A 115,343-nucleotide genomic window follows, 5' to 3' on the forward strand; every position below is an offset into this window, starting at 1 on the left:
ATAGGTTGTATCCCGTTGTTTGTCAATGCGCGGCTTTTTGCATCTCTGCTGTCTATCAAGGCTCCATCAAGGATTACATAGCCCTTTGCAGGCAGGCTGTCATAAACGCTAAGCGCCCCGGATAAAACAACCATCAGCTTCTGCACTCCGGATACGCAAGCTGCTCCTGGCTGGAAGCCGTGGCCCGCGTAAGCTGAAGCACCACTTCACTGAAATATCTGGGACTTACCTGGCCAAGCTTGTATTCATTCTCCTTCTTGATGGTATCATACACATAGCTTCCGCGCTTCACAGTGCCTGCCTTGTAGAAATGCGCGCCGTAGACTGTAACCTCATCGTTTTCATCCCCCACGTAGCTTCCGGAAAATTCCAGCTCCACACCAATTCTTTCATCCTCCCGGTAAAATGTGGTATAGACTCCTCCATCCTGGACGGAGCCCCGGTACCAGCCCATTCCCTGAAGCCTGCCGGACAGGGAGAGCCCGTTCAGCAGCTTTCCGCCAAAACGGGTCAGCTCTGTTTTCTCCTTCTCATCCTCTGTCAGCCTGTACACCGGGCGTTCCAGCTGTTCTATGGGCTGTGTCACCTCATAATCGGAAAGCTGCTCCTTCCATGCGGCCAGCTCTTCCTCTGAAAGCTCAATCGGGTGTACCAGGCCGGCCATTCCTGCCTCCGGGAGCTCGAATTCCTCCTCATCCATGGTATTAAAGCTGCCGTCCTCCATATACCGGAAGGTCGCTTTCAGCGCTCCTTCCTCATAAATTCCCCAAACCAGCCCGATAGCAAACTGATGCATCACGGGATTTTTCACAAACAGCGTCCTCCACTGCTCCAAGCTCCAGAGACGTTCCGCTGTCAGAGCCTGCTCCAGCCGAAGCTTCTGATTCGCCGCCACGGTTTTCAGCTGCTTCTTCAATGCCTTAAATTCTGCATAAGCGTCCGCCGCTTTTTTCTCATCGTCCCGTTTTCCCGGCGCAGGCATGTTCTTCAGCCTTTTTCCCTCACCGTCGAAAATTTCCAGCTCCAGAGCAGGTGTCAGGTAAACGTGAAAGCTCCGCGCGCCATAATCAAAGGTACGCTCCTGCCTCTCTCCAAAGCCAAGCGTAGGCACAATCCGATCCTCGAGCTCTGCCCGGCTGATTCCCAGCGCTCCGGCTGCAGCATCCAGCGCCGCAGCTGCGGCCGCTTTTACCTGGCGGAACTTGAATTTTCTTGAAATCTGATCAACCAGAAGAAGGGCTTCTGAGCTTCCATTCAACGCCAGAGCCTTTACTGCCTCTGCGGCAAGCGCTCCCCGGGCATGCTGGGGCCATTCCTGAATCTGGCGCCAGAACACGGGAACGATCTCCGCCCCTCCGTGGATAGCCGCTGCATAGAGCACCCATTTTTTCTTTGCTTCCGCTCCCGCCTCCATCCATTTATCAAAAAGCTCTGCCATATACCGGCCCAGCTCCTTTTCCTCCAGCTCTGCAGCCAGCCTATTTGCTTCCGTATTGACGCCTGGCACAGTCATGTCCGCATAGGCGGTAAGAAGCGCCTGCAGATAGTCCTCCGCAGCCAGGCTTCCGTCCTTCCTGTGCACGTCGCTGAAGGGCGTCTCACAGGCCCAGGCAGTTTTCCTCTTTCTGCCGCCCTTCAAAATTCCCGCAGCCAGCTCCTGCGCCGTTTGAGGCTGTCCCGCTGCGGACGCCTGTGCCTCATCAGGCACGGAAGCGCCGAGAGTATTCTGAAGCAGCTCCTTTAGCTTCTTGCTTTTTTCCGTCTCCAGAGCCTTCTGAAGCTCTTCCCGGTACTGCTCCGCGCCCCAGGAACGCATCACACGGATCGCAAGCTCCCGTTCCTGCGCCTTTCTGGAAGCCAGAAAAGCCCTGATCTCCGGCTCCCATTCCCGATGCTCCGCGCAGATGAGAATCAGCGTTTCCCTTACCTGCTTGGAGCCGTCCATGGCTCCGGACAAAATCCTGTCCTTTTCCTGCTGCCATTCCTCATCGAGCACCCGGTAGCAGATATCCCGCCCTACTGAAGCACTGGTTTTCAGCGCTGTGTAGAATTCCTCCCGGCGGGATGAAAATCTCCGGGCCAGAGCCTTAACCGCCGCGTCCAGGAGCTGGCTTTTATCCTTCTCCGAATAACAGCTGGAATAAATTCCTTCTATAGCGTCTGCCAGGTACTGAACCGTCAGGCCCTCCTCCAGCAGGAGCTTTACCAGCTTCTCCACTGCATCCTCAAAGACCGAAATGTCCACCGCTTTGCCTCCACTGGTATGCGGCAAATAATGATACACGAAAAAACCGCCCCGCATTTCCAGCGCCTGCAGGACGACCACCCTCCGGTACAGCTGTCCCTCGTCTCTTTCCATCATATCCGCCTTCAGGTATCTGTCGTAATAATAACAGGTATCGCCCCGCCAGAAATCTACAAAAGGCCAGAGCTCATCCAGAGAAGCCTCTCCCAGCAGATAGCGTTTTGTTTCCGTCTTTCCCACAGTCATGCCATCTGTCAGCTCCTCCACCAGCTTATTCCGATATTTATCCTGAATGCACGCGCCCAGCTGCTGATATAAGGAAGAGCTGCCTATTCTGACCTGCTCCAGCAGATACTGATAATCCTCCGTGCTCACAGAGCCCTTTTCTATCTCAGTCCGGATACATTCCGGATACTGCTTCGCCATGCGCCTCAGGCCGCCGTCCACTCTGTTTTTCAGATACCAGTGAGCAAATTCATCCAGCTTCAGGGGAAGCGTCTGCTCCAGCTTAGGCAGCTGGGCCTCAAACCAGGAGGGCTCTGCCGCTCTTTTACAGGCCTCCAGCGTCCATTTTGAGTTCAGAGCGGCCATAATCTGCAGAAAGGTCAGACAGCAGCCAGAATGCTTCCAGGCGAGAAAGGCACAGCTTGAAAGCAGGGTAAGCAGATACTGCTCTGCCTGCTTTCCCTTCAGAATTTCCCGAAGCTCCGGCGGGAATTCCCCATAAGGCCTTCCACGCCTGACATAGGCCTGCAGGCTTTTCTTTTCCTCCTCATTCAATCCTGGAGCAGCGAATACCCCCGGAAGGCTGTCTTCCAGGTTCGACTCCAAAAGCTCCGCTGCCTTCCTGTTTTCCAGGCTGCCGCTTGTCTCAAACATACTCTTTCCAAAGAAGTCCTTTATGCCCTGTGCCGGACTGCCGCTTTCCTTTCCGGCCCTCTTCACATGCAGATAAACCGCCGCCAGAAGTACCCTGACATTATCATACCTGCTGCTGCAAAGCTCCATGGCACGGCAGATAACCTTCAAGTCCTTCTCCGCCAGTCTGCAGAGCTGCTTGATATTCGCCCAGGAAAGGGCGTATTGATTCCAGGCGATTCCCTCCGCCTGAATGGCAGCCTCCTGTTCCGGAGCCAGATACTCCCGGATATTTCTCAGGCTCCAGCTGAATTCATTCAGAATGTAATTCGCCGAAGAGCCTCCCGCAGCAGCCGCGAAACGGACATACCGGCCCAGCTCCTCCGTCCTCTTCCTTTTTACCAGGTGCTCCACATAATCTAAGCTCTTTTTCCTTTTTTCCCTGGACAGCCCGGAAAAATCCTGAAGCTCCGCCTTTTTCAAAAGCTCCGCCCGTTCTCCCGTCCCCAAAGCAAAATACTCCTCCGCCAGCTTCCGGTTCGTCTCCGTCAGCTCCAGCGCCTCCAAAACGTCCAAAAGCTTCTGGTAGCTTCTTTCCTCATTCAGATTCATGCCGTTCCCTCCCTGCATTCTATTGCTGTATTTCATTACTATATTTCATTACTGTATTTCACTGCCTGATTCCCATGCGTTCAATTCATAGTCCAGGATCTGAAAACCAGTTCCATCCCAGTACAGCGCTGTCCTCACCACAGCCAGTGATTTTCCGGATGCGATATCCTCCGGATCGAGAATCGCCTCCGTCATGATCTCATTCCCCTCCAGCTCTACGGTAATCAAAGAAATTGTATCCGCCAGCTCATACTCTCCGGCTGCCGCACTGTCCTGCTCCGGCGCCTCCAGTTCAAGGGATGCATCCAGAAAAGTAAGTCTCCCCTCCGGCAGAATCCGGGTGTTTTCCAAAATCCAGTCCTCATAGGCCTGCAGCGGAAAGGCTGCGTCCTGCCACTCCCCTTCCCTGGCCTGCCCCAGAATGTGCAGCTCCTCCCTGGCCCAGTGGGCGCCTCCGGGCGGACAGAGAACTACAGCCAGCTCTTCCTCTCCATCCTGATCAAAATCCCAGGCTGCTGTCTTCAGCCCGGCTTCCATACCTCTTGCCTCTTCCCACTCTGTCCGGAGCCATTCCTCCTTCCACAGGATATAGAGACCGCTCTGATCCTCACGATTTGCATAGATTCCAGGCTTTGGACCGTTTCCGAAAGCAGCCGCCTCCCCGGCCTCTTCCTCTTCACCAGCCCTGGTCTCCAGGTCCGAAAGCAGGGCCCATTCTGTCTCTCTGGTCCACGCTTCATAGGGACAGAGCTCCTCCGGCAGCCCGTCCGGAACCGGAAGCCTCTCCACTGTCTCCATATCAGCCTCGAACCGCGGAAGCCCGGAAGCTTCTGCCGCATTTTCCGTCTCTCTTCCTGCCGAACATCCATATAAACTACTCCCCAAGAGCATCACCAGAATCCAAAGGCCTCTTTTCACCGCCGTCCCCCCTCTCTGTACCAGCTTGCGCTTTTTCTCTTTCTTTTCCCTGTCTGCTGTTTTCTTCGTTTTTACTTTTCCGCTTCCATGCGAAGCAGCGTCTGGTCAAGAGAGAGCTTCTCCAGACAGATTTTCGTATATTCCATCAGCCAGCCCCAGGCTTCAAGCGCCGACTCCGGATCAAAGCGCATCTGATGGCGTTTTTCTTCCAATGCCTTCCGAAGCGCGCACAGCTTTTCGCTTCCTCCATGGAGCCCCAGCTCTTCCCCTTCTCTCTCAAGCCTTAAAAGCTCGGACAGGCTTTCCTCCTGTACCGAATACAAACCGCTCTGAAATAAATCCGCCAGCGCCTGCCGCATTTCCAGAAGCTGCTGTTCCAGCTCCTCTGCCGTCTCCAAAGGCAGGGCTTTCCCGTTTCCAGAGGAGCTCTGTCCTACAGCTGTCTCTGTCCCGTTTTTCCTGACTGCTCCTGTGTCAGTACACTTTTCCTTTGTCTGCCTGGAATTCTCCTGCAAAGGCAGGAATTTTTCCCATTCAAAATATTCTATCGGATACAGGCAGAGCCTGCCTCCTTCCAGATACAGGGCCCCAAAGAATACCAGCGGAGCTTCCTTTTGCTTCCGCGCTGCCAGCCTGGCACTCAGGCGCTCCAGAACGCGGATCGTCAGCTTTTCCTGCTCTGAATACCTCACAGACACAGAAATTTTTCTTCCCTCCAGGTCAAAAATTTCCATAGAAAACCGCTGCTGTACCGTATCAAAATGTCCTTCTCCGCAGCGGACAGCTCCAGCCAGGACCAGAGACTCACGCACCGCCAGCTCTTGTCCTGGGAGGTTCCCGCCTGCTTCCGGCAAAAGCTTTGCCTCCAGCGCGGCAGGCAGTCTCCGGTAGTCCCAGACCACCATATCCCGGATTTCTCCCCGGGCAAGATTTCTCTGCCCGGCCGCCTCTCCCGTCGTCTCCTTGCTTACCGAAAGCCGTCCGTCCTCCGCAGCCCTGGCCTGGTTCAGGTAGAATTCCAGTTCCATCATTCCGGCGCGGCTGCAGCCCAGTCCCCAGGGCGCCTGCTCCCGCTCATAATTCCCGGCCGGACGGCGGCGGACCCCCTCATAAAAGACAGGACGTGCATCCGTCCAGGTATACCACCGCCTCTGCTCCGTCTCCAGAAAATAGTACCTTTCTCCCGCATAGCCTGTCTTACTCTGAAAGCTCTCTGCACCGATCGCCGTCAGGTGCAGGCGGCCTGCCGGCTGATAAGCGTCCCGGAAGTTTCCCGCCAGAGCCCGCAGCTCTTCTGCTTTCTCCGTATGCTCCAGCTTCAAAGCCCTCCTGTATAATCGCAGAAGCCGGTCAAGCAGGCCTTCCGTGCGGAAGGCCGCCGATCGTTGAAAATACTGCTGGATCTCCGTCTGTGCGCTCCGGAATTCTGCCTCAAAATCCGCCAGCCTCGCGCCATGGCTGATGACAGCCAGGCGCTCCATGCTCTCCGACGCCTCCGGCGACAGGCGGGAAAGTCCGGTCAGAAGCATCAGGCGTATCCCGTCCCGGATAGAACGGGCAGCCTCCAAAAGCTCCTCCCGGTTCCATACCTCCTCCCCTTCATTCTCAGATTTCAGCTGTTCCAGGCTGACAGCTCCCTTCCAAAGCTGAAACGCCAGAACAGCCTGGGCCTTATGGACGCACAGCTCCCGGCTGTGGCAGGTACAGGTGGAATGCTCCAGCGGACTTAACAGCTTCACAGTCCTCTGATTCCAGGGAAAGCGGACGGTGAGAAGCCTTCCCGAAGTCCCTTCCTCTATCTCTGGAAGCTCTCCCGCTTCTGCATGGGCCAAAAATTCCCGGTACCCTCTCGTCCTGCAGGCCTGTTTAAGCTTTCTCAAAGGAACTTTAAAGAGCTCCTGCTCAAATGCAGGCTCCAGCCTCCCGCCGTGCTCCGGCCCGTTCTGAGCCTGCTGCTGTTCCGGCTGCCCATCCACGTTTTCTCCGGTCGCCCCGCCCCTGTCCGGCTTTTCCTTCCCGTCCGGATTTTTCTTCCTGCCCACAGCTTCTGCGGATTTCCTGTTCTCATCCTCGGCTGCCCGCTTCAGATAAAGAATCGCAGCGATCCGATGGCGGCAGACGCTGCGGGAGGGGCAGCTACAGGTACTGTCGCCAAACGGCGCACGAATCCGGCAGACAGCCTCCTTCCAGGCCGCCTCCGCCTCCTCTCCGTCCCAGGTGACAGACGGGGTCTCCTGTTCCAGATCCTTGTAAGCCCGTTTTACCGTTCCTTTATTGGACAGACCGATCAGATATTCCTCGTCTGTCTGCAGCAGCAGCTTTTTCAGCTCTTCCATGTTCCTTTCGCCTCCCTAAAAGAGTGCTGCTCTACCGCATCACGTTTCCCATAAAATCACCCAGAGCCTCCGGCGTCATGGCCCCCACGAAGGCGCCAAGCTCTGCGAGAGCCTCTGCTGTCCTCCGGTCGTAGACCGGATTTGCCTCCATATCGAGGGACGTCAGGCAGATGAGCCTTGCCCCGCTCTCGATAATGCCCCGGCTTACAGACAAAAGCCCGGTCAGACCTCCTCCCTCGCAGAGGTCCGAGACAAGAACGACCATCGTCCGGTACGGATCCTCAATCAGCGTTTCGCAGTACCGCAGGGCTCCTGCAATAAACGTCCCTCCGCCAAGCTGGATGCTCATAAGCGTCTCCACAGGATCGTCAAGCTGCGCGCTCAAATCCACTACCTGCGTATCAAAAATCACAAGCCTCGTATCCAGCATCGGAAGCTTTGCAAAAATCCCGGCCATGACCGCACTGTGTATCACAGAATCCAGCATGGAACCGCTTTCGTCCACTGCGATCACGACACGCCACTGGCTGTACTTCTGTGTACGGCTGCTGAAATAGACCAGCTCCAGCTGGAGCCGCCTCTGTTCTGTATCATAGTGCTGCAGATTCCTCCGAATCGTTTTTTTCACATCCAGATTCCGGATAGATTTTACAGGGCTTGGCCTGTTTCGATCCAGGCTTCCAAGCAGAGAACGCCGGATGTCCTTCGTCAGCCTTTCGGCGATCTCCTCCGCCACCTTCCGGACTATCCGCCGGGCCGTCTCCAGCACCTCTCCCTTCATCAAATGCTTAAGCTGAAGGATCGTCTTTAAAAGCTCCTGATTGGGCTCCAGCCTTTCCAGAATCTCCTTATCGGCAAGCAGCTCTTTCAGCTGATAGCGTTCCAGGGCATGGCGCTCCAGTATTTCCACAGTCTCTTTTGGAAACAGCTTCCGGATTTTTGTGATCCATGCTGCCGCCGTGAGGCAGCTGGCCTCTGTGCCTCCTTCCCGCCGCACATCCCCGCCGGCCTCTCTGGAATAAAGAAAGTCCAGCGCTTCCTCCAAATCAAAGCAGGAAATCCCGTTCTCCAGCGCAGCCCCATCCCCAAAAGACAGCTGCCCTCCGGCGTTCTTTCCCAATATCAGCCTCCAGCGGTTTAAAACCTCCGTGTCTCTCATAGGCTATCAGTTCCTTTCTCCTGATCCCGGTCAGATCGGGCTTCGCTCCATCCGCCTGGCAGCATAGCTGTCCAAAGCTTCTCCGCAGGCATAAGCCTCCAGACTTACACTCCTCCCCCGGAGGATCTCCCTGCCTGTCTTTCCGTGAAGCCCGGCAGCCTGTCCCGCGATCCGATCCGTTTCCAGCGGCGTAAAATATCCGAAGGCCAGCCGCAGCTCCGGAAGAAGGCTCATAAATTCCTCCGCAGACAGGCTTGCCAGAAGTCCGTCAATCAGCTGCAGGAACTCTCTGCTCACCAGCGCGAAATCCCTCGCTGTAAAAAACAGTCCCTGCAAAAACGCTGCGCTTGCCGCCCGTACTTCTTTCGTACCCTGCATATATCCCCGGGCTGCAGCGCTGATCTGGACGCCAAAGCTCCCATCAAAGCCATACAGAAGCCCCAGCGCCGCTCCCTCGATCGCAGGATTTACAGGGCGGCGCTCCAGCATGCGCTCCAGCGCCGCAAGAAACACCGGCTGAAGCTCTGCATAGGCCGGCTTCCCGGAAACCTGGTACAGCGTCCTTAAGCTCTCCATGCATTCCTGCTGCCGCTCCTCCTTTGTCTGTCCCATAAACGGCAGAAGCTGGATGATTTTCTGGAAACAGCTCCCTATCATATCCTCCAGGTTCAGCTTTCCCCGAGCCTGGTACAAATCCTGAAGCTCCGCAAGCATCACAAGCTGGGAAAAGCCTCCGCTTAAGGAAAAGAAATCCCCGTCCTCCGAAACAATCTGGGAAAGCCGGGCTCCCATTTGGTCCTGCTCATCCAGGAGGCCCATCAGAAAGCTTTCCACAAGAAGCTTCGCCGCCTCCCGGCAGCCAGAAGCCGCAGAAAACCTTTTGTGAAGCAGCGTGCGCGCCGCCTCCTCCACCGACGCGCCGGATACCGACGCGTCGATCAGCGCTGCCGTCACCCGGGCAGACCACCGGTAGGACCAGATTTCCCTCATCCTGCTCCTGTCCCTGCGGTTTACCAGATCCGAACCCTTTTTCCTTCTGGCAAAGCCACAGCTTAAAAACTCTGTCTGGTAGAAAAACCGGCTCAGCCGGAGGTGCTTCTCCTTCGCAAAGATCTCGAGCACAGACTCCTGTTCCACCGTAGAGTGAAGCTTCAGCCCGAAAAGAACACACTGCTTTTCAAAATCAGCCAGCAGGGGCGGCCGCATGGCGTCTGCACAGAGCGCGCCCGTCTGCGTCCCCGTCGTAAGCTCCGCAAGAATCCTTAAGGCTCCGTCTGTGGAAATGCTGTACTCCCCCTTTACAAAGGAGGACAGCGCACTGTCCCGAAGCTCGTACAGCCCCGGACACCTCTTTCCCCGGAGCGCCGCCAGACCCTGGGCCATGGAAAAAGCGCAGATCTCGTCGTACGCCGACACGCTCTCCTCCCTTCCCCGCGCTTTCTTTCCAGTCAAAGCCAGAAAATGAAGAATTGTATCCTCCCAGGCCTCCTTTGCCCCAAGGCCTGCTTCCAGACGTTTCCAGACCTGATGATAAAAGCCCGGAGACTGCATGCCGCTGGCATAGCCGTTCAGCGCATCGGCGGCCTCCATGGAGTAGGCCATCGGGTAGACGGACTGAAGCTTCGGATCGATCCGGTGAAGCCGGACCGGCTCTCCCACAAAGCACAGCCCGGCTGCCCCCTTTTTCTTCTCCAGAAGCTTCCCAAGCCCATAGGTGTGAAAGCCGCCGGTCACTACAAGAATCCTCTGATACGTCTCCGAGGCCCTGGCTATCTGCTCCGCCATATACCGCTCCCGCAGCGCACAGCCGTCCTCTTCCAGCTCCTCCCCGGACGTATACAGCCGGGACAGCCCGCAGTAGAGAAGCATCTGATGGACAAATTCCGGGGTTTCCTGGAAAAGCCCCTGAATCTCAAAGTATTTCTCCCAGAATTCTTCAAACTCCCGTACCCCTGTCTTTTCACAGAGCTGCGCAAAATACCGGCTTCTGCTTAAGAGATAGTCGTCGCTGTAATTCTGCTTCTCTCCTTCCTTCCGGATTCCCCTGTTCTCCATAGTCCCGGCCAGGATCTCCACATAGGGAAGATCCATAAATTCCACATGGATTCCCCTCCTGTCCGCTTCTTTCAGCGCCGTCAGCTCCGGGGAGCAGTCCAGAAACGGATAGTAGCATTTATAATCCTCCCTGTCCGGGCTTATCAGCCCCTCCTTATCCTGGTACGCATAATACAGGGCCAGAGGCGGCTTCGTATCCTCATGGACCAGGATCGGAATCAGAGGCTCTGCATTCCCCGGCCCTTCAATCAGAATACAGTCTGGCCTGTACGCCTCAGCTGCTTTTTGAAGATGATAAGAGCAGACAGGGCTGTGGTGCCGAATCGGAAAATACAGAACCGGACCCGACAGGTCATATTCTGTTCCCGGACAGACCGCCTTCTCAATCTCAGACACTTCCGCCTCAGCCTCTCCCGCGCCGGCTTCCTCTATCTCAGATATTTTCTGGCCTCGTAGTAGCTGCTCCATAAGCCGCCCTCTTTTCCTCCCTTATCGCGGATCACAGTCTGAAAATACCCGCGAAGCTTCTCCAGATCCTCTCCATTTTCCTTCTGCACCGCTCCTACCAGGTTCTGCACCAGGCAGCCCATGTCCATTCGGGAATCCCCATAGTAATAGGCTGTCAGCATGGTCTGATAATAGACGGACACTGCCTCTGCCGTACTCATCACCGCTGACGGCCGGTCGATCCGGTGTCCCATGGATGAGACGCCCTCCCGCAGCTCATGGTAGGTGGAGGCGAGAATCTCAGCCACATCCTCGTCCGGCTCCATCTCAATCTGGTTTTCCCGGGCCAGCTCCTGCACCTCATTCAAAATAATCTGCTTTTCCATCGTCACATCCCGGACCGGCATCACCGTCTCGAAGTTAAAGCGCCGCTTCAGAGCGCTGCTCATCTCGTTGACACCCTTGTCCCTTGTGTTGGCTGTGCCGATCACGTTAAAGCCGGCTCTGGCAAAGAGCAGGCCCTCCTCCCCCAGCTCCGGCACGTTTAAAACCTTATCGCTTAAGACGCTGATCAGGCTGTCCTGAATCTCCGCCGGCGTTCTCGTGATCTCCTCAAAACGGGTCAGAATTCCCTGTTCCATGCCTACATAGAGAGGCGAAGGGACAAGCGCTTCCCTGACCGGCCCTTTGGCCAGCAGCAGCGCGTAGTTCCAGCTGTATTTGATCATATCCTCGGTCGTGCCCGCCGTACCCTGAATCGTATTCATGCTTGTACCGCTGATGGCTGCCGAGAGAAGCTCTGAAAGCATGGTCTTCGCAGTTCCAGGCTCTCCCACCAGCATCAGGCCGCGGCTTCCTGCCAGTGTGATAATGCAGCGCTCCACCAGCGCGTCGTTTCCAAAATATTTCTTCCGAATTGTAATCCTCCGCCCGTTCCACTCCAGGGGCTCCCGGCTCCCCAGAATAAATGTACGCACGGCTTTCGGCGAAAGCTTCCAGTTCAAAGGCCTCCGCTCCGTATCCAAGGCTTCCAGAGCCTCCAGCTCTTCTCTGTACCGCACCTCCACCGGCGGCTTTAAATCCATCTTGTAGTCCATTTTGTCCCCCTGCCAAAGGCCTGCTCCTCTACTTCCAGCTCTCCAGCATCTCAATCAGTGACGCCTCATAATCTCCCAGCACTTCCTCCTGCCGCCCTCCATGCTGCAGATTTGTCTCCACGCCTCTCGTTCCTCCCTCGTCAAATTCCCAGATATGATAAGGTACGCCGCGGTAAGAAAAATCAACGCTTCCGCAGCCGTCCTCCTCATGATATTCATACTCCCATCCCTTGCTTTCAAGGTAAGCGCGCACGCGCTGCAGACGTCCTTCCTGTGCCATAGTTTTCTCCTTCTGCAATAAAGAATAATATAGGAAAAGTATATCACACAGCCTGTTTCATAGCAAACCTTCTTGACTGTCCGAAGACTTTCCTGTACAGTTATTTTATAATTTCCGCATGCAGCGCTGCGCGGGACTAAAAAGAGCTGTATTTCCTGGTTTTTTATGCCGCTGTACATGTTCTGACGTTCAAAAAGGGGATAAAAACATGATCGAAATTGTTTTCAGCGAAAGCGCCGGCGGCTGCCTGAAGGCCGCACAGCATTTTGGAAAGGGAGAATACCGTCCGCACTCCGCATTTGCGCTTCTGCGCTCCGACGGCCGCAAGGCTTCTAAGAAAGAGCTGGAGCAGGCCAGGCACGAATTTGAAGAAAAGGAAAAGGCCGCTTGGGAAAGGGCTGTGCCGCTGGGCGGAACGGCTGCAGACGTCTTTTCCTTTGAGCTGGGCTTAAGCATTGGAGATATCTCAGAAAAGCACCCCGGCGTACAGCGCAGAAGGGCTCTGGAGCTCTTGTACCCATTTTCCTGTATTCCCGGGGAAGAGGACTGCCTGAGCGAAATGCTTCAGCACGCCTCAGAAAATCTGAATGACGTTCTGAGACGGGTTCAATCAGGAGAGTCCTTACGCATCTGGTACAGCCACAGTCCGGAGGAATTGTGCGGACTGTACTGGCTTATGGAGCAGTTTGCCCGTTCAGAGGCCTGCCCGGACAGCTTGTCTCTGGTAAAGCTGCCGGACTGGGAGATCCAGGATGACGGCGCTGTCCTTTCGTTGATGTCCTGGGGAGAAATCAGCCCTGAAAAATGGCACCGCTATCTTTGCTTTCAAAGGCAGGCAGACAAAGCTCTTATCCTGTTCTGCGCAGCGCACTGGAACCGTCTGCGCGAAGAAAACGCCCCTTTGCGCGCCATCCTGAACGGGCGCCTGGTCAGCGTGCCGGAAAGCTTCTATGACACCTTTCTGCTGCGTGAAATAGAAAAAGAAGAGACCTTTCTAGAGTCAAGGCTCATCGGGAAAATTCTTACCGAATACCGGCTCGCCATCCCGGACGGCTTGCTGCATGCCCGGATAGACAGTATGCTTGGCGAAGGATCTCTCGAGCTTATAGAAGAGCATCCTGAAATCCATCCATACCAAAGAACCCTCCGAAGGCTCCGCGGCCGCTCCGGCTGCCGTCTCCGGGAATAAAATCATAATAATCAAAAGGAGAGGATCCCTGCCAGTCCGCACGCATGGCCTGGCAGGGATCCCCTCCTTTTCCTCCTCTTTTTCCATTAATATTTAGAAAAGAGTCCTTATTCTCCGCATTTTACCTTATGGTACACCTTCTTGCCCTTCCGGATAATCAGCGCCTCGTCCTCATCCATATCGCTCACCGTAAAGGTCTTGTACACATCCGTAACCTTCTCGTCATTGACCGACACTCCGCCCTGCTGCACGAGGCGTCTCGCCTCAGAACGGGTCGGAGCAAGCTTTGTCTCCACCAGGAGCGACAGGATATCCTTTCCGGCCTCCATATCTGCCTTCGCGATGACAGTAGTCGGCATATCATCCGTCTTTCCTCCGCTTACAAAGAGCGCCTTGGCTGCTCCTTCTGCCTTCTTTGCCTCATCCTCGCCGTGTACGAGAGCAGTCAGCTCATATGCCAGGATCTCCTTGGCGCGGTTCAGCTGGCTTCCCTCCCATCGATCCATCTCGTCAATCTGCTCAAGAGGCAGGAAGGTCAGCATCCGCAGACACTTCAGTACATCTGCATCTGCAATGTTTCTCCAGTACTGATAGAAATCAAAGGGCGAGGTCTTGTCCGGATCCAGCCAGACTGCGCCGGACTGGGTCTTGCCCATCTTCTTGCCCTCAGAATTCAAAAGCAGGGTAATGGTCATCGCGTAAGCATCCTTGCCCAGCTTCCGGCGGATCAGCTCGGTACCGCCCAGCATGTTGCTCCACTGATCGTCACCGCCAAACTGCATATTGCAGCCATATCTCTGGAACAGCTCATAGAAATCATAGCTCTGCATCAGCATATAGTTAAACTCCAGGAAGCTTAAGCCCTTTTCCATTCTCTGCTTGTAGCACTCTGCAGTCAGCATCCGGTTTACAGAGAAATGAGGACCAATCTCGCGGAGGAAATCCACATAATTCAGATCCAGCAGCCAGTCGGCGTTATTCACCATCAGCGCCTTCCCTTCTGAAAAATCGATAAAACGGCTCATCTGCTTCTTAAAGCAGTCGCAGTTATGCTGAATCGTCTCCACTGTCATCATCTGGCGCATATCGGAACGTCCGGACGGGTCTCCCACCATTCCGGTTCCGCCTCCCAGCAGGGCGATGGGCCGGTTTCCCGCCTCCTGCAGGCGCTTCATCAGGCACAAGGCCATGAAATGGCCTACGTGAAGGGAATCTGCGGTCGGATCAAAGCCGATGTAGAAGGTCGCCTTTCCGTTGTCGATCAGCTCCCGGATTTCCTTTTCGTCCGTCACCTGTGCAATCAGGCCGCGGGCTGTCAGTTCGTCATAGATTTTCATTTTCCTTTTCTCTCCTTTGGCTTTTTTCTGTCTTTGTACAGGGCGATGAGCCTGAGAATTTATCCGCAAAAAAACTCCCGCCCTTTCACTGAAAGGACGAGAGTGTACATGCTCCCGTGTTACCACCTTACTTCACAGCTGCCTCACGACAGCTGCCTCTGTCGGTATCCGGATCGCCGAATACCCTGACGCTGTAACGTTCGTCTCTTACGTCGCAGCCTACTTGCCGTCTATGTTCTCCGCGTTCGGTGCGCAGCTCAGAGATGTATTCAAACTCAGGTACTCCGTGCGCCTCTCATCTGCCGGCTGCTTTCTGTACGGCTCTCCCAAAGCTCTACTTGTTCCCGTCAAAGCCTTTGAATATAAGATTTCTGCAAATCTGGGTCCATTATATCGGGTGTAAAATTATTTGTCAAGCCCCGGAGCAGGAAAGGAAAACTTCCATTATGATTCAGCTAGTTCAGGGCAAACGTCCCCAGCATCTCCTCGAGCTTCGCCTGCGCCTTGTCCGGCATTCCCACATAGCCGGAGATTTCCACCAGGAGAGAGCCGTCTCCGTCAGGAACCGCATAAAATACCTGAGCCTGTGTGACACCATCTGTCTCCTTCTCGATATAGACACATTTCGTCTCCAGACCATCCGCGCCAAAATACGTATCCTCTGCCGTCACACCGTCCTCGCCCGACTGCAGGACCAGTCCGTCAGCCAGAGCCGCCGCGTCCATATCCGGATACGCCTGAACGGCTATATAAATCGGACCATCAAGACTTTCAGAAGTGTTGTACGTATAAATATCTGATTCGCCCGTATCATCCAGGGTAAATACCGTCGGATCCCATGTCATGGAATATCCCAGCCTGCTCTCCTGCAGCACAGTGCCGGCATCCTCTGCCGGATATTCATAGTCCGGCGTCTCCGTCTGCGCGTCCTGCTCCTGGCCGCTCTGTTCCGCGGGCTGCTCCTGTGACTGGGCGCTCTGTTCCGCTGACGCCTCTGACTGGCTGCTTTCCTCCTGGCCTGTCTCCATCTGGCTGCCATTCTCCGCCGTGCAGGCAGCAAAAGCGGCAATGCTGGCCGCAGTAAATAAAATAACCGCAAATTTCCTTTTCATATTCGTCCCTGCCTTTCCTGCTTTTTCTGTCTCCATTATACTCCTCTGACTCAAAACGGTTCCTTTAGAAAAAGAGAATATTTTCTTAAAAATTACGCTCTGCCAGGTTCCAAGGCTACAGCCGCAGGAACTAAAAGGCGGGCTGCAGCCAGCCCCAGACCGCTGCCGCCGCCAGAGCCATAATCCCCGGCACCACATATTTTCTTGGATGATGCCACAGATCGCTCTCCGTCTTCCAGCCCCGAATCGGGAAATACCATTCCAGCACTACGGACAATATGGCGCTGAAAAGCGCAAAACAGGCTGCAGTAAAAATCATTCCTGCCGTAACACCTCCCAGCCGAATCTGCCAGCTGCACAAAAAAACTGCGTCTGCCAGCATATAAAAGCAAAAAAGAAAGCCTGCATATGGAATACAGAAGGCTTTTCCCTGCCCGGGGAGAAAACGCACAGCTCTCTCCATAGAGGGATCGCAGGAAAGCAGTATGCACAAAGGCGTATTCAATGACAGGACGGCAAAGCCCAGCGGCATTCCAAGCTGCGCCTCCATCCCGCCAAGCACTGCAGGAAGAAAGCACGCCGCAGCGCACATCCCTGCCGTATTCACCAGATAATTTTTGTGAAGCCAGAGATACCGCAGGAAATAGCGCCAAACCGAATGCCGCTTTCCTCCGCGCAGCAGTCTTTTGGCGCCCCCGCTTTTCCGGCGGCAGAACACATAAGCATCCGCTTTCCGCAGGATCAGCAGCTCTGCCGCGATCTCCGCCAGCCAAAGCAGTACAAGGCTTCCTTTGTGTCCCCCAACATAAAATACCAGAAGAGGCGCAGCTCCCAACAGCCCTTTCCAGATGCCATGCCTTCCGTCAGCATAGACGCAGGCCGCCGTCAGCTCAGCATGAACCGCACAGAGAATCCCGCACAAAAGACTGGCGCTATCCATCACAGCTATAAGCACCGACAAAAGCAGAAAGGTCCTTGTCACCAGGATATAGATGCCCAGAGCTCCCAGATAGGAAAACACCATTTCTGTCCTGCCAAAGGGAAGCATAAACAGATTCTGCATCTTTTCCTCTGTGCTCTCAGCATGCAGCGCCTGCCACATCATCCCTGCCGTAAACGTCCAAATTGTCAGGAAAAAGACAAACGGATGAATCTTCACGCGGATTTCTGCAGTACACAGGCCATAAAAAACCACCGCGCAGACCAGCAGCGGGCGCACCAGCCCTTCCTTTTTTACACCAAAAAGCTTCTTTGCAAAAGCGCAGTACATATTCATGCCTCCTCCCAAGCCTGGTAAAAGGAGCCGCCTGTCTCTTCCCGGCTTACAGCCCCTCCGCCGAGAGCCTTGCGAATCCTGGACGCATCCATCTCCTCTTTTCCAAACTCTCTCCGGATCTGCCCTCCTTCCAATACCAGTACCCGGTCCGCTGTCAGCGTAATGCTCTCCAGGATATGAGAGGTAAAGAGCACAGCTCCCCGTTTTCCATATCCGGCGATCTGCTGGTAAAGAAATTCTGTGCTCTGAAAGTCCAGGCCGTTCGCGGGCTCATCCATCAAAAGCAGCTCCGGCCCCAGCGCAAAGGCTGTAATCAGAAACGCTTTTTTCTGGTTCCCAGTGGAAAGCTCCCCAAGCAGCACATCTGCATATGCTTCGAAATGAAAGCCCTCCACCAGCGCCCGGACCTCCGCATCCTTCAGCCTTTTCCGGTAAGCCGCAGACACATAGGACAGGTACTCCCAAAATGTAAAATATCCAAAGGAATGATCCTCCGCGAACACCGTATAGCGGCTGCGTTTGAAGCCATCGTCCCGGAAATTCACAGAGTGTCCCCGAAACAGTGCCTTCTCCTGGCAGAACTCCCCATGAAGCCCTGACAGGATCTTCAAAAGCGTCGTCTTTCCTGCTCCATTCAGTCCGATCAGCCCTGTGATCTCATGCTCTTCCAGCTCCATAGAAAGCTCCGTCAGGACCGGATGCTCCTTCTGGTACCAGGCAGACAGATTTCTTATATTCAGCAGCGTACCTGTCATGCCTTCGGCCCCTTTCCGTTATTTTCGTCTTCTTCCTTCCTCCAGATACTGTACGCGGAATAGAGAAAAACTCCGCTCAAGATAAGAAACAGGGGATTCAGGCTGATGATTCCCACTGCCATTAACATAACTCCAAGCGCTCCTCTCACATACATATGCCGCCGCATCCTGATTCCTCCTTCGAACTATTTGCTTATCTGATAAGAGCATTATAGTTCGAAAAGGGAGCCCCTGCCAAAATGTCCTCCATCTGCAGACTTTTGACCGCGAAAGGACAGTGTTGCGACTGCCCGGAATACGCCGTTTTCCCAGGAGGTCCGCACCATCCCGTCATACTTCTGCGCAGCAGCCTGGGCGCTTTTTAAGCCCCAGCCATGCAGCCCTTCCTCCGTCTTTGTGGTCTTCATCTCCCTTCCATCCCGTTTCGGCTCCCGGACAAAGCTGTTCTCCACCTTGATCACCAGCATCTGATTCATCCGCCGGATCACAAGAGAGACAAATCTGTCCTCCGGACTGGCTACCTGCCCTGCCGCTTCCAGAGCGTTATCCAAAAGGTTGCCGAGAATCGCGCTTAAGTCAGAGCTTCGCAGATTCGTATGCCTTGGAAATTCCGCCTCAGCCTGAAAACGAATCTGTCGTTCCCCTGCTTCCGCGGCCTTGCTGCTGATCAGAAAGTCTACCGCCTCATCGCCCGTCCATGCCTTCTCTGTGATTTCGCGGACCGGTCCCTGAAGCTCGTCCAGATACGCAAGGGCTTCTTCGTATTTCTGGCGGGAGAGAAGATCCCGGAGCGCTCCCATATGGTTATGAAAATCATGAAACAGTCTGGCATTGAGGCCATAAGACCGGTTCAGAGACTGGTAATCGCGTTCCAAAAGCTCCCGCTGCTCCGTCTGAAGCCGCAAAAGCTCCCGCTCCATCTCATACTGACGCCTCATGCCAAAGGTCAGAACTGCCACAAGCAGAAGCAGAGACATCATCATCCACAGAGACAGCTCCTCCTCCGGGAACGTAATTCTTCTCTGCTCCGACAGGGAAATCACCGCCACAAATCCAATCACTACAAGAAAAGACACTGCACGGACAGCCTGCTTCCCTGCCTTCTCTGCCTTTTCTGTCCTCTCTGCTTCCTCCTTCCATTTCAGGAAGGCTGCTGCCAGAACAGAAAAAAGCAGATAGAATCCCCATAGAACCGCCTGTCCCTGAATGCTTTCCTCATCGAGGCAGGAGGGCGCATCCAGCAGTACGGCAGCTCCCGCCGCCGCGAGAAAGGTCCACAGCGCAAACCCGATTTCATAGAAGACACTGAAAAAGAGACTCATTCTACCGTCTGCCCTCCGCAGCTTTCCCGCACAGAACGCAAGCAGAAGCGTCTCGCCTGCAGTCCCATAAAATTCCGAAGCATTCCAAAGGCCAAACACTCCCGCAAGCACAGCCGCCCCCGCAAATACGGCAATCCCCAGGCCTGCCGCCGAAGCCTTCTTTCCGTCCTTCCTCTGTCCATCCGTCAAACAGCAGATCAGGTAATAACCAAAAAGGGCGCGCAGGCCCGACAGTGCCATATCCGAAAAGAGAAGGAACCCATCTGTCATATATGCTCACCCCAATACCTGTTAATTTCTTCCTTGACCTCCTGCACATGGGACCGGCTCACCGGGAGCACCGTACCGTCCTTCAAAACAACTGTGCCGTCCTTCACCTGCAGGATGTGTATCAAATTCACGATACAGCCCCGATCCGTAAAGATAAACTCTTCCGCTCCCAGCTCCTCCAAGACCTGCTGGAGGCTTTTTCGCACCTTTGCCTCCCCGTCTGCCGTAACCAGCCGGGCATTCTTCCCTTCCCTCTCAATATAAAGAATCCTTCGATAGGGAATTTTTTCGATTCTGCTGTTTGTCTGAATCGTATAGGTCCTGCCGTCCTCCAGCGCCAGCAGCCTTAAGGCCGCCTCCACTGCTCCCGGAAGCCGTGCCTCAAGCTCCGTCTTTGGCACATAACGGAATACCGACAGCTCAAAGGCGTCGATCGCATATTCTATATGGGAGGTGACAAAGATAATTTTTACATCCGGAAGGAAGGGCCGGATCCGTTCCGCCAGCTCCATCCCTGTGACCCCTGGCATCTCGATATCCAGCAGAAGCAGATCAAAATAAAAGCCATCGTCTGTAATATCACAAAGAAGGTTTCTTCCATCCTCATAGAGCTTGATCGTTCCTGTGCATCCGCACTGTTTCAGGCCTTCCCTGACAGCTCTTTCATATATAGAAACCATTCGGCTGTCATCGTCGCAAACCGCTATCTGAAGCATCCCCGCCTCCTGTTCTGCCGGACGTCCAAAGGCTCCGGCTTTTTATCAATCACTTCTCAAGGCTTTCATTTCCTGAAGCTTTCCCGCATAACAAAAAAGGAACCCTTGAAGCTCAAGGATTCCAAAGCAGTCGATAGGGGAATCGAACCCCTGTTTCCGCCGTGAGAGGGCGGCGTCTTAACCGCTTGACCAATCGACCATTTCTGCTGGCTCACTGCCAGCTTGATTACTATATCATAGAATTTCTGAGAATGCAAGTACTTTTTTCATTATTTTTTTACTTATTTTTCGCTATCGCACCTGCTGCTCCTGCAGTTCCTTTTCCGCTCTGATAAACACGTAAACTGCATCGTCTGAATGCCCGCTGTCAAACGTGTAGCCCAGCCGGTCAAAGCGCTTCGCCTCCTCCGGGCTCTCCGCCTGGCGCTCTGCCAGAAAGCGCACCATCTCACCTCTGGCCATCTTGGCGTACGTTCCCTTCTGCACGATTTTTCCACCGGACCATTCTCCGAAGATACAGGTGATAAACTGCTCGTCCGGCTTCAGATACCGCTCCACGCAGCGGGAATATTCCTTTGAGGCCAGATTTAAGATTATTTTATCCGAATTTCCGGCTCTTAAGGCCTCCTCACAGATTCGGCCTCCCCAGAACTCATAAAGATCTCTGCACCCGCATACGGAAAGCCGTGCCTGCATTTCCAGCCGGTAAGGCGTCACGCCATCCATGGGCCTTAAAACTCCGTAAAAGCCAGACAGAATCCGAAGATGCTCCTGCACCCAGGAAAGCATCCTGTCCTCAAAGACGGCCGGCGCCATGTACTGGTATTGAATTCCCTCATAGGAAAGGATCGCCGGCGTCAGGCCTCTGCGCAGATCCATGGACTGAAAACGCTCAAAATTTTGCCGGGCCAGCTTTTCATTGCATCCCCAGAGCTTCTTCGCCTCCTCATAGGACAGCTCCCGCATGCGGGCAAGAAGCTCTTCCGTTTTTTCCAGGAACACCGGCTCCCCGGCGGGAGCCAGCGTATCTGTGTCCACATTCATTTTTTTAGCAGGTGAAATAATCAGTCTCATGAGAGCTCCTCCAGCATCTGAGCCGGATTTTCTGCAGCCTTCACTTTATCGAAGGCCTTCACAATCATACCATTTTCATCGATCAAATAGGTGGTGCGCACTACGCCCATTGATACCCTGCCGTAATTCTTCTTCTCCTTCCAGACGTCATAGGCCTGGATCGCCTGAAGCTCCGGATCGGACAGCAAGGTAAAGGTAAGCTTCTGCTTTTCCTCAAATTTTTTATGGGAAGCTACCGAATCCCTGCTGATCCCCAGAATTACCGCCCCCTTCTCCTCAAACTGCGGGCGAAGCTCTGAAAAGCCGCAGGCCTGCCTCGTGCAGCCCGGCGTATTGTCCTTCGGATAAAAATAAAGAATCACCCTTTTCCCTGCATAATCAGAAAGGCTGTGCATTTCGCCGTTCTGATCCGGCAGTGTAAAATCAGGCGCTTTTGTTCCTGCTTCCAGCATATTGGTTTCCTCCTGTTCCGGTAAAATTTCTGTTTTCCATCCTGCTATTGGCTGACGGTTCCATCGTCTCCAATAGTAATTCCAAAAGAAAGGCTCTCCAGATTCTGATAAAAGGCCGGCCATGCGCTCTCCTCCAGAAGCCGCATCTGGTTCGCCTCGCTGACACAGGGAATCAGACGGATTTCCGTCTCTGTCCCGCCAACCGTCAGCTCCACAAGCATCGTCTCATACGCGCCGTTGCTGAAAATAAAATTCCCAAGGCTGTAGAAAATCGGCTTCCCCTGATAAAATTCTATCCCCTGAAGCACATGGGGATGAGCCCCAATCACAGCGTCCGCCCCGGCGTCAATATACTGTCTGGCCAGAGTCTTCTGATATTCCTCCGGCTGGGTATTCTTTTCGATTCCCCAGTGAACATAGACCACGGTAAAATCACAGCTCTCTTCTGCCTTTTGAATCTGCTCTGCCAGCGCTGCCGCGTCATAGGTCGTAAAGAGGCCCGAGCTTCCCGAAGAGGCGTTCCAGGAATGCTCCGGAATCACCCGGCTGGCTCCCAGAAAGCCTATCGTCCTTCCATCCATTTCAAAGGTCTTCAGCGCCTTTGCTTCGTCGATGTTTTCCCCCGCTCCCACATGAGCGATACCCGCCTGATCCAGCGTGTTCAGCGTCTCTGTCAAAGGACCCCGTCCAAAATCCAGCATATGGTTATTGGCAAGCGTCACGATATCCACGCCAAGCTCTGAGAGCACAGTACTATAGCTCGGATCCACACGAAAGGTATATTCCTTCTCCTCCATGGGCTCGCCAGTGGTGCCGAACGGAAATTCCTCATTCAGCATGAAAATATCCGCTTCCCGCAGAACTGACAAAAGGCTGTCCGAGGCCGCCGCCGAAATTCCCTGCTGGTTATACTTGCTCTGGAGCAGATCCGTCAGAAACAGGTCGCCCGCAAAAAGAAGGGTCGCTTCCTGCTCCTCTGCATCCTGTACAGAGTCCGGACTCTCCTCACCTTCCCCGTCTTGCTCCAGCTCCTGCGGCTCGACCACATATACCTGCGGAACCTCGCTCACCTTCGTTTCCTCCCCTGAGAACTCCACAAGCCCTGCTGCCAGGCAGACAAGGATGCTCAGCACAAGCATCACTGCGCAGAAACCTATGCCTTTCGCCAGAATTTTCAGAACCGTCCGCATCCGCCTCTCCTTTGCTGTCTACCCTATTTTCCCCGCTTTGGAGTGAGAGCAGGCCGCCTGCTCTCACTCGAATGTGCCAGGAAAATCATCAGGAGCATTTGCTCCAGCCACAGTTTTTGCAGATATTGCAGCCACCCTCAAAGCTTAAGGGCTCTCCGCATTCCGGGCATACGACCTTCGCCTTTTTCTCTGCCACCGCTTTGGACTTCGGCACAGGCTTCGCCTCGCCGCCTTCTTTGATCTTCTGCTCCTTCAGCTCTTCCTGAACCTCCAGATACATATCAAGCAGAGCGTTGCCCACTGCCATCGGACAGCAGGAGCCCTTACTGGTATCCCCCTTTGTGGCTCTGCGCACCGTGTAGGACGGGCAGGAGCCTGTGGAATTCAGCTGATCGATGATCGTATAGATATCAATGCCGCCGCGGGCGCTGATGGAGATCATGCGGGACAGGCCGATCATGAAGTTATTGCAGCCTCCCGTGGAGCCCTTGCTCAGGTAAATCTCCAGAAGTGCGCCGGTATGCGGATCAAACAGCGCAATGCAGTGCAGGCTTCCGCAGCCTGTGATCAGCTTTCTCTTCTTGCCGACCACATCATCATTGACCTTGATGATCTCACCGCGTCCGAGGCCGTCTCCTGCAGCCACGCCCTTTTTCTTGTCAGTGCTCAGGATTCCGACCCGCTTGCAGCCGTCCCGGAAGATGGTAATTCCCTTCAGACCTCTCTCATAAGCGTAGAGATACAGCCGCTCCGTCTCTTCCACTGTAAAGGAATTAGGCACATTTACAGTTGAGCTGATGGAGGCATCGATGTGCTCTTGCCATACAGACTGCATATCGATTCTCTGCCGGTAATCCAGCGTCATCGCCGTCACAAAGAAATCCGGCAGATTTCCTTCATCCTTAATCCTGTGCTCCTTCATATACTGTTCTACGATAGGAGTGTATACTTTATAATAAACATCGCTTCCGTGCAGGGATTCCGTCTTTCTCTCATAATAATTGGCATAAATCGGCTCGATGCCGCCGGAGATGCCAAGCATCGTAGACAGAGTCCCCGTCGGCGCAATCGTCAGAAGCTGTGAATTGCGAAGTCCATATTTCTGCACCAGCTCCCTGGTACGCTCTGTAGTATTGTGCAGGAAATACGGCGTCGCCATGATCTCCTCCACATTGCATTTCGGGAACGCGCCCTCCTCCTTCGCCAGCAGAGCCGAGGTCTCAATCGCTGTGTCTGCCATGGCAAAGCCAATCTTATCGCAGATCTCCACAGCCTCCGCCTCTCCGTAGGTCAGCCCCAGCTTCAGCAGCATGTCCGCCAGACCCATGATGCCAAGGCCGATCTGGCGCCAGTCTGCCACGCTCTCCTGCTGCTCCTTCAAGGGATGCAGGGGAAGCCCCTCCTCCAGCACCTCATTGAGCCCCTTCACGCAGATTTTCACGCAGTCCTTAAACAGGGCAAAATCAAAATATGCGTTGTCTTCAAAGGGATTCTGCACAAATTCCGACAGATTCATGCTGCCCAGAAGACAGCTTCCTCCAGCCGGCAGCGGCTCCTCCGCACAGGGATTGACGCCGGCGTACGAAAAGGACTTGGTGCCTGAAAGCAGGCTCCACTCCTGAATCCGGTCCCAAAACAGCGCTCCCGGCTCCGCATAATCCCAGTTCGTCTCAGCCAGGTGATGGAAAAGATCCCGGGCCATAATCTTTTTCTCGATCTTCTGCCCCGTCTCCTTCCGTGTATAATGCAGCACAAAGGGCTTATTCTCCTTCACAGCCTCCATAAACTCGTTGCTGACACGGACAGAGATATTCGCCTTGGTCACCTTGTTCAAATCCGTCTTCAGATCTACAAACTCCTCCACATCCGGATGGGAGCAGTCGATGGAAATCATCAGCGCCCCTCTTCTTCCGTTCTGGCCGATCAGACTGGTCACCAGAGAATACAGCTCCATAAAGGACACAGCTCCGCTGGTCTCCTTCGCTGCATTATTGATCGTAGCTCCTCTGGGGCTTAAGCCTGAAATATCAATGCCGCAGCCTCCGCCATAGCTGTAGGTACGCGCAAGCTTCGTAGCGCAGTCAAAAATACTTTCAATATTGTCATCCGGCGGAGTAATCACATAGCAGTTGGAAAGACTGATTTTTCTCCCATGATTCTGCAGCCCCCGGTTGGACAGAATCCTTCCGCCAAACAGGAATTTCTTCTCCTTTATCAGCCTTGCAATCTCCGGGTTGCCGCCGCTGATACGGGTAATCCATTCCTCGAAGCTCTCATTTTCAAAGCAGTACTTTTTCTTCCAGATATCAGTCCCCAGCTGGTTATGCTCTCCCAGCCATTCCTTTTCATTCATTTCTTTCCCACTCCAATCCATAGATATAGTTGTGCAATTCCTATACTAACACAATATATAGATTTCCTCAAGAGGTATTTTACGACTCCAGCCCTTCATCCTCGATAAGCTCTGTCCCGTCCGCAGCCGAGGTCGCCAGGAAATCGCAGCGCTCGTTCTGCTCATGACCGTCATGCCCCTTGACCCAGATAAACCTGACCTGATGGGGCTCCTTCGCCTTCAGGAGACGCTTCCAGAGATCCACGTTTTTCACCGGGCCCGCGCTTCCCCTCCAGTTCTTCTTCAGCCATCCGTCTACCCAGTGCTTATTGAAGGCGTCTGTCACGTACTTTGAATCCGAATACACCTCCACCTCGCAGGGCCGGTTCAGCGCTTCCAGTCCCACGATCACAGCCATCAGCTCCATCCTGTTATTCGTAGTCCTTCTGTATCCCTGACTGTATTCCCTTTTGTGAAGCTGCCCCTTTGCGTCCTCACAGGTCAGAATCACACCATAGCCTCCGGGCCCATCCGGGTTTCCCCTGGCCGCCCCGTCCGTATAGATCTTTACAAGCATTCTGTGTCCTCCCCGATATTTTTGAACCCTGTTCTCCGAAGCTGCCGCCCCGGGAATATTCTCTTCTGCATAAAAACACGCACGTTTTCCACAGTGTCAAAAAGGGACACACCAGCCGGTGTGTCCCTTTGATGTTCTCTGTTATTTTACCTGATAAAACAGGATATTGCAACCAGTCCTTACAGCAGCGCCAAAAGCACAAAGTTCAGTACGAACAGGAAGGTGCATACCCAGAGAATCGGATGAATCTCCTTTGTCTCCTTCTTGCAGATCTTTACGATGCAGTAGAAGATAAAGCCCGTCGCGATACCATAGGAAATGCTGTAGCACAGAGCCATCACAAAGCCGGCGAAAAATGCCGGAATCGCCTCACTCAGATCTGACCAGTTGATCTCTTTGAAGGAAGAGGTCATCATGATACCTACCGCCACAAGGGCCGGAGCAGTCGCCGCGAAGGGAACCGCGCTTACAAAGGTTGCGAGGAATGCAGAAATCGCGAAGCAGACAGCCACTACTACAGAGGTAAGGCCGGTGCGTCCTCCTACTCCGATACCGGAAGCGCTCTCTACGAAGGTCGTCGTGTTGGAGGTTCCGAACAGAGCTCCGATGGAGGTAGCTGTAGCGTCTGCGAACAGAGCTTTGTCCAGTCTGGACTTGAATCCGCTTCTCTTCTCCATCAGCTCCTCATCCTCAGCGCTGAAGATGCCGCTGCGGCGTCCGGTTCCGATAAAGGTTCCAATGGTATCAAAGGTATCTGTGATGCTGAAGGAGAAAATTGTGATCAGCACCAGCGGAATCTTCGCCGGGTCAGTAAACAGGCTTGTGATGCCGCCTTCTTTGAAAATTGCAAGGAATGTGGTCGGCAGAGCCGCACATGCCTCGGAAAAGCTTGTGGTGTCCTGAGGCGCTGTCACTCCGAAAGGAATACCGATCAGTGTGGTCACGATAATTGCGATCAGGATCGCACCCTTTACATTGCACACCAGCAGTACAACCGTCAGGATCAGGCCGATGATGAACACCCAGAATGCCGGCTGGTTCAAAGTAGACAGCGCAGGAACACCACCGTCAAAATTGATGATGCCTACATTCAGAAGTCCGATATAAGCTACGAAAATACCGATACCGCCGCCGATTGCATTCTGCAGGCCTGCCGGAATCGACTTGATGATGTATTTCCGGATCTTGGTTACGGTGATCAGAATGTTTACCACACCGCAGATAAATACCATGGACAACGCCTGCTGCCAGGTAAATCCAAGACCGAAGCATACGGTATAGACAAAGAACGCGTTCAGGCCCATGCCAGGCGCCTGCGCGTAGGGAACGTTCGCTACCAGACCCATAATCAGGGTTCCAATGATAGAAGCAATGATCGTAGCAAGGAACACTGCTCCCCACTCCATGCCAGACTGGGACAGAATACTGGGATTCACCACAATGATATAGGACATCGCAAAGAATGTGGTAAGTCCAGCCATAATCTCAGTCGAGACAGAGGTGCCGTTCTCTTTGAGTTTGAAGAATTTCTCCATTACATAACCCTCCTAGTTTTCTCGCCCCTTCCGGGGATTTACAGGTTGTCTGATCTGCCAAAGGAGCTTGTACCGTAGATTTCCTGCCTCCATGCGGCATGCCTCTTCTGCTGATCGAAATACTTTTCTATCGTAACATAGAATCCGGGAAAAGTCCATGTAATGGAGTTGATTTTCACTCTTTCAGATTTCCTATAAATACTCATTAGTATTTCTTATAAATCCCGGCGAACCTGCCCGCTTTCTAAATTCCGGCTTTCTCCCTGAACTGTTCCAGGTCATCTGCCTTCGCCGCCAGTCTGAGCCAGATTTTCAGCTTTTCCTTCTGCTTTTCCTTCCTCTTTACTTACTCTTCGGGTTTCCTGCACATCATACGCTTCAAAGCTGTCAAACAGCATCTGGAATTCACCTCCCTTAATCTGATCCGTAAACTGCTCCACCTCATTGCGGGGCACATTCAGACGGTACAGAAAGACGGCTATGATTTTGCTGATCAGCTCCAAAAGGTACTGAGGACTTTTTCCGGACAGCTCATCAAAATATTCGGAAGGAATATTTTTCAGAAGTCTTTCCTCCTTCTCGGGAAATATGAAAAGCGGACCTATTCTGCTGCTTCTATTATAGCAATCCCGGCGGAGAATCACAACGAAAATCCCTTTTCATATTTCGCATTTCACATATTTCATTGTTCTGTTCAGGGAAATTTTGATTTCAGAATCGAAATCCGGAAATTTCAGCTTTTACAGAGTGTCCGCAGCGCATCCCGCGGAACGTTTTATTTAACAAGGAAGAGGCTTCCTGTTAAGTGAAAAACCGCCGGCGGATAACACACTGCTATTATCCTCCGACGATTTTATCATACACGACTTATCTGAAACACGCAAGGATTTTTTCCATTTTCTGTCAAATAATAATGCAGACCAGGCCGCCGCTGCTCTCATTGACAATCTTCTGCATGGTCTCCTGAAGCTTCACCTGGCTTTCGTCACCGATCTGGTAAATCTTGCTGCGGATGCCGTCCTCCACCAGTTCCTCCACTGATTTTCCGAAAATGTTTGTCTTCCAGATGCCTTCTTCCGAGCTGCTGCTGTCTTTCAGAAAACGGATCAGATCCTGCGCCTGCTCCTCGCTGCCTACGATGGGCGCAATCTCTGTCTCGATATTGGCCCGTATCATATGGATGCTGGGCGCCAGAGAACGGATCTTGACGCCGAATTTATTGCCCTGATGGATCATTTCCGGCTCTTCCAGCGTAATCTCAGACTGATCCGGCAGAACCACGCCATAGCCCTTCTGCCGCACGGATGCCACGGCGGCCTCCACCTTCGCGTACTCCTTCTTCATGCGGGACAGCTCCCGAATCAGGGCGATCAGCTCATATTCCCCAAGGATTTCGCTTCCGGTCAGCTCGCTTAACAGCTCATAATAATATTTTTCATCAATCTCCAGCGTGACCCGTCCGCAGCCGCTGTCCATGCGGATCTCGTCAAGCTTCGCCCGCTCGACATACGGGCTTTCCGTCTGAAGATTTTCCGGCTTCAGGTCCCGGATCGTGCTGATCCGGTCTGCAATCTCCCGGATGCTTCCGATGATATCCTGCTTGATCTTATGGTCAAGAGGCAGCATTTCCACCCAGCGCGGCACATAGAATTCCAGCTTTGCCAACGGAAATTCGTAGAGAATCTGCTCCAGGATTTTTGTGATATCTTCTTTTTTCAGCTGTTCACAGTTGACCGGAAGGACAGAGACGCCGTATTTTTCTTCCATCCGGGCCGCCTGGCTGACGACGGACTCACTGTAGGGCTTTTCTGAATTCAGAAGGATAATAAAGGGCTTTCCGAGCTTTTTTAATTCTGCTATGGTCCGCTCTTCCGGTTCTATGTAATTTTCTCTGGGAATCTCCCCAAAGGAGCCGTCGCAGGTCACCACAATCCCGATGGTGGCATGATCGGTGATCACCTTCTGGGTTCCCAACTCCGCCGCCTGGGAAAACGGGATCTCATAGTCAAACCAGGGGGTCTTCACCATGCGCTCTGCGCCATCCTCGATATGTCCCTCGCTTCCCGGCACCATAAAGCCCACACAGTCAATCATGCGCACCCGGACCTCCACATCTTCCGAGATCCGTACTGCCGCAGCCTCCTTCGGAATAAATTTAGGCTCTGTGGTCATAATGGTCTTTCCTGCCGCAGACTGGGGCAGCTCATCCCTGGCCCTGGTCCGCGCGTGTTCATCCTCGATGCCGGGCAGCACGCAGAGATCCATGAACCGCTTGATAAAGGTAGATTTCCCGGTCCGCACCGGCCCTACCACCCCCAGATAAATCTCGCCTCCTGTCCGGGACTGAATATCCCGATACAGGTTATATTCGGAACTTTTGTCCATAAAAATACCCCTTCCATATATACTGCTACAGTATATGCAAGAGGTATTTTTCCTATGTGCCCGAATTTCAGGCCAGGCCGACGCCGCAGGATCCTTCAGAACATTCACAGCGGGCATGCCGGTCTTATTCGATTTCGATGTCCAGCGGCTTGTCAAGCTCCTCTGAGACATACTTGCCGTTCTTCTTCCGCTGGCGCACGCACTCAGTCAGAAGATACTCTATCTGACCGTTGACGGAGCGGAAATCATCCTCCGCCCAGGCGGCTATCTGATTATAAAGCTTTGTGGATACGCGGAGCGGAATCTGTTTTTTCTGGTTCTCTGCCATAGGCCCGTTTCCCATCTTGTCAGTACAGACTGCCGGAATTTACGACCGGCTGGGCGTCGTGGTTTCCGCAGAGAACCACCAGAAGGTTCGAAACCATAGCAGCCTTGCGCTCATCGTCCAGCTCCACCGTATGCTTTTCATCGAGACGCTCCAGCGCCATCTCTACCATGCCTACCGCTCCTTCCACTATCATCTTTCTTGCATCGATAATCGCCGACGCCTGCTGTCTCTGCAGCATCACGGCTGCAATCTCCGGCGCGTAAGCCAGGTAGGTAATCCGTGCTTCCAGAACTTCCAGGCCCGCGTCCGCCACCTTGCTCTGAATTTCGTTCCGGATACGCTCTGCCACCACCTCGCTGGAACCGCGCAGGCTTCCCTCATCTGCAACCCCGTCTCCCGTCGTGTCCACACCGGGTGCCACATCGTAGGGATAGATCCGTACGATATTCCGGAGCGCGCTGTCGCACTGGAGAGAAAGGTATTCCTTATAATTGTCCACCTCAAATACTGCTTTCGCCGTGTCTACGACGCGCCACATCACCGCGATTCCGATCTCCACCGGATTGCCCAGGCAGTCGTTGATCTTCTGCCGGTTATTGTTCAGCGTCATGATTTTCAGAGAGATCCTTTTGCCAATCGCTTCCGCTGTTCCCGCCTGTGCCGCAGCATTTGCCAGCAGCTTATTCGCATCGTTGACGTCGCCGCTCTGGTTCAGCCTGGTCTTCGCCGCCGGGTTTACCGCCGTGCAAAAGGGATTTACATAATAGAACCCTTCTTCCTTCAGCGTTCCCACATACTTGCCGAACAGGGTCAGCACCAGGGCTTCCTGAGGCTTCAGCACCTTCAGGCCGCACAGCGGGAGCCAGCCAAGCGCTGTCCAAAGGCCTCCCAGCACAAGCAGCAGCACCGCCAGAGGCATCAGCGTTCCGGCCTCGGCCATCACTCCACCAGCCACCAGAACCGCGATTCCCACCACATAGAGCAGCAGAATCAAACACAGCATAGCCAGCCCGTTCTTTTTTCCGTTCAGTATTTTTTCCTGCATTGCACAGCCCTCCTCTATTTGATATCAAAATCATATCATATAGATATGCAGCTGTCAACAAAACCTTTACCAGCGAAGCCCGCTGTCATTCCTTCGTCCGCTGAAAGCCAGCACAATGCTGTCTACGCCAAGCAGAATCAGGTAGCATCCGATAATAGCGTCCAGAGAAATCAGGGTAAATACCGGGCTGAACAGCATCAAAACCGCCAGAACCAGGCCCAGGATATTCAGAATCAGCGTCAGATAATAGCTGAGCGAATTGACATACCTCATAATCCGGGGCTGGGAAGCCAGCCTGGAGATGCAGTGGGCCAGGAACCACAGCGGAAACAGAACTGCAGCTGCTACGCTTCCCGCGCCCGGGTATACCAGCAGCATAATTCCGGCCATCACGCTTAAAATTCCCGAAATCAGGGACAGCATAGGCCCAAAGCCTATATACCGTTCCATCTTCACATAAAAGACGATATCCATGATTCCTGTCAGGACTGCCAGAAGTCCGTAAATCATAACCACACCTGTCAGGGCCATACCCGGATGGCCAAGGGTCCATATGCCGAGAATCACCAGCAGAACCCCTATCATAAACTGTCCCCATCTGAAGCCTGAATATCTTTTCATGTTTTACGCCTCCTTACGCTCCAGAATTTCCATAAACTCTTCTCCTGTAATCGTTTCCTTCTCATACAGGCAGGCCGCCAGCTCATCCAGCTTTTCTCTGTTCTGCCGCAGGATTTCCAGAGCCTTTGCGTGCTGCTCCTTTACAACAGCCACAACCCTTTCATCAATCTCCTTCTGGGTCTCAGGCGAGCAGATCAGAGAAGTGTCTCCTCCCAAGTACTGGTTATTCACTGTCTCCATAGCAACCATGTCAAAATCCTCGCTCATACCATACCGGGTGATCATAGCTCTTGCAAGCTTCGTCGCCTGTTCGATATCGTTGGAAGCTCCTGTGGTAATCTCTCCAAACACAAGCTCCTCGGCAGCGCGGCCGCCTGTATACACCGCAATCCTGTTCTCTATCTCCTGCTTTGTCATAAGATATTTATCGCCCTGCTCCACCTGCATGGTATAGCCCAGCGCGCCAGAGGTACGCGGAATAATCGTAATCTTCTGTACCGGAGCTGAATGGGTCTGCATGGCAGCCACAAGCGCGTGTCCTGTCTCATGGTAAGCTACCACTTTCTTCTCCTTGTCGGAAAGCACGGCATTCTTCTTCTGATAGCCCGCGATAACGATCTCGATACTCTCTTCCAGATCCGCCTCGTTTACAAAGGTCCGGCCGGCACGTACCGCGCGGAGAGCTGCCTCATTTACAATATTGGCAAGCTCCGCGCCGGAGGCTCCTGCCGCCATCCGCGCAATCGTATGAAAGTCCACGTCGTCCGCCAGCTTTACCTTCTTCGCGTGCACCTTCAGAATATCCTCTCTTCCCTTCAAATCAGGAAGCTCCACAGGCACACGCCTGTCGAAACGTCCCGGTCTCGTAAGGGCCGGGTCCAGGGATTCCGGCCGGTTGGTGGCCGCCAGAATCATGACGCCGTTGTTTCCCTCGAAGCCATCCATCTCCGTCAGGAGCTGGTTGAGAGTCTGCTCACGCTCATCGTTGCCGCCCATCTGTCCGTCACGTTTCTTTCCGATGGCATCGATCTCATCGATAAATACGATACAGGGGGCCTTTTCCTTGGCCTGACTGAACAAATCGCGCACCTTGGAAGCGCCCATACCTACGAACATCTCCACGAATTCCGAACCGGAAATCGAGAAGAAGGGTACATTCGCTTCTCCGGCTACCGCCTTAGCCAGCATGGTCTTGCCTGTTCCGGGAGGGCCTACAAGAAGAATGCCTTTGGGCATGGAAGCGCCCACATCCGTGTATTTCTTCGGGTTGTGCAGATAATCTACGATCTCAGCCAGACTTTCCTTGGCCTCCTCCTCGCCTGCCACATCACCAAAGCGGATACCCTTTGTGGACTGTACATAGACCTTCGCGTTGCTTTTTCCCATGCCGAAGCTCATGGAGTTCTTTCCGCCCATCTGCTCCATCAGCTTTTTATTCATGTACTGCCCCAGCGCAATAAAGATTATCAACGGAAGAAAGAAGGTCAGCAGGCTCGTCAGAAGCGGGGATGTTCCCTGATCCACATTCCGGTCAAAGACAGCGCCCGCGTCATACAGTCTCTGGGTCAGCGTGGGATCCTCCATGGCTCCTGTTCTGTAAACCTGGGTATTGTCCTTATCCGTAAACAGGATCTGAGAATCCTCCACTTCCACGCTCCCGATATTCTTCTCTTCGATCATGCTCATAAAGGTTCCGTAATCCACATCCGTAACCTGGGCTCTGGCCAGCATCGGCGTCAGAAAAATATTTGCCAGCAGCAGAACCAGCAAAGCAATGCCATAATAGTAATACAATGGCTTTTTCGGCGATTTTACTTCTTTCATGTTGTCTCCTCCATCTTCATCTGTTCAGGCGGCTCTGTGTCCGCCTGTCTTCCAATCGCTTCCAGGGAAATCAAAAGCGCCCGGTCCGCAGCCTGCTTTGCGAAATCCAGGCTGTATTCCGCCAGCAGCAGCCAATCCTCCGAGGAGAGCCTTCCCTGGCCGCTTTCCATCTCTTCCCTGGCCTTTCGGACCGTCTCTTCCACCTTCTCATATATTTTTGAGATCCTTCCTGCCATCTCCGACCGGCTGAACCTCAGCCTTCTGCTTAAGATCTGCTCTTCCTCCTCACATTCACGGCGGACGAGCTGCGTCTCCTGCTTCAGAACACTTCTGTCGAAGGTCTGGCTCCTCTGAATCCTGCCATGGAGCCTTTCAAACTTTTCATCCAGCTCGCACAGCTTGACCGAAAGCAGTTCATAGGCCATATAGCACGCGCTCCTTTCTCAGCAAACACAGCAGCTCCGGTCTTCCGGACTGCTGCCTGAAACATTTTTTCTTCCTGATGCTGAAAGAATTGTAGCAAATCCTTTTCCAGAAAACCATGATCAGTATTTTCTTTCTGTATAGACAGAAGGACCAAAGTGTAAAAAACCTTTACACTCCGGTCCTTCTGTAAAAGCTTATTTTTTTTCACCCATGGGAGCCATCTCTCCCTTCAGCATCAGATATACGCTGTGTACAATGTAATCCAGATCCTGGGTGTCCTTCTCTGTCCATCCCTGCAAAAGCTCCAGAATCGCACCGCAGTGATACCGGATAATCAGTTTTGCGTCCCGGACGCTGTAGTTCTCGTACAGCCCGCCCTCGGCGGCCGCCTGATCAAAGAACGCGTAAAAGGTCTCCCTTGCAATCTGCTCCAGCTCATCCCTGTAATTAGACGTCATGCCCCGGCGCACATAGGGACGGGCATTGAGCAGCATCAGGAACAGATAGCGCAGCATCTCCTCCGGCCCCTCCTGCTCCATACATCCCTTCATCACATGCTCTGCACCCTTCTTTAATACCCACCGAAGCAGGTCCGGGATATCTTCAAAATGGTAATAGAAGGTCTGCCGTGTGATATTGCATTCTTCTACGATATCCTTCACTGTCAGCTTCTTTACCTTTCGCTCCCTGATGAGCCGCCCTGCCGCCTCCGCTATGATTTCCTTCATGTCCACTGCCATGTCCTGTGCCCGTCCTCTCCTGTCGTCTCCTGTTTTCACTTTATCATGGCCGGACATTTTTTTCAAGTCAGGACCTCTTCTCTCCTACTCCGCTGTACTCGCACTCTTCCAGCCGGTCATCAGGCAGATGGCAGATGCGCCGTTCCTGATCTACCAGCTTTTTCACAAACTCTGTGGCCGGATGCCGCAGCACCTCCTGGCTGGAGGCATACTGCTGAATCTCTCCTCTGTCCATGACAAGAACCTTCGTGCCAAGCTTCAGGGCCTCGGAAATGTCGTGGGTCACAAAGAGCACCGTAATCCCCGTCTGCTCATAGATCCGGCCAAGCTCTGTCTGAAGCTGAGCCCTCGTCAGCTCATCCACCGCGCCAAACGGCTCATCCATCAGAAGAATCTCCGGCGATGCGGCCAGGGCCCGGGCGATGCCCACGCGCTGCTGCTGGCCGCCGGAAAGCTCCGACGGATAGCGGCTTTTCAACTCTTCGTCAAGTCCCACAATGCGCATCCATTTGCTGACTGCCTCCTTTGTTCTCTGCCGGTCCCTTTTATTCAGCAGATTGGGAACGTAAGAGATATTCTGCTCCACCGTCATATGCGGAAAGAGCACGCTTCCCTGAATCGCGTAGCCGATATTTCTGCGAAGCATCGTCTGATCCTTTTCCCGGATATTCTCCCCGTTTATCAGAATCTCTCCCTCTGTCGGGGAAAGGAGGCCGTTCACCATCTTCAAGGCTGTGGTCTTACCGCAGCCGGATGAGCCAATGATTGTGACGAACTCTCCCTTTTCGACAGACAGATTAAAATCCTTCAGTATCACCTTATCTCCATACGCCTTTTTTATATGCCGAAATTCAATCACTGCCTGCATCTTCCGATTCCTCCTTCTTCCTTCCTATTTCAAAAGTCCGCGGGCGTCCAAAAAGTCCTCCGCCACATCCCGGGGCTCCCGTCCTTCTGTCTCTACCTGATAATTCATCTGTGCCATGTCGCTGTCTGAAATGATGCCTGTCACCTTTTCAAATACTTCCTCCAGCTCCGGATGCTCCTCCAGAACCTCACTCCGGATGATATTTCCGCAGAGATAGGAGGGATAAAACTGTCTGTCATCTTCCAGCACCACCGCGTCAGAGGCGGAGAGCTGGCCGTCTGTGGTAAACACCACCATCACATCGATCCTTCCCTGGTTCAGCGCCTGATACTTCAGGCCGATATCCAGATCCATGGTCTCTTTAAAGGAAAGCCCATAGGTCTCACAGAGCGCGTCATAGCCATCCTCCCGCTCAAAGAAATCATATTCTGCACCAAAAACAAGCTGATCCGATACCGCCGCCAGATCCGAATAGGTTTTCAAACCATACTGCTCTGCAATCTCGCTGCGCACCACCAGGCCGTAAGTATTGTTAAAGCCGTACATGCCGGCCCACTGCATGGAATAGCGCTCCTCGTATTCCTGTTCCATCTCCTCAAAAAGGTCCTCTGTATACAGCCCCTCTTCCTTCAAAACCATATTCCAGGCCGTGCCTGTATACTCCGGATAGATGTCAAATTCTCCGCTCTCCATGGCCGGCTGGATATTGGAGGTTCCGCCGCCTACCCCTTGAGTCAGCTCCACTTCCAGAGCCGTATCCTGTTCAATCAGAATGTCCAGCATTTCCCCAAGTACATACTGCTCTGTCATGGGCTTCGTGGCAATGTGAATCGTCTCTCCCTGACTGCGGCGGGACAGTGCCGCGAAGACGGCAAGCAGACAGACAAGCAGCGCCGCAAGACCCAGAATCCGGTTGGTCCGTTTTGCCTTTGCACTGCGTTTTGTCATGCGCCGTTCTATAAAACCGAACAGGAAATCCATCAGAAGCGCCAGGAGCGCCGTCAGAAGGCTGCCTGCCATAGTCATTGCTGTCTGGTTCGTGGTAATGCCCCGGTAAATCGCCACGCCCAGCCCGCCGGCTCCAATAAAGGAAGCAATTCCTGCCAAGGCAATCGTCATGGTCACCATGCTGCGGATTCCGGACATAATCACAGGCATAGCCAGGGGCAGGCGGATTCTTAAACAAAATCTGCATCCGTGTGCTTCCCATCCCCTTCGCGGCCTCCAAAATAGCCGGATCCACATTTGTCATTCCCGTATAAGTATTCCGCACCATCGGAAGCAGAGCATACACGGTAAGGGCAATCACCGCCGTAGCGTTCCCGACTCCGGAAAAGGGAATCAGAAAGCCCAGCATGGAGATCGAAGGAATCGTATAGAGAAAATTCACCACTCCCAGTGCCGGCTTTGCTGTTTTCTGAAATTCACTGATGAACAGTCCGAAGATTCCTCCGATTACAATCGCAATGGCAATCGCCAGAAGAGAGATCTGCAGATGCTCCAGAATCAATCCCCCAAAAAATTCCCTTCTCTCCCAAAGAAGCGTTCCTATTTCCTGCAGCATATTCACTCACCTCTCCTTTCCATGGCCTGTACCGGACAGTTCTCCAGACACAGCCCGCAGTGCAGGCAGTTCTCCTGCCGGATTGCGAAAGGACTTCCTTCCTCTATGCACTGCTGGGGACAGTTTCTCTTACATTCGCCGCAGCCAATGCAGGCGTCTGTGATTACAAAGCCTTTCTGCGCCGTCCGCTCCATTCCAAATCCCATGCTCTCCCGGTAAATCGGGCTCTTTCCCAGGTCAAAGAACTCCACCTGTCCATTCTCCAAGCAGAAAGGCTCCAGAATGTACCGGCTCTCTCCCGGATACACGCTCTTCATCGAAGGGTTCTCCTCAAAAATCCGGTCAATCCACGTCTTCTGTTCCGGGAGCTTCCGAACCCTTCCGGCCACTCTCACCATCTGGTACTCCCTGTTCAGGCCCGTTACAGCCACCCGCCCGGAAGAGATAAGCTGCCGGTAAAAATCCTTTCCTCTGGCCGTGCAGAAATAGAGCTTTTCCTCCTCCACCAGCATCACATCAATGATCCGTACCTGTGGAACCCCTTTCTCATCCACTGTGGCAAAAGCCACATCCTTCACATCCCGCAATATCTGCAGACATTCCTGTACTGTCATGTTGCATCCTCCTCATCTTTGTTTTCCTGCGTGACGGCATACAGTAACAGTATGCTCACTGTGCACCGAAACTATCTTTCTGCCTGTATTGTTTGTTGACAACCGCTGTCTTTAATGCTATTGTATGGATGTAAAGTATAATTGTAAAGTAAGCACAATAAAGTGCTATAGTTACCAAAAGGATACTATTGTAGAAAATGGGGGATATACATGAAGAAAGAATTGCCGGCCTGCCCGGTCGAGACCACCCTGATGCTCATCAGCGACCGCTGGAAGGTACTGATCATCCGCGACCTGCTGGGAGGCACCAGGCGGTTCGGTGAATTAAAGAAATCCATCGGAAGCATTTCGCAGAAGGTGCTGACCGCAAACCTGCGCTCCATGGAGGAGAGCGGCCTTCTGACCCGGAAGGTCTACGCCGAGGTGCCTCCACGGGTGGAGTACACCCTGACCGAGACCGGGTACAGCTTAAAGCCTGTTCTGGACGCTATGGTGGCCTGGGGAACGGAATATAAGAAAAAGAATGCCTGAAAAGGGCCCCGAAAAAGACTCCAGTTTGTTTTCTGACAATTAAGAAGGAGACCGTCCTGTGAAATTCATGCTTTTCTAAACCATACAATTTCACGGAACTGTCTCCCTTTTCTTTTACCTGTATTTTTAACTGCATTGATCTGGCGGCGCAGCCGTCCTCTGCAGCCTTATCACTTTTTCTTCACCAGTGTCTCCAGAACCCCAAATACTGCCGCGAACAGCACGCCGGCCACCGGCCAGATCACCCAGGAGCTCTCCCAGTTATTCCGGGTAAAGCTGATATAGAGATAAATGGCTGTAGCCACACACCAGTAAGCCCCCTGGAAGACGCCGAGAATCCGGTTGGCTTTCTTCTTCTCCGGCGTGTAATCTCCTTCCTGAAGAAGCTTCTGATAACTGCCCTGGATGATTCCGCAGCGTACAAACAGCCAGACGCCGCAGGCAACCAGAATCAGAAGAATACATACCGACAGCGCCACAGAAACAGCTTCCGTACTTAAGGCGCCGGCAAGCACCGGCGGCACCGCGGCCAGAATGCACAAAACGACTCCGCCTGTGATGCCGGTACGGAAGGTTCCGGCAAATTCCTCTTTCCTTTTTTCCACAATTCCGGCCACGCCGTATTCCAGCACGATATCTTCCTGTTCCAGGTATTCATATCCGGAAAGGCGGATTCCGTTCAGGACGAAAACCGCCACCGCCCCGGCAACCATCAGCAGCAGAACCAGTACTCCGATTCCCTCGGCCGCCCTCATGGACAGGGGAATTCTCTCTTCCGCCGCAAGCACGCTCAGAAAAATCACAGTAAGCGGGGAGAGAATACATAAGACTACCCCAAAGGCAAACCGGCCGGAAGTATCCCTGCATAAATCCATAAAGGCATTGGCCTCCTGAAGGCTCACCCGGCGCGCCGCTCCTTCCGAAGGCTCATCCGTCTCCGACCAGGCGATTTCCTCCATTTCATCTTTTAATAAGTAATCTGTGCTAACGCCAAACAAGGCGCTCATTTTTACGATGCGGTCCAGGTCCGGAATCGAAGCTCCGCTCTCCCATTTCGATACGGACTGTCTGGAAATCTGAAGCTGTTCCGCCAGATCCTCCTGGGACCAGTTGTTCTGTTTTCTCAATGCCGCAATCTTTTCACCTAAGATCATACTGTCTCCTCCTGCAGTTCTATTACCAGAATTTTTTTGAAAATTTTTGAGATATGAAGCTTCATTTTGAAAGCAGCCGGCAGCCGTCCTTTTAACTGCTGCCCTGACTGCCTCCTGTCAGGTAAAGAATAGCAGGATTCCCGGGCGCAGACAACCAAGAGCGCTTGGAAAATGTGTCAACCGGCAGTTGCGGACCCTGTTTTTTCTTTATTCGTTTCCTTCCTGTTCCAGAATCCGGAAGGTCATCATCACATAGAGCAGCGTATCATAATCATTCAGATCCAGGTCCACGATTTCCCCTATCTTTTCCATCCGGTACAGGAAGGTGCTCCGGTGGATAAAAAGCTGCTTCGCCGTCTGCACGGCATTGAGCTGATGCTGCACATAGCATTTGAGCGTATGATAATAGTCTGTATGATGCTGGGCATCAAAATCCTTAAGCTCCAGAATCCGGCGGGAGCAGACCAGCTCTCCGGGAAATTCTCCTCTTCCATGTTCCAGCATATAGTCAAGGGCCACCTCTTCAAAACGGTGAATCCACTTATAAGGTTCTCTTCTTCCGCCCACCTCCAGGGCTGCCGCCGCCTGACGGTAATAATCCCGGATATGAGCAAAACCGGTGAACTCATTGCTGAAGCCCGCTTTCAGAAAGCTGTCCCGGAGAAAATAGATGATCTTATCCTTCACATCTTCCGCATCACCGCCGAACCGGGTCAGATTTACAAAAATCACAATATGATTCTGATATTGAAAGGCGCAGGACTGGGGCAGCATGTTTTCCATATGGCTGCAGACAAAACGGACCGTCATATTCTCCAGATCCAGAGCCGCCACCTTCAGATTGATGCAGAAATACCGGTGGGAGGCCAGCCAGCCGAACTCTGAAAACCACTGTTCCAGAAGCTCCGGGTCCTGTTCCGGTCCGGACAGTATATCCGAGAAAATCCGGTCCAGCCGGTAGCCCATATCTGCCTGAAGCACCATCTGTTTGGACAGGGCCAGGTTGATGTACTCTGCCAGATGCTCCAGCAGGGCTCCGTCGCAGGCATCGAAACGGCTGGAGCTCTCCACCATGAGCACCCGGTAGGCATAACGTTCATGCTCAAAGATATTGACACAGAGGCTCCGCATTCCCGTAATAAAATCCGGATAAAAGAAAGCTCCTTTCTTCTTTGTCAGGTCGGGCTGCCGCCTGCCGTCCCGGTTCTCCTGATTCCGCTCAAAAATAGCGTCCGGGTCCACCAGCCCGGAAAGCTCCGGCCGGGTATCGATGATGCTGGAATAACCGATTACAAAATAGTCCGCAGTATGTACAATGATGGGATTGTGGAAGACCCGGAAGCTCTCATCCAGCATTTCCTGGATGCTGCCCTCCTGATTCGCCAACTCATAAAGCCTGGTATCCCATTTCTCATAATAATCAAAAATTCTCTGAATCTCATTAAACAGCAAAAACGGAGAGGTATCGTCCACAAGCTGGAATACCTGTCCGTTTTTCCCTGTATTTCTCGTTCTTATTTTTCCAATGCAGAATAAAACCGCCTTCTCGGGCACAATCAGATCCTGCTCCGACACCTGATCCCGGGTACAGATGTAGATCTTGTGATCCTGCATCTCATCCCCGTCACAGTAATAGAGAACACGCTCCAGATGAAGCTCATCCGAAAGAGCCTTTTTGTTCTGAAGCGTGAATTTAGATTTTAACCGGTGCGCCAGAATAGACGTGCTGAGCTTCATTTGTACCTCTCCCTTCCTGTCTCTTCCTACATAGTGTACGAGAAGTTGGGGAGAAAGTCAATGTATGAATTTCCCTGCCGGCTGAAAGTTTGTCCGGTCCGCGGTTTTTTCGTTCTAGCCCGCCTGATGCCGGGCAAAAATTCTCCTTCCAAAGCACAGAGCCACAGGAATCAGAACCACCGACATCAGGGCCGGAATCCAGCTCCAGGACAGCTGCCCTCCCAGAAACTTCGGAAAAGTCAGCGTCCATTCCGACAGAAAGCACCAGAAGGGCGCCAGAGACAGCAGTTTCCTGGAGATATGCAGGCTGGGTCCCAGCATGGGCAGCAGATACAGGGTAAGCGCCATTAGCAGCGTAAGAAAAGAAGTCCGGCAGAGCGCTGACAGTATCAGAACAAGAGCCGTGAGAATCAGCGCTCCGGCCAGCCAGAGCAAGAGACTGCTTCCCGCGGCTTCCAGGCAGGTCATAAAATAGGGCAGAGCATACAGAAGATCGCGGCTATTCAGCTGTATGCTGCTGTCACCTCCCGTAAGTCCGAAGCCTGTAAGGAACAAAAGGATGGTCACAAGAAGGAAGATTCCTGTAATCAGCAGCGTAAAAAGATAGGCTGCGAAAATCTTTGCCAGACCGCAGCGGGTTTTCCCATAGCGGGAGGTCAGAATCAGCGCGTCCGTTCCTCTGGAATATTCTTCTGAAAATACGGGCGACAGCGCGATAATCAGTACAAAGCCCAGGGTGACCATCAGATACATTCCCATCATGATAAACCCTGTATAGCCATCCGTATAGCCCAGAAGCAGCGGTTCTTCCCCCTGGTAATCCGGAAGCGCTTCCTCTACCGTAAGCCCGTTCCAGCTTCCGTCCAGGTTCCCAAAAAAATGCTGGACTATGTTATAGGTGCTGTTGATCGTCCAGAGTCCTCCGTCCGGCGCCTCCGGCGCATACTGCTCCAGAATGCTCCGCGCTTTCTCCTCTGTCAGAACTCCCTCATACTCCGCCGCCACTTTCTTGTCATAAGCAATGGCCTCCGCGCCGCCGATATAGGTGCCGTCCGGCAGCCTGGATATCACCTCCTGGGGACCGTTTCCCATATAGAGCATGATGCCAAATACCACCAGCATTCCAAGCGCCGCAAAGACAATCCTTCTCTTGAATATCTTGCCAAATTCAAACCCAATCAGCCGAATCATCTTTCTTCCTCCTGAAAATAATACAGATACAGGTCTTCCAGCGTGGGCTGCGCGGGAACTGCTTCTTCCTCAGGCTTTTTATCTCCGATGATACGCAGGATAGTCTTGTCGCCCGCGTTTTTCAGGTTGCCCACGTTATACCGGCTGCAGAGCTCCTCCGCTCTGGCCGAATCCACCTGGCACTCCCAGACCTTTCCTTCTATCTCGCGTGTAATCACATCCGGCGCCCCTCTGTGGATCAACCTGCCCTCCTTCATCACCAGAATCTCCCCGGCAATATATTCCACATCCGACACAATATGGGTGGACAGCAGCACGATCCGGTCTCTGGCGCAGGCGCTGATCAGATTACGGAAGCGCACCCTCTCTTTCGGATCAAGACCGGCTGTAGGCTCATCCAGAATCAGAATCTCCGGATCATTCAAGAGGGCCTGGGCAATCCCCAGTCTCTGCTTCATTCCGCCGGAAAAGGTCCGAATCTTATGCTTCCGCTCCTCCGCCAGGCCCACCAGATCCAGAAGCTCCAGCATCTTCTGACCGGCCTGAATCTTTCCCAGTCCTTTCAGCGCCGCAAGATAGAGCAGGAATTTCTCCGCCGTAAATTCCGGGTAATAACCGAAATTCTGGGGCAGATACCCAAGACAGCTCCGGTAATCCTCTCCCAGGGCGCCGATCTCCCGTCCATTGTAACGGATCTCCCCGGATGTGGGCGTCAGAATATCACAGAGCATCCGCATCAGTGTCGTCTTCCCCGCTCCGTTGGCTCCGAGCAGCCCATACACACCCTGGTGAAGCTCCAGATCGACCCGATCCACCGCCAGCTTATGTCCGTACTGCTTTGTCAGCCGGTCTATGCACAGTTCCATAATCCCTGTTCCTCCTTATCTGTCTCATTTAAAAAGCGCGCACAGGCAAATGCCAGCAGACACACGCTTCCTGCCAGCAGCGCCGTCAGCGTCCCAGGAGCCGTATACTCCTCCAGGGTCCCCGGAACATCCTGAAGCCATGAGGCCTGATACATCCAGAAAATCCCCATTCCCAGACCGCCCAGCACAGGCACCAGCCCTCTCGCTCCCTTACGGAAGGCTTTTGCCAGCAGAAGAAAGACACTGTCCGAAACCAGAAGGGGAAACAGGAAAAACAGCAGCAGCAGCTCCGCCGCGTACCCCTCCAGAAAACCCATGACAAACACGGCGGCCACCCCGATGCTGTCCGCGATTCCGAAAACCAGCAGCCGCATACCCTGAATCTGTCTCAAATGATAGCGGCAGGCTTCCTCCAGTTCCCACATGCCGCTCTGCCAGCTGCGGAGAAGCTCCACCAGTCCAATGACTCCCGGCAGAGGCGTACAGGCTGTCACAAGCAGCAGGGTGTCTCTCCGGTTCCAGCCTGTATTTCCAAGCAGAAGGAAGAAAAATACGAGTACCGCCAGCTGTCCGATCCAGGCCCCCGGCGACATCCAAGACGCCTGAGCCAGAAGCCGCTCCGCGAAGCTTTTCCGGGGACGGAATCTCAGCTTTCTCCTCTCCGTCCGCAGAAACGCCAGCGTCTCCTGCTTTCTCTTTTCCTCGGGATGAAGCCATCCTTGCTCTCCCTCAGAAGCACCTGTGGTTCCTGCGGCTCCTTTCAGAAAGTCCCGGATCTCTTTTTCCATTTCTTTGGGGTTTACCCGCCCCTGTTTCATTCTCTTCATCCGTTCTGCTCCTCCTTTCCCGCCGTTTCATTGTTCAGATTTTCTTTTTCCATATAGACCTTCAGCTTCTCCATTCCCTGTCGGAATCTGGATTTCACGGTAGACATTTTTGTATCCGTGATTTCCGCAATCTCCCGCAGCTTAAACCCGTCAAAGAAATAGAGCAGGATGGTTTCCCTCTGCACTTCCGAAAGACAGGCCAGCGCGTGCCGGACCAGCTCTCTCTGCTCAATCTGCTCAAACCGCCTGTCCTCCTCCTGGAGAAGCTCCAGGACTTCCTCCCCGGCAGTTTCCCGGGCAGCTTTCCGGAAATAATCAGTACATACGTTGGAAGCGATCCGGTAAAGCCAGGCTTTGAATTTTTTCTGTTCCGTATAAGCTTCCAGATAACGGAGCAGATGAAGGAAGGTTTCCTGGGTGCAGTCATAGGCCGCTTCCCTGCTTCCCGTCTTACAGCAGCAGAAGCGGAAAATTCCGTCATAATACCGTTCTATCAGCACATCCAGCCACTCTGTCTCTCCTCTCCGGACCCGGGCCGTAAGTTCACTGTCCTTTAATTGTGATCTCGAGCTTGTATCCTTCATTTCCCGTTTCCTCATCATTCCCGGAATACAGAAAGCGCATAAGCCTCCTGCCAGCCGGGGCAGTTTCCTTACATATACTATAACGCCAGTCCCCGAAAAAAGGATTTAAAATATTTTAAAATTCTTTCATTCTTTCCCGCTTCTTGTCTTGCCCCCGTATTCCTATTATAATCATATTGTCACTATCTTCTGCCGGCCCGGAAAACGGCAGAGCGCAGGCTGAATTTCCGGAAAAACTACATTTCAAACGAAAAGGAGAAGAATATGATGCAATACCGTGAGCTTGGCAATACCGGCCTGCTGGTCAGTGAAATCGGCATGGGCTGCGAAGGTTTCTCAGAGGACGAATGCAGAAATACCCGGCGTCTTTTTGACGCGGCGGAAGAACTGGGAATCAATTATTTTGATCTCTACACCTCGGACCCGAAAGTACGAGCCAATGTGGGTGAAGCCCTGAAAGGCCGCCGGGAAAAATTTTACATCCAATCTCATCTGTGCTCCGTCTGGAAGAACGGCCAGTATAAGCGCACCCGCAAGATTGCGGAAGTGAAGGCCGGCATGGAAGAAATGCTGTCCCTGCTGCAGACCGATTACATCGATGTGGGCATGATCCATTACTGCGATTCTCTGCAGGACTGGAAGACCATAGAAGAAGGGCCTGTACTCCAGTATGCCAGAGAACTTAAGGCTGCCGGAGTCATCCGTCACATCGGCTTAAGCAGTCACAACCCGGAAGCCGCCCTGGCCGCCGTAAGAAGCAGAGCCATCGAGGTCCTGATGTTCAGCGTGAATCCCTGCTACGACCTGCAGCCCGCGGGCGAGGACGTGGAAGAGCTCTGGAATGAGAAAAATTACGAGGCTCATCTTGTCAACATGGACCCGGAACGCCAGGAGCTCTACGAGGTCTGTCAGAGAATGGGCGTGGGTGTCACCGTCATGAAGGCCTTCGGCGGCGGCGATCTCCTGGACGCTTCCCTGTCCCCTGCCGGAAAAGCGCTCACCGCCTGTCAGTGTCTCCATTACGCCCTGACACGTCCTGGTGTGGCCTGCGTCCTGGCCGGAGCCCATTCTGTGGAACAGCTCCGGGAAAGCGCCGCCTATGAGGAGGCCTCCGACGAAGAAAAGGATTACGCGGCAGCCTTTGCCGCCTTCCCGAATATCAGCTGGGAAGGGCACTGCATGTACTGCAGCCACTGCGCGCCCTGCCCCAAACAGATCGACGTGGCTTCTGTCACCAAGTTTCTGAACCTGGCAAAGGCCCAGGGAACGATCCCGGAGACCGTGCGGGAACACTATGAGCTGCTGCCCCATCATGCGGGAGAATGTATCGAATGCGGCGCCTGCGAGACACGCTGTCCCTTCCAGGTGCCGATCATAGAAAATATGAAGAAGGCAAAAGAAGTGTTTGGAAAATAATATATGATACTGATATAAGGCAGGATAGAAAATCTGAGCTGTTTTCTTTCCTGCCTTCTTCGTAAAACACTGTCAAACTATTTTATTGGATTCCCTTTTCCTGTACCCTGAGTTGATAAAAGCGTAAACGCCTTATCGACTCAGGGCATTTCTGCATCAAAGATAAAATTCTTTTATATAATCCAGCACATCCTGCCGGGTACCCCGGTATGGACCGGGCGTTTCCATTTTTAAAGACACGAGTGCCGTACAATAAAGGAGCGCTTCCTGTACGCTCTTTCCTTCCTGTCTTGCGGCGATATACCCGGCAAAGACAGTATCTCCCCGTCCGGTCCGTCCGGACAGATTTCTTGCTTTGATTGGACAGGTCAAAATTTCTTTTCCATCATAAACAAGCACTTCCGTATTGTGCGTAATTACAATTTCTTTAGCGCCCCAGGCATACAGCTGTCTTGCCGCTTCTGCGCGGTCAGACAGTCCGGTGATAATCTCAGCCTCCGCGGCATCGGTCTTGAAATAATCCATCAGCGGAAGATATTTTTCCTTATCTTCCCAGTCATGAAATTTCATGGAGCTATCCGCTTCCACATGACGAAGCATACACTGCACATCCAAAGCTACTTTTCCATGCCGCGCGGCTTCTTCAAATAAGGGGCCGTCAAAATCCCCATATACCAGGCCCGCAAAGTGATATACCTTTGTATCTGCCTGAGGAATTTCTTCGAACCGAAACGGATCACAGACGCCCAGAGAAGTACACTGACGCTTTTCTTTATCCGCGGTAAAATACTGATTGCGGATAGAACATGTGGAGGAAGAAGATTTCCAATACAGATCTGCCTGAATTCCTTCAAACCTCTCTTTTATATCCGCATCCTTTTCATTTGATTTGCAGAAAACCGCCGTGCGGACTCCGCTACCGGCAGCGGCAAATCCGGAGGCAACTACCGCTCCTCCGATCTCCCTGCGCTCATTTCCCTGATAATCAATATTGTAATCAATGGACACCGGCCCAATGACCATTACATCATATGTTTTCTCCATGGATACGCCTCCGGTCATGCCTGTACCCTTTCCAGGTTTTCTCCGGTTTCCCGGCTGAACACATGAGCAGTCTTTCCGTTAAATGAAAATCCGACTTTGCTGCCGAGCGAAAACGCCGCAGTCTCATCCAGATCTGTTATTGGTACAATCATAATGGTATCGGTGCCGCATGCTTTCAAATGCAGATGAACCGCGCTTCCCATCATCTCGCTCACTTCCACCATACCGTCAATCTTTGCCTCTGTGCCGTCTGCCAGATGCAGATGTTCCGGTCTGACGCCCAGCGTAACCGGCCCTGCCTCTGCCTGATTTCTGGTCAGATTTTCCTGTTTCTCATCTGAAAGCGTTACACGGACATTTTCCAGTTCCACCGCATATTTTCCATTATTGTCTTTTACCAGTTCCGCGTCGTAGAAGTTCATCTGAGGCACTCCTATAAAGCCTGCCACAAATATATTTGCAGGATGGTTAAAGACTTCCTGAGGTGTGCCGATCTGCTGGATCTCCCCGTCTTTCATGATAACAATGCGGTCTCCCAGAGTCATAGCCTCCGTCTGGTCATGTGTCACATAAATAAATGTAGTATTGATTTTCTGACGAAGCTTAATAATTTCTGCGCGCATCTGGTTGCGCAGCTTCGCATCCAGGTTTGACAGCGGCTCATCCATCAGAAGTACTTTCGGTTCACGCACAATAGCACGCCCGATTGCCACTCTCTGTCTCTGTCCGCCGGACAGCTGTTTCGGCTTCCGTCCCAGATACTGAGTAATCCCCAGAATCTCTGCCGCCTCACGGACACGCTTATCAATCTCGTCTTTGGGAGTTTTTCTCAGTTTCAAAGGGAATGCCATGTTATCATAAATTGTCATGTGGGGATACAGCGCATAACTCTGGAACACCATGGCTATGTCACGATCCTTGGCCGGAACATCATTCACCTGCTCACCGCCGATGTACAAATCGCCTCCGCTGATTTCCTCCAGTCCGGCAACCATTCGAAGCGTCGTCGATTTTCCGCATCCGGAAGGCCCGACCAAAACGATGAATTCTTTATCCTTAATATCAAGAGTAAAGTCCTGAACTGCCAGCACGCCTTCATCTGTCACTTTCAGATTTGTATTTTTCCCCTTTTTCTGATCCAGGTCGGGGTAAACCTTCTTTATATGTTTCAGAATCACTTCTGCCATAGTGATTTTCCTCCTCTTACGATATATATTCTCCGGCCATGGGCTGCTCTCTGGCTACAATAAATCTCAGCGCCCGGTGCGGCGGCACTGTCTCTTTCGCTGTCGGAGGACAGTCTGAAAAATATTGTCTGATCCCTGCCTCTTCCAGCATATGCACCACATCCGGGTGAGCGCTCTCATATCTCCGATCGCTGGATGCGCAGCATACTACTGCCTCCGGAGAAATCATTTCCAGAAGTTTTCTGCTGATACCGTCTTTTTGTCCATGGTGACCGATTTTAAACAAATGTGACTGCAGCTTATTCCGGGGTATGCCCCTATAACCATTGCAGTCCGTATCCCCCGGCAGCAAAACGCAGCGGTCCTGATACACAATCCGAAGAATCATACTGTAATTATTCATACGGCTGTCCAGTCCGGAAAGCTTCTGAAGAAACTTCTTCGAATCCGGTTCCGCATACAGCTCCACCAAAGCTTCTTCCAGTTCTTCCTGTTCTCTTCCGGACGGCGCCAGTATCTCCAGATATCCGTCTTCACCTACAAACATGCTCTGTCCACCCAGTACTTCGCGGATGGTTCCTCCTTGTTTCACAGTCTGAATGCATAATTCTTTATAATCATTCAGCGCATGCAGGAACTTATCCTGAGACAGGTTCTGCGCCGTGGAAGTATCCAGAATTCTCATGTTTTCATAGAAAGAGACAGGAAGGGTCTGCCAGAACTCTCCGGGCGGCAGCAGCTGCGCCGCTTTCCGCATCCCACTGATATGATCCTCGTGAATATGCGTACATATCATCAAATCCAGATGCCCGATATTTTCTTTCCGCAGATATTCCCACACGGGAACACGTCCAGAAGAACGGTCTTCATATTCCTGCATTTCCGCGCTTCCGCCGTCAATCAGCGCCCGGAACATGCCCTCCTGGCGGGAAGCGTCCGGCATTTCCAGCAGAATCGCTTCCCCATAACCTACATTTAAAAACGTCAGTTTAATTTGTTCCATCATCTATTTAATTGCCCGTTTTATATAAAGACTGGACAAGAGCAGCACGATTACCGTCATAACAATGGCTCCGGCGCTTCCAAGGCCAAAATCAAATGTCTTGATTCCATAGTTATACAGATACTGTGTGATGGTAGCTGTACTATTGGCAGGGCCGCCCCCGGTCAGCAGATTCACTTTATCAAAGAGCCGGAAACTGTCAATCGTTCTCAGCAGCGCGCAGAGTGCCAGACTGCTTTTAATATTCGGGATTGTTACATAAAACAGTATTTTCAGTGACCCAGCTCCATCCATGCGGGCAGCTTCGTACTGATCCTGAGGTACCGACTGAAGCGCGGCATATAAGAGCAGAAAAACAAACGGCGCACACTGCCATACGTCAATAAGAACCAGCATGCCAAATGCCGTATGTATATCGGAAAACCAGTTATAAACCGGAAGATGCCATGCTTCCAGTACCTGATTGACAATTCCGTAGTTTGGCGAAAGCATCATTCTCCAGATCAGGGCTACGGTAACTGTCGGAAGCAGATACGGGAGCAGAAGCAGTGTTCTCATGATCTTCTGTCCTTTACGCAGGCTGTTGACAAACAGCGCCAGCGCAAAACCTATCACCATCTCCAGAATCACTGTCAGCAGCGTAAACTTTACCGTATTCCAGACCGACTGCTGAAAATAAGAATCTGTCAGAAGATCCAGATAATTCTTGACCCCTACTACTTCCGGGGCACTGTTCAACGCCCCCAGAAGATTGTAATCCGTGAAACTGTAAACCAGCGTAAAGATCAGCGGATAAGCCGTCATAACTGCCAGTATAATAACTGTAGGCGTGATCATGGCCGCGCTGAAGCGCTTTGTCTGCAGCTCAGCTCCTTTGGCTTTTTTTCTTCCCATCATAATCGCCACCCTGTCATTACTCTGCCATCAGTTCTTCCAATGCCGCCTGCGCATCGTTCAATCCTTCTTCTACAGTCTTGGCGCCATTGATAATGTTGTCCATCTCAGAGCCCAGAGTTGTGTAGAATTCTGTCCACTGGGAAATTACCGGACGATATACACCACTTTCCAGTGCCTGGCAGACTACTTCATACTGAGGATATTCTGCAAGAACTTCTTCATCCTGAAGGCTGGAATAACGGCAGGGAACTCCGCCGGATGCCACTGTGCCATACTGCACTTCCGGATCCATCAGATAAGTAAGCAGCTCTGCCGCAAGCTCTTTGTTCTGACTGTTAGACGGAATCCCCAGGCACCAGATTCCATATACGTTTGCATTATATGCCTGCGCGTCATCCGTTGCTTTTCCGCTGAGCGCGATATAATCTGCCGCAGAATCTGCCGTAGGAGTATACCAGCCCGGCCATGCAATACCCATTGTCGCCGCTCCGGAATCTACAGATGCTACCAGGTCATCCTTCACCTGTGCCTCGCCGGTAGCAATCAGTTCCATATAATAATTCATCGCATTCACAAACGCTTCGCTGTTTACTGTCGGCTGATTATTCTCATCTACCACCCATCCGCCATAGGAAAGAAGAATCGGAAGGAAATCTACCACCAGGTTATTCTGACTGTCTCCGCGGTAGATAAAGCCTTTCTTGCCGCTGGCCTGCGCCTTCTGGCAGATATCCAGAATATCAGCCAAAGAATCCACTGTATCCACAGTATATCCAGCTTCTTCCACATTTGCTTTATTCATCATCAATACCGTTACATTTCCATAGTATGGAGCCAGATATGCATTGTCATCCACGTAGCAAATTGAAGTCGTAGCCTCAATAATATCATCATCCAGTTCATATCCAAGCTCAGACAGATTGGCTAAAACACCGGCGTTTGTAAATTCCGCCATCCAGGAGCCGTCTACCATGCAGAGATCATATGCTCCCTGCGCGCTTGTAGCATTCAACGCTACGGAAGTATGCAGATCTTCCTCCGAAAGTTCCTGAACATCGATTGTTACATTATGCTCTTCTTCGAATGCCGGCAGACACTCTTTAATCACGTCTGCATATACGCCGCCGCGCAGCGCGATGGACATCTGAGTCGTCCCGTCCTCTGCGGATGCATCTGCGCTTTCATTGTTGTTCCCGGAAGTGCTCCCGCCGCATGCTGTCAGAGAACACACAGTTACTCCAGCCAGAAGCAGCGCCAATAATCTTCTTTTCATTATCATTTTCCTCCTAAATATCCAAAATATCTTTTCTGTCACAGCCCATCAGCCCTTAACTGCTCCGCTGGAAAGTCCTGAAATCAAATAATTCTGAGCAAAAATTACAAACAGCGTAATCGGAATTACAGATATGACTCCGCCTGCCGCTACCAGTCCGAAGTTCGTCAGGCTGTCCTCTGTATTCAGCAGCGCCAGCGCCAGCGGCACCGTATTGTTCATGGAACTGCGGGTAAAAATAACAGTGTAAGTATACTCATTCCATGCGTACATAAAAGAGAGCATCGCAACCGCCGCAATACCCGGCGCGACCAGAGGAAGCACGATTTTATAAAACAGCTGCCATTCTGTCGCTCCATCCACCTTTGCGCTCTCTTCCACTTCATCCGGAAGTTCCTGGAAAAAGCTGAGCAGGAACCAGATAATAAGCGGTACGTTGATCAGGACACAGGCCAATAGTACCGGTATTTTCGTGTTTATCAATCCAATCTGGTTAAACATAATGTATAACGGGATGACGAATGCCACCGGAGGCAATACACGTATCAGTAAGACCCAGTAAGTCATTGGCTGTTTCAGTCCAAACTTAAAACGTCTTCGGGCGATTACATATGCCGCACAGATCCCTGCCAGCAGGGAAATAATCAATGAGCCAAAAGTCGTCTGAACACTGTTGAGAATCGCCTGACCAAATCCTTCATTTTGGAACAGGTCAGTAAAATATTCAAAGGTCAGCGACTGAGGAAGCAGAGAAACACTGCCTTCCATCTCGCTCGTCGGACGGATCGCCATAGCGATTAACCAGTAAATCGGAAAAAGAGCCAGGAACAGAAGCACCGCGCATCCAATTCCTTTTCCAATGGTACTGGCTTTCACACCCTTTTTCATTCTTCACAACTCCTCCTTTCAATAGTATGTGCTCACCGCATTCTAATTTAGCACATCGAAAATTAATTTCTCTATCGTACTTCCGTAAACTCTTGTTAAATGGAAGGTAAAATCTGTATCATAATAACGTTTTATGTTAAAATTTTGTAAAAGAAAGAAACAGCTGTTCTTACTTTCTGTCAACAAAACCGGTTGTCTTTTTCGGGTATTTCAACAACGGTTCGCTGACATGTGTCCGGAAAAATTGAATCACCGGTCCATTAAAACAGGCATTGCAGATTGTTCCAAGTCCGATAATTGTCCACAGAGAATTTCCGGCCGCCAAGCAAAAAATAATTCCCACGATTACCACGGTAATATCACTGCAGACTCTGGCGTACTGAAACGGAATCTTTCCATGCGTCAGTTTTTCCAGTAAAACCGCCACACTGTCATACGGAGACATCCCCATTTCAGCGACCATATAAAAGGCCACACCCAGACTAGCAAACAGGCACCCCAGAACCAGCGCTCCGATTCTAAGCGAAAAAGACATTTCCATGTGTGCAAGATCCTGTACCATCCAGCAGAAAAAATCTGCTCCATAACCCACAAATACCATGTTTACGATTGTGCCGGCTCCGATATATTCCCTGCCCTGAAAAAAAAGAATTACCAGAATAACCGCATTCATAATTAACTGCCAGGTTCCAAACTGCATATTCAGATATCCGCTGATCCCCAGATTCATGCAGGTAAAGGCATCTACGCCAAATCCGCTCAATCTGTAAAGCCCTACACTTAGACTGATAAACAAAATCCCAGCCAGCATCATAATGATTCGTCTGACAAACATTTCATCTGATTTTTTCATCATAAACCTCCCCGTTTATCTACAGACCATTGTTAAACGACATCTATACATTTCAACAGCACCGTGCCGCCGCGTTTCAATTTACCATATCTGAAATCCGTTTCTCTATCATGCACCTGTAAATTTTTTGTTAAATTGTTCCAACAATAATTACCGTCAATTTCCGGAACATCTTGAACACGTCTCCTTCCCGCTGTCCATCTGTCGCGTTTACTGCGCATGATTCCGTGTCGCACCCTTGAGAAATGTGCGCTGCCAGACGCACCAACACAAAAAGCGTATCACCATCAATCTCTGATAGCGATACGCTTTCTTTTTTCATCCGTTTACGGCCAGATACGCCGTCCGCAAATACGATTTTTTTTTACGCAAACTTTCTCTTGGCAGCCTCTACCACATGGCCTACCAGAACGGAAGTGGTTACGCTTCCCACGCCGCCCGGCACCGGAGTGATGGCCTCTACAATCGGCTCTACCTCGTCGTAAGCCACATCGCCGCAGAGCTTGCCTTCCTCGTTTACATTGATTCCCACATCGATGACAATCTGTCCCGGAGATACATAATCTTTTCCTACGACTCCTGCCCGGCCCGCAGCTACGATCAGAATCTCAGCCTCACGGGTTACGCTGGGCATGTCCTTCGTTCTCGTATGACACACGGTCACAGTAGCATTCTTCTTAATCAGCATCATGGCAGCCGGCTTTCCAACTACCAGGCTTCTGCCGATGACAACCGCTTTCTTGCCTGTGCAGTCGATTCCGTAATGATCCAGAATCTCCATGCAGGCCTGAGGCGTACAGGGCGGGAAGCCTACCTGCTTTCCGGTAAATACGCCGCCGAGGGACGCGTCGGTCTGGCAGTCTACGTCCTTCTCAGCAGCCAGAGCGTTCTCAACCACATTCTGGTCGATATGCTTCGGCAGCGGACGGAACATCAGAACGCCGTGAATGTTGTCGTCCTTGTTTACCTCGTCGATGACCTTCAGAAGCTCTTCCTGGCTTACATCCTCCGGCAGAAGATATTTCTTGTACTCTACGCCCAGAGTCTCGCAGCGCTTTGTGGCGCCTCTCTCATAAGACAGGTCGTCCGGTCTCTCACCTACGCGGATGATTCCCAGAGTCGGGGTTACGCCTTTTTCCTTCAGAGCAGCCACATCGGCCTTGATGCGCTCGTTCAGAGCAGCTGTTACTTCTTTTCCTAATAACTGTTTTGCCATGGTTTTACGGTTCCTTTCACGATTTACGTTTTTCGCGGCAGCAGAAAGCCTGAGCCTTAGACTGTCACGTTTTGTTTTATTCTATCAGAATTTTTCTTTTCACGCAATCTTCTAACGCAGTCTTGCTTCCACACTTTCAAAAATTTCGTCTGCAATCTTTGTGTATTTCTCAAGCATCGCGTCCGCCTTTGCATTGAGCTCGGCAGCGTACTCCTTGTCTGCCATGGACTTGGTGTTGATAAATACGTTTAAAGACGCTCCCTGAAGAGCTGCCTTGCAGAATACTGCGCCTACGCCGGCGTCGCTGATCGCCAGAGCGGAACCCTTTGCAGCAAACTCCACAATTAAGTCCAGAGCTTCGCAGCATTTCTCCATAATCTCCATCGGAACGGAGCAGGCATCCTTCAGAACAATCGCCATCACACGTGCCTTCTCAGCCTTCTCCTCCTCCGTCTCTCTGGGCATTCCGTAAGCCTTGGACAGGGGCTCAAAAACTTCCGCGTCGCGCTCTACCAGATGCAGAAATTCCTTCTGAAGAGCCGTCGCCTTTTCCTTGAGCTGATACATCTCCTCTTCCACATCTGCATATTTCTTCTTGCCTACAGTCAGGCTGCCTACCATATTTCCAAGAGCCGTACCTACAGCCGCTACCAGAGCGGAAGCTCCGCCGCCTCCGGGAACCGGAGCCTTGGAAGCCAGTACCTCTACAAATTCATCACATCTGCTGGTTGAAAATCCCATTGTTCTATTCCCCTCTCTTTTATTTTTCTTAAGCCAGCTGCCAGCCTTTCCACCCGAATCCGAGAGCCGGGACGGCAGCTGAAATGTTTTGCTTACATGCAGGCAGGAAGGGCCGTCCGGTCCTTCCCGTCTGTGGTGTTATGAAAGTTTATAATGGATAACCTTTTTAATGGCTTAGAACAGTCCGCTGATCTTTCCAGTCTCGTCTACGTCGATTCTCTCTGCAGCCGGTACCTTCGGCAGACCAGGCATGGTCATGATCTCGCCGGTCAGAGCTACGATGAAGCCTGCGCCTGCGGAAATCTTCAGGTTGCGTACGGTTACCTCGAAGTCTGTGGGAGCGCCCAGCTTTGTCTGGTCGTCTGTCAGGCTGTACTGAGTCTTAGCTACGCAGATCGGGCAGTTGCCGAATCCGAGAGCCTCAAGCTCTTTCGCCTGCTTCTGAGCGTTCGCTGTCAGAACAACTCTCTTGCCGCCGTAGATCTTCTGTACGATCTGATTCAGCTTATCCTCGATGCTTCCTTCCAGCTCATAGGAGTATGTGAAGCTGTCATTCGGCTGCTCGCAAAGACGAACTACTTCCTCAGCCAGCTTCACGCCGCCTTCGCCGCCTTTTGCCCATACCTGGGACAGAACTACGTTTACGCCGAGCTCCTTGCACTTCTTCTCTACCAGGTCGATCTCAGCCTGTGTATCGGTCGGGAACTCATTGATAGCTACTACGCAGGGCAGCTTGTATACGTTGGTAATGTTGCTTACATGCTTCAGCAGGTTCGGAAGTCCCTTCTCCAGAGCCTCCAGGTTCTCATTGTTCAGGTCAGCCTTCGGAACTCCGCCATTGTACTTCAGAGCACGAACGGTCGCTACGATAACGACTGCGTTCGGCTTCAGGCCTGCCATACGGCACTTGATATCCAGGAACTTCTCAGCACCCAGGTCTGCGCCGAAGCCTGCCTCGGTAACGGTGTAGTCAGCCAGCTTCAGAGCCATCTTTGTAGCCGTTACGGAGTTACATCCATGAGCAATGTTCGCGAAAGGTCCGCCGTGAACGATAGCCGGTGTATGCTCCAGAGTCTGTACCAGGTTCGGCTTCAGAGCGTCCTTCAGAAGAGCCGCCATAGCGCCCTGTGCGTTCAGATCGCCGGCTGTTACGGGCTTCTGCTCGGAAGCTTTTCCGTATGTATAGCCGATGATGATTCTCGCCAGTCTCTCCTTCAGGTCTGTGATATCGCTTGCCAGACACAGAACCGCCATAATCTCGGAAGCTACGGTGATATCATAGCCGTCCTCTCTGGGCATTCCGTTGGTCTTTCCGCCAAGGCCATCCACGATGTTACGAAGCTGACGGTCATTCATGTCCACACATCTTCTCCAGGTAATCTTTCTCGGGTCGATGTTCAGAGCGTTGCCCTGGAAAATATGGTTGTCAATCATGGCTGCCAGCAGGTTGTTGGCTGCTCCAATTGCATGGAAGTCGCCGGTGAAGTGAAGATTGATGTCCTCCATGGGCACTACCTGTGCGTATCCGCCGCCGGCAGCTCCTCCCTTTACACCGAATACAGGTCCCAGAGACGGCTCACGAAGCGCTACCATAACCTTCTTGCCGATCTTCTGAAGTCCATCTGCCAGTCCTACAGATGTGGTGGTCTTTCCTTCTCCTGCGGGGGTCGGGTTGATCGCCGTTACCAGAATCAGCTTGCCGTCCTCAGCGTTCGTCTCCTTTAACAGATTGTAGTCGATTTTCGCTTTGTACTTTCCGTACTGCTCCAGATACTTGTCATCAATTCCCGCCTTCTCCGCAATCTGCGTAATCGGCAGCATCTCTGTCTCCTGTGCAATTTCAATGTCAGATTTGAATCCCATTTTGAAACTTCTCCTTTCATTGTGCGCGTCCGTGCTTCTCGGACAGCCATCTTTTCTGTAGATAATTTAACAATCCCCTGTGGACTTGTCTCATCTACTATGTGTTCATTATATTGCACAGCCAAACATCCGACAATCATACAAACTGTCGGATGTTTGATATTCTTTTCACAATCTAATTTTACCTTCCTTTTACAGGAAAATAACGGAACCGTTCAGGGAAATGCTTTGGATTTCATCCACATTTATAACGCTTTCCCAGAGAATCCGGCATTTTCCGGACTTTCCATCCCCCATTTCTTCTGTAATTGCCTGTGCTTCTACCTGGCTTCCATTTTCCAGATTCAGAACCGCACTCTCCGGAACCGGGTTTTCATCCGACAAAGTGTCAAATTCGACCATTGCAGACACCGGAGAAATTCCGATTTTTTTCACATGCAGTCCGCCTGCCTGAATTGTCTCATCAAAGGCCCATATTTTCATGGTTTCCTCGTAATTTACCGTGAAATCCAGCTCCCAGATCCCGGAAACGAGCTCCTCCTGCGAACCGGCTCCTCCAAGTGCCAGGACGGCGTTTTTCAGCTGATTTTCGCCGATATTGTTAAAACAGTAACGGCGGGCGGTAACTGTCTCCTGCCCGGGGGCTCCCGAGAGGTCGCTCTGGCCGTCAAGCTCCGGAAACAGATACTGCGCATAATCCTCTCCAATGGATGTTGACTCAGAAGAACCGGAAAGTTCCTGCCCCGTCCGGGCATCCACCAGCATCAGCGGCTTCTGATCCAGCAGGCTGTCTGTCAGCTCCCCGCCGAGTTCCAGATTCAGAAGGAGACTGCCCGTTCCGGAAGCATCCGTCCAAATTCCCAGATTCGAAAGAGCCGCTTCCGGAAACGTATCGGAAAAACGGATCCTTTTGTCTGTCCGGGCTGCGATAAAGCTTTGATGAGAAACCTCATTTCCGTCCTCGTCCGCCTCGACGCTGCTCCCTGTCTCTGCTATGCCGCCCTCCTCCAGCGGTTCAAATTCTGTCATCAGCTCTCCAAGCGTCCTGTCCATGCCCAGATCGACCGCTTCATTCGTTCCCATCAGGAGATTGGAAAGAGAGAGGGATACCTGCTTTCCATTCAAATCTGTGTCACAGGTTTCCGCCAGAAGAAAGACTGCTTTCCCCTGAACGCTTCCGTCATCGATACGCGTAAGCGCGCAGCGCTGCCTCTCCCCTCCTTCCACCTGAAGCCACACCTCTTCAAATGTATAGGATTTAAGGACCCCCTCCTGCTCTTTGCTGAAGGCCGCGCCATCCTCTGTCTCCACATCAACCGCGGCATAGAGAGCGTTTCCATCGCTGACCGTTCCACGTACGGTCAGCTTCAGCCCATTCCCCGAGGTTTCCTCATAAATTGCATTTCCCGCGCTGGCAAGAAACGCGTCGTCTGAGGAAAGGGGGACGGTTTCCTGAGCCTTCCCAGCTTCTGCGGCTTCCCCTTCGCCGGAAACCGCCTGGCGCCGGAAAAATCCCTGAAAGATATCGTTGAGATCAAAATCAGCCGCGGCCGTCACAGAAAGACAGAGTACCATAGCGGCTATGCAGGCTGCCAGAATCCCCGGACGCAGGTTTTTTTTCCCCGGCATCCCCTTCACTGCCGCCCTTTTCATCCACGTTCCCTGCGACGGCGCTCTTTCTCCCGTTCCGCTCCTGTACCCTTCCTCTTTCAAAATCTGTGCAATCAGCGTGTCACGCGTCCTCTGGTCCGGCTCGATTCCTGAAAATGCTTTCTTATATTCTTTTATACTCATGTATGCTCCTCCTGTTTCCTACAGCTTTTGCTGCCATCCGCCGTTTCCTACAGCTTGGCGCAGACCGTCTCCATCCCAGTCAGCGCGTCCCTCAGCTTCGCCCGCGCCCGGTTCAGCCGGGTCGTGACTGTCGTCGCCTTCTCTCCTGTCAGCTCAGCGATTTCCCGGACCGAATAGCCCTCGTAATAGAACAGATGAACCACAGTCCGGTACTTGGTCGGGAGAGCCATGACTGCCGTGAACAGCTCGCTCTGCTCCTGAGGCACATAGACGGCCTCATCTCCCAGCGCATTTTCCTCCAGGGGAGCCGTCCTCCGGAACCAGGAAGAGGTGCAGAGGTTCTTGCAGCAGTTGACGGTTGTCCGGATAAACCAGGCTTTTTCGTGCTCTTCGCCTGCAAACTCCGGCTTATTCCGAAAATAGCGCAGGAAAACCTCCTGGTAGATATCATCGGCGTCCTGCTTATTGCGCAGATAGGAATAAGCCAGCTTGTACACGGTTTTCTCATATTTTTCTATCAGGGCTTCTATCTGCCGCTGTCTTTCATTTGGCATGAATCGTTCCTCCTTACAGGCCTGTACCTATAATACCGGCGAACAGGGAGAAATGTCACAGAAAAATGCAGATTTTTCTCAGAGCCCTTCCGTCCTCCTCATTCTCCGGTAAAAGCCGCCTGCCGCGGCCAGCGACACCGCGTCCACGACCGGCTGCACCCACATGCAGCCATAGAGGCCGAACAGGCCGTTCATCAGAAAGAGAAGGGGGATATCCAGCACGCCCTTTCTGAGCACGGAGCAGATCATGGATTCCCGGAACTTTCCCATAGCCTGGAACTGGATAATCATAGGATAACACACGGACATCATGGGCATGGCTGTCACCATACACCGTAAAAACCCGGCGCCGTACCGGATCGTCAGCGGATCGCTGATGAACAGGGAAGCAAGCTGCGGCGCAAAAAGCTCGTAGGCCGCCAGGCAGAGCAGGGAAAAAGCGAAGGAAACCGTGCACCCCAGCCGGAAGACGGCCCTTCTCCTCTCCTGATTGCCGGAAGAATAATTGTAGGCCAAAAGCGGCAGCAGACCGTTCGACACGCCGATGGAAAAATAGAGAGGGAGCTGGTCGAGCTTTTTCACAATCCCCAGCCCTGCCACCGCTTCTGTCGCGTACCCGGAGACAAATTTAGACTGGGCCGCGATCGCCACCACAGTCAGCGCATACTGCACAGCTGAAGGAAAGCCGCTGACAAGAATGGCTCTGAGATACCGGCCCGCGTACCGCAGCCTGACAGGGTTTACAGTGACTACTGTGTTTTTCCGTTTCCAGGCGATATAAATCAGAAAATACAGCGCCGCTGCCAGATTGGACAGAGCTGTTGCGATTCCTGCTCCGGCTGCCCCCAGCCCCAGGAACTGCGGCAGCACGAAAAACGGATCCAGGACAATATTCAAAAGTCCGCCCATCGACACGCCGGCAGCCGCCGCTGCCGCTTTTCCTTCCGCCCGCACCAGATTGGACAGAAGCGTATTCAGAATGGTTCCCGGGCCTCCTATCACCACGACCCATAAGGCATACCGGCGGGCAGTCTCAAACACATCCGGCGTAGCACCGCAGAGAACCAGTATCGGGCGTGAAAACGCCAGGAACAGAAGAGAAAACAGAACCGCACAGCCAAGACCTCCCCAGAAGGAAAGGGCAGCGATTCCCTTTGCGTCTTCTGTATTTTTCTTTCCGAGCGCCCTGGACAAAGCGCTTGCCCCTCCCACCCCAAACAAATTGGAAATGGCCGTAAGCATCACAAATGAAGAATACGTCACTGTGATCGCTGCTGTCTGGCACGGATCATTGAGCATGCCTACAAAATAAGTATCTGCCAGGTTATAAATCAGGGCTATCATCTGGCTTGCAACCGCAGGGATGATCTGCCGGCTCACTGCCTGTGGAATCGGCATGGTTTCAAATACTGCTGTCCTGTCTGCTGTCTGTCTCAACTTCGGCACTCCTTTTCGCGTCGATGCAGCAGGGAACGATACGATACCTGCACGCCGGCGCCATCGCATTCATTTATAATTAGTTTGCTCTCAGCCGGCAAAAGCTTATACATGTCCGGCATGCCAAACTTCCATATATCCTCCAAAAGAAAACGCTCCGAAAGACAGCACAATATTTCGTCTTTCGAAGCGCTCTTCTCTATTTTATCCTGTTTTTATGCAAATGCAGCTCTTACTCTTTTTACGGGAGATCTACGGGGAATATACACGTTATTAAAATAACTGATGTTCCCCTTCTCCAGCATCTGTTCCAGGGTCTCACTAATCATATTGTCTATCCTATAGCTGTCTGCAATGCTTTCAGGCAGACCCAAATCTTCCAGCTCATCCTTTATCTTTTTGAAAATAAACTGATAAGTAAAATTTTCTTTCTGGCTGACTACTGCCTTGACTATTATCCTCTGTATTTCATTCATGCTTCCCGCTCTGTTTATTTCCTTTAAATAGCACATAGGCACTCTCCTTTATAATATATGCCTTACGACAACTCTTTTATTCTATCATTATTCAGCTTTCATGTCAATCGCCACCGCTTACTGTTTCGTCCTTATTTATCTATTTTTTTACTGTTTTCTCTGGTTGCAGCAAAATCTATCCAACTATCCACACTTTTGCATATTTCATTTCCAATCTCAATTCCTATTTCCTTTCGGAGCTGCGACCTGAACCTTCCATCTAGTTCCCATGCATTTCTGCCCTTCAAATAAATATAAAAAAATGGGAACCCCAGCCTGGCTTCAGATAAAACATCTTTTATATTGGAATATTTGTAATAATCCTCTACTTTTCCATCATAATCACAGACATATGCATTTCCTGTTCCCAGAGAAAATTTAACTTTCTCAATAATATAGGATTCGACAGTTTCTTTATGGCTTTCCATCACCTTTTTTACAGCGTCAGTTACTATCGTTTTTCCTAAAACGGTTTCTATCTCAGGCCAGTCAAACTCATTTAAGGCAGCGTATGCGTCAGCCAGCACACTAAATGCATCTTGCTTTGCTTCCAATTTGCTTTTAGTAGATGCATATATCTTTTTCCCGTTTTTGTCATTCTCCTCAATCCGCTCTTCCATATCACAGATTTGTTTTTGAACAGCTATCAATTCCTTTTCTATCTTTTCAAGGAGATTTGATATATTTTCCATAACCGCTTCGTTTATTTCCATCATTTCTGTCTGTCTTTTAATAAGCGAAACATGATAATGCTCGCCCAAAAACACTTCTCTCAAATACATACAGCAATGCTGAAGCCTCTCATTTCCAGATTCCAGAACGCTCTCTTTTACCATATGGCGATATAAAAGGCCATTCAGCCAGCTGTCATTCCATTGTATCAGATTCAAAACAGAAGCTTCTCTTGAGTAAACATTTTCTATTGCTCTCCATAACCCGCTGATGTCAGAAAAGTATGTCATTTCCTCCGTATCAGGCTCTGGAGACTCCAGATATTCTTCTGCCAGCATTTTTACTGCCCTCTGATACAAGGCTGCAATCTTAGTGCTGCGATGATGATAATTAATCATGGAAAAAATTTTATACCGGCTATTCAGCAATTCGTCCATTTGTTGAATATTCTTGTCCGAAAAGCACACATATATTCCGGGCTCAAGTCCATCCTTCGAAACGATTCCAAATCTAACTGTATTGATCAGCCGTTTATAAGGAACTTCGCCCCATGTCATGCCTGAATTTCTGGAATCGCGCGGAACAAAATCAAGCCGGTCCGTATCTATCGTTCCGTCTATAATATTGTGAAGCCCTATCCAAAATGCATTTTTATTTCTCACAACAGCAAAAACAAATTCAATAATCGTAAAATAATAAAGCACCTGAACGGCAGCCTCTGCACTTCTCGGGCTATTTACTGCGTCTTCCATCACCTCAGGAAACACATAATCGATAATTCTTTTAATTATTTGAAGCCCTATCATTTCATGAAGATGTTCTTTTTCCGCAGTCTTCGTCCTAATTGCCATCTTCTCATCAATCCTCACGATGCTCTCATCATTCACATCCTTATATGAGGATAAAATATTTAAAAATCTTTTTTGCCTTTCATTAAGCTCCTTTTCTGGGCGTTCGCGTAATTCAAAGTCAATTTCACCTAAAATCTTTTCTATCACATGGCTTTGAGGAGGATGACCAATATCATGCAGCAATCCGACAATGCGGAGCGACTGCAGCAAACATAAAAAAAGGAATCTGTTAAACCCTGTATTTAGATCATACGGGGCATAATTTAACAGGCAATTACCACGAAATAGTGTCAAAAACTGCTTGTCTATAACCTCAACGAAATACTCCTGACTTTTACTTTTCAAAAAATCCATTGTCTTTAAGGTTTTCTGATGGAAATCGAACAATCCCTTCCCTTTTCCAGCTTTTATATAAGCAATCACCTCTCCAAAAGCTTCTTTTGCTTTTTTCATCAACAATTCCTTCGCTGACATCCCTGAGGAGTTCATTGCAGCATTATAAAAAATATCTGATGTCAGCTGCATTGTCCCCATTGAGTGTTCAAATCTTTTCGTTCTGTTCGGCGGAAAAGTCAGATATACGGTAGAGCTCTGATTCACATCATGCAGGCGGTTAAAAAATGGGGTATTTATAATCTGCTGCTCCAATTTCGTATAATAAATCGTTCCATGTATTGTATCTACGGTCTGATAAAACTTGATATTCACTTGAGAGCCCCCCTTATCGTTTATTTCCATTATATTACATTATTTTAAATTATTCAACATCTATATACAAAAAATGAGAAGAGCAATTCCTATGAATCACTCTTCTCACTTTTTACAGTATCACTCCTGATAATCCCGTGTATCCTACAGCAGAACTCTCTTCTCTCTTATTCGTCCAGTGCCTCTTTTACCTTGTCAAAAAAGTTCTTTTTCCCCTTTCCGGACCTGCCGCCCTTCGACGTGCCGCTCCCTGTGCCATTCACCGCGTCATCGTAAGCACGCAGAGCTTCCTTTGCCTCACGGCTTAAGTCTGTCGGCACCTGAACCACCAGCGTCACATAATGATCGCCGCGGACATTCTTATTGCGGACAGAGGGAACGCCTTTTCCCTTCAGGCGGACACGGGTGTCTGTCTGAGTTCCCGGCTTCACATCATACTCGACATCTCCATCCACAGTCTTAATGCGCACAGTTCCTCCCAGCGCCGCTGTCACAAAGCTGATGGGCGCGGTAGAATAAATGTTCATATCCTGACGCTGGAAAATCGGATGACGAGCCACGATGACCTCTACCAGCAGATCTCCTCTGGGGCCGCCATTTATGCCGGGCTCACCCTTGCCTCTCAGGCGCACGCTCTGGCCATTGTCCACACCTGCGGGGATAGACACCGAAATCTTCTTCTTATTGGAAATATAACCGGTTCCATAGCAGTCCGGACATTTTTCCTTGATAATTTTACCGGTTCCATTACAGTCCGGACAGGTACGCACATTCTGCACCATGCCGAACAGAGACTGCTGGGTATAGACCACCTGGCCCTTTCCGCCGCACTTCGGACAGGTCACCGGAGAGGTCCCCGGCTTCGCGCCTGTGCCGTGACAGCTGGCACACTCATCCTTCAGGGTCAGCTCCAGCTCCTTCTCACAGCCAAATACAGCCTCTTCAAAGGTAATGCGGACCTGAGTACGGATATTCGCTCCCTGCATGGGACCATTATTCGCCCGTCTGCTGCGGCCGCCTCCAAAGAGATCACCGAAGATATCTCCAAAGATATCTCCCATATCCGCTCCAGTGAAATCAAAGCCGCCAAAGCCGCTGCCTCCCGCTCCTCCTTCAAACGCCGCGTGACCGAACTGATCATACTGGCGGCGCTTTTCCGGATCGCTTAAGACTGCATAGGCCTCGGACGCCTCCTTAAATTTCGCCTCCGCTTCCTTGTCGCCGGGGTTCATGTCCGGATGATATTTTTTTGCCAGCTGGCGGTATGCCTTTTTAATCGCAGCGTCATCTGCATTTTTATCTACGCCCAGAACCTCGTAGTAATCTCTTTTCTGTTCTGCCATTCCTTTATCTTCCTCTTTTTTTCTTTCTATCCGCGCAGCCGTACAGGCTGCTGCTCATGAAAATATGGATTCCACAGCATCAGGCTTGAAAGCCACAGGTCTTTTTATTTCCCACGCTGCAGTTTTCCCCAATAATCCCTGTCGCACAAAACCCAGGGAAAGCCCTCACGGGCTCCCCCTGGACATTATTGCTTCTTATCCCGGCATTTCCATGCCGATGTTTATTTTACACCTCGCGGTAGTCGCCGTCAACCACATCATCAGAAGAAGAGCCTGCTCCTGCGTTCGGATCCGGTCCCGGTCCTGCCTGGCCGGCTGCACCCTGTGCGGCCTGCGCCTGCTCATAAACCTTCGCGAATACCTTCTGCGCTGCGTTCATCAGCTTCTCCTTGCCTGCCTTCAGCTCGTCGATATCTGCATCAGACAGCTCAGGCTGGTCTTTCGTTCTGTCCAGAACAGCCTTCAGAGAAGTAAGCTCTGCTTCTACTGCGGACTTGTCAGCTGCGTCAAGCTGCGCTCCTACCTCCTCCAAAGCCTTCTCAGTCTGGAATACCATGGAGTCTGCGTCGTTTCTTGCATCGATGCCTTCCTTACGCTTCTTATCCTGAGCCTCGAATTCGGCAGCTTCCTTTACCGCCTTCTCGATATCGCTGTCAGACATGTTGGAGCCTGCGGTAATCGTGATGTGCTGCTCCTTGCCGGTTCCCAGATCCTTTGCAGATACATTTACAATACCATTCGCATCGATATCGAAGGTAACCTCAATCTGCGGAACGCCTCTTCTTGCGGGCGGGATTCCATCCAGACGGAACTGGCCCAGAGACTTGTTGTCTCTTGCGAACTGACGCTCACCCTGTACGACGTTGATATCTACGGCTGTCTGATTGTCAGCAGCGGTAGAGAAGATCTGGCTCTTTCTCGTCGGAATCGTCGTGTTACGCTCGATCAGGCGGGTTGCGATACCTCCCTGTGTCTCGATGGACAGGGACAGCGGAGTTACATCCAGCAGAAGGATGTCGCCTGCGCCTGCGTCTCCTGCAAGCTTTCCGCCCTGGATAGAAGCGCCGATAGCTACGCACTCATCCGGGTTCAGGGACTTGCTGGGCTCATGGCCGGTCAGCTGCTTTACCTTATCCTGTACGGCCGGAATACGTGTGGAGCCGCCTACCAGCAGTACCTTGCCAAGCTCGGATGCTGTGATGCCTGCATCCTTCAGCGCTGCCTGTACAGGCTCTGCGGTCTTCTCTACCAGGTCATGGGTCAGCTCATCGAATTTGGCTCTTGTCAGGTTCATATCGAAATGCTTCGGTCCCTCAGAGGTCGCTGTGATGAACGGAAGGTTGATGTTCGTCGTTGTCGCAGAGGACAGCTCCTTCTTTGCCTTCTCTGCAGCCTCTTTGAGTCTCTGCATTGCCATCTTGTCTGTGGACAGGTCCACACCCTCTGTACGCTTGAACTCTGCCAGCATGTAGTCTACGATCTTCTTATCGAAGTCATCGCCGCCCAGACGGTTGTTTCCTGCCGTAGCCAGAACCTCGATAACGCCGTCACCAATCTCGATGATAGATACATCGAAGGTACCGCCGCCCAGGTCATATACCATGATCTTCTGCTCTTTTTCATTATCAAGGCCATAAGCCAGAGCTGCAGCCGTCGGCTCATTGATGATACGCTTTACATCCAGGCCGGCAATCTTTCCTGCGTCCTTGGTTGCCTGTCTCTGTGCGTCGTTGAAGTATGCCGGTACGGTAATAACCGCCTCGGTCACCTTCTCGCCCAGATAGTTCTCTGCGTCACTTTTCAGCTTCTGCAGAATCATTGCGGAAATTTCCTGCGGTGTGTACTGTTTTCCATCGATGGTTACCTTATAGTTTGTTCCCATCTCTCTTTTGATGGAAGAAATGGTCTTCTCGGAGTTTGTAACTGCCTGACGCTTTGCAGGCTCTCCTACCAGTCTTTCTCCTGTCTTCGTGAAGGCCACGATAGACGGTGTGGTTCTTGCACCCTCTGTATTGGCGATAACCACCGGCTTACCGCCTTCCATTACTGCTACGCAGCTGTTTGTTGTTCCCAAGTCGATACCAATTATTTTGCTCATAATAGAGACCTCCTCATTTATTTTCTGTGTAGGTTACTGATTGCTTTAGTTAGTTGGCTACCTTTACCATACTGTGCCGGATTACCGTATCCTTATACATGTAACCCTTCTGGAATTCCTCGGCTACTACATTTTCACCAAGCTCCTCATCCTCCACATGCATCACTGCATTGTGGAAATTCGGGTCGAATTCCTTTCCGACAGCCTCAATCGGCGTCACGCCCAGGTCTGTCAGGACTGTCATCAGCTGGCGGTATATCTTATCCATGCCGTCAATCACCGGATCGGCCTTCTGCTCCTCCGGGACTGCTGCAAGACCTCTTTCAAAGTTATCCACTACCGGAAGGATTTTTTCAATGACATCTCTTGCTCCCACTTCATACATATGGGATTTTTCCTTCTCGGTGCGCTTGCGGAAGTTATCAAATTCTGCCATCTGCCGCTTCACGCGGTCCTCCAGCTCTTCGATTTTCTCTTCCCATTTTTCCTTTTTCTTTTTCTTTCTCATTTTCTCCGGCTCCTCTTTGGCTTCCTCCGGCTGGCCCTCTGCTGCCGTCTCCCTGGATTCCGCCTCGCCTTCGGCGTTTTGCTCTCCGGAAGCCTCCTCCGTCTTCACGGTCTCTTCCTGGTCCGCGCTTTCCTGCGTTTCAAAAGCTTCCTCGCCTTCCGGCTTCTCTTCCCGGATATCTTCCTGCTTCATTTCCTTTTCCACGGGTCGATGCCCCTTTCTGTCTAGTTCTGTTTTTTGTTATAAATTGCATCCAGCTGATCCGTCAGCGTCTTCAGCGTCTTCAATACATTCTCGTAATCCATCCGCTTCGGACCTACGATGCCAATCGTCCCCTGAAGCCCATCGCCCAGCTCATAGGTGGCTGTGACTACGCTGCAGTCTTTCATGGCCTGTATCGGCGACTCCTGTCCGATGTACACCTGAATGCCTTTGTTTTCGCTGTTTTCCAGGGTCTGGTTCACCAAATCGGTGAGCTCCTGTTTTTCCTCAAAGGTGCTGATGATTTCGCTGGCCTTTCCCTTATCGGAAAGCTCCGGATACCGGAAAATGTTCGTGGCTCCCGAGGTATAAATCTTGACCTCGTCCTCTGCGTGAATCACCTCCGCCACCGCATCGATCACGCTCGCCACCAGCTCACTGTGTATGCCCGCCTGCTGCTTCAGGCTCTGAATCATGGCCAGATTAATTTCCTCTATCGAGAGGCCGTTCAGCACGCTGTTCAGCAGGATATTGAGCTTCAGCACCGTCTCCTGATCCAGCTCCTCCGTCACATCGATGATCTTGTTTCTGACAAGGTTTCCATCTATCATAATGACGGCCAGAATCTGTGTGGAGTTCACTTTGGAAAGCTGTATGAATTTCAGCTTATTTCCCTTCAGTGCCGGTGCGGAAACAAGCGTCGCATAATTCGTATTCGCCGCAAGAACCTTCACCACCTGCTGAAGCATCTGTTCCAGCTTGTCGGTACGTTCCAGCATCAGATCCTTGAATTCCTGAACCTCCTGATCCTTACTCTCCAGGATGTGGTCCACGTACAGGCGGTATCCTTTATCAGAAGGAATTCTGCCTGCCGAGGTATGGGGCTGTATAATGTAACCCATTTCCTCCAGATCGGACATCTCATTGCGGATCGTGGCAGAGCTCAGATTCAAATCTGAATATTTGGAAATCGTTCTGGAACCCACAGGCTCGCCTGTCTCCATATAGGTGCGGATGATCGCATACAAAATCTTCTGCTTTCTCTCATCCAGTTCCATGCTGCCACCTCCTTTTGCTTCTCTGTTTCCTATTAGCACTCGGCCCTTCTGAGTGCTAACATTAAAATATCACTACACCCTTTGTTTGTCAACCCCGTTTCGCATTTTTTTTATATTTCATCCTTTGTTTATATTTTTCATTTTATTTTTAGAAAAAAACCTCTTGCATTTTGAAATTAATAGTGATATATGTAAATAGTGAAAAGAACAAGGCCCTGTATCAGATAAGAGAGATGTCTGGTACCGGGTCTTGCTTTTTATATTTCCTGTAAACGGCAGCTGGTATTCGTACCGGGCTGACCAGGCTTCAGGAGAAAAACGCTATATAATATAAGGAAGGAGTCAGATTTATGAATTTTACGAAATTTACGCAGAAGTCTATTCAGGCTGTAAACGATCTGGAAAAGCTGGCCTATGAGTACGGCAACCAGGAAATCGAGCAGGAACACCTTCTGATGAGTCTGCTCCGTCAGGAAGACAGCCTGATTTTGAAGCTGATCGCCAAGATGGGCATCGATCAGAACCTTTTCATGAACGGAGTGGAACAGGCTTTAAATAAGAGGGTCAAGGTATCGGGCGGCCAGCCCTACGTGGGCCAGTACTTAAATAAGGTACTGGTAAACGCTGAGGATGTGGCAAAGCGCATGAGAGATGAATATGTCTCCGTCGAGCATCTGTTTATTTCCATGCTGAACGATCCCAGCCCCTCCATCAAGGAGCTGTTCCGGGAGTACGGAATCACAAAGGACAAATTTCTGCAGGCATTGTCCACGGTCCGCGGCAATCAGCGCGTGACCAGCGATAATCCGGAGGCTACCTACGACACATTAAATAAGTACGGTTCCGATCTGGTAGAGCGTGCCAGAGAGCAGAAGCTTGACCCAGTCATCGGGCGCGATTCGGAAATCCGCAATGTCATCCGGATCCTGTCACGTAAGACCAAAAACAATCCTGTGCTGATCGGTGAGCCCGGCGTCGGCAAAACCGCCGTAGTGGAAGGCCTGGCCCAGCGGATTGTCCGGGGCGATGTGCCCGAAGGCCTGAAGGATAAGAAAATCTTCTCCCTGGATATGGGCGCTCTCGTAGCAGGAGCCAAATATCGGGGCGAATTCGAGGAACGCCTGAAGGCTGTGCTGGAGGAAGTTCGCAAGAGCGAAGGACAGATCATTCTGTTTATCGATGAGCTGCATCTGATTGTGGGCGCAGGCAAAACGGATGGGGCCATGGATGCCGGCAATATGCTCAAGCCCATGCTTGCAAGGGGCGAGCTTCACTGCATCGGCGCCACCACGCTGGATGAGTACCGCCAGTACATTGAAAAGGACGCGGCTCTTGAACGCCGTTTCCAGCCTGTCATGGTTGACGAGCCTACCGTGGAGGATACGATTTCCATTCTCCGTGGACTGAAAGAACGCTACGAGGTGTTCCACGGCGTGAAGATTACGGACGCGGCGCTGGTAGCTGCCGCCACGCTCTCCCACCGCTACATTTCTGACCGGTTCCTGCCGGATAAGGCCATCGACCTGGTGGATGAGGCCTGCGCTCTGATTAAGACGGAGCTGGATTCCATGCCCACCGAGCTGGACGAGCTGAGGCGGAAAATCATGCAGCTGGAGATCGAGGAGGCTGCCCTGAAGAAGGAGACGGACCACTTAAGCCAGGAGCGGCTGGAGCATCTCCAGAGAGAGCTGGCAGAGCTGCGCGACGAATTCAACGCAAAGAAAGCTCAGTGGGACAACGAAAAGACCTCTGTGGAGCGTCTGCAGAAGCTGCGTGAGGAAATCGAGGACATCAACAAGCAGATTCAGACCGCCCAGCAGAATTACGACCTGAACAAGGCCGCCGAGCTGCAGTACGGCCGCCTGCCCCAGCTGCAGAAGGAGCTGGCGCAGGAAGAGGAGGCCATCGGCAAGGAAGACCTTTCCCTGGTTCATGAGGCTGTGACAGAGGATGAGATTGCCCGCATCGTCTCCCGCTGGACCGGTATTCCGGTGGCAAAGCTGACCGAGAGCGAGCGGAACAAGACCCTCCACCTGGACGACGAGCTCCATAAACGGGTCATCGGCCAGGATGAGGCGGTAACTCTTGTTTCCGAGGCCATCATCCGTTCCAAGGCCGGCATCAAGGATCCGACGAAGCCCATTGGTTCTTTCCTGTTCCTGGGACCCACCGGTGTAGGCAAAACCGAGCTTGCGAAGGCGCTGGCTGCCAGCCTGTTCGACGACGAGCAGAATATGGTGCGGATCGATATGAGCGAATACATGGAGAAATATTCCGTATCAAGGCTGATCGGAGCGCCGCCCGGATATGTGGGCTACGAGGAGGGCGGCCAGCTGACCGAGGCTGTCCGCAGAAAGCCTTACTCCGTCGTACTGTTTGATGAGATTGAAAAGGCCCACCCGGACGTATTCAACGTGCTGCTGCAGGTGCTGGACGACGGACGAATCACCGATTCCCAGGGCCGGACCGTGGACTTCAAGAACACGATCCTGATTATGACCTCCAATATCGGTTCCTCCTACCTGCTGGACGGCATCGACGCAGACGGCAATATCACGCCGCAGGCCCAGGAGCTGGTTATGAACGACCTTCGGAACCATTTCCGTCCGGAGTTCCTGAACCGGCTGGATGAGACCATTCTCTTCAAGCCTCTGACCAAGAGCAACATTGCTTCAATCATCGACCTGCTGCTGGCGGAGCTGAACGGCCGTCTGGCAGAGCGTGAGCTGCAGATTGAGCTCACCGCTGACGCCAAGGCCTTTATCGCAGACCACGGCTTCGACCCGGTATACGGAGCGCGGCCGCTGAAGCGGTATATGCAGAAATATGTAGAGACGCTGGCTGCAAGGCTGATTCTGGCCGGAGACATCTCTACCGGCGAAACGATTGTCATCGATGTGAACGGCGATAAGCTGGAGGCAAGGGTGAAATAAATATTTTCGTATGTTATAGAAGGGAGTGTCGCAAAATCATCAATAACGGATGATTGAGTGGCACTCCCTTTCTATTTTTAAGCATAAAAGTGGAGCTGCTGCTCCAGTAGATTATTTATCTACTTTTGCAACAGCCCCCTTTATTTTATTGCCTGACAGTTCCCGTTTTCTCTATTGTTTCTTAATTCGCGGACTGCTCCTGAAGCTGTTTTTTCAGTTCTGCAATCTCGCGGTAGATTTCTTCCAGCCAAGGGTAATCCTGACTAATCTCTCAGCAGACTGGCAAGGTCGGAGGAAGCGTTTTCCTTTTTCCATATGGTTCAGGTTCTTCGGCTACCATTCCTAATGAAGATTGGGGCGTTGTGTACTGATAGTCCACGACCTTGCTTCCTGTAATGGTTTCTGTCGGATTAAGCAGTCCAAAGTATTTTTCAAAAAACGCTTTCAGTTTTTCAATAACTGTCTGTTTCTTTTTGTCACGAGAACCTCCACCGCCAAAGCGGGAAACAGGCGGCATCAATCGGTCAACATCCGTTCCAGTTGTTTTGAGTACGCCATCACGAAAAGCGTTCTCAACAAACTTTCTGGTTTCTTCCGGTTTCAATTTTTCTTCTGTAATCAGTGTCTGAATATCCGTTTCACGCTGTTCTCTGACGAAGCGTTGCCAGTCTGCGTTGACATCGGTGCTTGTGTTAATAGTGGCAATGAAGTTTTTAATCAGTTCCTTTTTAGAACGGAGCTGTAAACTGGACTTAATCGCCTTATCAATCGCAACCAAAATTTCCTTATCTTCGCAGTTTCCGTCATGATATTTTGCAACCAACATCAGGATATAGTCGATGTTTACTTCTACCTGTTTGACCAGTTCCATTTCAAACACAACGTCGTCCATGATGCTGTCCTTGCTTCCTGGCTTCGGCTTAATTTCATCATACACATCATGGTATGTACCCGTGTAATCCTGAAAATCAATCGGGGACAGGATTTCATTTCCGGCGAAACGGTCAAATGCAGACAGAATGTTTCTCAAGCGGAGAATGTTACCGAACAGTACAATAAAATCCTTCTTGTTCTGCTCTCCGATAATGGGCTGTCCCAACGGATATTTTTGCAGTAGTTCCGCTATTCGTTCTTCATAGCCCTTCTGTTCACGCCCCTTATCATCAACGCAGCCATAATAATAGTCCTCGTAGGATTTCAAAAGAACGATGCCGTTTGCATCCTTATCTCCGAACAGGGCAATTGCATCATTGGTGGCCTCTTCAAGATCACGGAAGCAAACGATGTTGCCGAAAGTCTTTACCGAGTTCAGGATGCGGTTTGTTCTGGAAAATGCTTGTATCAGACCGTGCATTTTCAGGTTTTTATCCACCCAAAGGGTGTTCAACGTTGTTGCATCAAAGCCAGTCAGGAACATATTGACTACGATCAGCAAATCGACTTCTCGCTTTTTGACCTTGTCGGACAGGTCTTTGTAGTAGTCTTGAAAGCCCTTACTGGAAGTATCGAAGTTCGTTTTGAAAATTTTATTATAATCGCTGATTGCCATTTCCAGAAAATCACGGGAACTCTGGTCAAGCCCTTCCGTATCAAAACTTTCATCTTCCAGAATACCATCGGCTGTATCTGCTTCATTTGGTGCAAAAGAGAAGATGGTTGCAATGGTCAGCTCTCGATGCTGTTCCGCAATCTGTTTTTTCAACTCCAGATAATACTTTTTGCAGACAGGAATGGAACTGACTGCAAACATGGAGTTGAAACCATTCACACGCTGACCTTTCAGACTGTAATAGGAATTACGCATGGTCTTTTGGTCAAAGTGTTCCAGAATGTACTTCACGACTTCGGAGATACGTTCCTGAGATGCCAATGCTTCTTCGGTGTCAATCGCATTGACTTGTTTATCCTTGTCGCTGTCTTTCTGCTTGATCGTGTTGATATAGTCGATGCGGAACGGCAGGACATTTCCATCGTTGATCGCATCCACGATGGTATAGGTATGGAGCTTCGCACCAAACGCCTGCTCCGTGGTTCGCAGTTCCGGATTGCCGCCAGTTCCGGCATTGACAGCGAAAATCGGCGTTCCAGTAAATCCAAAAATATGGTAGTTCTTAAAGTGCTTGATGATGTTGGTGTGCATCTGCCCAAACTGGCTGCGGTGGCACTCGTCAAACACAAGAACAACGTGCTTGTTATAAATCGGATGGGTTTTGTTCTTCGTAATGAACACATCCAGTTTCTGAATGGTCGTTACGATAATTCGGGAAGTGCTGTCCTCAAGCTGTCTTTGCAGGACTGCGGTGCTCTTGTTGCCGTTGGCAGCACCTTTTTCAAAGCGGTCATATTCCTTGATAGTCTGATAGTCCAAATCTTTACGATCAACTACAAACAGAACCTTGTCGATATACGGCAGTCCTGTGGCAAGCTGCGCTGTCTTAAAGGAAGTCAGGGTCTTGCCGCTTCCTGTGGTGTGCCAGATATATCCTCCTGCTTCAATCGTACCTGTTTTCTTGTAATTGGTGGACACCTCAATCCTGTTCAGGATACGCTCGGTTGCCACAATCTGGTAAGGACGCATGACAAGCAGCAATTCCTCAGATGTGAACACACAGTATTTTGTCAGGATATTCAGAATGGTATGCTTCGCAAAGAACGTCTTTGTGAAGTCCACAAGGTCTGCAATAACCTTGTTGTTGCCGTCTGCCCAATAGGAAGTAAACTCAAAGCTATTGGAAGTTTTCTTGCTGTTCTTCCTGCCAGTTCTATCATTTTCTTTGATATGACTTGCTCTGGTGGTGTTGGAATAATATTTTGTGAATGTGCCGTTGGAGATCACGAAAATCTGCACATACTCATACAGCCCACAACCAGCCCAAAAGCTATCACGCTGGTAGCGGTTGATCTGGTTGAACGCTTCCTTGATTGCAACGCCACGGCGTTTCAATTCCACATGAACCAACGGCAGACCATTGACCAGAATCGTCACATCATATCGGGTATCATGTGTTCCGCCGCTTTCTTCATACTGATTGATTACTTGCAGCCGGTTGTTGTGAATGTTCTTTTTGTCGATCAGGGAGATATTCATGGTAGTGCCATCCTCACGGGTCAGGTTCTGCACATAATCTTCCTGAATTTTTCGGGTCTTTTGCACGATGCCCTCATTGGCATTGGCAATCTTGCTTTTGAAAAAGCTGTCCCATTCCTTATCCGTAAACTGATAGTCGTTCAACAATTCTAACTGTCTGCGGAGATTGGCAATGAGTGCATCGGAATTATGAATGGTCACATACTCATAGCCCTGTTCGCACAGCATCCTAATAAAAGCCTGTTCCAGTGCGGCTTCACTTTGGTAAGCATCCGAACGTTTGGTCTGTGGCTCATACTCTGTCACAACCGTACTTTCATTGGTGGAAAGCACGATATTGTAGGTACTCATAGAAACCTCCTTCTTGTATTACTCTGCCGATTGGAAAGTCAGCAGTTTATCACGATAGTATTCATATTGCTTCTGTCTGGCTTCGATTTCCGCAGGAAGTCCGCTTGTTAAGTCATTACAGATAGCATCAAAGCGATCAAGAATTCCAACAATGCGGTTCTGCAATTCAAGTGGTGGAACGGGAACAACAACACTTTCAATATCTGTGCGAGACAAGCGTGGTACACTCGAACGACGTACTCTTGAACTAATGTATTGTTGTTGGCACAATAGAGCATAATATACATACCGACTATTCAAGTTATCTGGGCATTCCAGATAAAAGCAATCGTCAGCCGCCCAAAATTCGGTTCGACTATAGCCGATTTCGCCAGCAGCACCAGCAGCGATAATGAAAGTGGTGTTTTCTGGACAATTACTTTTTTCATAGTAGCCCAAAGGGGTCATGCTATTTTGATAAACTGGATATAGTCCCTCAGTGTTAAGCTGACTTCTGACAACACGCACACCTCTTGATATGGTTGCAATATCCGACAACCTAACAAAAATAACGCCAAACACATACTGAATGAGCTTAGTTATGCTCTGTCTGTCTGTCTGTCTGTCTGTCTGTCTGTCTGTCTGTCTGTCTGTCTGTCTGTCTGTCTGTCTGTCTGTCTGTCAAGATTGTCTTGCCAGTTGCAGCGTATGTCAAGAGAGCATCACGATAAAACTCGTATTGCTTCTGTCTTGCTTCAATCTCAGCTGGTAAACCGATGTTCAGGTCGGAACAAATTGCATCAAAGTTGTCGAGAACCGCAGCTATTTTAAGCTGCACATCTAGGGGAGGAATAGGAACCTCAAACTGCTCCAATGCTCTCATGCTCAAATTGGGTTGTGAACCGTGGCTTGCTTTTGCTTTTACCTGCTTCTGCACAGAAGTCGATTGAAGCAGATGAAACAAAAACCTTGATGAACAATTCTCGTTCACACGCATTGCTGCTAACGGCGACCAAATGTTAAATCGTTCATCCGTATCAACATACCCCACTTTTCCAGTCGTTGAACCAGACTTAACCATAAAAACATCGTCTTTCTGTGGCTTATATTTTTTACAACACTCAGCATCAAAAGCCTCAGTAATATAGCCTCGCATTTTCTCGAAGTGTATCCTCCCGTCAAAAACTGCCTCAGCAGATAAGAAGGGAACTCCATTATCTACAAGTGCCGGTGTGGTATGCGGCCCATCAGTAATAGGTTGAACAAGCATATCAATAATCTTGCCAGTTCTATATCGTTGTTCAAATATCAATAATTTATCTCGATAGTAGCTATATTGTAGTTTTCTCGCTGTAAGCTCTGCTGTAAGCTCTGCTGTAAGCTCTGCTGTAAGCTCTGTGAAATTGTCCAGAATACGGACAATTTCACTCTGCACTGGCAGAGGGGGAACTGGCATTTTATACTTCTTTACTTCTTTGTCCGAAATAGCTGGATAGCTTGCACCCTTTTGGTTTGCTTCAACATAGTAATGAAACTCAGATGATGAAACAACATGGAACAACCATCTCGGTAAGACAAGACTTTCTTTGGCTCTCAGTACACAAAAGCCTGTACTACATATCTGCCCATCGTGCTCCTCATCAATGAGACAATATCTTTTTAATGTTGGGCGTGTTGTCGCAAACAGAACGTCCCCCACACAAACTATTTGCTGTGCTCTACTTGGAGCATTATCCGCATCAATGGTTTGTGTTTCTGTGATTTTATGTGTATCTCTATCAACGGAAGTCAAATCGATATATAAATAGCTTCCATCAGCAGTAGCCCACTTTATATTACTGGTCTTGTGAACGCAGTCTCCAATAAGCTTATATTCTACGCCGTTCGGACACAGCTCCTGAATCAACTCATCCAATCTGCTCATGCTGCTCACCTGCCTCCAACATCTGCTTGACCGCCTTGTCAAAATCTGATGTGATTTTTTGTGTCTTATTAAATTCTGCATATTCAGCAATGGCTTTCTCTTTTGCCGTTTTACTGGAGATTTTCCCTTTATCACGCAGAATATCATATCTGCGGAATGCGAGAAACTCGTTCACGCTGGCGGCAAATTCCTCCATGGTAAAGGTGTTTTCCCGCTCTATCAGATCTTCGATATAATCAAAATATCCTGTCACAGCTCGTTCCAACTGCCGAATCTGCTTTTCTTCCAGATAATTTTTCGCAACCACTACATCTGATTTTAAAATACGACCGTCCGGTGCATTTTTCCATGTAGTAAGTCCCATGTTTTCTTTGGTTCTGTCTGCTTTGGTGTAAACAATTTCTGCCGCCGTCTGCCCTACAATGGCATAGTGGAATTTATTCTGTACCATTGCGTAGAAGTCATGGGTAATCTGTGCGTTTTCGTCATAGTCGATACTGCATTCCGCAAAAATGTCTGTAATCTGCTGCCAGATACGGCGTTCGCTTGCACGGATAGAGCGAACTCTTTCCAGCAATTCACGGAAGTAGTCCTTGCCAAATGCTGTTTTTCCCTGCTTTAAGCGTTCATCATCCATCGCAAAGCCTTTGAGCATATACTCTTTCAGAACGCTTGTGGCCCAGATTCTAAACTGGGTTGCCCTGCGGGAATTCACACGATAGCCAACGGAAATAATCACATCCAGATTATAGAAAGCAACCGGCTGCTTTACCCCATCAACACGCACTTTTTGCGTGTTGATCTCTCTGTTCAATTCTCCCTCATCAAACACATTGTTGATATGTTTTCTGATGGTAGATTCGCTTTTATCAAACAGGATAGCCATCTGATTGGCGGTTACCCAAATGGTTTCGTCCTGAATAAATGCACTGACCGAAACATCTTCTTCGGCAGATTTGTAAATCAAAAACTGAAAATCGCGACTCATACACCCACCTCGATTTCTGCGATGATCTTCGCTATTTCATCACGGAGAACCTGCTCACGAGCAACGATTTCTTCAATCTCGGCATTGAGTTTCACAATGTCAATGACCTCTCTGGTGTCCTCTGCTTCCACATAGGTTGAAACGGAAAGATTATAGTCATTCTCTGCGATTTCCTTATAAGGAACGCTGCGAGAGAAGTATTCAACATCTGCACGAGAAACAAATTCCTCTACAATGCGGACTATATTTTCCTCGGTCAGCTTGTTGTTGTTCGTAACCTTGACGCACTCATTGGATGCATCAATAAACAACGTGTTGTTATCTGCTTTACTCCGCTTCAGAACCATAATGCAGGTTGCAATGGAAGTTCCAAAGAACAGATTGCTCGGCAGCTGAATGATACAGTCAATGAAGTTGTTGTCAATCAAATACTGACGGATTTTCTTTTCAGCTCCGCCACGGTACATGATGCCGGGAAAACAAACGATCGCCGCAGTTCCATTGGTGGCAAGCCACGCCAGAGAGTGCATGATAAACGCAAGGTCAGCTTTTGACTTCGGCGCAAGCACTCCGGCAGGAGAGAAGCGGGGGTCATTGATCAAAACAGGGTTGTCGTCGCCCTCCCACTTGATAGAATAAGGGGGATTTGAAACGATAACCTCAAACGGTTCATCATCCCAATGCTGGGGATTCAGCAGCGTATCTTCATGGGCAATGTCAAACTTGTCAAAGTCAATGTCATGCAGGAACATATTGATGCGGCAAAGGTTGTATGTAGTCAGATTGATTTCCTGACCATAAAAGCCCTGGCGGACATTCTCTTTGCCGAGAATTTTCGCCGCTTTCAGAAGCAGAGAACCAGAACCACAAGCAGGGTCATATACCTTGTTGACCTCTGTTTTTCCTGCAACTGCAATTCGGGTCAGCAGTTCAGAAACTTCCTGCGGAGTGAAGAACTCGCCGCCGCTTTTCCCGGCATTGGATGCGTACATACTCATTAAGTATTCGTAAGCATCGCCAAATGCATCAATGGAGTTCTCCTTGTAGTTGCCCAATCCCATGTTTGCAATACCCTCAATCAATTTAACAAGGTTTGCGTTACGCTTGGCAACGGTCGCTCCCAGTTTATTGCTGTTGACATCAATATCGTCAAACAAACCCGCGAAGTTATCTTCACTTTCACTGCCTTTCGCAGAATCCTCAATGTGATTAAAGACTCTTTCCAAAGTCATATTCAGGTTTTCATCATTTGCCGCCTGTTTCCTGACATTGCAGAAAAGCTCAGACGGAAGAATGAAGAACCCTTTTGTTTTGACCAAATCCTCACGAGCCTGCTCTGCATCTTCATCAGACAAAAGAGCATAATCAAAGTCATCGTTTCCGGCTTCGATTTCACCCTCATTGATATAGTTGGTCAGGTTTTCAGAGATATAGCGATAGAACATCATGCCCAACACATAAGACTTGAAATCCCATCCATCTACGCTTCCACGCAATTCATCCGCAATCGCCCATATCGCACGATGCAGTTCATCACGCTCCTGCTCTTTTCTTACATCAGCCATTTTTGTTCTCCTTTTCAACTGGTATAAATTCCAGAATATCATCTACTTTGCAGTCCAGAGCAAAACAAATCTTCTCGATACTGTCCAATGACACATACTGGTCACGCCTTAACCGTGTCAGAATGTTCGGGCTGAACCCTGCCTTTTCGGTCAGTTCGGAAGTCTGGATGCCCCGGTCTATCAGCAAGTGAAAAAGTTTTTTATAGGTTACAGCCATATAATCCTCCTTGCCATAATAATCTCTATTTGATAGTTTATCACGAAAGTATGAATATTTCAATCTTGTGGGAATGAATTTATTAAATTTTATCTGTAGATACATCCCGCTCAAGCAGCGGGCTTTTGATGACCCCCATTCTCCGAAATACCAGAAATACAAGGTTGATGAACTCCCTTTGATCACTGATTTCCGTCAGGACTGCACTTATAAGGAACTCATCCCTTACTTTGAAAAACGTTATGACACGAAGCTCCTTTCCATCAATCGACTCTTCATGCATTCCAGGGCTTCCTCTTTTGTCTGCGGCGCACTGTTCCACACCACAGCCTGCAATGAACCATCATAATCATGTTTCATAAGCAGATGTTCCCTTTCTGTTGCAAATAATAATAAACAGGAATGTTCTGGCGAACTGCCAGGAAATATGCACTGATCAGTACAAAGATATCTTATTATACAGACACGTCTTTTACTATGCTTTTTTGCATCTCTCCAAATTTCTTTATTTCCTTTTCCAGACAAGCTTCCACGCTATCACGCCCGTCAGGCAGCCGATGACCGCGCCTCCCATCACATCCGTCGGAAAATGCGCGCCCAGATAAAGCCTGGAAAACGCAATCAGCGCCGCCAGAATCACAGCCGGAATTCCCACCTTCCGGGGCATGCATAGAAACAGTACGCTTGCCACCGCAAACGCACTTCCGGTATGCCCGGAAGGGAACGAATAATCCGAGGGCTCCTTTGTGATCAGCTGAAGTCCTTCCAGCAGCACATAAGGCCGCACGCGGGCTATCACATTTTTCAGAATGAGATTCAGGAAAACATAATCCAGGGCCAGAGAAAGGGATGCCGTAAGCCCCACCTTCCGCCAGCGCGGAACGAGGAGCAGCACCAGGCAGGCTGCAATCGCGAGAAAGCCTCCGTCGCCCAGGGAGGTAATAAACTGCATGATGGTATCCAGAACAGGACCACGCACACTGTTCTGCAGAAACATAAGAAGCTGTTCTTCCCATTCAAAAAATGCTTCCAAATTTCATCCTCCCTGCTGCTGTCTGCCGCTTCCACATCTCTCTGTCTTTCCTGGGCAGCTATCAGATCTCTGTAAACGTATATCTCTGCAGAAGTCCGGAGGTGTTCACATGATAGATCACAGTCCCATCCGCCAAATCCTCCCGCTCATAGCTGAAATCACGTTCTCCCTGATGGCGGCTGACCACATACTGTTCCAGATCCTCGATGGGAACCTCTTCAATGAAGACGTCCCGCATCTGGTTATTGGAGCACTGATTAAAAATCTCATGAACCACTTCATACTCTTTCATCCCAAGCTCTCCTTTTCCCATTTATTTTGCTTTTTCTTTGATTTGTCCCCCTGCCTTTTAATAGGGAGGCTGAATATTCGGAATACAGTACACACCGAAGGAATACAGCGACAGTACCGCCGTCGCACAGATAACGATCTGAAACCATTTCTGCCTCGCCGTCTCCGGCTTCAACACCGCCGCATGTGCCACAAAAATCAGTACCGGCATCATATAGCGTCCCTGGGCCTGAAAATCAACAAACCACGCATTGTAGATTACCAGAGCGTAGGAAATCAGGCCGCAGACAAACAAAAGCGCCAGCTTTATTTTCCTCTCCGCATACCCCTTCTCCCGGATCACCTGCCAGCAGATTCCCAGAAGCAAAATCAGGTAAAGGACTCCCATCAGATGGCAGTACCAGTCGGGACTCGGAAACTGGAGGCTTCCATAGGTTCCCACAAAAGAACGGAACAGCGTCTTATGAAGTCCCTTATGGAACAGAAGGTCCGACAAAGCCACTCCTTTCCCGTACAGGTTGAAGGCCGAGCTCTGCTCAGAGGGCGGGGAAGCCGGATTCAGCTTCGGTATCGCAATCGCCTCCTGCATCTCCCTAAGCACCTGGCTGCGGTGTATGCCATAATGAAGGAACTCCGGAATATAGCGGATCCCCAGGAACAGCAGCGCCGCCCCTGCAAGCCACAGATAGGTCTGAAACCGCCGCTTTCTCTCTTCCTTCGAGACTGCCGGAAGCTCTGCCAGCAGCATAAGAACTGCGTAGATGGCCAGCACATAATAATTCTGCTTGGACATAAAAATATTGGCGAATAAAAAGCCAAGCAGCAAAAGCTTCCAGATATTCCGTCTGTTTACTCCTGTCCGCGCCAGCCTGTGGAGCATACTGCCAGGATTGGCGATCTGGTACAGGGCCAGAACCCCCACCGCAAAATCCAGGGCATCCGATGTACAGTAGGTATACAGATACCACACCTGCGGCGTCAGGTACAGAGTACAGAGCAGAAAGCGGTTCTTCTTCAGATTCCAGAACAGAAAATACATCAGTCCGGCAAACATCAGGACGCTGAAAAGCCGTGCCGCATGCTCAAAGGTAAAGAAACGGGCAATCTGCGCGGCAAAGAAATAAAACAGGTTCAATTCCGTAAGCCTGGCCGTGCCGAAGGCTGAATACGCCTCCAGCTCCAGCTCTCTGGCATCTGGCGCGATCCAGTGGCTGATATAATACTGTACAGAATAAATGCTTTCCGATTCATCCGGATTGAGCTCTGAGGAGCCGGTAAAGGCTCCGATCAGCACCAGCACGATCGCCGCCACGCCCACGAGATACAGGAGCGTATCCACAGCCAGGAAAAGCCGGCCTTCCCTCCGGTTCCAGATTCTCCTCCGGTAAAATTCCAGCACAAAGACTGCCGCGGCAAGAATCGGAATCAGATAGAAAACTCCGGTCCATGCATACCTGCCCGCAATTTCGCTGTAAAAGCTCTGAAAGGCCTCCGTAGGAATCAGCTGAGAATCCTCGCCCTGAATCAAAAGGCCCATAGAACCGGAATCCGTCTCATAGACCTGCAGCTGGTCATTGGGCGAAAATGCCTCCATCAGCTCCTCTCCCTCCAGCTTTCCGGCATAAAAGCCATTGATGAAGAAAGCCATGTCCTTGACGCGGATCTCATTTTCCGAATTGTAATCAATGGGATCCATGCGCTTCAGTGTGCGCCCGTCCCGAAACCGGAGATCCCAGAAAAACACTCTGGCTTCTCCCGGCTTGCTGTAGGTATCTCTGACGCTGTCCAGACCGGCATGCTCTGTAAAAGAGGTCAAAGCCTTCCAATGCTTTCCGGCCGAATAATCCTCCTCTTCGAAATCAATGCGAACCTCTGTAAGCACCAGCGGCGGATACAGAAGAAAGCCTCCCATTATCAAAAGAAGCACCAGGGGCTTCCAATATTTTTTTAACCATTTTCTCATTTCCTGTCACCTGGCCTCCGGCTGATTCTGTATGCTGCCTGCCGGAAGGCCTCTCCCTTTTATGGCGTATCGTCCAGCTGCCTCCGCAGATAGAGTCCTACCACGCTGGAAAAATTCATAATATTGCGGATATACGCAAAGTCACGGCCGAAAATCCGCCGCTCCGCCATCAGATCCTGCTCCTCCCCGGCAAAAACTCCCAGAACCGAGATCCCCTCCGCACGGACCTTCCTGACCTCCGTGGCTGTATCCCGCACGGCATAGTCCCCAAAGTAGGGGGCCGGGTTCCGGCTGTTTGGCCGGTTTACAATGATATCGTTTGGCCGCCCGTCGCTTAAGACAATCAGCACCTTGTTTTCCTCGGGCCGTTCCCGAAGGCTGGCCGCGGCCGCCCGGATCGCCAGGCCGTCCCGGTTGTTTGAGGAGGCATGAAATTCAAATATTTTTTTATTGGCCTCCCGTGGCTCGTCATAGTCCCGGTAGCGCTGCATGACCGTATAGTCCCAGAAGGTGCAAAAGCCCATAACCCTGTGCGGAATTCCCACGATGCTTAAGGCCTCGCTGATGATAAAGCCCTGGAGGGCTACCAGGCTCTGCCGGCTTCTCTGGGAACCGCTGGCATCAATAAGCACATGTACTACGAACTCCGAGCTGTCCTTCTTAATCTCCCTGTCAAACAGCTTCTTATCACGGCTGCGCCCCAGCTTCCAGAGGCGGGAGGGCTCGATCGTTCCATACTCTGAACGCACAGTCTCCCGTTCGCTTCGCAGAGTCAGAGAGCGTCGCAGCGTATCTGCAAGCTGCTCGATATTTCTCCGGGAAACACGCAGATTGTGTCCATAAACCCTCAGATTGTCGGATCTGGCCCGCCTTGCGTATTCTGACTGGTAGTTCCGTTTTACCATGCTGGAAAGAATCCCATCTGTAAAATACAGGCGGCAGTCCGCGTGGGCTCCCCGGCAGAGGCTCCGGTTCAGCCTGTCCTGCTCGCCGGGCGTCAGATAGGAGCGTCCATAATTCAGCTCAATATAAGAATACATCTTCGCCGCGGCTTCCTCATCCACGACGATCCGTTTCATCCGGCGTTCCTTTTTTTCCTGTTCCGTCTCCACCTCAGCCGTCTGCGTCACAGCCTGCTCCACCCGGTTCATGATCTGTACCAGATCATCCTCCATAGCCTCTTCTTCCAGGTAGTCCTTCCAGCTGAACTCCTTCAGCTCCTCCACTGTGACGGAAAGTACCTTTTCCAGACTGCCGTGATTCCGCTCAAAATACGGATCCACCAGCCAGTTATAAAGCCCGTCCACGACCCGGATGATATCCATGACGTCCTCTGTCTCCTCCAGGCTTTTCAGCTGATCCAGAGCCTTCTGCATCCTGGACTGTACCAGCGCCTCTCCGCGGACCGCCTCCTGCATGACCGCGATTCGGATCTGTCCGATATACATGGACGCCAGTCTCGAAAAATCATACTCCAAAACATCAGAAAAAGCCTTTTTGCGAATCTCCAGAACGCCCGGGCGCTCCCTGGCAGCCTTCCGGTACACCGCGCTGTCCACAGCCATCTGGGCCAGATTTGTCAGGGGCTGCTCGTCTGCGCCCATATACAGCTTCTTTACGAGATACAGGCCAAAGGCGTCCCTGTCAAAATACCGGGAAAAGGCCCCCTGCTTCACCGCATCGTACAAAGAGATATAAGGGGACTTCGAAAAAGAAGCCGTATCCAGCTTCAGATTCAGGCTGTAATCTCCGCTTACAGTCCAGCAGAGATTCCGGATCCTGTTCTCTATCTCATAGCTGTAATCCTCAAAGGCTTCCTGTTCCAGCTCTTTTTGTTCCAGTTCCTGTTGTTCCAGTCCTTTTTGTTCCATCTCAAAAAATCTGCTCCGCAGTCCAGTCCTCGGGAATCCTTGTCATGACAATATCCCCGACGATTTCCTTCTCAAAAATATCAAAGCTCTTATTGGTAATCCCCATCGTGACGGCTGTCCGGGGCTTCAGTCCGCAGCGGACGGTCTTCAGCGCCCCAATCAGTCCCCGCAGGTCGAGAGGCTTCGTGGAGATCTCACTGTTGGAGGCCTTCAGCTGCAGATCCAGAAACAGGCCTGCAAAAGCCCTGAGCCCCTCTTCCTTTGCATCCGGAAAGCTGGCGCGCAGGATCAGCATCAGCGTATCCTCCTTAAGAGGCGGCATGTCAATGACCAGGAAACGGGAAACCAGAGCCTCATTCAGCTCTCTCGTACCTGCATAGCCATAGTTCATGGTCCCGATAAAACGGGTAGCCGGATGAAGCTGAATCCTGTCGTAGCCCGGCACGTCGATCAGCCTCCGGTAATCCAGCGTCGCATGAAGCACGGATACTGCGTCATTCTTTGCCATATTGATCTCGTCAAAGACGCCGAAGCCCCCATTTTCCGCACACTGATACACCGGACCCTTCCGGAGCCGGACCTCGTTATCCACAAAGGTATCTGTTCCGATCAGAGAGCTGCTGTCTGTATTCACATTAAAAGAAATGTTGTAGGAGGGGCGGTTAAAAATCCAAGCCAGATTCTCCGCCAGAATATTTTTTCCGGTGGCCTTGGAACCGCTCAGCAGTACATTCTCCCCCTGCAGCAGGGCCGCAATCGCCATCTCCAGAATTTCCTTCCCGTAAAACGGCACCGGCGGCTTCACGACCCGGTTCTTTACTTCCTCCGGAACCGGATACTCCTTCCGAAACGCCTCTATCTCACGAAGCAGCGCCGGATTCACCTGCTGCTCCTCCAAAAATCTCAATTCTTCCATTTTCTGCTCCTCGTCCTGTCTAAGCCAGTGATTTAATATAGGGCACCAGCTCGTCAAAATGCCTGATTTCCTGATAGCTCCTTCCCGCCAAATCTGCGTCCTCCGGCAGCGCCCTTTCCTTTGCGTTATACCAGACCGCATGCATTCCCGCGTTCATGGCGCCAATCACATCCTTCTTGAAGGTATCTCCCACAAAGACGCATTCCTCCGGCGCACAGCCGGCCTTGCGGATACAGAGAGCCATAAATTCCGGATGAGGCTTTTCTACCCCTGCCTCCTGGCTCGTCACAATATGCCGGACATAGGGGGCAAAGCCGAAATACTCCAGCTTCTCGTACTGCATCCTTGTCGTCATATCTGTCCCGATTCCGATGGAAAGCCCCATGTCTGCCAGCTGTCTCACAGCCTCCAGGCTTCCAGGCTCCGGCCTGCTTACCTCCAGCAGCGTATCCCAGTAAAGATGGTAAAGCCTCTTCAGATGAGGAAACAAGGGCTGTCCCCACTGTTCCAGCAGATTCTGAATCCGGATGCTTCTGCTGTGAATCGCCGCGTTGTCACGCCCCAGGCGCTCTGCCGTCTCCCTGTTCATCCTCTGATAGGCCTTTTCAAATTCTCCGGGGGCTATCCCGAACTCCTTCTCCACATACTCCCCCATCCTCTTAAGGCCGCTGGCATGTCCAGGGTCATAATCATACAGGGTGCTGTCAATATCAAAGATTACTTCTTTTATCATCCTTCGTTCCTCTCTTTTCCTTCTGTACCCAAACCGCAGCCTGCCATTTCTTCATCCAGCAAAAACTCTGATAACACATAATTGCTGACGTCTATCCCCCTGTCCGTCAGAAATATCCGGCCTCTGTCCTGCGCCAGGACGCCTTCCCTCTCAAGCTTTCCAAGAAGCTCTCCGTAGATCTCCCGAAGCTGCGCCGTCAGGGCTACCCCTTCCATCTTCCGGAGCCCCAGAAACATGGTCTCCTCCAGCTCATCCTTTCTGCTTAGAGGGAGCACACTCTCATATGAAAAATCCTCCTTCAGATAAGCCGCCAGCTCCGTACTGTTCTTATAGCGCACGCCGTCCAGCAGGGACGCCGCTCCGATTCCAAAGCCTTTATAGTCTGTCCTGTCCCAATAGGAAAGATTATGGCGGCAGGCAAAGCCAGCCCGGGCATAGTTTGAAATCTCATATCTTGTATATCCCCTCTCCCCGAGAAACCGTTTGGTATCCTCATACATCAGGCGGTCCGTATCCTCGTCCGGGAGCTCGGAATATCCAGGCGCCCCTTCCCGGTATCTTCCGTAAAAGGGCGTTCCCTCCTCGATAATCAGGCTGTAGGCTGAGATATGCTCCGGCTCCAGGCCTGCAGTCCTTTCAAGCGTCCGAAGCCAGCCTTCCCTGGTCTGGCCGGGAAGCGCCGACATCAGATCAATATTCAGATTGCCGAAGCCCTTTTTCCGCGCAAGCTCATAATTCTCCAGGAATTCTTCAAAGGTATGAATTCTCCCAAGCAGCTTAAGCTCCCTGTCATCCGCCGACTGAAGCCCGATGCTCAGGCGGTTCACTCCCGCCGCCCTGTATGAGTCAAGCTTTTCTTCTGTCAGCGTCCCCGGATTGCACTCCACCGTAATCTCCACGTCCGGCTCCGCCGGCAGGAGACAGAGCAGCTCCTCCAGAATCCCGGCCAGCGTCCTCCCAGGGAGAATCGACGGGGTTCCTCCCCCGAAAAACACGGTAGACACCGTATACTTCTCCGCCAGCTCCCGGCACTCTCTGATCTCCTGCTTCAGGCTGGCAGCATACTGCTCCATCACCTCCGCTGACGCCGGCGCCGACAGGAAATCGCAGTAGGCGCACTTGCACACACAGAAGGGAATATGAATGTAGATGCCAAGCTTCTTTTTTCCGGCAGCCGAAGCCCCCGGCGCACGTTCCGCCGCTCCGGCCGCATTTCGTTGTATTCCGCTCATGGATTTTTCTGTTTCCTATTTATCATCCAGCTTCAGCACGCTCATAAAGGCCTTCTGCGGAATCTCTACATTTCCAATCTGGCGCATCCGCTTCTTGCCCTCCTTCTGCTTCTCCAGAAGCTTCTTCTTTCGGGTAATATCGCCGCCGTAGCATTTTGCCAGCACGTCCTTGCGCACAGCCTTCACAGTCTCCCGGGCGATAATCTTGCTTCCGATAGCCGCCTGAATCGGAATCTCAAACAGATGGCGCGGAATCTCCTCTTTAAGCTTCTCGCACATCTTCCGGCCGCGCTCGTAGGCCGTGCTGCTGTGCACGATAAAGGAAAGCGCATCCACCTCTTCCTTATTGATCAGGATATCAAGCTTCACCAGATCCGCCGGCTCATAGCCCTTCATCTCGTAATCAAAGGACGCATATCCGCGGGATCTGGACTTCAGCGCGTCAAAAAAGTCGTAAATAATCTCGTTTAGCGGAAGCTCATACTTCAGAAGCGCCCTGGTCTCCTCCATATATTCCATCCCTAAGTAGACGCCCCGCCTCTCCTGGCAGAGCTCCATGATCGGCCCGATAAATTCCGTCGTCACCATAATCTCAGCGCTTACAAAGGGCTCCTCCATGTGCTCGATTTCAGCCGGGTCCGGAAGATTGGAAGGATTCGTGAGCTCGATAACCTCACCGTTTGTCTTGTATACCTTATAGATAACTCCCGGGGCAGTGGTCACCAGATCCAGGTTATATTCCCGCTCCAGGCGCTCCTGTATGATCTCCAGATGCAGAAGTCCCAGGAAGCCGCAGCGGAAGCCAAAGCCCAGGGCAATCGAGGTCTCCGGCTCAAACTGCAGGGACGCATCGTTCAGCTGAAGCTTTTCCAGCGCATCCCGCAGATCCGGGTACTTTGCCCCATCTGCCGGATACATGCCGCAGTATACCATCGGCAGTACCTTTTTATAGCCCGGAAGAGCCTCCTCGCAGGGTCTCTCTCTGTCTGTAATCGTATCGCCCACACGCGTATCACGCACATTTTTGATACTGGCCGTAATATATCCTACCATGCCGGCAGACAGCTCCTCAGCAGGAATAAACTGTCCCGCTCCGAAATAGCCCACCTCCACCACATCGGCCTCTGCTCCGGTCGCCATCATACGGATCGGGGTTCCCTTGCGCACGGTTCCTTCCATAATACGGCAGAATACAATAACCCCCTTATAAGAATCATACAGGGAATCAAAAATCAGAGCCTGAAGAGGCGCCTCCGGATCCCCGCCCGGAGCCGGGATCTTCTGTACAATCGCCTCCAGCACCTGGTCTACATTCAGGCCTGTCTTGGCAGAAATCTGAGGCGCGTCCTGGGCCTCCAGGCCAATCACATCCTCAATCTCGTCGATCACACGCTGGGGTTCGGCGCTGGGAAGATCAATCTTGTTGATCACCGGAATCACATCCAGATCATGATCCAGGGCCAGGTATACATTTGCCAGCGTCTGCGCCTCGATTCCCTGGGCTGCATCTACTACCAGAACTGCTCCGTCGCAGGCTGCCAGGCTTCGGGACACCTCATAATTAAAGTCCACATGGCCCGGCGTGTCAATCAGGTTGAAGATATACTCCTCTCCATCCTTTGCCTTATAAATTGTGCGTACCGCCTGCGCCTTTATGGTGATGCCGCGCTCTCTTTCCAAATCCATATTGTCAAGGACCTGAGCCTGCATCTCCCGGCTGGTCAGCAGTCCTGTCATCTCTATGATACGATCTGCCAGAGTAGATTTTCCATGGTCAATATGCGCAATAATACAGAAATTGCGAATTCTGCTCTGTTCTGTCTTCGTCATTCAAATACTCCTCCGTAAAAAGTTCTTTCCCTCTATCTTACCTTTAAATAGGCCGGCGATCAAGCCCGCCCGAAAGATTTTAACACAAAACAGCTGCAAAGCAAATACCCCGCTGCAGACAGCGGGGTATTTTCCTATGCTTTTATAATACAGGATTCATACTCTTCAGACTGATCACCAGCGTGGAGGTGTTGTGAAGCAGGGCCGAAGCGGATGGCTGCAGGATTCCGGCTACACCCAGCACAATCAGCCCGGTATTGAAGCCTACTATTGTCCGGTAATTCCTGTGTATTCTCCGCATCAAGCCGGTGCTGATGCTTTTCAGGGCCACCAGCTGCCAGAGATCCTCTGCCCCTATCGTCACATCCGCAATCTCCCGGGCCAGCTCAGCTCCGTCACTGATGGCGATTCCCACATCCGAGGCAGACAGTGCCGGGGAATCATTAACGCCGTCTCCCACCATCATCACCCTTCTGCCCTTTGCCTTTTCTTCCTCCACAAAGCGCGCCTTGTCCTCAGGCAGTACCTCGGAATAGTACTCATCTACTCCCACCTTCTCCGCCACAGCCCGGGCCGTCCTCTCACTGTCTCCCGTCATCATGACCACCTTGGAAATACCGGCCCTCTTCAGAGCCTGCACCACCTGAGCTGCTTCCTGCCGCAATGGATCCTCGATACAGATGACGCCCCTCAGCACGCCTTCCACGGCCAGGTAGAGATGGGAATATTCCGGCGGCAGGGCATCGAATTTTTCCTGCGTTCCTTCCGGAAGCACACATTTTTCATCCTCGAACACAAAATGGTAGCTTCCGATCACTGCCCTCTTTCCCTCTATCGTCGTGGAAATGCCATGAGCTACCAGGTACTCCACCTTTGTATGCTTCTCCTCATGCTGCAGATTTTTCGCTTTGGCCGCATCCACCACAGCCTTTGCCATAGAATGTGGGAAATGCTCCTCCATACAGGCCGCAAGCCGCAGAAGCTCATCGGGATCCTCCCCGCCAAAGGAGACCACGTCCGCTACCGTAGGGCAGGCCTTTGTAAGCGTGCCGGTTTTATCAAACACGATGGTATCTGCCTCTGCCACGGCCTCCAGGTATTTTCCACCCTTCACTGTGATGTGAAAGCTGCCGGCCTCCCGAATCGCAGAAAGCACCGAAATAGGAATCGCAAGCTTCAGCGCGCAGGAGAAATCCACCATAAGCACCGCCAGCATCTTTGTCACATTTCCTGTGAACAGCCAGGTCAGCGCTGCCCCTGCAAGCGTATAGGGCACCAGCCTGTCTGCCAGGTGCTCCGCCTTTCCCTCCACCGAGGACTTCAGCTTCTCAGACTCCTCAATCATAGCCGCAATCCGCTCATATTTGCTGTCTCCAGTTCCTACCCGCACGCGTATGGTCAGCTCGCCTTCCTCCACAACCGTACCTGCATAGACGGAAGTTCCCGGCTTCCGCTCTACAGGTAAAGACTCCCCGGTCAGGGAAGCCTGGTTCACCATCGCTTCTCCCGCTTCCACGGTCCCGTCAAAGGGAATGACATTTCCCATATGCACGACAACCAGATCCTGCTCCTGCACCTTCTCGGAGTCCACCAGGATCTCATGCCCATCGCACAGCAGCCAGACCTTTTCAATATTCAGCGACATGCTGCGCGCCAGATCGCCTACAGACTTCTTATGAGTCCATTCCTCCAGGATCTCCCCGATTCCCAGCAGGAACATCACAGAGCCCGCCGTATCAAAATCCCCGCGGAACACGGATACGCCGATAGCCGTCGCGTCCAGCACCGGCACCTCCAGCTTCCGCCTGGCGAGCGTCTTCAGTCCGTCCCACAGATACCTGCACGAACGGACGGCAGTAATTCCTGCCCGGACCGGGTAAGGCAGAAACAGCTTGCTGCCTGCGCGCAGCACCACCCGGCCTACAAGCTTTTCCCAGTATTCCTCATTCATCTTTCTTCCAGAGCTCTGCAAAACGGCCTCCGGAACCTTTACATCCTCATAATGAAACGCTTTCAGAAGCCGGATCACCTCTTCCCGGGGCCCCCGGTAACAGACTGCTACGCCCGAGGTCCTGCGCTGTACCTTGGCCGAAATCACATTTTCCTGACTGCACAGATAGTACTGCAGGATGTCTGCCTGTTCAAAGGTCATCTCCCTCTGAACTGCCTGTACACGGATCCTTCCTTCTATCTCATGTCGGATTACAAATTTCACCTTTCTTCTCTCCTCCGCAAAAGAGGATGCCCAAAAGCCCTGTCGCAGACCCTTGGACATCCTCATATGTTCTGGCTGCCGCAGTCTTACTCTCCGGCCTCTGTCTCCTTTTCATCCTCCACAGCTGCCTCTGCTGCCGCGCGTTCTTCGTTGATCTGCTGAGCCTCCGCGTAGATATCCTCCGCGTTCTCCTGAATCACAGCCGCCGTCTTCATCACACAGTCTCTGGCGCGCAGAGCCGCCGCTGTGCAGTTCGTATATACCTTTTTGGCGTCCTTGCTTGACAGCACCTTGATTCCCGCTGTGCCAAACAGCACTCCTGCCGCAAAAATTCCTGTCTTCTTCCAGTCAATACATTTCAAACAATTCAGCATCTTATATTCCCCTTTCTTTCGTGGCTTTTCTTCTTCCTGCATGCTTCTTTTCTGTCCCCGGCATCTTCCGGAGCTTCGGGCACGTTTATTTGTGCTTATACCCTGTATAAAGAGTCATACACAGGCACACCACCATTGCCCATGCCCAGAATCTGTGGTTCTTCATAGCGCCAGACCTCCCTTCCATCAGCGGATTCCTCCGGTCCGTCTCTTTATCTGTTTTTGTCTCTGTCAGCTCAGACAGCGCCCCTGTCCGCCTCCTGTCTTTGTCAGCTCAAACAGCATCTCTATTCGCCTTCTGCCTTTGTCAGCTCAAACGAAGTCAGTCTGTAGCCTGCCTGCCGGATAACCCGCTCAAGCTCCTCCTCGGAATACATCCTTTTCGTCCGTATTACTGCGGATTTCTCCTTCAAATCTACCTGTGCCCAGACACCTTCTTCCCTGTTCAAAGCGTTTTCTACACGTTCTCTGCACCGGGTACAGGTCATACCCTCCACACCTATCTTCGCACAATAAGGATAATTTTCTTTCTTTTTATCCTTTACGCGGACCTTCCTTTCTCCACCCCCGCCTGTGCCGCAGCAGCCCTGTGTCAGCCTTTCTGCATAACTTTTGATCCCAAAGATGCACACGACAATGATGATTAATAGAATCACTGCATTTTCCATCAGCCTGTACCTCCTCTTTCCTTTGCCAGCTGCTATCATTATAGCACCTCAGTGCTGAAAAAGGAGTTCTTAAAATCGATAATCTTTATCAATAACTGCTCTTTTATGTTCCCATACTGCAAAATTTCAAACGTGACTAAGGATTTTTCAACACCTGATTAAGCACGTAAGCCAGAGGCTCCATGGCATTCATCATCTCCTCTACCGTATTTGTCTGGGCGCCTGCCTCCACCAGAAGCGACTTCGGGCGCAGATGCAGGTTATAGCGCAGGCTTTTCAGATAAACCTTTCTGGTAAAGCCGGGATAATATTTCTCGCAGTTCAGCTTCATCTGCAGGGAAAGTGCCAGATTCTCTCCAATATAGGGATTCTGCAGATAGTCTATCGGGCCGTTCCGCTTGCTGAAGCTTAAGCCGTTGAAAAACATAATCTGTGCCGTCGGCTTCCCGTTTACCTCCGTCACCAGATGGGTATCCTCCTGTACGCCGTCCCGGTGCAGATCGATGATCACCTCTATCGACGGGTTTTCCGCCAGGATCTGCTCCACATCCTCCGCCGCCAGCGTGTAAGCCTGGTTCCTGTCCAGCTCTCCGTCAATAAAATCATAAACGTTCGTGTTATGTATGACATTGTATCCGTAAGTATCGCGGAGAAGCTCAGTCAGGTATTCTCCCACGCCCACGATCGTTGTGCTGTTGTCTCCTGGCACGGAATCCACAAAGCCCTCCTGGGAATGCGTATGGTAAATCAGAATCTGGGGCGCCGAATTGTCCTGCTTCATCGTCATATCCATCCCCAGAAGCTTCTCCGCGTTCAGAAGATCGCTGCTGATATCCGTATTGCTCTCAACGATATAAAAATTATTTTTCAGGAAATCAAAGTCTGACAGCTGCTCCAGCGTATACTCGGTTCCCAGTATCTCTCCGCTCTGGACGGCAGCCTGCCCATCCCGGGTTTCCTGGAGCCCGGCCTGAGCCGCAGCCTCCTGCTCCCGCCTTGCCTGCTCCAGAGCCTCCTGCTCCTCCTGCGCGGCCCTTAAGTTTTCTTCCTCCACCTTCTCCGCGATGTCGAAAGCCTCCCCTGTCTGGACGTTAATTTCGTTTTCATCGTGAGCGCCACCCTGAATCAGGATTTCATAGGTGACTGCGCTTTCTGTCTCTGTCTCATACAGCTCCTGACTGTCCATAAAGGAAAACAGCGGGAAGATTCCCATGGCCTTTCTTATCAGCGTCTCGTCGAAGCCTGAGGAGGCTTCAGGCTCCCCCGCCGCGAAGGCAAGTCCCGGGTAAAGGCACTTTGCCGCCGCGTTCTGGAGGCTCCCTTCCGCGTTTGTCAGAATTTTCACACAGGCATAGCCGGCCCGGGAGAGAGTGCGGCCCCGGATTCCATAGCCCAGGATGTAGAGGCCTAAGACTCCGATAATCAGCCACACGATTCCGTTTATTATTTTATGCAGTCGGTTCATTTTTTCACCCCATACCGCATCTTTGCCCGGGACAGTCCGGACATCAATGCTATCTTCAGTATATTCTCCCTGTCTTTTTTCTATGACAGAGCAATATTAAGCGCCTCAGAGATCGTAAAGCTTAAATGGCGTATCGTCTCGTCGATATCCTTTGGCGTGACAAACATTGTATTCAGCCCCGGAGGCACCGCATTTCTGTCTCTGACCGCATCATAGACAATGGTGGCGGCGTCCACCACCGTGGGAACGCCTATGGCAATGACCGGTACCCCTATCGTCTCTCTCGTCAGGCTGTGCCTGTGATTCCCGACGCCAGAACCGGGGTGAATCCCCGCGTCGGAAATCTGAATCGTCCTGTTCAGCCGCTTGCTGCTGCGGGCCGCCAGCGCATCGACAGCCACTACGACGTCAGGCCGGGTCTCCTCCACAACGCCTCTTATAATTTCAAGCGTCTCCATTCCTGTCTGGGCCATGACGCCAGGCACAATCCCGCTGACCATATGAACCCTTTCCTTTTCAAAGGCTGCTTTTCCGTATTCCTTTACCACATGCCGGGTAATCCGCAGGTTTCCCACCACCTCCGGGCCCAGCGCGTCAGGCGTCACCTCACGGTTGCCAAGCCCTACAATCAGTACCGACCTCTCCTGATCAGTCCCCAGCAGCTCCTGGAGATAGACAGCCAGCGTCTCCGAAACCTCTCTGTGGTAATCCTTATCCGGATCCGAAAGCTTCGGAGCTTCCAGTGTAATATAGATCCCCACAGGCTTTCCCATGGCCTTTGCCCCATTTTCGGATTCGATGCAAACCTTCGTAATCCGGATATCATGCTTTTCATCGTATTTTTCCTCCACAGAGACCCCGCGGATCTCCACATCCTCTTCAAAACGCTCCCTCGCCTCGAGCGCCAGATCTGTGCGCACCTGAAACTGCTCCATTTTTTCTCCTCGCTTTTTTGTCATTGGACCTTTGCAGGCGCAATCCTCTTTTGCTTTCAGCCGTATAAACGCGATCCTGACAGGTCCATCTTAATACCCAGTTTTCACGTTTTTTTGCAAATTATGTATTGACAGAAAAGCTTTCCTGGCCTACAATAAATGAGTATGTTTTGTAAAGACGTCCGTGTCCGGCTTTTACGGAACATGTACAGATAAAATCAGTGTGAATGATAAGTTGGAGGTGTACAGATTGGCTAACATCAAATCCGCAAAGAAAAGAGTTCTGATTGCCGAGACAAGAACAGCGAGAAACAAGGCAATCAAATCTGAGGTTAAGACTGCGATTAAGAAAGTAGATGCTGCAGTTGCCGCAAAGGATGCTGAGACCGCAAAGGCCTGCCTGAAGGCTGCGATCTCCGTTATGAGTAAGGCGACTTCCAAGGGCGTGTACCACAAGAATACCACATCCCGGAAGATCTCCCGCCTGACCAAGGCCGTAAACAGCATCGCTTAATTACTTCATAAAAAAAGACGCCCAATACCGTCAGTTGGGCGTCTTTTTTATACAGCGGGACAGAAAGTTCTGCCACAGGAAACGGCAGAGCCTTCGCAAAGCAGGATTTTCTATGGACCCGTACGTTTCCGTTCTTGGAGGTAAGCTATTATGAAAATGCTGGCAGAGGATATTAAAAACGGCAGCTTCAAGACCTCCTACCTTCTCTACGGAGAGGAGGCCTATCTGCGCAATCAGTATAAAAACAAACTGAAAAACGCCCTGGTGAATCCGGACGATACAATGAACTTTTCCCGTTTTGAAGGAAAGAACATCGACCCGGCCGAGATCATCAGTCTGGCAGACACGCTGCCTTTTTTTGCAGAGCGCCGGCTGATTCTGATCGAAGACAGCGGCTTCTTCAAAAACAAATGCGATGAGCTGGCCGACTATCTTCCGGGTCTGCCGGAGACTACCTGCCTTCTGTTCGCAGAGACAGAGGTGGATAAGCGCAGCCGGCTCTACAAAGCCGTCCAGAAATACGGCCGGGTGACAGAATTTCAGTCTCAGGATGAGCGGACCCTGATGAGATGGATTCTGGGCACTCTCAAAAAGGAAAACAAAAAAATTACAGAGGATACGCTCCGGCATTTTCTGGAACGCACCGGCTCCGATATGGAAAATATCCATATGGAGCTGGAAAAGCTTTTAAGCTATACGGAAGGGCGGGATGTGATCACCTCAGAAGATGTGGAAGAAATCTGCACCATGCAGACGACCGGCCAGATTTTTGAGATGATCCGGGCCATCGCGGAAAAGAAGCAGCGCCTGGCCCTCGACCTCTACTACGATCTGCTGGCCCTGAAGGAGCCTCCCATGCGGATTCTCTTTCTCATCGCCCGCCAGTTCAATCAGCTCCTGCTCGTCAAAAGTCTGGCAGCCAAAGGCATGGACCGCTCTTCCATCGCTACGAAGGCCCAGGTGGCTCCGTTTATCGCAGGCCGGCTGATGACCCAGGCCAGAAGCTTTACGCTGGAACAGCTGAAAAATGCGGTAAAGGACTGTGTGGACGCTGAAGAGGCCGTAAAGACCGGACGGATGACAGATATCTTAAGCGTCGAGCTTCTGATTGTAAAATACAGCGCCGGCATTCTGAAAAAATGAGCGCTGCCTTCACTTTTCATATCTCTCGCTTTCCGTAAAGCCTTCCACCTGGAACCGCTCTCCGTCGCTTCTCACCGTCAGCGCCCCGCAGTCTGTAGTCACCAGAACCCGGCTTCCAGCCGCCTGGAGCCGCATAAGCGTCTCCTGATGGGGATGCCCATAGGAATTATCCTTTCCGCAGGAAATCAGCGTCAGCACCGGGGAGGCAGCCTGCAGCCAGGCTTCGGAGCTGGAGGTGCTGGAACCGTGATGACCGGCCTTCAGCACGTCACAGTCTGTCTCCACTCCCATTCGCAGTATTTCTTCCTCGCCCTCCTCCCCCAGATCTCCTGTGAGCAGCATGGAAAACTTTCCGCAGGTGACCCGAAGCGTCACGGAGGCCGCATTCGTGTCCGCATATTCTACGCCGGCACAGGGATAGAGGCAGTCGAGCCTCGCCGAGCTGTCCTCCAATATCATGCCCTCTCCAATCGTGCCGATCCTGACGCCGGAGCCTCTGGCAAGCACAGCCAGCTCCTTTCCCTTTTCTTCCTTCCAGGAGGCCTCTGAGAGAAGCAGTGTACCGATCTTCAGATTTCCCGGGCGTGCGCTCTGAAGCAGAAGTTCCTCTATGCCTGAGACATGGTCCTTGTCAAGATGCGTGGCGACGACATAATCCAGCCTGCCCACGCCCTCCGCCTTCAAAAACGGCAGAATCCGGTAGGTTCCCACCTTCGACACGCTGGTGCTTCCTCCGTCCACCAGGATCGCCGTGCCTGCCGCCGTGCGCAGAAAAAGCGCCTCCCCCTGTCCCACATCCAGCATGGTAAACTGAAATCCGCCCGAAAACCGGACAAGCAGCAGAAGATTCAGAAGCAGCAGGCCCCCCGCGCTGCAAAGCCTTTTCCTTTTCAGCTGCGGTTCCGGACGCTTTTCTGCTTCCTCCGCCTCCTCTTCACCGCAGACGGCAGCTTCAGCTATCTGCTTTTTTCGGTTTTCTCTTACCTGGAACCGCCACAGAAGAAAGGCTGCCAGGCAGAAATAATAGAGGAACAGCTGCCAGTCTGCAGGCCTTCCGCAATGTATCACAGAACCAGGAAGCCGTAAGGACAGGCTTCCCAGCCTCTCATAAAGCTCCATAATGGCAGAACACAATACCGCCGGTATTCTGGCTGCTCCGATTGAAAAAAAGCTTAAACCCACAGCCAAGATACCGGAAAACATCAAGGCTGTCATCAGAGGGATCACCACCAGGTTCAGCGGCACAGAATACAGAGGGATCTCGTAATAACAGCTTTCTACCATCGGAAGCGTCACAAGCTGCACGGAAAGGCTTAAGACTACAGCCTGAAACCGCTTTTTCCGCACCGGAAACAGCTCCAGCAGCACCGGGTAGACAAGACCGATTCCCAGCACAGCTCCAAACGAAAGAAGAAAGGAAGCACTTTTGGCATAGAGCGGCTGCTGTACCAGAAGAACCAGGGCGGCAAAGGCAAGAGAGGTGAGCATATCATAGCTCTTTCCAAGCAAATCTGCCGTAACTGACAGAAGGAACATCAGCACTGCCCTGGCTGTAGACGTGCTCATCCCTGTCAAAACCCCATAGGAGAGCACCAGCAGCATCGATGGAATTCCCGAAAGCCAGAAGGGAAGCCCAGCCCTTCTCAGGAGCCGGTACAGCGTCATTCCGAAGACGGACACATGGAGGCCCGTCAAGACTTTCTTTACTTATTATAATGTAGCAAAAGGGACTTAATATAAACAGGGGGTAAAGCAAAGAGACTATTTCACCCCCTGTTACCCCCGTAAAGATCATAATGTTATCCTTATAAATGTCTTTTTGTCACTCTATATTAATCGATTGTGGCTTTTATACGATTGGCCAACTTTTCGATAATATCATTTTCATCTTTCCACATAATAGTATTCTTCTGAGCAACATCAAAATGTAATCTTACATCGTTCCGGCAAATTTGAATAACATCTTTTCCAAGCCCCATAGCATAGCCCTCTTCAAAATATGCACCATTGTTTTTGTCAGTAAGATCCACTACCACAAACCGGCTGTTTTTTATGTACTTAAGTAATTCTGGTGTTATATAATCATTGTGTTGCACTTCATCAATAAAAATGGCTATATATCCTGCTTTTTGAATTCCTTCACGAATAGCTTCGCGCACAGGCTTAGTTTCATCTCCAAACTGCATTGCCACAAAAGCATTTCTTCCATTTGCAGAATTTTTTTGTAAAATGTCTACACGACTATAACCTTCTGGAGTTAATGAAAGCTTTAGAAGACCGTCTTTATCAAACCATTGATCTCCTTTCCCCTGTTCAATATAGCCTTTCTGTTCTAAACACGATAACATATAATGAGATTGTGCGCTGATTAGTTGTGCATCTCTATTTATACGTTTACCAGTACTGTAATCAAATCTGTCTACGAAAAGCGCACTATATAGTTCTTCTTTTCCAAGTGCAACTTTCTCTCCTACATGCTTAATTCGGTCGTCTAAAAACAGAATAATTTTATCTATCTTTTCAGCAAAAGTACTAGGATACCAATTTTCCACAATTTCCTTTGATAAATGGACAGGACGACCATGCGTCCTATCCCCTTCATCATATTTTCGTTTCCACTTATCACACCATTCCTTATCGCGATTTGTATAATATCTAGGTTCCAATATATTATCGGGAAATTTATTATACAGCAAATAAGAACCCAAATGATTAAAGTCAAAGTCTACCTCTGGCGCATCCAGTGGAAGTTGTATTTCAAAGCGACCACAAACCGGACATGCATAAAACACTGTAACAGTAGCCGGATCTGTCTGCTTTTGAGCCTCTGAGCCGCATAATATACATTTACAATTTTCAGGTGCACTAGCCATATATTTCTACTTCCTTTCCAATTTATTTCTTTATATTAGTATCTCAAATTCATAATATTTCAGCAAGTTTTTCTTTAGATATAGAAATTATCCCTTCCCACAAGACAAAGTACGCTTTTCAAATTTTATTTGTTGAAAAAAGGTATCCATAATCATACATTTTCATGCTGAGATATTTTCCTATATCCAGAAGATTATTTATGATAATTTCTACGTCCCTGTCCTCTTGATCTGACTTCCCAAGGCGGGTGCAGATCCTGTCATAGGCATCTCTCATTTCTGAATACAGGTTACTACACAGTTTTCCTTCCTCATACTCATTTTCCACATATTTGCTTTCTGCCACAGGAAAATGCGCCAAATCCAGAGACCCGTTTGCAAGGTCATAAATCAGGTTCTTAAATTCTTGACTCTTCTTATCCATCACTATACCTCATTCTTCGTAATTTATTATTCTCTGGCGCACAGAAAGCTACATTAGCACTTCTCTCTTTTGTATCTTAACGAAAAAGGGAAACAGTTCTTCGAATTTCACATAGAACTGCTTCCCTACTTGTTCTTCAGACTGCGGACAAATTGAATAAGAATTCTTCGTTCATCTCTTCCCAATTCATCCCACGTTTCAATAATCTCTCTTTGCTCTTTTGATAGATCGGGCCTCCTACCTTCTCCGGCAAAGAACTGCGCCAGTGTGATTCCAAATGCATCACATATCTTTTCCAGCGTTGGTATCGTAGGTATACTCTCCATTTTCATGATATTGCCTACAGCCGTCTGGGACATCCCTGTTAACTGAGCAAGTCGATATTTTGAAACATGATATTTCTCACACAATTCTTTTACCCTATCTGCAATGTACTCTTCTATATGCAAGTAAACTACACCTCTCTTCTGTTTTACATACGCTTATTGTAACTGTAATTCAGAAGTTTTATTAGAACTGTATTACTTGACTATTTTACTAAAGTGTAATGGAGTATTCGGGTAAAAAAATAAGAACTATGAGTTCCACATTCCGTCTATGTATTTTTTTAATCTCTTATTCCTTTGTATGCCGTTTTCTAAACAATTTCACCTTTTTTCCTTGCACAAGCATACCATTGATCTATGGTTTCTTCAATAAAAATCAATCGACAAATTCCTACATATTCCGGTGTTTTTTCGCCTCCAAAATTACTCCACTGCTCTTACATAATATACCTAATCAAACTTGCCCTTTTCATCTATCGTAAAAGAGACGGATTTCATCGTCAGAAAGGAAGGTATATGTATGATGAACGTAAATTTCAAACTCATCGGAAAAAGGATTCAAGAAGTGAGAAAACAGCAGGAAATGACCCAAGCTGAACTGGCTGCGTTAACTGATATGTCGGATTCCTATATCAGTTATATTGAAACTGCCAAGAAACAGGCAAGCCTCGAATCCCTTGTCCGGATCTCCAATGCTCTGGGAATTACTGTGGATGAATTGCTCAGCGGTAATCAACTTCATAATCCCACGGATTATCAGACCGATATTGATCTGCTGATGGAAGATTGTTCTCTTCTAGAGCGCCGTTTTATTTATGAATTGATCTCCGTAGCAAAATATATCATTCGCAACAACGGCTGGGAGTTAATTGAAACGGGGCATAATTCCTGACGCTATGACCAGAGGTTAAGCACTTGACCTCTGGTCTATTTTCTTTTCTTACAAAGAAAATATAATGATACGTAACAATACATGAAAGGCGTGAAAAAATGAACCAATCGGAAGAACACTCCATCAGCATACAGGAACAAAAATCCAAGATCCGTGAACGATATCGAGGCGTAGACCCGGACACACTGGAATGCCTCCCTGCTAGGCCACCTGAAAATATCTATGATGAAGACCGTGAATTACGTGTGGCTGTATATGCCAGAGTATCCACTGATGACCCTAGACAAACATCTTCTTATGAACTGCAGAAAAATCATTATACGGATTTCGTCAACCGCCATCCCAACTGGAAACTGGTGGAGATCTATGCCGATGAAGGAATTAGTGGCACATCCTTAAATCACCGTGAATCGTTCCTTCGTATGATTGAAGATTGTTATAGGGGAAAGATCGATATGATCATCACTAAAAGCGTTTCCCGATTCGCCAGAAATATTATGGACTGTATTGGCTATGTCCGGCAGCTGAAAGAACTCAAGCCGCCTATAGGGATTCGCTTTGAAGCGGAGGGGATTTTTACTCTTGATGCGAACAGCGAAATGACCCTCTCCTTTATGGCTGCAATGGCGCAGGAAGAAAGTCATAACAAAAGTGAAATTATGAATGCCTCCATTGAAATGCGCTTCAAACGTGGCATTTTCCTAAAGCCGCCCCTTCTGGGCTATGACGTGAATGAAGATGGCGAATTGGTTATCAATGAAGAAGAAGCAAAAACAGTGCGCCTCATTTTTTTCATGTACCTGTACGGATATACTTGCCAGCAGATCGCCGATCAGCTGACCGCTTTGAAGCGGCCCACGAAGAAAGGCAATCTGGTCTGGAACCCCGGAAGTATTTTGCAGATTTTGCAAAACGAAAGGCATTGTGGTGACATTATCGCTCGGAAGACTTGGACTCCCAACTACCTTAACCATAAATCCAAAAAGAATAAGCAGGATCGAAACCAATATCGTAGATATGGAGACCACGAAGCAATCATCTCCAAGGACGATTTTGTCGCTGTCCAGCATCTGATCCTGAATGCCAAATATGGCGCAAAGGGGTTACTCCCGGAACTTCATGTCATTTCAGATGGCGTCCTGAAAGGCTTTGTGGCGGTGAATCCCCGGTGGGCCGGTTTTAAGGCTCCTGACTACAACGCAGCGTGTAGAAGTGTTTATGAAGGCAATGACTCTATCGATTCTGCTCTCATGCCTGATGTCGCTCCCGGAGATTTTGATTTGAGAGGATTTGAAATCACAAGAGCGCAATTTTTAAATCCCCGTGATAAACCTTACATATTGATCACACACAAACTACTAAAATTCAACCTAATTGCGCTCCAAAAATTCCAGAACATTGATTATATAGAACTTTTAATACACACGGTGGAAGGGTTATTGGCTATCCGGCCCAGCACAAAAGAGAAACGCAATTGCATGAAGTGGTCTAGACTCTCGGATATAAAGAAAGTCCCTAAAGGAATCGGGAGCGCCGCCTTTATTCCCACGCTATACGAACTCTGTGGTTGGAATCCCAAGTATACATACCGTTGCCTCGGCCAGTTCCATCAAAAAGGCGAAGAAATGGTGTTGGTTTTCAACTTAAAAGAACCGGAAGTTTTTATTCCTACTTCTGAAGATAGAAATTCAAATGATACACACCCCAGATCCGATTACTTTGGATCTTCTTCAAAGAGTTTACTGGCCTATCCTGCAGATTGGCGGCACACCTTTGGCAATAATTTTTATCACCAATCTCAAGCTGCAGAAATGGCTGCGTTTTCACAAAGCCAAGAATGGAATACGCAGAATGAGGGAGTCCCCTACCACACAGAACATCTTAACGTGACGCCACCTGATAAGGCCCGTGAAGAAATCCACCAAATTATTCAAGACATAACACAGGAGGAACCATATGAACGAGTTACTGATCGTTGATAAGCAGCTTACCCCAGAGGAAAAGCCTTCCATAAAAAGAGAAATAGAAATTATAGAGGATGATTCCTTTAATTATGACGGCTACCAAGTCGTCCGTGGAGAATTTTTCTCACATCTCTACGAACCCTGTATCACTTTTAACAATTTCAAAGTTTATATGAATACAGCATGTATCAAAAAACTTCCCGAAACCGATTATGTGCAGATTCTTGTCAATCAGGAGAAAAAGAAGCTGGCTGTACGCCCTTGTTCCGAAGAATCCAAGGACTCCTTCCGTTGGTGCAGCGCCACTGCGAAGCGCACACCTAAGCAGGTTACTTGCCGTGTCTTTTATGGAAAGATCACGGAGTTGATGGGATGGAACCCCAGCTACCGGTATAAGCTGGTGGGGAAGCTGATCCAATCCAACGGGCAGCTCTTATTTATTTTTGATTTGACAGCGCCGGAAATATTCACCAGAACATCAAAGGACGGTGAAAAAGCACGAACCTCTCGGAAGCCCGTATACCCCTCCGAATGGGAACATCAATTCGGCGTTCCCGTAGAGGAACATCAAAAATCCCTCCAAATTGATATATTTGACGGGTATGCCTTATTTGGCATGAACGATAAAAGCACAAAAAATAATATGGAAAGCGAGGATATGACCCATGAGTAACTGTACTGATTCCTTACCAATTATCTGCATTGACTTCAAAAAGAGTCGTTTTCGCATTCATAAAAACACACTCCGAATGCTTGGAAATCCCGATTATATCCAACTGTTAGTCAATCCACACGAAAACATTCTGGCTATCAAACGCTCCATCCGTGAGGATCGATTAGCGCATTTTGTGCAGTTAGAACGTTTCCCTGCCAAGAATAGCTACGAACTGTATAGCAACAGCCTCGCCTCTACCCTTCTTCAAAACAACCAGCATTTGCATCACGGCAGTTCGTATCGCTTCTACGGATCACTAAACACAACGCATGGGATCGCACTGTTTTGCCTGAACAACGCTGTTCCCATTTCTCCAAATGAGTGTGAAGAGGTGGCTATATGAAAGTAGGTTATAGTCCCGTCTTAAAGATCGATCCAGAATTTAAAAGCCTCATGCACCCGCTCTCTGAGAAAGAATTTCTTTCACTTCGAGAGAATATTTTAGATGGCGGAACCACCTATTCCATTGCGGCGTGGAATGAATATCTAATTGATGGATATGAACGATACATGATATGCCGTCAGGAAAATATACCCTACCACGTACACCGCATAGGTTTTAGCTGCCGTGAACATGCGATCACTTGGATCTGTCGTGAGCAATTAAAAAAAGGAAATCTCACCAATGAGCGATACCGATACCTCATCGGGAAACGATATGAAACAGAACGTATTGTACGCAACGATTCCGGCACGGAACCCAGCCAGCAAACCAGTCATAGCAAGTTGCAGAATACAAACAGCTATCGCACAGCGCTCAAATTAGGAGAAGAATATTCGCTTTCACATAATACAGTTTATAAATATGGAGTATATTCCAGAATGGTAGATATCATTATGGAAAAAGATGCGGATCTGGCACAGAAAATTCTATCTGGTAAATTGCGTGTTTCACACGACAATATTATAGAATTATCCAGATTGCCGCAGGAGAATATTAAAAGGTTAAACAAGACCCTCTCCAAAGAAGGGATTGACCATATTGTCATCTCCGATATCCTCCGTGGATTTCAATGGAAGCGGGTTGTGGAACCTCGCACCAAAACCATCCCTCAAGAGGAGATCCCAATAAAACAAATGCCGCAATTCGACCCTAACGCAGCTCCTTCCAGCTTGGCATATACGATGCCATCATGGGAAGGAACAATAAAAAGAATCCGCAATGAGACGGATTTCCAAATTGTCAGCGAAGACGTAAAAAACAAATTGGCTTTCCAGATCCGACAGCTACAGAATACACTTGATACACTATCAAAGAAGATGGAGGATAACAGCAATGAATGACCTTTCAAAATATGTGCCAAACGTATTTTTTGAACAGATTCCTATTAATAACCTTGTTTCCAGTCAGGAATATCAGCGCAACCTTTCAATTAAACACGTTCAAAAGGCAGCAGCGAATTTCGATCTCTATCAGATCAATCCCGTAAAAGTCAGCCGGAGGGATAATATCAATTACGTTTTCAACGGCCAGCATACGATTGAGATTGTCGCTCTAGTGTCCGGTTCCCGTGAGACTCCTGTTTGGTGCATGGTTTATGATGATCTGGAATATCAGCATGAAGCGGATATTTTTGCAAACCAGATGAAGTATGTAAAGCCCCTGCTTCCCTACGAAATCTTCATGGCAAGCATAGAGGCTGGAAGCGACAAACATATCCTGATAAAAGATTTAGTGGAATCCTTCGGCCTGGAAATCGGTTCAAATTCATCTCCTGGGAGCATCTGTGCGATTTCCACTTTGGTGGAACTCTATGATAAATACGGCTATGATCTTCTCCAACACACCCTTGCATTGTGTATTGGCACATGGGAAGGAAGCCAGCATTCATTCAGTTCCAATATGCTCAAAGCTGTTGCCCGACTTCTCTACGTTTACGGGGATTCCTTAAAAGATGATGTATTCAAAGATAAAGTCGGACGAATCTCTGTGAAGGAGATAATCCGCTCCGCAAAAGACCGCAGGGCAGGCTCCCTCGGCTATGCGGAAGCACTCCTGCTCTACTACAATAAAAAAATGAAATTCCCATTGAAACTGGAATATTTGTATAGCAGAAAGCCTCCCCAGAATATTTCCCTAACCTCGGAAGTTCCTATGGAAGACTATGAAAATGAAGAAAGCGAAGATGATCCAGAATCCAGTCAATTAGAATTGTTCCAATCGTAAAAGCCTTCGGTGCCCTGCCCATTTTAGGCAGGGTACCACTCTATACGCATACCGTTTCCCGGCTGCCATCCATAAATGTAAATTCATATTTTTTTATCCCTTTTATAATAACCATCTGTATCACCAGCTGGGCTAATTCCGGTACATAACATTCTAATTCCGGTTGCTCAGATAAATCTAAGAACTGTTTCGCACGTAATCTTTCCAGCGCATTCCCAGTTTCTATGGTATCCTTCCACCGAGGGATGAGGATTTCTTTATGCTTCATCAGCATGTTGTATGCCTTCACAAATCCCAATTCCAAATCACTCTGGCTTACAAATCCATTGACACAGGTTACCTTCCCATTCGTCATATGGTTTTTGCACTGCCACTGCATAATCCCCCTGCTTCTCCATGTATGTCTGGTATACGGTGATCCGCACTCCCCACAGAAAATCCTAGAGGTAAAGGGATTGCACTCACGGCCGTACCCGTATCCTTTCAACCCGTGTTCTTTTACGAATTCCTCTCGGCGGGCAAATTCCAGCTGGACGGCATTCCATGTTTCTTTATCAATAATACCGATATGGCTGCCTTTCACATAAACCTGCGTAACCTCTCCATGATTTTTCACTTGCTTTTTGGTAAGGAAATCGGCGGTATAGGATTTCTGCAACAAGGCATCCCCCATATGCTTTTCGTTTTTCAAGATGTTAATTACTGTAGAAGGATACCATTTCTTCGCTCCCATGCACCCTTCGATCCCTTCATCTTCCAGTCCTTTTGCAATCTCCTGTGGGCTATGGCCCCAAAGGAATTCCCGGTAAATCCGCCGTACGATTTTTGCCTCTCGCTCATTGATGACCAGTTTGCCATCCACCTTATCATAGCCCAAGAACTTATGCGTATTTACGTGCATCTCACCCTTTTTGAATTTGGATCGTATACCCCATTTGCAGTTCTCAGAAATGTTCCTCGACTCATCCTGTGCTAAAGAACTTAATATCGTAAACAATAACTCTCCGGAAGAATCCAGTGTATTGATATGCTCTTTTTCAAATAGTATCCCAATCCCCAGATTTTTCAGCATCCTCGAATATTGTAAGCAATCCTGCGTGTTTCTGGCGAATCGGCTAATGGATTTGGTGATCACCATATCAATCTTTCCAGTTTCGCAATCAGAAATCATCCGTCTAAACTGCTCTCTTTTCTTTATATTTGTTCCGCTAATCCCCTCATCGGCGTATATACCTGCCATTTCATAATTAGGATGGTCGCTAATGTAGCGGGTGTAGTATTCCACCTGTGCCTCAAAACTATGAAGCTGATCTTCCTGATCCGTAGATACCCTGCAGTAAGCAGCCACCTTAAGTTTCTTCTCAGCCCTGTTCTTTCCTTTTAGCTCGTTCCGGCTTTTTGCAGGAATAACTGTAATGTTTCGTGCCATTTCTGCCCTTCCTTTCCTTGATGTAAATCGCTTTCCGTATTGGCATGAAAGCCTGCACTACTCGATCAGGAATCCTAACTCCTTCACAGTAAGCTACGCCTTTCCGCTTTCTGCCATTACACTCCCATACAATGTCCCCATGCTTTTTAATGTGCCGCACCAGCCTGCTTCCGCACTCGGCGCAGAAAATGCTGCGGTAATAAGGATAATTTTCTTCCGTAAGTTCCGGAACCTCCCGGACAAATTCTTTCTTCTTATGCCGCCGACTCCATGAAGACTCTTTGGTATAGGAAAATTCTTTTATGGATTTGCGGCTATCCTTTATGCTGATGTAAATATTTCCATCAAATTTCCATTGCCGAACCGCCGTATCCGGAACGTGGATGCCGGTACAAAAGTCTTTCCCATGACGTCTTCTTCCTGAGCAATCCCAACTCATGCGGTTCCCATTACTGTAAATGCGGTGCGTAAGAGGACTTCCGCATTTCGCACAGAAAAGATGGCCTTTATATGGATAATTTTCTTCCGTCACCTCCCGAATCTGGCAATCCATATCCAAATAGTCTCGCTTCTTCTTTCTGGCCTCCTGCGCCTTATCCCAAAGCTGCCTTGACACGATAGGCGGATGGTCGTCTTCAATATACCAAGCGTCCACCTCTCCCCGGTTCCTTACCAGTTTGCGTTCCTCATTCACATAATTTTTGTGCATGATATAATCGCCTTTATAAATCTCATTTTCCAGAATCCGTTTCACCGTGCTTTCCACCCATCCAGCGCCTTTATCCGTTTTTACGCCTGCAGCGTTCATTTCATCCGCTATTTTGGAAAGCGAATACCCTTCTGCAGCCATCTCGTAGATTTTTACGATCCACTTGGCTTGCTCTGTATCCGGAACGAACTCGCCTTTTTCATTTTTGGTATACCCAAAACAACGCTCTAGATACTGAACAGGAATCCCCTGTTCATATTTTCGCTGATATACCATCTTCGCCCCAATACTGCCGCTCTCGCTTTCTGCCTGTGCAAAGGCCGCCAGAATGGTGAGCATCAGCTCTCCCTGCGAAGACAAGGTATTGATGTTCTGAAGTTCAAAAAAAATACCGACATTGAGTTCCTTAAGCTCTCTGGAAACCTTTAGGACAATGGCGGTATTTCTTGCAAACCGTGATACGGATTTTGTGTATATCAGATCAATCTTTCCGTTTCTGGCATCCATAAGCATCTTCTGAAGGCCGGGACGCTTTTCTTTATAACCGGAAATGGCGAAATCATAATAGACACCTGCGTATTCATACTCTGGATTCGATTGGATCAGATTTTCATAGTATGCGATCTGGTTTTCCAATGAGTTCTCCTGCTCCAGCGCATCTGTGGAAACACGGCAGTATGCACATACTTTTTTTCGATAGCCTTTCGATGATCTGGCTTCCAATACTTGAATTTCCATAAGCTGCTCCTTTCCTTTTGGTAGTCTATCTATCACTCTAAACGCCAAGAATAGCAAGTAAAATATCGTACCGTCCACCTTTCAGTTATTGGCATTACCGCACAAAAAATTGCCCACGGAAGCCGAAGCCTCCGTGGGGATCGTTACTCATACTCTCTTCGCATAATCAAGGGAAATCCACCCAGCACCGCTCTTGAGTTTACCCCAGCCTGCGGTGGAACCCGTACCGGATTTGACCTCGGTAATCGTGAATACGCCTTTCCCCGTATATTTTCCGGTCTTGGCATAATTCGTTCCGGGGCCTTTACGAATATTCAGATCCGTTGCGCTGACCTTTACCAGAAATGGCGTTCCTGCCCCGCCAGATGCAGTCTGCTTTCCGGTGTAAACTACCTTCCCGCTCTCATCATATACGGAATATCCCGCATTGGAATCCGCACATCTCTTGGCGTTATCCAGATTGTTGAAAGCCCCCTTCTGGCTCTTAGCATCCGACCAGCTTTTGCGGACACGATATAAAACAGAAGTTCCAGAACCAGAAGAAGATCCTCCCAGTGCTGCCGTTACCTTAGAGGCCAGATCCCCAAGGCGGGAATACAGCCAATCTCCCGGACAGGATTTATTGGCAAACCAGCGATGGACAGTCAGCACCATCTCATCGGACTTCGGAGAATAATTCAGCGTCGTATTCTTATCTCCCAGCCAGAGAAGTTTCTTCTTCCCATTTCGTTTGCAGATATCCGTACACAGCTTCACGAGGGAACTGTAAACAGCAGTGGTCATTGCGTAGGGATCTTTTAAATCACTGGCGCACTCAATGGTGACGGCCCTCTGGTCATTTTCTCTGCTGGAAGAACACCATGAGCGGTTCTTTTCCTCCACGCAAAGGGCGATCTTTCCGTCTTTTCCAATGCCATAGTTACAGCTTGCCTCCACAGACGGGCTGGTAAAGCATCCGCAGATACTCTCTGCTGTCAGCTGGCCGACCACACAGTGGGGCGTGATCCGGTCAATGGAATGTGTTCTCTGCCCGGAATGATTCGGACTAAGTTTGGTGTAAGATACCAGTGAACTGTTTGTGTAAGCCATAATTATTCCTCCTCTTTCTCTGCTCTGTCATGGAGCTGCTCTAATACCGTTTTGATCTTTTCCGGGATAGGAAGTCCCAGATGTCCCGCATTCTCCAGCAGGCTCACGCCTTCATTGGAGATGTAGAAAAAGATGACCGCTGTCCGTAAGACTGCTCCCGTGCCGATCACCTGCACATCGATGATGTTCGCAATCCCGACCAGCAAGAAGATCAGCACTTTACGGAAGATTCCCTTAAAGCCGACTGCGCTGGATAACTTTCTGTCGATGATGGCGCACATCACACCTGTGATGTAGTCAATTACCACAAATGCAATGAGCGCATACAACAGCCCGTCACAGCCGCCGAGAAAATATCCTAGCCAGCCGCCCACAGCGGTAAAAATGAGTTGAATAGTGTTCCAAAATTCTTTCATTACAAATACCTCTCTTTCGTTCCATAAGAAAAGACGCCCTTCTCTGAGCGCCCGCCTGTAGGTTCTATATGAAGTGTCTAAGCTGCACAATCTCCATTGATGAGATTTGTGCGGTTTATGGCACAGAATCAGGTTGCTATTCCTGCCGAATAGAGTGATAAATACAATCACCAAAAGCCATTGGCAGGAAGGAGGAAAAAATGTTTACTCAAAAGGAATTGAACGCCATTGATCCTATCTATTTCTCAATCATTGCTTTGCATGGAAGCGCCGTGACGCTCCAGTCAAACAACACCGGCCACTGCTGGCATATCCTTCTGGAGGAATACCCACGTTTCAGAAGCTGCCGGATCTATCACACTCATCACAGAGGAACCCCTTACCATAAACACGGACATGGAGCTACGCTTCCCTACTGTCTCCGGCAGATCCGATCCCATGACACCTATTGGCTTGGCAGGAAAAAGGCTTGTCGGAAGCGCCCCAGGAAACACCACAAAACAGACGAACAGGAGGTACACTCATGAACAAGAAACATATCAAAGTCGCATATACCAGCCGCCTTTCCGGTGGTTCCTACACCCAGGTCCCGAAAATTCAGATGGAGGGGCGCTGGCTGGAAGAACTTGGCTTTTCCATCGGAAATACCATTGTGGTCGAATATGGGGAAGGTTCCCTGTGTATCCGCCCAATGACCGAAACGGAACTGGCTGAAAAACAGCGCAGGGAGGCCCAGAAGGAGTTGGACAGCAAATCCGCTGAAATCCGAAGTCTCCAATTCCGGCTGAAAAAAAGAAGCCAGGAACTCCAGCGTGTAGCAGAGCCACAGCAGGAATACATTCTCATTTCCGGGGACTCCCCAAAGCGCCGCCGCTAATCCCCCTTACTCCTCCGTCAGCGTGTAGGTAATCTTCATGGTCTTATCCACCGTCTTCACCACCGCTGAGGAAAGGTTATTGATGGACGCCAGGTACGGTGTCAGCAGATAAGCCGTCCGGTACTCATTCCCATAGCTGCCGCCCCATCCAAACAGGAAATTCTTGTACTGGAACAGGGGCGTTGCAGCGTTATTGAGCCGGAAACTTCCCTGGGTCTGGATCACTGTGTCCTCCGCCGTGATCTGGAAATCCCCGCCAATAATCAGATCCCCGACCAGTGTCAGATACAGTTCACAGGAACCGGTCTCGCAAAGGGGCTTCCACTTGGAGGTAAAACCGAAATTGATCAGCGTTACATCTGTGGAATTGGACAGACTAATCTTATAGATTCCCGTCTTGTCATAAGCTGGTACAAACAGATATCCGCCCCGGACACAGCATTTCACTACTCGCTCTGCAAAGGTGCCATTCTCCCGGTTCCCCACATCCATCAGCTTGGCATTAGACAGTATCCACTGGCCCTCGGTAAAAGAATAATCCGTTTTTGAAATCTTGATCCAGAGCATTGTTGCATCCCCGGAGGAATTCCCCTCATTGGAAAACCCATACCAGTATCCGTCCTGCCCGTCCATAAATTCCCCATACTTGGTATAACTTCCCAGAAATTCAAAGATCTCCGGTGTCAGCACCTCATCATCTAGGACGGTATAAGTGGAATCGTCCAGTTTCTCATTCAGCCCAATGGAAAACACCGGGATCCGCAGCTTTCGGATCCGAACACCCGCATTCTCAAAGGTAATTGAATACAGCAGGCTGTTCTCGAAATCCATCTCCACCGCCTCAAACAGCACCATCTTGTTGGTGTCTGGGATTGCCCCGATATCTGCCACCTTTAGCTGCAGGAATGTGCTTGCGTCCCCGGTCAGGCTGCCGAAGCCGTTCTCTCCGCCGAAGGAGCTGGTCAGCGCCACCGCCGCAATCGTGCCGTTTCCCTGGTTCGGGGTAAATTCCCAGACAAACTTATATCCATTGGAAATCGCCATGCTCTCCGTCAGGTTCAGGCTTCCCCTAGCCAGGTTCGCCGTAGAATTCACGTCATTGGAGGCATAGGCCACCGGCAGATTGTCGGAACTCTCATACAGCAGTTCCTCATCTTCCGCCAAAGTTTTGGAAAAAAGCAGGATGCCCCCGATCATATTGGGGCAGATTGGGAGCAGGTTCCCGTTCCAGAGCAGGGCAGCGTCGTACTCCCCGGTAGCCGCGTAAAAAATCCCCATGGGATTTAAGCCCAGAATGTTGTTCACCGCCTCGGTGATCATGTTTTCTTCCGTGACGGTTTCCACAGCCCCGGTATTTTCATCTGTCAGTTCCAGCGTCATCACGCCTTTTAAAACCATATCCATTCTCCTCCCGTATTCATTCTGTGCCGCTGGATCCTGCCAGCGTCACCGGACGGCAAAACGCTCCGATTCCCGGCTTCACGCTCAGGGTATCCGAATAGTTTTTCTGCACCAGTTCCATCGTTTCCACTGCCATCACATCTGTAAAGCCCTTACCTTGCAGGCCGCCGCCCACAGAAAACAGAGCCACCGTTTCCTCAATATCAATCCTGCCGTCCCATGCCGCAGCCGCCGCCATAGCCTGGCCGCTGATAGAAGCAATGCAGGCCCCGATCCCCACACTTCCAGAGCCGTCCTCCATCCGAAGGTACACGTTGAAAGTATTTGTAATATTCGGCACGATATTTTCAATTGGATAATACAAAGACAGTATGTGCTTCCCGCTGTACCAAGTCTCCACCGGATGATGGAGCAGGATCTCCGCATTGTTCAATTCAAAGGTGACATAGCAGACTGCCTTCCCATCTTCCGTCCAGGTGACCGGCAGGCTCACATCTACAGAAATATCTGTGGTTTCTTCCCCGTCAACACCATCTCCAGAATTATTTTCTGTACCCGCCGCTCCGCCACTGTCTTCTGTATTCCCAAAGGGAAACGGAATCTCAATCGTGCCGCTGGCATTGGCTGACCTTGCAGTTGGAGCAGCCGCCACATCCACCACCACCTGCCCGAAGAATTGGGCATGGTTTTCCTCTTTGGAAGCAAACTCAATGCTGATGATCCGAACATCCGTCTCCCCGATGGTATATTCCGAAGCGTTGGTAAAAGTATGGATGCCGATCTTCCCCGCCTCAATCTGGTTTAAGAGTCCAGAGATGTTTTTATCATTCTTGGACTTTGCCTGGGAAAGCCTGGGATTCTTCCCCACGCATTTCAGGCTCTGTCGCCCACCGATCTTAACCGTAAAAGACGTCACACAGGTGATCTGCTGGGCGTCTGCCTGCCCGCCGGAGAAGGTCAGCACATCCCCCAGATCAAGGGCTGGATTCCCAATCGTATCGGAATCAAAGGGTACATAGTTCACTTTCGAGAGAGCATTTAGGATGTTTCCACACAGCTCCGCCCTTGTCTCTTCCAGGCCGAACTGCAGCAAGGGATTAACTCCCAGGTTCATGGTCAGCCCATCGTCTGTTTCCAAAGCGTAATACTCGGAAGTCTGCGTACGCAGGTTGGTGGAGCTGACCGCCGTGTACCGGGTCACAAAATCGGAAAAACTACTGGAAAACCGGTGCTTCTGCAGGATTTCCATCACCGGCGTATCCCCGTACTGCCGGAACTCCAGCTTTCCTTCCCGGTTGATGCAGAAGAATCCGCCCAGCACCTGCGCTATAAAATACAGCACATCCCGGTAGGTCTCAATGTCATTCTCCGGATAAATGGAAAGCAATTCTGAACCATTCGGGAACGCCTCGATCTCCGACTGAATCTGCGCCAGTTCCACCCCGCAGGCAGTACTGCACAGCGCCATCATCCCGTAGGCGGTGCCAATGGTTTCAAAACCATTGAAAGCTCGGTCAAAGCGGAGCATCCGGTCATAAGCCTTCAGTTCCAGCACATGCACCGTCCGGTTGGCCTCACTCACTTCAAAGATCCCCATAGAGACAGCTTCGTAAGTCCCGTCCGCCAGCCGCAGGTGGTAGGACAGTTCCACTTTTGCGTCCTCCAAAGTATACCGGTCGATATCCAGGAACAGGCTGATCCCCATCTCCGCCGCGTACACCGCACCAAGCTCAATTTCTGAATTACCGCAGCATTGCGCCGTAATATAACCACTGCCTTTCACGATATCTTCCTGCGTGAACGGATATACCACGCCTCCTGCTGTGGTAATCTTCCCCGTCCAGTAATATTTCCGGGTGTTCCCCTGCACCGCTTGCAGGAACGCCTCGCTCACCGGATACATAGGGCATCACCTCCACTCTAAAACTCCCTCAATGTAAAACTTACTGTCCACAACCCCTTCAGGGATGTATCCTTAACAAGAGAAGCCTTGTACCCCTCCACATACATCTCCGCTGTCTTCACCGTCAGCGTCTCCGCATCAAAATACTCTACTGTGATCTTTTCCTGCTGTTTAAATTCTGTCAGGATCTTCAGCCACTTAGCCGAAACAGAGAACGTCACCGGGATGCTCACTACGCCAGCGCGCACCACATCCCGCTGCACCGTTCCGGCCTCCGTCTCCCCGCCGGAATCCGCCTCCACATCATCCATCTGTACTTCATAGGAATCCGGCAGAGGGAGGGCTGTACCGTCAAAAGTCAGATACTGTATAAATGCCATCGGTTACCTCCCTCCTGACCGCAGATTCTGCCTCGCCTGCGCCGTCACTACCAGTTCATCTAAAAGCGTGCCGCCCACATACACCGGGATCACGATATTCCCCTGCGGACCAGAGAATCCCGCCAGTGCTTCCGATACCGCGGAAGAGATCCCGGAAATCAGGTCAGACATATTCCCGCCGGAGAAAGCGTCTCCCGCATATCCATACTCTGCCCCGCTTACTTTCGGCGAAAGTACCATATC

Annotated in this window: 102 protein-coding genes, 1 tRNA gene and 1 pseudogene (1 of these 104 running past the window's edge); 14 read left to right on the forward strand and 90 right to left on the reverse strand. The window is 50.6% G+C overall.

What is annotated here, in order from left to right; all coding sequences use genetic code 11:
• Positions 1-133 precede the first annotated feature (133 nt).
• The 7 genes from B5E77_RS12000 to B5E77_RS12030 form a co-directional block, all read right to left on the reverse strand.
• The gene (locus B5E77_RS12000; protein WP_162609692.1) at positions 134-3,715 is read right to left on the reverse strand and encodes a DUF4132 domain-containing protein; all 3,582 of its coding nucleotides are present in this window, start codon (positions 3,713-3,715) and stop codon (positions 134-136) included.
• Positions 3,716-3,763: 48 nt separating this feature from the next.
• Positions 3,764-4,633, reverse strand: coding sequence for a hypothetical protein (locus tag B5E77_RS12005; RefSeq protein WP_087165607.1), 870 nt, complete (start codon positions 4,631-4,633; stop codon positions 3,764-3,766).
• Between the two features lie 71 nt (positions 4,634-4,704).
• On the reverse strand, positions 4,705-6,969 hold the full coding sequence (locus B5E77_RS12010; protein ID WP_087165608.1) for an SWIM zinc finger family protein: 2,265 nt from the start codon (positions 6,967-6,969) through the stop codon (positions 4,705-4,707).
• Between the two features lie 31 nt (positions 6,970-7,000).
• The gene (locus B5E77_RS12015) at positions 7,001-8,128 is read right to left on the reverse strand and encodes a VWA domain-containing protein (protein ID WP_087165609.1); all 1,128 of its coding nucleotides are present in this window, start codon (positions 8,126-8,128) and stop codon (positions 7,001-7,003) included.
• 30 nt (positions 8,129-8,158) lie between these two features.
• The gene (locus tag B5E77_RS12020; protein ID WP_087165610.1) at positions 8,159-10,651 is read right to left on the reverse strand and encodes a DUF5682 family protein; all 2,493 of its coding nucleotides are present in this window, start codon (positions 10,649-10,651) and stop codon (positions 8,159-8,161) included.
• Positions 10,612-11,727: an ATP-binding protein gene (locus B5E77_RS12025; protein ID WP_087165611.1), complete on the reverse strand. Its 1,116-nt coding sequence runs from the start codon at positions 11,725-11,727 to the stop codon at positions 10,612-10,614. Before B5E77_RS12025 ends, B5E77_RS12020 begins: the two co-directional genes overlap by 40 nt.
• A 28-nt stretch (positions 11,728-11,755) precedes the next feature.
• A complete protein-coding gene (locus B5E77_RS12030) occupies positions 11,756-12,007 on the reverse strand; it encodes a kinase (RefSeq protein WP_087165612.1) in 252 nt (83 codons plus the stop codon).
• Between the two features lie 208 nt (positions 12,008-12,215).
• Between B5E77_RS12030 and B5E77_RS12035 the strand changes: the two genes are divergently transcribed.
• On the forward strand, positions 12,216-13,196 hold the full coding sequence (locus B5E77_RS12035) for a DUF3658 domain-containing protein (protein WP_162609693.1): 981 nt from the start codon (positions 12,216-12,218) through the stop codon (positions 13,194-13,196).
• Between the two features lie 107 nt (positions 13,197-13,303).
• On the opposite strand, the gene tyrS is transcribed toward B5E77_RS12035, so the two are convergent.
• The 26 genes and pseudogenes from tyrS to B5E77_RS12155 form a co-directional block, all read right to left on the reverse strand.
• Positions 13,304-14,533, reverse strand: a complete 1,230-nt coding sequence (gene tyrS / locus B5E77_RS12040; protein WP_087165614.1) for a tyrosine--tRNA ligase — start codon at positions 14,531-14,533, stop codon at positions 13,304-13,306.
• Between the two features lie 455 nt (positions 14,534-14,988).
• Entirely contained in the window at positions 14,989-15,681 is a 693-nt protein-coding gene (locus B5E77_RS12045) for a hypothetical protein (protein ID WP_087165615.1), read from the reverse strand.
• A gap of 94 nt (positions 15,682-15,775) precedes the next feature.
• Positions 15,776-16,915 carry a hypothetical protein gene (locus B5E77_RS12050; protein ID WP_087165616.1) on the reverse strand — a complete coding sequence of 380 codons (1,140 nt, stop codon included), beginning with the start codon at positions 16,913-16,915 and terminating at the stop codon, positions 15,776-15,778.
• Between the two features lie 2 nt (positions 16,916-16,917).
• Positions 16,918-17,676: an ATP-binding cassette domain-containing protein gene (locus B5E77_RS12055; RefSeq protein WP_087165617.1), complete on the reverse strand. Its 759-nt coding sequence runs from the start codon at positions 17,674-17,676 to the stop codon at positions 16,918-16,920.
• The gene (locus B5E77_RS17105) at positions 17,673-17,843 is read right to left on the reverse strand and encodes a hypothetical protein (RefSeq protein WP_204248051.1); all 171 of its coding nucleotides are present in this window, start codon (positions 17,841-17,843) and stop codon (positions 17,673-17,675) included. The genes B5E77_RS12055 and B5E77_RS17105 overlap by 4 nt, the downstream gene beginning before the upstream one ends.
• A gap of 42 nt (positions 17,844-17,885) precedes the next feature.
• Complete coding sequence (locus tag B5E77_RS12060; RefSeq protein WP_087165618.1) at positions 17,886-19,268, reverse strand: sensor histidine kinase; 1,383 nt, start codon at positions 19,266-19,268, stop codon at positions 17,886-17,888.
• The gene (locus B5E77_RS12065) at positions 19,265-19,984 is read right to left on the reverse strand and encodes a LytR/AlgR family response regulator transcription factor (protein WP_087165619.1); all 720 of its coding nucleotides are present in this window, start codon (positions 19,982-19,984) and stop codon (positions 19,265-19,267) included. The genes B5E77_RS12060 and B5E77_RS12065 overlap by 4 nt, the downstream gene beginning before the upstream one ends.
• Before the next feature lie 127 nt (positions 19,985-20,111).
• A tRNA-Glu gene (locus B5E77_RS12070) sits at positions 20,112-20,183 on the reverse strand.
• Between the two features lie 92 nt (positions 20,184-20,275).
• Complete coding sequence (gene yaaA, locus B5E77_RS12075; protein WP_087165620.1) at positions 20,276-21,058, reverse strand: peroxide stress protein YaaA; 783 nt, start codon at positions 21,056-21,058, stop codon at positions 20,276-20,278.
• Positions 21,055-21,510: a thioredoxin-dependent thiol peroxidase gene (gene bcp / locus B5E77_RS12080; protein WP_087165621.1), complete on the reverse strand. Its 456-nt coding sequence runs from the start codon at positions 21,508-21,510 to the stop codon at positions 21,055-21,057. Before bcp ends, yaaA begins: the two co-directional genes overlap by 4 nt.
• A gap of 44 nt (positions 21,511-21,554) precedes the next feature.
• A complete protein-coding gene (locus B5E77_RS12085; RefSeq protein ID WP_087165622.1) occupies positions 21,555-22,700 on the reverse strand; it encodes a CapA family protein in 1,146 nt (381 codons plus the stop codon).
• An 88-nt stretch (positions 22,701-22,788) separates the two neighbouring features.
• Entirely contained in the window at positions 22,789-25,053 is a 2,265-nt protein-coding gene (locus B5E77_RS12090) for an adenosylcobalamin-dependent ribonucleoside-diphosphate reductase (protein WP_087165623.1), read from the reverse strand.
• A 79-nt stretch (positions 25,054-25,132) separates the two neighbouring features.
• Positions 25,133-25,609, reverse strand: a complete 477-nt coding sequence (gene rnhA, locus B5E77_RS12095) for a ribonuclease HI (RefSeq protein WP_087165624.1) — start codon at positions 25,607-25,609, stop codon at positions 25,133-25,135.
• A 179-nt stretch (positions 25,610-25,788) separates the two neighbouring features.
• Positions 25,789-27,144, reverse strand: a complete 1,356-nt coding sequence (locus B5E77_RS12100; RefSeq protein WP_087165625.1) for an NCS2 family permease — start codon at positions 27,142-27,144, stop codon at positions 25,789-25,791.
• A gap of 278 nt (positions 27,145-27,422) precedes the next feature.
• A complete protein-coding gene (locus B5E77_RS16825) occupies positions 27,423-27,647 on the reverse strand; it encodes a hypothetical protein (protein WP_143468628.1) in 225 nt (74 codons plus the stop codon).
• A gap of 400 nt (positions 27,648-28,047) precedes the next feature.
• Positions 28,048-29,529, reverse strand: coding sequence for a stage IV sporulation protein A (gene spoIVA, locus B5E77_RS12110; protein WP_087165627.1), 1,482 nt, complete (start codon positions 29,527-29,529; stop codon positions 28,048-28,050).
• Positions 29,530-29,653: 124 nt separating this feature from the next.
• Positions 29,654-29,857, reverse strand: a complete 204-nt coding sequence (locus B5E77_RS12115; protein WP_087165628.1) for a PTS ascorbate transporter subunit IIC — start codon at positions 29,855-29,857, stop codon at positions 29,654-29,656.
• Between the two features lie 19 nt (positions 29,858-29,876).
• Complete coding sequence (locus tag B5E77_RS12120; RefSeq protein ID WP_087165629.1) at positions 29,877-30,902, reverse strand: SPFH domain-containing protein; 1,026 nt, start codon at positions 30,900-30,902, stop codon at positions 29,877-29,879.
• 66 nt (positions 30,903-30,968) lie between these two features.
• Positions 30,969-31,523: an HdeD family acid-resistance protein gene (locus B5E77_RS12125; RefSeq protein ID WP_087165630.1), complete on the reverse strand. Its 555-nt coding sequence runs from the start codon at positions 31,521-31,523 to the stop codon at positions 30,969-30,971.
• Between the two features lie 3 nt (positions 31,524-31,526).
• Positions 31,527-33,347 carry an ATP-dependent zinc metalloprotease FtsH gene (gene ftsH, locus B5E77_RS12130; RefSeq protein ID WP_087165631.1) on the reverse strand — a complete coding sequence of 607 codons (1,821 nt, stop codon included), beginning with the start codon at positions 33,345-33,347 and terminating at the stop codon, positions 31,527-31,529.
• On the reverse strand, positions 33,344-33,772 hold the full coding sequence (locus B5E77_RS12135) for a hypothetical protein (RefSeq protein ID WP_087165632.1): 429 nt from the start codon (positions 33,770-33,772) through the stop codon (positions 33,344-33,346). The genes ftsH and B5E77_RS12135 overlap by 4 nt, the downstream gene beginning before the upstream one ends.
• A 195-nt stretch (positions 33,773-33,967) precedes the next feature.
• Positions 33,968-34,570, reverse strand: a complete 603-nt coding sequence (locus tag B5E77_RS12140; RefSeq protein ID WP_242963734.1) for a TetR/AcrR family transcriptional regulator — start codon at positions 34,568-34,570, stop codon at positions 33,968-33,970.
• Positions 34,571-34,580: 10 nt separating this feature from the next.
• The gene (locus tag B5E77_RS12145; protein ID WP_087165634.1) at positions 34,581-35,381 is read right to left on the reverse strand and encodes an ATP-binding cassette domain-containing protein; all 801 of its coding nucleotides are present in this window, start codon (positions 35,379-35,381) and stop codon (positions 34,581-34,583) included.
• Positions 35,382-35,405: 24 nt separating this feature from the next.
• The gene (locus tag B5E77_RS12150) at positions 35,406-36,539 is read right to left on the reverse strand and encodes a glycine betaine ABC transporter substrate-binding protein (protein WP_330394688.1); all 1,134 of its coding nucleotides are present in this window, start codon (positions 36,537-36,539) and stop codon (positions 35,406-35,408) included.
• 79 nt (positions 36,540-36,618) lie between these two features.
• Positions 36,619-36,945, reverse strand: a pseudogene (locus B5E77_RS17675) (ABC transporter permease); the annotation flags it as partial.
• A gap of 2 nt (positions 36,946-36,947) precedes the next feature.
• Positions 36,948-37,559, reverse strand: a complete 612-nt coding sequence (locus B5E77_RS12155) for a pyridoxamine 5'-phosphate oxidase family protein (protein WP_087165635.1) — start codon at positions 37,557-37,559, stop codon at positions 36,948-36,950.
• A 210-nt stretch (positions 37,560-37,769) separates the two neighbouring features.
• On the opposite strand from B5E77_RS12155, the gene B5E77_RS12160 reads away from it, so the two are divergent.
• On the forward strand, positions 37,770-38,090 hold the full coding sequence (locus B5E77_RS12160) for a winged helix-turn-helix transcriptional regulator (RefSeq protein WP_087165636.1): 321 nt from the start codon (positions 37,770-37,772) through the stop codon (positions 38,088-38,090).
• Positions 38,091-38,260: 170 nt separating this feature from the next.
• On the opposite strand, the gene B5E77_RS12165 is transcribed toward B5E77_RS12160, so the two are convergent.
• From B5E77_RS12165 to B5E77_RS12190, 6 genes are all read right to left on the reverse strand, one after another.
• Positions 38,261-39,244: a helix-turn-helix domain-containing protein gene (locus B5E77_RS12165; protein ID WP_087165637.1), complete on the reverse strand. Its 984-nt coding sequence runs from the start codon at positions 39,242-39,244 to the stop codon at positions 38,261-38,263.
• A 207-nt stretch (positions 39,245-39,451) separates the two neighbouring features.
• Positions 39,452-40,981 (reverse strand): PucR family transcriptional regulator, encoded by a 1,530-nt coding sequence (locus B5E77_RS12170; RefSeq protein WP_087165638.1) that lies wholly within the window; start codon positions 40,979-40,981, stop codon positions 39,452-39,454.
• Positions 40,982-41,095: 114 nt separating this feature from the next.
• Entirely contained in the window at positions 41,096-42,172 is a 1,077-nt protein-coding gene (locus B5E77_RS12175; protein WP_087165639.1) for an ABC transporter permease, read from the reverse strand.
• Positions 42,169-43,038 (reverse strand): ABC transporter ATP-binding protein, encoded by an 870-nt coding sequence (locus tag B5E77_RS12180; RefSeq protein ID WP_087165640.1) that lies wholly within the window; start codon positions 43,036-43,038, stop codon positions 42,169-42,171. The genes B5E77_RS12175 and B5E77_RS12180 overlap by 4 nt, the downstream gene beginning before the upstream one ends.
• Complete coding sequence (locus tag B5E77_RS12185; protein WP_087165641.1) at positions 43,023-43,865, reverse strand: hypothetical protein; 843 nt, start codon at positions 43,863-43,865, stop codon at positions 43,023-43,025. Before B5E77_RS12185 ends, B5E77_RS12180 begins: the two co-directional genes overlap by 16 nt.
• Positions 43,862-44,449: an RNA polymerase sigma factor gene (locus B5E77_RS12190; RefSeq protein ID WP_087165693.1), complete on the reverse strand. Its 588-nt coding sequence runs from the start codon at positions 44,447-44,449 to the stop codon at positions 43,862-43,864. Before B5E77_RS12190 ends, B5E77_RS12185 begins: the two co-directional genes overlap by 4 nt.
• 264 nt (positions 44,450-44,713) lie before the next feature.
• Between B5E77_RS12190 and B5E77_RS12195 the strand changes: the two genes are divergently transcribed.
• Positions 44,714-45,865: an aldo/keto reductase gene (locus B5E77_RS12195; RefSeq protein ID WP_330394689.1), complete on the forward strand. Its 1,152-nt coding sequence runs from the start codon at positions 44,714-44,716 to the stop codon at positions 45,863-45,865.
• Between the two features lie 156 nt (positions 45,866-46,021).
• Here B5E77_RS12195 and B5E77_RS12200 read toward each other — a convergent pair whose 3' ends face one another.
• The 19 genes from B5E77_RS12200 to hrcA all read right to left on the reverse strand — a co-directional run bounded on the left by B5E77_RS12200 (position 46,022) and on the right by hrcA (position 68,569).
• Entirely contained in the window at positions 46,022-46,909 is an 888-nt protein-coding gene (locus B5E77_RS12200) for a PfkB family carbohydrate kinase (protein WP_087165694.1), read from the reverse strand.
• Between the two features lie 14 nt (positions 46,910-46,923).
• Positions 46,924-48,096 carry an ABC transporter ATP-binding protein gene (locus B5E77_RS12205; protein ID WP_087165643.1) on the reverse strand — a complete coding sequence of 391 codons (1,173 nt, stop codon included), beginning with the start codon at positions 48,094-48,096 and terminating at the stop codon, positions 46,924-46,926.
• Between the two features lie 16 nt (positions 48,097-48,112).
• A complete protein-coding gene (locus B5E77_RS12210; protein WP_087165644.1) occupies positions 48,113-49,102 on the reverse strand; it encodes a ComEC/Rec2 family competence protein in 990 nt (329 codons plus the stop codon).
• A complete protein-coding gene (locus B5E77_RS12215) occupies positions 49,103-49,996 on the reverse strand; it encodes a carbohydrate ABC transporter permease (protein ID WP_087165645.1) in 894 nt (297 codons plus the stop codon). It abuts the gene before it with no gap.
• Between the two features lie 16 nt (positions 49,997-50,012).
• Positions 50,013-51,269 carry an extracellular solute-binding protein gene (locus B5E77_RS12220; RefSeq protein ID WP_087165646.1) on the reverse strand — a complete coding sequence of 419 codons (1,257 nt, stop codon included), beginning with the start codon at positions 51,267-51,269 and terminating at the stop codon, positions 50,013-50,015.
• A 48-nt stretch (positions 51,270-51,317) separates the two neighbouring features.
• On the reverse strand, positions 51,318-52,157 hold the full coding sequence (locus B5E77_RS12225) for a carbohydrate ABC transporter permease (RefSeq protein ID WP_087165647.1): 840 nt from the start codon (positions 52,155-52,157) through the stop codon (positions 51,318-51,320).
• A gap of 169 nt (positions 52,158-52,326) precedes the next feature.
• Entirely contained in the window at positions 52,327-53,013 is a 687-nt protein-coding gene (locus B5E77_RS12230) for a YczE/YyaS/YitT family protein (RefSeq protein ID WP_330394690.1), read from the reverse strand.
• Positions 53,014-53,374: 361 nt separating this feature from the next.
• Positions 53,375-54,226, reverse strand: a complete 852-nt coding sequence (locus B5E77_RS12235; protein ID WP_087165648.1) for a bifunctional 5,10-methylenetetrahydrofolate dehydrogenase/5,10-methenyltetrahydrofolate cyclohydrolase — start codon at positions 54,224-54,226, stop codon at positions 53,375-53,377.
• 111 nt (positions 54,227-54,337) lie between these two features.
• The gene (locus B5E77_RS12240; RefSeq protein ID WP_087165649.1) at positions 54,338-54,967 is read right to left on the reverse strand and encodes a cyclodeaminase/cyclohydrolase family protein; all 630 of its coding nucleotides are present in this window, start codon (positions 54,965-54,967) and stop codon (positions 54,338-54,340) included.
• 174 nt (positions 54,968-55,141) lie between these two features.
• A complete protein-coding gene (locus B5E77_RS12245; RefSeq protein WP_087165650.1) occupies positions 55,142-56,830 on the reverse strand; it encodes a formate--tetrahydrofolate ligase in 1,689 nt (562 codons plus the stop codon).
• Positions 56,831-57,022: 192 nt separating this feature from the next.
• The gene (locus B5E77_RS12250) at positions 57,023-58,624 is read right to left on the reverse strand and encodes a DUF4179 domain-containing protein (protein ID WP_087165651.1); all 1,602 of its coding nucleotides are present in this window, start codon (positions 58,622-58,624) and stop codon (positions 57,023-57,025) included.
• Between the two features lie 47 nt (positions 58,625-58,671).
• Positions 58,672-59,178 (reverse strand): sigma-70 family RNA polymerase sigma factor, encoded by a 507-nt coding sequence (locus tag B5E77_RS12255; protein WP_087165652.1) that lies wholly within the window; start codon positions 59,176-59,178, stop codon positions 58,672-58,674.
• Between the two features lie 78 nt (positions 59,179-59,256).
• Positions 59,257-60,615, reverse strand: coding sequence for an MATE family efflux transporter (locus B5E77_RS12260; protein WP_087165653.1), 1,359 nt, complete (start codon positions 60,613-60,615; stop codon positions 59,257-59,259).
• A 215-nt stretch (positions 60,616-60,830) separates the two neighbouring features.
• On the reverse strand, positions 60,831-61,127 hold the full coding sequence (locus B5E77_RS12265) for a hypothetical protein (protein WP_087165654.1): 297 nt from the start codon (positions 61,125-61,127) through the stop codon (positions 60,831-60,833).
• A gap of 95 nt (positions 61,128-61,222) precedes the next feature.
• On the reverse strand, positions 61,223-63,361 hold the full coding sequence (locus B5E77_RS12270; protein WP_087165655.1) for an HD domain-containing protein: 2,139 nt from the start codon (positions 63,359-63,361) through the stop codon (positions 61,223-61,225).
• 167 nt (positions 63,362-63,528) lie between these two features.
• Positions 63,529-64,704: a molecular chaperone DnaJ gene (gene dnaJ, locus B5E77_RS12275; protein ID WP_087165656.1), complete on the reverse strand. Its 1,176-nt coding sequence runs from the start codon at positions 64,702-64,704 to the stop codon at positions 63,529-63,531.
• 226 nt (positions 64,705-64,930) lie between these two features.
• Positions 64,931-66,802, reverse strand: coding sequence for a molecular chaperone DnaK (gene dnaK / locus B5E77_RS12280; RefSeq protein WP_087165657.1), 1,872 nt, complete (start codon positions 66,800-66,802; stop codon positions 64,931-64,933).
• A gap of 49 nt (positions 66,803-66,851) precedes the next feature.
• Entirely contained in the window at positions 66,852-67,502 is a 651-nt protein-coding gene (gene grpE / locus B5E77_RS12285; RefSeq protein WP_087165696.1) for a nucleotide exchange factor GrpE, read from the reverse strand.
• A 32-nt stretch (positions 67,503-67,534) separates the two neighbouring features.
• The gene (gene hrcA, locus B5E77_RS12290) at positions 67,535-68,569 is read right to left on the reverse strand and encodes a heat-inducible transcriptional repressor HrcA (RefSeq protein ID WP_087165658.1); all 1,035 of its coding nucleotides are present in this window, start codon (positions 68,567-68,569) and stop codon (positions 67,535-67,537) included.
• Positions 68,570-68,919: 350 nt separating this feature from the next.
• Here hrcA and clpB point away from each other — a divergent pair, with 350 nt between their 5' ends.
• Entirely contained in the window at positions 68,920-71,502 is a 2,583-nt protein-coding gene (gene clpB / locus B5E77_RS12295) for an ATP-dependent chaperone ClpB (protein WP_087165659.1), read from the forward strand.
• A 271-nt stretch (positions 71,503-71,773) separates the two neighbouring features.
• On the opposite strand, the gene B5E77_RS12300 is transcribed toward clpB, so the two are convergent.
• The 20 genes from B5E77_RS12300 to gpr form a co-directional block, all read right to left on the reverse strand.
• On the reverse strand, positions 71,774-74,941 hold the full coding sequence (locus B5E77_RS12300; RefSeq protein WP_087165660.1) for a type I restriction endonuclease subunit R: 3,168 nt from the start codon (positions 74,939-74,941) through the stop codon (positions 71,774-71,776).
• An 18-nt stretch (positions 74,942-74,959) separates the two neighbouring features.
• Positions 74,960-75,502, reverse strand: a complete 543-nt coding sequence (locus B5E77_RS12305) for a restriction endonuclease subunit S (protein ID WP_275532766.1) — start codon at positions 75,500-75,502, stop codon at positions 74,960-74,962.
• Positions 75,503-75,515: 13 nt separating this feature from the next.
• Positions 75,516-76,844, reverse strand: a complete 1,329-nt coding sequence (locus B5E77_RS12310) for a restriction endonuclease subunit S (RefSeq protein ID WP_162609694.1) — start codon at positions 76,842-76,844, stop codon at positions 75,516-75,518.
• On the reverse strand, positions 76,828-77,832 hold the full coding sequence (locus B5E77_RS12315; RefSeq protein ID WP_087165663.1) for a virulence RhuM family protein: 1,005 nt from the start codon (positions 77,830-77,832) through the stop codon (positions 76,828-76,830). Before B5E77_RS12315 ends, B5E77_RS12310 begins: the two co-directional genes overlap by 17 nt.
• Positions 77,829-79,397 carry a type I restriction-modification system subunit M gene (locus tag B5E77_RS12320; RefSeq protein ID WP_087165664.1) on the reverse strand — a complete coding sequence of 523 codons (1,569 nt, stop codon included), beginning with the start codon at positions 79,395-79,397 and terminating at the stop codon, positions 77,829-77,831. The genes B5E77_RS12315 and B5E77_RS12320 overlap by 4 nt, the downstream gene beginning before the upstream one ends.
• Positions 79,390-79,614 (reverse strand): helix-turn-helix domain-containing protein, encoded by a 225-nt coding sequence (locus B5E77_RS12325; RefSeq protein ID WP_087165665.1) that lies wholly within the window; start codon positions 79,612-79,614, stop codon positions 79,390-79,392. Before B5E77_RS12325 ends, B5E77_RS12320 begins: the two co-directional genes overlap by 8 nt.
• Before the next feature lie 82 nt (positions 79,615-79,696).
• Positions 79,697-79,897, reverse strand: a complete 201-nt coding sequence (locus B5E77_RS17800) for a hypothetical protein (protein ID WP_204248053.1) — start codon at positions 79,895-79,897, stop codon at positions 79,697-79,699.
• A gap of 222 nt (positions 79,898-80,119) precedes the next feature.
• Entirely contained in the window at positions 80,120-80,647 is a 528-nt protein-coding gene (locus tag B5E77_RS12335; protein WP_087165666.1) for a phosphatase PAP2 family protein, read from the reverse strand.
• A gap of 61 nt (positions 80,648-80,708) precedes the next feature.
• Entirely contained in the window at positions 80,709-80,939 is a 231-nt protein-coding gene (locus B5E77_RS12340; protein WP_087165667.1) for a hypothetical protein, read from the reverse strand.
• Positions 80,940-80,996: 57 nt separating this feature from the next.
• A complete protein-coding gene (locus B5E77_RS12345) occupies positions 80,997-82,901 on the reverse strand; it encodes a DUF2142 domain-containing protein (RefSeq protein WP_087165668.1) in 1,905 nt (634 codons plus the stop codon).
• A 59-nt stretch (positions 82,902-82,960) separates the two neighbouring features.
• Entirely contained in the window at positions 82,961-84,772 is a 1,812-nt protein-coding gene (locus tag B5E77_RS12350) for a cobaltochelatase CobT-related protein (protein ID WP_143468631.1), read from the reverse strand.
• 1 nt (position 84,773) lies between these two features.
• Positions 84,774-85,688 (reverse strand): AAA family ATPase, encoded by a 915-nt coding sequence (locus B5E77_RS12355; RefSeq protein WP_087165669.1) that lies wholly within the window; start codon positions 85,686-85,688, stop codon positions 84,774-84,776.
• Between the two features lie 19 nt (positions 85,689-85,707).
• Complete coding sequence (locus tag B5E77_RS12360; protein WP_087165670.1) at positions 85,708-86,421, reverse strand: HAD family hydrolase; 714 nt, start codon at positions 86,419-86,421, stop codon at positions 85,708-85,710.
• Entirely contained in the window at positions 86,418-87,653 is a 1,236-nt protein-coding gene (hemW, locus tag B5E77_RS12365; protein WP_087165671.1) for a radical SAM family heme chaperone HemW, read from the reverse strand. Before hemW ends, B5E77_RS12360 begins: the two co-directional genes overlap by 4 nt.
• A 15-nt stretch (positions 87,654-87,668) precedes the next feature.
• Positions 87,669-89,483: a translation elongation factor 4 gene (gene lepA / locus B5E77_RS12370; RefSeq protein ID WP_087165672.1), complete on the reverse strand. Its 1,815-nt coding sequence runs from the start codon at positions 89,481-89,483 to the stop codon at positions 87,669-87,671.
• A 142-nt stretch (positions 89,484-89,625) separates the two neighbouring features.
• Positions 89,626-91,698 carry a heavy metal translocating P-type ATPase gene (locus tag B5E77_RS12375; RefSeq protein WP_087165698.1) on the reverse strand — a complete coding sequence of 691 codons (2,073 nt, stop codon included), beginning with the start codon at positions 91,696-91,698 and terminating at the stop codon, positions 89,626-89,628.
• An 86-nt stretch (positions 91,699-91,784) separates the two neighbouring features.
• Entirely contained in the window at positions 91,785-92,072 is a 288-nt protein-coding gene (locus tag B5E77_RS12380; RefSeq protein ID WP_087165699.1) for a DUF6110 family protein, read from the reverse strand.
• Positions 92,073-92,359: 287 nt separating this feature from the next.
• Positions 92,360-92,740, reverse strand: coding sequence for a heavy-metal-associated domain-containing protein (locus B5E77_RS12385; protein WP_242963727.1), 381 nt, complete (start codon positions 92,738-92,740; stop codon positions 92,360-92,362).
• A 136-nt stretch (positions 92,741-92,876) separates the two neighbouring features.
• Positions 92,877-94,205, reverse strand: coding sequence for a stage II sporulation protein P (gene spoIIP / locus B5E77_RS12390; RefSeq protein WP_242963728.1), 1,329 nt, complete (start codon positions 94,203-94,205; stop codon positions 92,877-92,879).
• An 80-nt stretch (positions 94,206-94,285) separates the two neighbouring features.
• Entirely contained in the window at positions 94,286-95,140 is an 855-nt protein-coding gene (gpr, locus tag B5E77_RS12395) for a GPR endopeptidase (RefSeq protein WP_087165673.1), read from the reverse strand.
• Between the two features lie 250 nt (positions 95,141-95,390).
• On the opposite strand from gpr, the gene rpsT reads away from it, so the two are divergent.
• The gene (gene rpsT, locus B5E77_RS12400) at positions 95,391-95,654 is read left to right on the forward strand and encodes a 30S ribosomal protein S20 (RefSeq protein WP_087307070.1); all 264 of its coding nucleotides are present in this window, start codon (positions 95,391-95,393) and stop codon (positions 95,652-95,654) included.
• Between the two features lie 150 nt (positions 95,655-95,804).
• Positions 95,805-96,797 (forward strand): DNA polymerase III subunit delta, encoded by a 993-nt coding sequence (holA, locus tag B5E77_RS12405; protein WP_087165674.1) that lies wholly within the window; start codon positions 95,805-95,807, stop codon positions 96,795-96,797.
• A gap of 9 nt (positions 96,798-96,806) precedes the next feature.
• Here holA and B5E77_RS12410 read toward each other — a convergent pair whose 3' ends face one another.
• From B5E77_RS12410 to B5E77_RS12425, 4 genes are all read right to left on the reverse strand, one after another.
• Entirely contained in the window at positions 96,807-98,492 is a 1,686-nt protein-coding gene (locus tag B5E77_RS12410) for a ComEC/Rec2 family competence protein (protein ID WP_275532767.1), read from the reverse strand.
• Between the two features lie 137 nt (positions 98,493-98,629).
• Positions 98,630-99,670, reverse strand: a complete 1,041-nt coding sequence (locus tag B5E77_RS12415) for a hypothetical protein (protein WP_087165676.1) — start codon at positions 99,668-99,670, stop codon at positions 98,630-98,632.
• A 118-nt stretch (positions 99,671-99,788) separates the two neighbouring features.
• Positions 99,789-100,094, reverse strand: a complete 306-nt coding sequence (locus B5E77_RS12420) for a hypothetical protein (protein ID WP_087165677.1) — start codon at positions 100,092-100,094, stop codon at positions 99,789-99,791.
• 125 nt (positions 100,095-100,219) lie between these two features.
• Positions 100,220-100,543, reverse strand: a complete 324-nt coding sequence (locus B5E77_RS12425; protein WP_087165678.1) for a helix-turn-helix domain-containing protein — start codon at positions 100,541-100,543, stop codon at positions 100,220-100,222.
• A 397-nt stretch (positions 100,544-100,940) separates the two neighbouring features.
• On the opposite strand from B5E77_RS12425, the gene B5E77_RS12430 reads away from it, so the two are divergent.
• The 6 genes from B5E77_RS12430 (at position 100,941) to B5E77_RS12455 (ending at position 106,158) form a co-directional block, all read left to right on the forward strand.
• Positions 100,941-101,312, forward strand: coding sequence for a helix-turn-helix domain-containing protein (locus B5E77_RS12430; protein WP_242963730.1), 372 nt, complete (start codon positions 100,941-100,943; stop codon positions 101,310-101,312).
• Between the two features lie 98 nt (positions 101,313-101,410).
• Positions 101,411-103,291 (forward strand): recombinase family protein, encoded by a 1,881-nt coding sequence (locus tag B5E77_RS12435; RefSeq protein WP_087165679.1) that lies wholly within the window; start codon positions 101,411-101,413, stop codon positions 103,289-103,291.
• Entirely contained in the window at positions 103,269-103,949 is a 681-nt protein-coding gene (locus B5E77_RS12440; RefSeq protein WP_242963732.1) for an integrase, read from the forward strand. The genes B5E77_RS12435 and B5E77_RS12440 overlap by 23 nt, the downstream gene beginning before the upstream one ends.
• Positions 103,942-104,334 (forward strand): hypothetical protein, encoded by a 393-nt coding sequence (locus B5E77_RS12445; protein ID WP_087165680.1) that lies wholly within the window; start codon positions 103,942-103,944, stop codon positions 104,332-104,334. The genes B5E77_RS12440 and B5E77_RS12445 overlap by 8 nt, the downstream gene beginning before the upstream one ends.
• Positions 104,331-105,275, forward strand: coding sequence for a hypothetical protein (locus tag B5E77_RS12450; protein ID WP_087165681.1), 945 nt, complete (start codon positions 104,331-104,333; stop codon positions 105,273-105,275). Before B5E77_RS12445 ends, B5E77_RS12450 begins: the two co-directional genes overlap by 4 nt.
• Entirely contained in the window at positions 105,268-106,158 is an 891-nt protein-coding gene (locus tag B5E77_RS12455; protein ID WP_087165682.1) for a DUF6551 family protein, read from the forward strand. Before B5E77_RS12450 ends, B5E77_RS12455 begins: the two co-directional genes overlap by 8 nt.
• Before the next feature lie 40 nt (positions 106,159-106,198).
• Here B5E77_RS12455 and B5E77_RS12460 read toward each other — a convergent pair whose 3' ends face one another.
• The 4 genes from B5E77_RS12460 to B5E77_RS12475 all read right to left on the reverse strand — a co-directional run bounded on the left by B5E77_RS12460 (position 106,199) and on the right by B5E77_RS12475 (position 110,539).
• On the reverse strand, positions 106,199-107,587 hold the full coding sequence (locus tag B5E77_RS12460; RefSeq protein WP_087165683.1) for a recombinase family protein: 1,389 nt from the start codon (positions 107,585-107,587) through the stop codon (positions 106,199-106,201).
• Entirely contained in the window at positions 107,520-109,034 is a 1,515-nt protein-coding gene (locus B5E77_RS12465; protein ID WP_087165684.1) for a recombinase family protein, read from the reverse strand. The genes B5E77_RS12460 and B5E77_RS12465 overlap by 68 nt, the downstream gene beginning before the upstream one ends.
• Before the next feature lie 147 nt (positions 109,035-109,181).
• Positions 109,182-110,123 carry an N-acetylmuramoyl-L-alanine amidase gene (locus B5E77_RS12470; RefSeq protein ID WP_087165685.1) on the reverse strand — a complete coding sequence of 314 codons (942 nt, stop codon included), beginning with the start codon at positions 110,121-110,123 and terminating at the stop codon, positions 109,182-109,184.
• Between the two features lie 2 nt (positions 110,124-110,125).
• Positions 110,126-110,539: a phage holin family protein gene (locus B5E77_RS12475; protein WP_087165686.1), complete on the reverse strand. Its 414-nt coding sequence runs from the start codon at positions 110,537-110,539 to the stop codon at positions 110,126-110,128.
• A 200-nt stretch (positions 110,540-110,739) separates the two neighbouring features.
• Here B5E77_RS12475 and B5E77_RS12480 point away from each other — a divergent pair, with 200 nt between their 5' ends.
• On the forward strand, positions 110,740-111,066 hold the full coding sequence (locus tag B5E77_RS12480; protein WP_087165687.1) for a hypothetical protein: 327 nt from the start codon (positions 110,740-110,742) through the stop codon (positions 111,064-111,066).
• Positions 111,063-111,416: a SymE family type I addiction module toxin gene (locus B5E77_RS12485; RefSeq protein ID WP_087165688.1), complete on the forward strand. Its 354-nt coding sequence runs from the start codon at positions 111,063-111,065 to the stop codon at positions 111,414-111,416. Before B5E77_RS12480 ends, B5E77_RS12485 begins: the two co-directional genes overlap by 4 nt.
• 6 nt (positions 111,417-111,422) lie before the next feature.
• On the opposite strand, the gene B5E77_RS12490 is transcribed toward B5E77_RS12485, so the two are convergent.
• The 4 genes in view from B5E77_RS12490 to B5E77_RS12505 are tightly spaced (at most 19 nt apart) and all read right to left on the reverse strand, a layout consistent with a single transcriptional unit that may run on beyond the window.
• A complete protein-coding gene (locus B5E77_RS12490; RefSeq protein WP_087165689.1) occupies positions 111,423-112,814 on the reverse strand; it encodes a hypothetical protein in 1,392 nt (463 codons plus the stop codon).
• Positions 112,815-112,833: 19 nt separating this feature from the next.
• Positions 112,834-114,720 carry a hypothetical protein gene (locus B5E77_RS12495; RefSeq protein WP_087165690.1) on the reverse strand — a complete coding sequence of 629 codons (1,887 nt, stop codon included), beginning with the start codon at positions 114,718-114,720 and terminating at the stop codon, positions 112,834-112,836.
• Positions 114,721-114,737: 17 nt separating this feature from the next.
• Positions 114,738-115,100, reverse strand: a complete 363-nt coding sequence (locus tag B5E77_RS12500) for a DUF6711 family protein (protein ID WP_087165691.1) — start codon at positions 115,098-115,100, stop codon at positions 114,738-114,740.
• A 3-nt stretch (positions 115,101-115,103) separates the two neighbouring features.
• Positions 115,104-115,343: the end of a phage tail protein gene (locus tag B5E77_RS12505; protein WP_087165692.1), read on the reverse strand. It continues 1,335 nt past the right edge of the window; 240 of the gene's 1,575 nt are visible here — the last part of the coding sequence; the start codon falls outside the window, past its right edge — the gene reads right to left on this strand; the stop codon is at positions 115,104-115,106.

Source organism: Lachnoclostridium sp. An131 (genome assembly GCF_002160825.1).
Lineage (GTDB): Bacteria > Bacillota > Clostridia > Lachnospirales > Lachnospiraceae > Laedolimicola.

Coding starts and splice junctions, on each gene's coding strand:
- B5E77_RS12350 (WP_143468631.1), bottom strand. CDS start 84,772: ATGGAACAAAAAGGACTGGAACAACAGGAACTGGAACAAAAAGAGCTG.
- yaaA (WP_087165620.1), bottom strand. CDS start 21,058: ATGAGACTGATTATTTCACCTGCTAAAAAAATGAATGTGGACACAGAT.
- B5E77_RS12325 (WP_087165665.1), bottom strand. CDS start 79,614: ATGGCTGTAACCTATAAAAAACTTTTTCACTTGCTGATAGACCGGGGC.
- B5E77_RS12155 (WP_087165635.1), bottom strand. CDS start 37,559: ATGACAGTACAGGAATGTCTGCAGATATTGCGGGATGTGAAGGATGTG.
- B5E77_RS12440 (WP_242963732.1), top strand. CDS start 103,269: ATGAACGAGTTACTGATCGTTGATAAGCAGCTTACCCCAGAGGAAAAG.
- B5E77_RS12050 (WP_087165616.1), bottom strand. CDS start 16,915: ATGTACTGCGCTTTTGCAAAGAAGCTTTTTGGTGTAAAAAAGGAAGGG.
- B5E77_RS12210 (WP_087165644.1), bottom strand. CDS start 49,102: ATGATGGAACAAATTAAACTGACGTTTTTAAATGTAGGTTATGGGGAA.
- B5E77_RS12020 (WP_087165610.1), bottom strand. CDS start 10,651: ATGGAGCAGCTACTACGAGGCCAGAAAATATCTGAGATAGAGGAAGCC.
- B5E77_RS12355 (WP_087165669.1), bottom strand. CDS start 85,688: ATGGAAGAATTGAGATTTTTGGAGGAGCAGCAGGTGAATCCGGCGCTG.
- B5E77_RS12025 (WP_087165611.1), bottom strand. CDS start 11,727: ATGGACTACAAGATGGATTTAAAGCCGCCGGTGGAGGTGCGGTACAGA.
- B5E77_RS12160 (WP_087165636.1), top strand. CDS start 37,770: ATGAAGAAAGAATTGCCGGCCTGCCCGGTCGAGACCACCCTGATGCTC.
- B5E77_RS12495 (WP_087165690.1), bottom strand. CDS start 114,720: ATGTATCCGGTGAGCGAGGCGTTCCTGCAAGCGGTGCAGGGGAACACC.
- B5E77_RS12315 (WP_087165663.1), bottom strand. CDS start 77,832: ATGAGTCGCGATTTTCAGTTTTTGATTTACAAATCTGCCGAAGAAGAT.
- B5E77_RS12170 (WP_087165638.1), bottom strand. CDS start 40,981: ATGAAGCTCAGCACGTCTATTCTGGCGCACCGGTTAAAATCTAAATTC.
- B5E77_RS12380 (WP_087165699.1), bottom strand. CDS start 92,072: ATGCTGAATTGTTTGAAATGTATTGACTGGAAGAAGACAGGAATTTTT.
- B5E77_RS12215 (WP_087165645.1), bottom strand. CDS start 49,996: ATGATGGGAAGAAAAAAAGCCAAAGGAGCTGAGCTGCAGACAAAGCGC.
- B5E77_RS12090 (WP_087165623.1), bottom strand. CDS start 25,053: ATGAATGAAAAGGAATGGCTGGGAGAGCATAACCAGCTGGGGACTGAT.
- B5E77_RS12175 (WP_087165639.1), bottom strand. CDS start 42,172: ATGATTCGGCTGATTGGGTTTGAATTTGGCAAGATATTCAAGAGAAGG.
- B5E77_RS12055 (WP_087165617.1), bottom strand. CDS start 17,676: ATGACAGGTACGCTGCTGAATATAAGAAATCTGTCTGCCTGGTACCAG.
- gpr (WP_087165673.1), bottom strand. CDS start 95,140: ATGGAGCAGTTTCAGGTGCGCACAGATCTGGCGCTCGAGGCGAGGGAG.
- lepA (WP_087165672.1), bottom strand. CDS start 89,483: ATGACGAAGACAGAACAGAGCAGAATTCGCAATTTCTGTATTATTGCG.
- B5E77_RS12195 (WP_330394689.1), top strand. CDS start 44,714: ATGATGCAATACCGTGAGCTTGGCAATACCGGCCTGCTGGTCAGTGAA.
- B5E77_RS12490 (WP_087165689.1), bottom strand. CDS start 112,814: ATGGTTTTAAAAGGCGTGATGACGCTGGAACTGACAGATGAAAATACC.
- B5E77_RS12185 (WP_087165641.1), bottom strand. CDS start 43,865: ATGAAGAGAATGAAACAGGGGCGGGTAAACCCCAAAGAAATGGAAAAA.
- B5E77_RS12235 (WP_087165648.1), bottom strand. CDS start 54,226: ATGGCAAAACAGTTATTAGGAAAAGAAGTAACAGCTGCTCTGAACGAG.
- bcp (WP_087165621.1), bottom strand. CDS start 21,510: ATGCTGGAAGCAGGAACAAAAGCGCCTGATTTTACACTGCCGGATCAG.
- tyrS (WP_087165614.1), bottom strand. CDS start 14,533: ATGAAAATCTATGACGAACTGACAGCCCGCGGCCTGATTGCACAGGTG.
- B5E77_RS12165 (WP_087165637.1), bottom strand. CDS start 39,244: ATGATCTTAGGTGAAAAGATTGCGGCATTGAGAAAACAGAACAACTGG.
- B5E77_RS12360 (WP_087165670.1), bottom strand. CDS start 86,421: ATGATAAAAGAAGTAATCTTTGATATTGACAGCACCCTGTATGATTAT.
- clpB (WP_087165659.1), top strand. CDS start 68,920: ATGAATTTTACGAAATTTACGCAGAAGTCTATTCAGGCTGTAAACGAT.
- rnhA (WP_087165624.1), bottom strand. CDS start 25,609: ATGCTTGTAAAGATCTATACGGACGGGGCGGCCAGGGGAAACCCGGAT.
- dnaK (WP_087165657.1), bottom strand. CDS start 66,802: ATGAGCAAAATAATTGGTATCGACTTGGGAACAACAAACAGCTGCGTA.
- B5E77_RS12430 (WP_242963730.1), top strand. CDS start 100,941: ATGATGAACGTAAATTTCAAACTCATCGGAAAAAGGATTCAAGAAGTG.
- B5E77_RS12450 (WP_087165681.1), top strand. CDS start 104,331: ATGAAAGTAGGTTATAGTCCCGTCTTAAAGATCGATCCAGAATTTAAA.
- B5E77_RS17105 (WP_204248051.1), bottom strand. CDS start 17,843: ATGCGGCGGCATATGTATGTGAGAGGAGCGCTTGGAGTTATGTTAATG.
- grpE (WP_087165696.1), bottom strand. CDS start 67,502: ATGAAGCAGGAAGATATCCGGGAAGAGAAGCCGGAAGGCGAGGAAGCT.
- B5E77_RS12475 (WP_087165686.1), bottom strand. CDS start 110,539: ATGAAAGAATTTTGGAACACTATTCAACTCATTTTTACCGCTGTGGGC.
- B5E77_RS12245 (WP_087165650.1), bottom strand. CDS start 56,830: ATGGGATTCAAATCTGACATTGAAATTGCACAGGAGACAGAGATGCTG.
- B5E77_RS12065 (WP_087165619.1), bottom strand. CDS start 19,984: ATGCTTCAGATAGCGGTTTGCGACGATGACAGCCGAATGGTTTCTATA.
- B5E77_RS12225 (WP_087165647.1), bottom strand. CDS start 52,157: ATGAAAAAGGGTGTGAAAGCCAGTACCATTGGAAAAGGAATTGGATGC.
- B5E77_RS12135 (WP_087165632.1), bottom strand. CDS start 33,772: ATGGCCTATGAACTGCTTTCGGTCAAGCTGTGCGAGCTGGATGAAAAG.
- B5E77_RS12100 (WP_087165625.1), bottom strand. CDS start 27,144: ATGGAGAAATTCTTCAAACTCAAAGAGAACGGCACCTCTGTCTCGACT.
- B5E77_RS12060 (WP_087165618.1), bottom strand. CDS start 19,268: ATGACAGATGGGTTCCTTCTCTTTTCGGATATGGCACTGTCGGGCCTG.
- B5E77_RS17800 (WP_204248053.1), bottom strand. CDS start 79,897: ATGCATGAAGAGTCGATTGATGGAAAGGAGCTTCGTGTCATAACGTTT.
- B5E77_RS12265 (WP_087165654.1), bottom strand. CDS start 61,127: ATGTGCTATTTAAAGGAAATAAACAGAGCGGGAAGCATGAATGAAATA.
- dnaJ (WP_087165656.1), bottom strand. CDS start 64,704: ATGGCAGAACAGAAAAGAGATTACTACGAGGTTCTGGGCGTAGATAAA.
- B5E77_RS12385 (WP_242963727.1), bottom strand. CDS start 92,740: ATGGAAAATGCAGTGATTCTATTAATCATCATTGTCGTGTGCATCTTT.
- B5E77_RS12420 (WP_087165677.1), bottom strand. CDS start 100,094: ATGGATAAGAAGAGTCAAGAATTTAAGAACCTGATTTATGACCTTGCA.
- B5E77_RS12415 (WP_087165676.1), bottom strand. CDS start 99,670: ATGGCTAGTGCACCTGAAAATTGTAAATGTATATTATGCGGCTCAGAG.
- B5E77_RS12460 (WP_087165683.1), bottom strand. CDS start 107,587: ATGGCACGAAACATTACAGTTATTCCTGCAAAAAGCCGGAACGAGCTA.
- B5E77_RS12320 (WP_087165664.1), bottom strand. CDS start 79,397: ATGGCTGATGTAAGAAAAGAGCAGGAGCGTGATGAACTGCATCGTGCG.
- B5E77_RS12085 (WP_087165622.1), bottom strand. CDS start 22,700: ATGCGGACGGTTCTGAAAATTCTGGCGAAAGGCATAGGTTTCTGCGCA.
- B5E77_RS12180 (WP_087165640.1), bottom strand. CDS start 43,038: ATGGAACTGTGCATAGACCGGCTGACAAAGCAGTACGGACATAAGCTG.
- B5E77_RS12485 (WP_087165688.1), top strand. CDS start 111,063: ATGAACAAGAAACATATCAAAGTCGCATATACCAGCCGCCTTTCCGGT.
- B5E77_RS12045 (WP_087165615.1), bottom strand. CDS start 15,681: ATGGAGACAGAAAAAGCAGGAAAGGCAGGGACGAATATGAAAAGGAAA.
- B5E77_RS12455 (WP_087165682.1), top strand. CDS start 105,268: ATGAATGACCTTTCAAAATATGTGCCAAACGTATTTTTTGAACAGATT.
- B5E77_RS12220 (WP_087165646.1), bottom strand. CDS start 51,269: ATGAAAAGAAGATTATTGGCGCTGCTTCTGGCTGGAGTAACTGTGTGT.
- B5E77_RS12480 (WP_087165687.1), top strand. CDS start 110,740: ATGTTTACTCAAAAGGAATTGAACGCCATTGATCCTATCTATTTCTCA.
- B5E77_RS12435 (WP_087165679.1), top strand. CDS start 101,411: ATGAACCAATCGGAAGAACACTCCATCAGCATACAGGAACAAAAATCC.
- B5E77_RS12010 (WP_087165608.1), bottom strand. CDS start 6,969: ATGGAAGAGCTGAAAAAGCTGCTGCTGCAGACAGACGAGGAATATCTG.
- hemW (WP_087165671.1), bottom strand. CDS start 87,653: ATGAGCGGAATACAACGAAATGCGGCCGGAGCGGCGGAACGTGCGCCG.
- B5E77_RS12345 (WP_087165668.1), bottom strand. CDS start 82,901: ATGAGAAAATGGTTAAAAAAATATTGGAAGCCCCTGGTGCTTCTTTTG.
- B5E77_RS12470 (WP_087165685.1), bottom strand. CDS start 110,123: ATGGCTTACACAAACAGTTCACTGGTATCTTACACCAAACTTAGTCCG.
- B5E77_RS12145 (WP_087165634.1), bottom strand. CDS start 35,381: ATGCAGGCAGTGATTGAATTTCGGCATATAAAAAAGGCGTATGGAGAT.
- B5E77_RS12140 (WP_242963734.1), bottom strand. CDS start 34,570: ATGTCCGGCCATGATAAAGTGAAAACAGGAGACGACAGGAGAGGACGG.
- B5E77_RS12120 (WP_087165629.1), bottom strand. CDS start 30,902: ATGCAGGAAAAAATACTGAACGGAAAAAAGAACGGGCTGGCTATGCTG.
- B5E77_RS12035 (WP_162609693.1), top strand. CDS start 12,216: ATGATCGAAATTGTTTTCAGCGAAAGCGCCGGCGGCTGCCTGAAGGCC.
- B5E77_RS12300 (WP_087165660.1), bottom strand. CDS start 74,941: ATGAGTACCTACAATATCGTGCTTTCCACCAATGAAAGTACGGTTGTG.
- hrcA (WP_087165658.1), bottom strand. CDS start 68,569: ATGGAACTGGATGAGAGAAAGCAGAAGATTTTGTATGCGATCATCCGC.
- B5E77_RS12310 (WP_162609694.1), bottom strand. CDS start 76,844: ATGAGCAGATTGGATGAGTTGATTCAGGAGCTGTGTCCGAACGGCGTA.
- B5E77_RS12250 (WP_087165651.1), bottom strand. CDS start 58,624: ATGAGTATAAAAGAATATAAGAAAGCATTTTCAGGAATCGAGCCGGAC.
- B5E77_RS12500 (WP_087165691.1), bottom strand. CDS start 115,100: ATGGCATTTATACAGTATCTGACTTTTGACGGTACAGCCCTCCCTCTG.
- B5E77_RS12445 (WP_087165680.1), top strand. CDS start 103,942: ATGAGTAACTGTACTGATTCCTTACCAATTATCTGCATTGACTTCAAA.
- spoIIP (WP_242963728.1), bottom strand. CDS start 94,205: ATGAACCGACTGCATAAAATAATAAACGGAATCGTGTGGCTGATTATC.
- B5E77_RS12205 (WP_087165643.1), bottom strand. CDS start 48,096: ATGGCAGAAGTGATTCTGAAACATATAAAGAAGGTTTACCCCGACCTG.
- ftsH (WP_087165631.1), bottom strand. CDS start 33,347: ATGAAAGAAGTAAAATCGCCGAAAAAGCCATTGTATTACTATTATGGC.
- holA (WP_087165674.1), top strand. CDS start 95,805: ATGAAAATGCTGGCAGAGGATATTAAAAACGGCAGCTTCAAGACCTCC.
- B5E77_RS12240 (WP_087165649.1), bottom strand. CDS start 54,967: ATGGGATTTTCAACCAGCAGATGTGATGAATTTGTAGAGGTACTGGCT.
- B5E77_RS12200 (WP_087165694.1), bottom strand. CDS start 46,909: ATGGAGAAAACATATGATGTAATGGTCATTGGGCCGGTGTCCATTGAT.
- spoIVA (WP_087165627.1), bottom strand. CDS start 29,529: ATGGACAAAAGTTCCGAATATAACCTGTATCGGGATATTCAGTCCCGG.
- B5E77_RS12230 (WP_330394690.1), bottom strand. CDS start 53,013: ATGATGAAAAAATCAGATGAAATGTTTGTCAGACGAATCATTATGATG.
- B5E77_RS12255 (WP_087165652.1), bottom strand. CDS start 59,178: ATGCCAAATGAAAGACAGCGGCAGATAGAAGCCCTGATAGAAAAATAT.
- B5E77_RS12015 (WP_087165609.1), bottom strand. CDS start 8,128: ATGAGAGACACGGAGGTTTTAAACCGCTGGAGGCTGATATTGGGAAAG.
- B5E77_RS12340 (WP_087165667.1), bottom strand. CDS start 80,939: ATGAAAGAGTATGAAGTGGTTCATGAGATTTTTAATCAGTGCTCCAAT.
- B5E77_RS12465 (WP_087165684.1), bottom strand. CDS start 109,034: ATGGAAATTCAAGTATTGGAAGCCAGATCATCGAAAGGCTATCGAAAA.
- B5E77_RS12115 (WP_087165628.1), bottom strand. CDS start 29,857: ATGGCAGAGAACCAGAAAAAACAGATTCCGCTCCGCGTATCCACAAAG.
- B5E77_RS12150 (WP_330394688.1), bottom strand. CDS start 36,539: ATGCCTGTGATTATGTCCGGAATCCGCAGCATGGTGACCATGACGATT.
- B5E77_RS12030 (WP_087165612.1), bottom strand. CDS start 12,007: ATGGCACAGGAAGGACGTCTGCAGCGCGTGCGCGCTTACCTTGAAAGC.
- B5E77_RS12000 (WP_162609692.1), bottom strand. CDS start 3,715: ATGAATCTGAATGAGGAAAGAAGCTACCAGAAGCTTTTGGACGTTTTG.
- B5E77_RS12125 (WP_087165630.1), bottom strand. CDS start 31,523: ATGAAAAGATATTCAGGCTTCAGATGGGGACAGTTTATGATAGGGGTT.
- B5E77_RS12190 (WP_087165693.1), bottom strand. CDS start 44,449: ATGAAGGATACAAGCTCGAGATCACAATTAAAGGACAGTGAACTTACG.